Source organism: Pseudomonas migulae (assembly GCF_024169315.1).
Taxonomy (GTDB): Bacteria; Pseudomonadota; Gammaproteobacteria; order Pseudomonadales; family Pseudomonadaceae; genus Aquipseudomonas; species Aquipseudomonas migulae_B.
This window is the reverse complement of the sequence record NZ_JALJWR010000001.1, coordinates 5,475,283-5,590,625: the sequence shown is the minus strand read 5'-3', so window position 1 is coordinate 5,590,625 and position 115,343 is coordinate 5,475,283. Positions and strand designations below refer to the sequence as shown.

Here is a 115,343-nt window from a genome sequence, read left to right as displayed (position 1 = left end):
ACAAATGACGGTAGTCTGCCGACAGACATAACTGCTCTCACGCGGTTCAATGTACTCCGTTTGATTTGCTGTTAAGGATCGCAATGACTCCCCGTACCGCCCTTGGCGCTCTGCATATCGGTGCACTGATGTTTGGCCTGACCGGTGTGTTCGGCAAACTCGCCGCCGCCTCCCCTGCCGTCATCGTCTTCGGTCGCGCGGCCTTTGCCGTGCTCGCCCTGGCTGTTTTCGCACGGTTCGCCAGCCAGACGCGCTGGCAGAAATTGCAGGCCGTGGATTGGCGGCGCCTGCTGCTCAGTGGATTGCTGCTGGCCGGGCACTGGGTGAGTTTTTTTATCGCGGTGAAAGTCGCAGGCGTGGCGATCGCGACCCTGGGGTTCGCCAGTTTCCCGGCATTTACCGTGATCCTGGAAGGGCTGATTTTCCGCGAGCGTATTCGCGCCAATGAAATCCTGCTGGTGGTGCTGGTCAGTGTAGGACTGGTGCTGGTCACGCCTGATTTCGATCTTGCCAGTGGCGCCACCACTGGCCTGTTATGGGCGGTGGGCTCCGGGCTGCTGTTCGCGCTACTGTCCCTGACCAACCGCGCCAGCTCCGCGAGAATTCCGCCGGTACAGGCTGCGCTGTGCCAGAACGTGGTGGTCGCGTTGTGTTTGCTGCCCATGGCGGCGCCACAGTTGAGCGAAGTCCGCGCCATCGACTGGCTGTGGATCGGCCTGCTAGCAGTGTTCTGCACCGGTGTCGCTCACAGCCTGTTCGTCGCCAGCCTCGCGGTGATCAAGGCGCGCACCGCCGCCGTGGTGTTTGCGCTGGAGCCGGTATACGGCATCACCATGGCGTGGCTGCTGTTCAATGAAAACCCGACGCTGCGCATGCTGCTCGGCGGCGCCTTGATCATCGTGGCGATCGTGGTGTCCAGCAGGCTTTCGGGCGCTTCAAGCAAGAAAGCGGTCGCTGCCGAAGCCGCGTCTCACTGAGTGCGGTCGTTGTGCCCGAGGTCGCGGTCCGGATCGATCTGATCGCGGACCCGCTGCTTGAGCACCTTGGCCTCCGGGAAACCGCCGTCCGCCTTGCGCTCCCAGATCTGCACGTCGTTACAGAAAATGTGAAACACGCCACCGGAGCCAGGCACCAGCGAGACCTTGCCCAGATCATCGCCAAAAGTACTGAGCAGTTCTTGCGCCAGCCACGCGGCACGCAACAGCCATTGGCATTGCGTGCAGTAGGTGATGACGATTTCGGGTTTGTGCGCGGTCATGACGAGGGAATTCCTGAACCAGGGGGCGTCGCCATGATAGATGCTCAGCGAATACCGGCCAACAATGTCCGCGCGGTTTGTTTGAGTGGCTCATCGCCGTCCTTGAGCAACTCGTTCAGCAGCTCGATGGCGCTGTCCAGATCGCCGTCATCGATGCAGTTCTGGGCCTGTTCCAGTTTGCCTGCGTTGTCCGGCTCAGCGGGTTCCAGGCTCAGCGCTTCGAGCTCGAATGACGGGTCGGCATCCTTGAATTCGTTGAGAAAGTCATCGTCCAGAGACTGTGAGTCCGGCTCGGCGACCCACTCAAGCTCGGGCTCGTCCAGTGTCGGTTCTTCAGGCATCTCGAACACATCGGGCAACACGTGCAGGTTCGAGGTGAAAGCGGGTTCCGCGACCTCGGGTGGTGTGTCCGTGGGTTTAGCGCGTTCGAAGGGACTGACCAGGTCCCAACTCGAATCCATCGACAAGTCATCCAGATTCAACTGGAACTCGTCGCCGGGGGGTGCTTCGGATTTAACGGGGGTTGCGATGGCTGCCACAGCCGCCACGGGCAACGCATTGTCCAGTTTCGGGTAGCGCGCACGAATATCCTGAAGTTGCCGAGCATCGAACCCGGCCTCTCGCAGGCTGTTTTCCTGAGCGTCATAGGCTGGCCCGTCACCTTGCTTGCCGAGGATTTCCAGCAATTGCACGGCCAGGTCCGTGCGTTGTGGCTCCTTCGCCAAGGCATCGCGCAACAAACCCGCTGCTTCGGAATAACGGCCATAGGCCAGGTAGATGCCCACGCCTTCCAACACATCGCCTGACGGCGTCTCGTCTTGAAGATCGGGCACAGGTTTCGCTGGGGTGGACTTCGCTGACGGCTCCACGGTTTGATCGAGCACCGGCTCGTGGCGCGACGGCAACACGGGAGGATCTGCCGCCAGGACCTGAACCTGTTGTCGTTGACGGCGAACAAACAGCCCAAGCAACAGCAAGGCCACCAACGTCAGCAGCCCGATGATCATCGGCCAGTTGGTCGTCTCGGGCTCTTGTACCGCGACCAGGGCTGGCGCCACAGCCTCCGGCGTAACCGGGGGCGCCTGGACCTCCGCCAATCGGGTTTGCAGTTCGGTAATCTGTTTTTTCTGGCCGGCGATCTGTTCGTCCTGGCCCTGAATTTTTGCATTCAGCTCGTCGACGGTTTTTTGCAGTTGCTGGTTTTGCAGCACGCTCGCGGCCAATTGCTCGGCGACGGGATCAACGACGGGGGCGGCGGGCTGTTCAACTTTAGGGGCGGTTTTTTTGGCCGCCGGTGGCGGTGCAGTGGCCGGTTTGACGCTCGGGAATGGAGCGTCCGGCGAGCGGGCGGCCGGTTCGTCAGTCACCGGCACAATCCCCGGTGTGCCCGGCGGATCGATCAGCACCGTGTACTCACGCAACACACGCCCATTGGGCTGATTGAGTTGCACGAGGAAATTCAGGAAAGGTTCGTCGACGACTTTATGGGAGCTCACCCGGATCAGGCTGCGGTTGCCCCGCAGGATGGGCGTGAACTTCAGGTCATTGAGGAAAAATACGCGCTCGACGCCGGCGCGACTGAATTCGTCGGCGGTCGCCAGGCTGACTGACAGATCGCCCTCCTCCAGACCGGCAGCATCCACCAGCGCAATGTCGGCACGCAGCGGTTGATTGAGTGCCGAATGCACGGTGATTTCACCCAGGCCCAATGCGGGGGCGAGTGCCGAATACGTCACGGCCCCACCGGCCAGAACCAGCCTGGCGCACCACCGCAATACAACGTGCCAACTCTCGAGCATGAGCATCCCTTAGATAACCAGAACCAACCGGTGCGTGTTCGCACATCCGGTACGAACACGATATTGCCTAGTAGTTCTTTATAGTCTGCCCAACGGGGTATCTCAAAAAGCTTACACCCGGTTCTGCCTCAAGATTTTTCCAGGTTGGCCAGGATGTGCCCGTGAACGCGCATGCAGACCTTCAAATCCGCCTCGTCAACGCCGTCAAACAGCTCGTGGCGCAGTTGAGTGGCAATGGTTTCAATTTGTTCGATCAACGGACGGGCCGGTGCGCAGAGAACGATTTTTTTCGCCCGGCGGTCTTCCACCACGGCCTGACGCTGGACGAGGCCCTGGGTTTCCAGACTGTCGAGCAGTCGCGCCAGGGTCGGCCCTTCGACGCCGACGCTTTGCGCCAGTTCGCGCTGGGTCGGCGCCTCCTCGAAACGCGCCAGGTGCAGCAGTACCAGCCAGCGCGCCTGGGACAAACCCAAACCGGCCAGACGGCGGTCCAGTTCGGCACGCCAGCCGCGCGACATCTGGGCCAGTTGCATGCCAAATCGGTGTTGATCGGTTAACGGCATAAAGCACTCATGGTTAGACTGAAATAGAGAAAAACTAATTATTAGTCAGCTAAGCATGTCCCTTGGCTGGAGGCAAGGCTTGCTCTGTACTGAATCGTTACATCAATACAACCCTGTCCGAAATTTGAAACTCAGATCTCGAATTCCGATTGCAGCGCGGCTCGAACACAGTACAAAACACCTTCCGGCACGCGACCGGCGAACAGCGCGGCAATCTCCGCCACCGGCGGCAATTCACCCTCGCCATCGAGGAACGCGTCCTGGACTTCGCCCATCAAGTCTTCTGGCAGGTCCAGCGCCTGTTCCAGCGACAGCTGCTGCTTGCCGATGGCCTCGGCGAGCATGGTGTAGACGTTCTTTTCCGAGCATTGCAGTTGACCGGCGATTTGCAGCGGCGTCATGCCGGCCCGAGCGAGAGTGATCAGTTCGTGGCGCACATCGGCCACCACTTTCGGCGCCTCGACCTGGCCACCGAGCACTTCAAGGAAGGCCTCGCCATACCGTTCGAGTTTGCGTGCACCGACGCCGCTGACCGTGGCCATTTCCGACAGCGAAGTCGGTTGGCTGCGAAGCATTTCCAGCAACGTCGAGTCGGGGAAGATGACGTAAGGCGGCACACCGTGCTCTTCGGCGAGTTTGCGACGCAAGGCGCGCAAGGCTTCCCACTGTTCGCGCTCTTCGCCGCGAACCAGTTGGCTCGCCTGACTCTTGCTGCTTTTCGCCGTGGTTTGCGACTTGAGGTCGCGACGCAGCTCCAGGGTCACTTCGCCCTTGAGCAGCGGCCGGCAGGTGTCACTGAGGCGCAGGCCGCCGTAGCCTTCGAGATCGATGTCGGCCAGGCCACGGGCCACCAGTTGCCGGAACAGGGAGCGCCATTCGCTTTCACCCATCGCCTTGCCGACACCGTATACCGACAGATGCTGATGACCGAAGCTGCGGACCTTTTCGTTGTCCTTGCCCAGCAACACGTCCACCAGATGGCCGACGCCATAGCGCTGGCCGGTGCGGTAAATCGCCGAGAGCGCCTGACGGGCCGGCTCGGTGGCGTCCCAGGTCTGGACGCCATCGACGCAGTTGTCGCAGTGACCGCACGGCTCCGGCATGTCTTCGTCGAAGTACGCCAGCAGGGTTTGACGCCGGCAGCGGGTTTCTTCGCAGAGTGAGAGCATGGCGTCGAGCTTGTGCTGCTCCAGACGCTTGTGGCGCTCGTCGCCTTCGGAGTTCTGCAGCATCTGCTTGAGCATCACCACGTCTTGCAGGCCGTAGGCCATCCACGCATCCGCCGGCAGACCGTCACGGCCGCCGCGGCCGGTTTCCTGGTAGTACGCCTCAAGGGATTTTGGCAGATCGAGGTGCGCGACAAACCGCACGTTGGGTTTGTCGATGCCCATGCCGAACGCCACGGTGGCGACCATGATCAGGCCTTCCTCGTTGAGGAAGCGTTTCTGGTGGTGGGCTCGGGTTTCGTTGGCCAGGCCGGCGTGATACGGCAGCGCCGGGAAGCCTTGCTCGCTGAGGAACACGGCGACTTCGTCGACTTTCTTGCGCGACAGGCAATAGACGATGCCGGCATCGCTGCGTCGCTCGGCGAGGAACGCCAGCAACTGCTTGCGCGGCTGCTCCTTGGGCACGATGCGGTAGAAAATGTTCGGGCGGTCGAAGCTCGAAAGAAAGCGCTCGGCATCCTGAAGATGCAGGCGATCGACGATTTCTTCCCGGGTGCGCTTGTCGGCCGTCGCAGTGAGGGCGATGCGCGGGACGTTGGGGAACAGCTCCGCCAACTGGCCCAGTTGCAGGTATTCGCGGCGGAAGTCGTGGCCCCATTGGGACACACAATGCGCTTCGTCGATGGCGAACAGGGCGATTTCGAGGCTTTGCAGGAAGGCCAGCATGCGCGGCTGGACCAGGCGTTCGGGCGCCAGGTAAAGCATCTTCACTTCACCGCGTTTGATCCGCGCGGCGAGATCGCGTTGTTGCTCGGCGCTCAGCGTGGAGTTCAACGCAGCGGCCGCGACACCCAGTTCTTCAAGGGTCGCCACTTGGTCGTCCATCAACGCGATCAACGGCGACACCACGACTGCCAGGCCTTCGCGCAACAGCGCCGGCACCTGGAAGCACAAGGATTTGCCGCCACCGGTAGGCATCAGCACCAGGGCGTCGCCGCCACTGGCCACGCGCTCAATGATTGCACCCTGACGGCCACGAAAACTGTCGTAGCCGAAGATGTCCTTGAGGACGCGTTGAGCCTGTTCGAGCATAAAAACTCCAAAAATCACCGAAACATCCCTGCAAGGCTGGTTCAGGATCCGCAAGACTGCACTGACAAATCGTAAGTGCGCGTTGCATGACGCTTCACATTTCAGCCGCGACGCCAGCAGGGCATCACAAAACGCGGGAGTATACCCGAGGCCTCCCCGTCAGAGGGCGCCGCTGATAAGACACACGAACTCATACGCACTGCAGGACCCTGTGGGAGCGGGCTTGCCCGCGATGGGGCCGGTACATCCAGTATTTTTATCGCCTGACACGCCGCCATCGCGGGCAAGCCCGCTCCCACAGGGACTGCGGTGTTGGTGAGGTCACAGGCGCAAATATCCCGCGCGGCTGGCCTGAGTGCTCAAGAAGGCCTAGAATTCCCGCATCTGTTTAATTCCCAAGGTAGCCCTTTAATGTCCTTCGCTGAGCAACTAACCCGCCTGCAAGTCTTCCTCGACGCTGATGAACTGCATGACGAGGCGCTGGACTACGTGGCCGCCCACGGCTACCTCACCGCGCTGTCGATCTGTTCCGAAAGCGTTCCCGACCGTGAATGGATCGATGCCCTCTTCGCCGAAGAGCCGCATTACGCCGACGACACCGAGCGTGAAGCGATCGAATCCACCCTGCTCGCCCTCAAGGCTCACATCGCTCGCCAACTGGCGTCCGACGAAGAGTTCGAGCTGCCATGCGACCTCGACCTGGGCGACGAGCCGGATGACTCCGACCTGCGCGGCTGGTGCATCGGCTTCATGGAAGGCGTGTTCCTGCGCGAAGCGGCCTGGTTCGAAACCGCCGAAGACGAAGTCAGCGAAATGCTGCTGCCGATCATGGTCGGTTCGGGTCTGTTCGACGAACAGCCTGAGTTCGAAGACATCGCCAAAGACGCCAACCTGATGGACGACATGATCGTGCAGATCCCGGAAGCCCTGACCGCGCTGTACCTGCTGTGCAATGCGCCAGACGAAAAACCGGCGATCCTCAAGCCACGTCACCACTAAGGTTTCGCCTATGGACAACCCCATAGGCCACCGCTCCCTGATGTTGCGTTACGCGCTGCTGGCCATCGGCTGGCTGAGCGTAGCGCTGGGGGTGATCGGGATTTTCCTGCCGGTGTTGCCCACCACGCCTTTCCTGCTTCTGGCAGCCGCGTGCTTCGCTCGCAGTTCACCGCGCTTTTATAACTGGCTGGTGGAGCATCCACGGCTGGGTCCATGGATTCGCGACTACCTCGACGGCAACGGCATTCCGCTCAAGGGCAAGGTCTACGCTATCGGCTTGATGTGGGTGAGCATTCTGTTGTCGTGCTACCTGGTGCCCCTGCCGTGGGCGCGGGGTTTTATGCTGACCAGTGCGGTGCTGGTGTCGGTGTACATTCTTCGGCAGAAGACTTTGCGTAAACCCTGAAACATTCTGCGTTTTTAATAGCGGATAAGCCTGCTTTCAACGTGCATCCCCGCGCCCTCCATTCATCGGAAATACATTCAAACCTGTTATTTCTGACAGTAGCCAACCCCCCTGTTCGAGGCCTTAAATCACTCCGTTCCCTTGACCAACCGGAGTCATGTCATGACCGATTTTCCCTCGAACAATTCATCTCCCCCACCTGAAGTACTTGCTGACATGCAGCCACAGTTTCGTCGACTGGATGACAGTAAAGGCACTCCCATCACCAATAAAACTACACGCGACAGGCAGATCAGGGTTACCGGCTACAACGTTATAGCAGGCAGCACTGTCACTATAATGAACGGCAATGAAGTATTGGGTACAGCGCAGAGTGATGATAATGGCGAGTTCACAACTGAGCTGCTGCCACTAACGAAGTACGATTGCCATCAAGTGCGTATGGTGGACGAAAAAATCCCCCCCATTTCATCGGTGCCCAGAAGATTTACTGCAGCAAGGGAAAAACCGGCCATTACTCTGGTATCCAGCAATGGCGATCCAGTTTCTCCTGGGGAGACCATTCCTGGCCCAGACGTCACCGTGGCCTGCGACTCTTCACCGGGCGGGGACTCGAGGTTATTTAATGGTGAGACATTACTTAAAACGGAACTGGTCAATGGCTGCGGCAAAGTCATCTTTGAGCTGACTGCATTGGCGCCAGGTGACTACATTATCAAGGTCAAGGATCAGAGTAACAATGAGTCGGAGACTTTCAAATTTACTCTGGGAGAGGAAGTTGTCACGCCGGTAACTCTCGACAAGGTCACTACCGCTGCCGGAGATGAAGTTCGTGACGGCGACACAACACCCGAAACCTCCCTGTTTGTGGAAGGCGAAGGTGAACCGGGCGAGATGGTTGGAGTCTTCAAAAATGGTGACCCGCTGGGTGAAGCGACCGTGGATCCTGTAACCGGTCGCTACAAACATCCTACAGGCCCGCTGACCGATAACACTTACGCCTTCACCACCGAAGGAAAATACCCAGGTGGCGGCGAAGCCGGGCCCCACACGGTGACAGTGGAAGCTATCAAAAAGCCCGTAACCCTCGACAAGGTCACTACCGCTGCCGGAGATGAAGTTCGTGACGGCGACACAACACCCGAAACCTCCCTGTTTGTGGAAGGCGAAGGTGAACCGGGCGAGATGGTTGGAGTCTTCAAAAATGATGACCCGCTGGGTGAAGCGACCGTGGATCCTGTAACCGGTCGCTACAAACATCCTACAGGCCCGCTGACCGATAACACTTACGCCTTCACCACCGAAGGAAAATACCCAGGTGGCGGCGAAGCCGGGCCCCACACGGTGACAGTGGAAGCTATCAAAAAGCCCGTAACCCTCGACAAGGTCACTACCGCTGCCGGAGATGAAGTTCGTGACGGCGACACAACACCCGAAACCTCCCTGTTTGTGGAGGGCGAAGGTGAACCGGGTGAGAAGGTTGGAGTCTTCAAAAATGGTGACCCGCTGGGTGAAGCGACCGTGGATCCTGTAACCGGTCGCTACAAACATCCTACAGGCCCGCTGACGGATAACACTTACGCCTTCACCACCGAAGGAAAATACCCAGGTGGCGGCGAAGCCGGGCCCCACACGGTGACAGTGGAAGCTATCAAAAAGCCCGTAACCCTCGACAAGGTCACTACCGCTGCCGGAGATGAAGTTCGTGACGGCGACACAACACCCGAAACCTCCCTGTTTGTGGAAGGCGAAGGTGAACCGGGCGAGAAGGTTGGAGTCTTCAAAAATGGTGACCCGCTGGGTGAAGCGACCGTGGATCCTGTAACCGGTCGCTACAAACATCCTACAGGCCCGCTGACCGATAACACTTACGCCTTCACCACCGAAGGAAAATACCCAGGTGGCGGCGAAGCCGGGCCCCACACGGTGACAGTGGAAGCTATCAAAAAGCCCGTAACCCTCGACAAGGTCACTACCGCTGCCGGAGTTGAGGTTCCTGACGGCGAGACAACGCACGAAACCTCCCTGTTTGTGGAAGGCGAAGGTGAACCGGGTGAGAAGGTTGAAGTATCCATAGATGGTGGGACGCCGAGTGAAGCAAGCGTGGACGTAACAACCCGTCGCTACAGGTATCCAACCGGCGTGCTGGCTGAAGGCCGCCGCGTCTTCACCGTCAAAGCAAAATATCCGGGGGGCGGCGACGCTGGGCCTCGCACGGTTATAGTGGAAGCGGCCGCCACCGCACCAACGCTCACCCGTATTTATGATGCCGACGGGAACGTAATTCCTGATGGCGGGGACTTACGCGCGAACTGGTTTGTTGCCAGGGGCCTCCATACACCGGACAGTGCGGTCAAGATCAGGTTCGATGGTGTTATCCAACAAAAACTAGAGCCCACCAACGCAGAGGGCAAATGGGCCTTTCTCCAAAGTAATCTGACAGTCGGGAGCACCCATGAAGTCAGTGCCCTGAGGGAAGATGAAAAGGCTGAGTCCAACGCATGGAAAGTCCATGTAGCAGGCACGTCCAAAAGTTAAAAACTCACCAGAACGAAAAAAACCGCATATAGCGGTTTTTTTTCATCCCTCACCTTTAAAACTGATAGTTCACACCAAAGGTCACAGCCACGGGCTGTTCGATATTTTTACCCTTGGCATAATCGACACCGACATCAAAACGCAAATTCTCGGACCACGAAGCCGCCACCCCGACACCCGCTTCAAAACCAGTGCCCGCAAGGTTGGTATTGATCGGGTTTCCGTTGACCCGCACGTTGTTGTCGTTCGATGCAAACTCATGGACCACCGCTACCCGCCCGTATGGACGCACCTGAGTATTCCCCAGGTCGATGCTGCGACCAGCCATGACACCCAGCTTGGTGCGCAACGAATGCGTGCGGTCCCCTTCGGCGTCCATGTCGTTGTCCAGGTGATAGTTCTTGCCCTGGATGACGGCCGCGGATAACTGGGCAGAAGGTTTGGCGAACCAGCCATCCCCGAGGTCGATGCTGCGCCCGCCTTCTACGATCGCACTCACCGCCGAGTTGCTGTAATCGCCTTCGGCACGCTTGCCATCGCTCATCCTGACTTTGGATTCATTGCGGAAATGGTTGAACTTCAGGGCGCCATCGACGTAGTAGCCCGTGTCGCGATTCAACCAGCCAAAATAGGGACCGAAGTAGTAACTGTTGACCTCGGCCGAGGTGCCGCCATTGAGATTCAGATCGGATTTGCTGTAACCCGCCAGCATACCGACCGTCCAGGGACTGTCACCCAACCGGGTGTCGGCGCCCAGGGTGAAACCCTGCTGCTGTTGACGGTAACCCACACCCGACGAACCGTCGTCAACGTTCCACTTGTTGCCATACGACCGTACCCACAAGCCATGGCGCTTGTCGTCCGCCTGCAACTCGCCCATGCGGTTTTCCAGCGACTTCAACTCGCCATACGACACGGTCAGGGCGGTTTGAAACAGGGCCGCCACCGATTGCGCGCCGGACGTGAGCCGGTTGGTGGGGTTCAGGTAATACTCGGTGCCGCCGGTGGCATTGGTTCTTTCTTCCAGATCGTATTCAAATGTCCCCACATCGACCCGGCCGCCCAGCAACGAGAACGCTGCGGTGTTATTGGCAATTTGCACCAGCGTCAATTGTTGAGGAGACGTCGCGTCCTTGCCCGAAGCGTTGACGGCCAATTCGTAGCTACCGGTCGCCGTATCGGCTTTCAGCAAGTCGCTTTCACCGGTCTGGAAATTGCCCTGCATGGCGATGATACCGGTGCCGGCAAGCGTACCGACTTCGAGCTGACGATTCGCACGTTGCGCGCCCGGTGCACCGAAATTGACGAGGCCATCGTTCATTGACAAATTATCGATGCTGTCATTGTCGACCATGGTCAGGCTCGACTGATTGAGCGTCAGGTTGCTGTTGTTCAAGCGCCCGGTGAACGATGAGCCGTTGTTCAGGGCGACATTGGCGGTGGAGCCGTTTTCACGCAGTATGTCCCCCACCATCGAGGCGCCGTTGAACGAGAGGTCGACGGTGCTGTTCTGCAGCACTTGCACGTTGCCTTCCAACGCACTGCCGACGACATTCATCGCCGCAGAAGACGCGCCTTGTACCTTCAACAGAGTCCCATCAGCCGCCCGCAGAACACTGTTGTTCTGCACCTGGATGGTCGCACCTTGAACGCCGTTTTCCACCAGGATCGCCGGTCCGTTGCGGCCTTCTACGGTGGAGTTGTCCAGCAACAAGGTATTGGTGCCCTGGCCGTTGGCGTCATTGGTCATCCGCACGCCGGCAAGGGCGCCGCTGATCAGTGTGCCGGCCAGTGCGCGTACATCGCCGCCGCGACTGTCCAGGCCGACGCTGTCGGCATTCGTGCCTCGGAGCTCGCTGTTGACCAGCGTCAATGTGCTCAGCCCCGTAACCATCGCCCCGGCTTCACCACCGTGGAATGTGCTGTCGGTTGCGGTGACCGTCGAGCCTTGCGTGGCTGAAGGCGCTCGACTGAGCCACAGTGCTGCAGTGTCCGCAGTGACAGTGGCCCGTTGAATGGTGGCCTGGCTTTCACTCACCAGAATTCCGTGGTTGCCAGGATTGCCGTTGACGACCGTGCCGTCGATGTTCAAGGTCGACCCGGACTGGATGGTCAAGCTTTGGGTCGTTACTGCCCCTGCATTGAGTACGCCGCCATCTTGCACCAGGTAGTCGCTGACAGGGTCAGTGGGATCGATGGTCCTGTTCTCGCCAGCGCCAACAATGATTGCCGCCATCGCCGACGTATTGATCAAAAAAAAAGCCGGTAACAGTGCCAGCACTTTGAACGTAACTGCGCTTGCAGGTTTAAGTGAAACCGGGTTATCGAGGCTCATTGATCTGTCCTTTCGTCTTCTTGTCTCCTGCAAAGAAGCGGAGAACGTTGAGGGCTGCGGACGATACAGAGACTTCCTACAAAAAAATGTAGGATTAATCTCTGAAAGCGTGAGAAAAAACCAACGCAGATTGGCCATAACAAACGTATATCCGGCACCTCGACGCCGGATATACGCAATCAACTTGACCGAAAAAACTACTACATATTGATGCTTATGGAAAAGGAGGAGGCCCCGATATGTCGCATGTATCTCCGCCGTAACTCATATTGACCCGATAGACTTTACTTTTGGTAGAGACACGTTCACCCGCGATAACAACTTCGAAGGAACATACCCCCCAAGCATTTCGCGTTGCCAACAGATATTGGTAGGGAATAAAAACAAAAGCCCCGGGCCCTACGTCTGTCGGATCGAATTTAAATTCATGTTCATATATTGAATCATCAATAATATCGGGATCAGTTGCTGATTGTGCGGAGTAGCCGACATATTTACATTTAACCATGAGATTTGCCAATTGCGAATCTCCGGGAATATTAATGACAGCCCCTACATCGCCGCCGACCTTTCTCAACGAATCGCAAATAATGCCAAAATTGGAATCTTCATGAACGAATGTGGCCGCCTGCAAAACGACCGGGGTTAAATTAACATTCGCCAACTGCAGCATTGACACTGACTGGTTATTATTTTTTGTATGCTCCACAACGTATTGAAGCTGCGTATCCAGATTAGTACCAATAGAATTAACAAACGCCCAACTCATTGGGAGAGGTATTGGGTTTGGTGGATTTCCAGTTGCGGGATAGGGGTAAACTCCGCCAGGTGCCGGAATTGGATGACCACCAAAATAACCGTAGAGTGTGTCTCCTGGATTAAATTCAGTGTGAAGCGGAACATTGAGTACAACGTCGCCACCATTCTGTTTATCAGCCACCGTAAGCATGTTGGGCGGAGAGACCGGCCCTTTAAGCGTGGGTGCAAGCGCAGTAACATCCGGCGGGGAGTAATTTGGAGGCACTATGGGAGCCAATGGCATCCTTACGTCAACTTCAACTTTCCTGGCAACAGGTACCGGCGGAAAAAAAAAGCCCAAGCGTTCAATCTGATATTCCAGTTCTACCTCTCTGTCGTCACCCAGCGCAAGGAGTGCCGCGGAATTGAGTAGATTCTGGAACGGGAAAGCGTTGATAGGTAGTGAGGGTTGCCTCACGCCATCGATGGATATTGCAAGTTTGTCCAGTGTACGACTGTGGTTTGTGTAAGGTTTTTCAAGACCCGCTGTGATCCCGTCAATAAATTCTTGGATTTCTAATTTATCACCCGGATCTATTATCTGAGGAAGATGCAGCTGATCAAAATTAGCTGGACGATTTTGCTTAAACACATGAACTTTTTTAACGGGCGATCGTGTGGCCTTCACTCCGGGATAAGTGTTACCCTCAACAATAACAACGCACTCTCCCTCAAGAGGGGCGGCATGATCCTTTGTCAACGTGAAAACGATCGGATCATTTTTATTGGCTTCAGTAATTGTCCACGTCCCAATCACCTGAGTAATATCAGCGGTACGCCCAAACCTGCATTCAAGAAAGTCCCCCAGCCTTGGATTTAAGTATTCAAAACCGAAGAGAATAGTCTTATTATTATCAAAATCTTCCGGAGCAATACCTGTTTGATCCACCGTTGGATCTACAGTGATCGACTGGTTAAAAATTTGAGGATCGGGTTGCACAATGTACTTGAATAGCTCGAAACGACCAGTGTTACCGCCAAAGTTGATGCGATTGCCAATTTCCTTTACTCCGGCTGTATCTTTAGCTGGCAACGTGAGATTCAGCACCATAGGAATTGCCGGGTCGGCGGGCGATTGGCCTCTATATTGATCCGCCGCTGTGTTAGGAGATCCACTAAGAATTAAGTCAATAAGATAAACTGTTGGAACCGGATTAGTCATATCCGGAAATGGCTCAGCCAGCCATTTTGTCACTTTGCCAAACGAGCTAGCCGGTTGATAGTGCTCCCCGCCCGCTACCAAAGGGGGCAAAAATAAATTATCGGGATGAGGTGTGGGCGCCTTGTGATCAGCGACATTTATGCTGGCTCGATACGCCAGGTATTTCGCTCTTTTCTTATTGCCGCTTACAGAAAAGTTTTGCTTACTAGACATTTTAATGTCTCCTTAGATGTTGAGCTCTATTGCCCTGACGTTCGGTTGTCGCAATGCCAGGCGAGGAGCGCCAACACTGCTCACCCGCTTTACATTGATGATTACTTCACTCATCTCGATGTCTCGATTTAAAGGCAGCCACGCAAGACTGGCTACTGTCATAAATCACAGGTTTTGCTACCACTGGTCGGACACTTCCCTAACCTGCGCCCAACAAAAAACCCGCCATCCCTTACACAGGGATGGCGGGTTTTGTTGTTTAAGGTTTCAGGTCACACGGTATCCACCTTCAACGAATGGTCATTCAACATGCCGTTGATGATGGTCGCCGTATCCGCCCCCCCGGCAATCACCCCGCCCGCCCCCGGCGACACGCCGTAATGGCTGGCCAGGTCCACACCTGCGAGGTCGATGGTCTGGTTCGGCGCAGCGCCGGCCATGCCGCTGACGTCGATGCTGGTGACCAGTGAATCGCCGCTGCCGGTGACTTTGAAGTGCAGGTAGTCATCCAGTGACGCGGCAGTGCCGCTCTCGCCTTGCAGCAATTGGGACAGGTCGAGTTTGTCGGTGCCCGGGGTGAAGTCGGTGACCACGTCATGGCCGCTGTTGTCTTTGAGCCACTGGAAGGTGTCCGCGCCGGCGCCACCGGTGAGGGTGTTGTTGCCAAGGCCGCCGATGAGCAAGTCATCGCCGTCGCCCCCATTGAGCACATCGTTGCCGAGGCCGCCGGTGATGATGTTGTTGTGGTTGTCACCGGTGAGCGTGTCGTCGAAGTCAGAGCCGACGAGGTTTTCAATCGCAGTCAGGGTGTCGGTGCCGGCGCCCAGGGTGTTTTGCGCGCCGAGCAGGCTCAGGTCAACTTTAACCCCGGCGGAGGCATGCGTGTAACTCGCGGTGTCGTTGCCAGTGCCACCGTCGAGCAGGTCGTTGCCCGCGCCGCTGTAGAGCAGGTCGTTGCCGGCGTCGCCGTGCAGTTCGTTGTTGCCGGTACCGGCAGTTAGCACATCATTGCCGTCGCCGGCGTTGATCACGTTGTCGCCGGTGCCTGCCACCAGCACGTCATCGCCCGTCGTGCCGGTTAGGGCGTGGCCGTCCTGATAGGTGATGGTCACGCCGGCACTGTCGCTGCCGCCGTGGTGGTCATTGACGGTGTAGGTGCCGTGGTAGTCCGGGGTGGTGTTGTGGGCGCCGGAGTAGTCGACGGTCAGGGTCAGTTGGTAGTTTTCCGCGCCCTTTCCGCTGTGGCCCGGCCCGTTGTTGTCGATGTTGGTGATGTGGATCTGGTAGGTGCCGTCCGACGTGGCGGTGATGGTCTGGCCATCGCCGATGGCAATGAACGCACCGCCGTTGACCGAGTACTCCATGGCGACGTGACCGGCCGCCAGGTTGTGGTCGAGGTTGAGGGTCTCACCCTGTTTGAGGGTGACGGTGATGCGGTCCTCGTCGTTGGTGCTGTTGTGTTTGACTTCGCCCAACGCTCCGCTGACCACCAGCACTGCAGTCATGGCGGCGGTGTTGGCGACGAAGGCGCTGCGGGCGATGGTCAAGGATTGCGCGTTGCCGCGCGAGCAACTGTAGTTCTGGTTGCTGCCGGTGAAGTCCGCACCCTTGGCGATCCAGCCCGTATTGAAGGTGGTCGGCGATGCGGTGAGTGGATCGCCGTTGGCATCGGTGGCGTTGGCCAGCAACGCTTCGCCCGGCACTGCGACGCTGCCCGACAGGACGTTGGTGATGACGGTGACGTCATTGGCGTTGACCGCTTGGATGCAGCTGTTGTTGACGTCGATGGTGATGGTCGTCGTGCTTTCATCACCGTCGTTGTCACGCAGGGTGTAGGTGAACGTGTCGGTCGCGCCGGGGCCGTTCACGGTGTTCGGGTTGCTGTGGTATTCGGCGTTGCCTTGGGCATCCAGGGTCAGGTAACCGTAGGTGCCGTTGACCTGGGTGTTGAGCCCGCCATTCACCGGCGTCGAGGTATCCGAGCCGGCGCGCACGCCGACCACACCACCGCCGAGCAACGGGCCATCAGCGCCGGCGACGTCGTTCCACAGCACGTTGCCGCTGACCACGCCGCCCTCGGTCACCGAGGTCGCGTCAGGGTTAGCGTCGGGCGTGTCATCGACGATGTTGACGTCGAGTTGCCCGGTCGCGGTGCTGCCGTTCGTACCGGTGGCGACGACATCGAAGTGCTCGGCGATGCTGTTGGCACCGCCGGCATTCGGGTGGTCGGCGTCGTAGTTCAGGGTGTAGCTGTAGCTCACCACACCGGTAGCCGGGTCGTAACCGGTGATGGTCAGCGTGCTGCCATGCCAGGTGTCGGTGGTTTGCGGGAAACCTGCAGCCACACCTGCGGTGACCACGGCGATGCCGCCGACGGTCAGGGTTTGCAAGCCATCCGGCGCGTTGACGGTGAAGCTGCCGGTCTGGGTCAGGGCCGGGTTATCGGGGTCGGTGCCGTAGGTGAGGTTTTTTTCGTAGACGGTCAGTTCGCCGCCGCACGCGTCGAGGCCATCGAGGGTGACCGGGGTGATGCAACCGTTATTGACGTCGATGGTGATGGTCGTGGTGCTTTCATCACCGTCGTTGTCACGCAGGGTGTAGGTGAAGACGTCGGTCGCGCCGGGGCCGCTCACCCCGTTCGGGTAGCTGTGGTATTCGGCGTTGCCCTGGGCGTCCAGGGTCAGGTAACCGTAGGTGCCGTTGATCTGGCTGTTGAGCCCGCCGTTCACCGGGGTTGACGTATCCGAACCGGCGCGCACGCCGACCACGCCACCGCCGAGCAAAGGACCATCGGCACCGGCGACGTCGTTCCACAGCACGTTGCCGCTGACCACGCCGCCCTCGGTCACCGACGTTGCGTCAGGGTTAGCGTCGGGCGTGTCATCGACGATGTTGACGTCGAGTTGCCCGGTCGCGGTGCTGCCGTCCGTGTCGGTGGCGACGACCTCGAAGTGCTCGGAGATGCTGTTGGCACCGCCGGCATTCGGGTGGTCGGCGTCGTAGTTCAGGGTGTAGCTGTACGTCACCACACCAGTGGCCGGGTCGTAACCGGTGATGGTCAGCGTGCTGCCGTGCCAGGTGTCGGCTGATGCCGGGAAGCCCGCGGCGACGCCAGCGGTAACCACGGCGATACCGCCCACGGTCAGGGTTTGCAGGCCATCCGGGGCGCTGACGGTGAAGGTGCCGGTCTGGGTCAGCGCCGGGTTATCGGGGTCGGTGCCGTAGGTGAGGTTTTTTTCGTAAACCGTCAGTTCGCCACCGGGGACATCGAGGCCGTTGAGGGTGACCGGGTTGTTGATACAACTGTTGTTGACGTCGATGGTGATGGTCGTAGTGCTTTCATCACCGTCGTTGTCACGCAGGGTGTAGGTGAACACATCGGTCGCGCCCGGGCCGTTCACGCTGTTCGGGTAGCTGTGGTATTCGGCGTTGCCTTGGGCGTCCAGGGTCAGGTAACCGTAGGTGCCATTGATCTGGGTGTTGAGCCCGCCGTTCACCGGAGTCGAGGTATCCGAGCCGGCGCGCACACCGACCACGCCACCGCCGAGCAAGGGGCCATCGGCGCCAGCGACGTCGTTCCACAAGACGTTGCCGCTGACGACACCTCCCTCTGTCACTGAAGTGGCGTCAGGGTTGGCGTCGGGCGTGTCATCGACGATGTTGACGTCGAGTTGCCCGGTCGCGGTGCTGCCGTCCGTGTCGGTGGCGACGACCTCGAAGTGCTCGGAGATGCTGTTGGCGCCGCCGGCATTCGGGTGGTCGGCGTCGTAATTCAGGGTGTAGCTGTACGTCACCACGCCAGTGGCCGGATCGTAACCGGTGATAGTGAGCGTGCTGCCATGCCAGGTGTCGGCGGATTGCGGGAAGCCGGCGGCGACGCCTGCGGTGACCACGGCAATACCGCCAACGGTCAGGGTTTGCAGGCCATCCGGGGCGTTGACGGTGAAGGTGCCGGTCTGGGTCAACGACGGGTTATCGGGGTCGGTGCCATAGGTGAGGTTTTTTTCGTAAACCGTCAGTTCGCCACCGGGGACATCGAGGCCGTTGAGGGTGACCGGGTTGTTGATACAACTGTTGTTGACGTCGATGGTGATGGTCGTGGTGCTTTCATCACCGTCGTTGTCACGCAGGGTGTAGGTGAAGACGTCGGTCGCGCCCGGGCCGTTCACGCTGTTCGGGTAGCTGTGGTATTCGGCGTTGCCTTGGGCGTCCAGGGTCAGGTAACCGTAGGTGCCATTGATCTGGGTGTTGAGCCCGCCATTCACCGGCGTCGAGGTGTCCGAGCCGGCGCGCACGCCGACCACACCACCGCCGAGCAAGGGGCCATCGGCGCCAGCGACGTCGTTCCACAAGACGTTGCCGCTGACGACACCTCCCTCTGTCACCGAGGTGGCGTCAGGGTTAGCGTCGGGCGTGTCATCGACGATGTTGACGTCGAGTTGCCCGGTCGCGGTGCTGCCGTCCGTGTCGGTGGCGACGACCTCGAAGTGCTCGGAGATGCTGTTGGCACCGCCGGCATTCGGGTGATCGGCGTCGTAATTCAGGGTGTAGCTGTACGTCACCACGCCAGTGGCCGGGTCGTAACCGGTGATAGTGAGCGTGCTGCCATGCCAGGTGTCGGCTGATGCCGGGAAGCCGGCGGCGACGCCTGCGGTGACCACGGCAATACCGCCCACGGTCAGGGTTTGCAGGCCATCCGGCGCGCTGACGGTGAAGGTGCCGGTCTGGGTGAGGGCCGGGTTATCGGGGTCGGTGCCATAGGTGAGGTTTTTTTCGTAGACCGTCAGTTCGCCACCCGCCACGTCGAGGCCATTGAGGGTGACAGGATGGTCCGGAGTTTCCGGATCATTCGGAACATCCGGGGTATCAGCACCAATCGGCGCCGCAGCCCCGTTATCGCCGTTATCCGGATCACCGGCCAGACGCTCCAGGGGAAATTCCGGAACACCGTTGAAGCCGGCAGTTGGGAAACCGACGGTTGGATCGACACGCCCGGCCACTTCTTCCAGCAGCACAAAACTGTGACCACCGCCCGCTGCACCACCAGGTGCGCCCGGTGTACCCGGACCCGCCGCCGTGGCTTCCGCCGTTTGAGTCGGGTCATCACCCGCGGCGATGGCTTTTTGCACGCGTTCGACATCGGACAGTTGAGCCTGAGTCGGCGTCGCCGCTTCAGTCGTTTCCACATGGGGCACCTGATGCCCGAGCAGCTGCGAATTCATTTGCAGGCTGCTGCCACGCCCGAGGGTCAGTTCCTGGCCATTTTGCAGATGCACCGCCACCGCGCCTTCGGCACCGGTGACCAGTTGATCGCCGGCGAACAGCCTGTCCCCCTCGATCAAGGCGCGTCGGGTGCCGTCGCTCGCTTGCGCGAACACCTGACCAATGACCTTACTGACGATACCGATGAGCGTTGCCATGTGCATTTCCTCCGCTGCCAACCGCTGTCGGCATCCTGTTGATTGCGAAGAACGTGCTCATGGCGTGAGCGGGTGAGCGGCGGATCGTCTACCGGGCAGCGGCTTGCCTGATCAAGCCGTTGCCCTGGCGACTGTCTCGCCAAGCGTGTCGCTCGTGGTCGAAGTGTTCGATTCGGCCTAAAACCCAATGCAATCAATCACATCGGGACTCCGTTGCGAAACACCCTTACCTGCGAGCAATGCGTAACGGTTCTGAAGCAGCAAGTGACAAAAAACCGTCACCCAAAAAACCGTTCGCGTCCCTCCCCTCCAGCACTTCTTCGCCCTGCATCGATAAGTGGATTGAACTTTTCTCGCCCCTTAAGAAGCTCCCTAAGGCTCATAAATCAAGGGCTTTCGGATTGAACAATGTGCTGGATTTTTCAGAGCGCATAAGTTTTTTTTTACATAACACTTATGAGAAAAACTTCTAAGGTTCTTTTGAGAATGTTCTTAGCTCTGATGTTACAAGTATGAAACGGTTTCACCCATAAATGCCGTCAAATATTTGGCGACTTATAAGCACCATTGGGATTTCAGGGAGAGGTATCCATGCGCCGATTGACCCCCGTTTGCAGTGCGATTCTATTGGCCATGGCCTGCACTTCTCAGGCTCAAGCCATGTCGCTGACCGAGGCGATCCAGAGCACCATCGCCACCCACCCGGAACTCGCTTCGCGAGTAGACAGCCGCCTGTCGGCGGATGAAGACGTGAAAGTTGCCAAGGGCGGTTTTTATCCCTCTGTTGATCTGAATGCCGCGTACGGGCGCGGGTACAGCGACAACACCAACACCCGCGCCTTCGGCAATCACCACACCGAAGTCCTGAACTACACCCAGTCGGAACTGCGCTTGCGGCAGATGCTCTTCGATGGGTTCAACACGTCCAACGAAGTCGAGCGCACCAAAGGCGTGGTCAACTCTCGGGCCTATTACGCCCAGGGCACCGCGCAGGACCTGGCCCTGCGCACCATCGAGGTCTATCTCGAAGTGCTCAAGCGCCGCGAACTGGTGACCCTGGCCAAGAACAACCTGCAGGCGCACTTGCGGGTCAACGACCAGATCGGTCTGCGTACTCAGCGCGGCATCGGCAGCAATGCTGACGCCGATCAATCCGTGGCGCGTCGGGCGTTGGCGGAGAACAACCTCGACACCGCCGAAGTCGATCTGGCCGATGCCGAAGCGAATTTCTACGCCGTCACCGGGCGCATGCCCGATGAACTGGAAACCCTGCCATCGATCAAGGGCGAATTGCCCGCCAACATTCAAGACGCACAGCAGAGCATGGTCGAGAACAACCCGTACCTGAAATCTGCCCAGGCCGATGTGCAATCGGCCGAGAGCCAGTACGAAGTCGCCAAGTCGCCGTTCTACCCGCGTTTCGACGCCGAGGCGGCGGTGGGTGCGAACAACAACGTGGCCGGGGAAGAAGGCCACGACAACGAATGGCGCGTCGGCATCGTGATGAACTACAACCTGTTCCGCGGTGGCAGCGACAAGGCGCGGCTGGCGTCCGATGCGCACAAGATCAACCAGGCGATGGACATCCGCAACAACGCCCTGCGCCAGCTCAACGAGAACATCCACCTGGCGTGGAACGCCATGCTCAACGCGCGGAAACAGACGCCAACCGCCCGCGAATATGCGGAAACCACCACCCGCGTGCGGGCGGCCTACCAGGACCAGTTCGGCCTCGGCCAACGCACCCTGCTCGACGTGCTCGACAGCGAAAACGAACTCTACAACGCCAACCGCCGCTACACCGAAGTGCGCTACACCGAGGAGTACTCGATGTACCGCGTGCTGGCGAACATGGGCCAGTTGCTGAGCAAACAACGAGTGGTGCTGCCTGCCGATGCGATTGCCCGGACCGAAGTGAAGAACGAAGCCCGTCTGCCTGAATTGAGGTAGTGCAATGGAGCGATCAATGTGACCAGCATGGAACCCGGCAATACCGGTGTCGATCCGCGGCTGAGCTTCGATGACCCGCTTCTGGACGGTCTGCTGATCCTCTGCAAACTTCATGGCGCGACGGTCAGTCGCGCCAGCCTGAGTGCCGGGCTGCCAATGGCACACCAACGCCTGAGCCTGGACCTGCTGCCACGCGCAGCGGCCCGGGCCAGTTTGCAGGCGCGGCTTTTACGCCGGGACCTGGACGACATTTCCGCGCTCAACCTGCCCGTGCTGCTGATCCTCAACAGCGGCCGCACCGCCGTCCTGCGCCGCTTCGGCGAAGACGGCCGCTTGCTGATTCTGCCGAGCGAAGCCGACGGCGGCGAGCAATGGGTCAGCCGCGAAGAACTGGCCGAAAACTACAGCGGCCAGGCCTTGTTCGCCCGGCCACGGCATGAGCTCGAAGACTTGCGCTCGCCGCTGGTGCCACGGGTGGAGGCATGGTTTCGCGACACCTTGAAGCTGTCGAAATGGCTGTACAGCGATGCGATCCTGGCGAGTTTCCTGATCAACCTGCTGGGGCTGATGGTGCCGCTGTTCGTGATGCAGACCTACGACCGGGTGGTGCCGAACCAGGCCACTTCGACCTTGTGGGTGCTGTCCATCGGTTTGCTGATCGGCACTGGTTTCGAGCTGGCGCTGCGAGTGGTTCGCGCGCATTTGCTGGACACCGCCGGCAAGAAAACCGACGTGATCCTGTCCGCAACGCTGTTCGAACGCATCACCGGCATGTCGATGAAAGCGCGCCCGGCGACCATCGGCGGTTTTGCCCAGAGCATTCATGACTTCCAGGGCCTGCGCGAATTCCTCACCGCCGTGACTTTGACCAGCCTGATCGACCTGCCGTTCGCCGTGCTGATGCTGGTGGTGATCGGCCTGCTGGGTGGCTGGCTGGTGGTGATTCCGTTGCTGGCGTTCCCGCTCACCATCCTGTTTGCGATGGTGATTCAGGTGCGCCTGCGCGACACCGTGCAAAAAAGCCTGGCCCTCGGTGCCGAACGCCAGGCCCTGCTGATCGAAACCCTCGGCGGCCTGGAAACCCTCAAGGCCTGCAGCGCCGAAAGCGAGCGCCAGCACAAATGGGAAAGCACCCACGGCGCCCTCACCCGCCTCGACAGTCATGCGCGCAATCTCTCGGCACTGGCCACCAACGGCACGCTGTTCATCCAGCAGTTCTCCGGCATGGCGACCATCGTCGCCGGGGTCTACAGCATCATCGCCGGCAACCTCAGCGTCGGCGCGCTGGTAGCGACCTACATGCTCGGCAGTCGCGTACTCGCGCCGCTGGGGCAGATCGCCGGGTTGATCACCCGCTATCAACAAGCGCAACTGACGATGAAAAGCACCGATGCGCTGATGGCGCTGCCGCAAGAGCGCGACGCCAGACAGCGGCCGCTGGAACGCACGCAACTGCAAGGCGCCCTCGACGTCAGCGGCGTGACCTTTCACTACAACGGCCAGAACGCGCCGGCGCTGGCCAACATCAGTTTCAGCCTGAAACCCGGTGAACGGGTCGGCATCATCGGGCGCAGCGGCTCGGGCAAAAGCACCCTGGGGCGACTGATCATGGGCTTCTACGAACCGGAGGAAGGCCAGTTGCTGCTCGATGGCCTGGACCTGCGGCAACTGGACGTCGCCGACCTGCGCCAACAGATCGGTTACGTCGCCCACGACTTGCCGCTGCTGGCCGGCAGCCTGCGCGACAATCTGACCCTAGGTGCGCGTTACATCAGCGATGCGCGGATGCTGGAAGTGGCCGAACTGACCGGCGTGACCGAGCTGGCTCGTCAACACCCGCAAGGGTTTGACCGGCCTGTCGGCGAACGCGGGCAATTGCTGTCCGGCGGTCAACGCCAGGCGGTGTTGCTGGCACGGGCGTTGTTGCTCGACCCGCCGATCATGCTGCTCGACGAACCCACCAGCGCCATGGACAACAGCAGTGAAGATGTCCTGCGGCAAAAACTTCACGGCTGGGTCCAGGGCAAAACCCTGCTGCTGGTAACCCACCGCACCTCGATGCTCAGCCTGGTGGATCGGCTGGTGGTGCTGGACACCGGGCGGATCGTTGCCGACGGTCCGAAAGAAGCGGTCATCGATGCACTGCGCAAGGGCCGTGTCGGCTCTGCGGCTGTCTAGGAGTCCGCTTATGGCATCTTCACAAGGTTCGCGCGGCTACTTCGACAGCTTCAGCAAAAGCGCCGAAAGCGAGTTCATGCCGGAAACCGCCGGCGCTTCGTTGCAGGATTCACCGCGCTGGTCGCGGATCACCGTGTGGCTCGCCGCCGCGCTGATCATCAGCGCCGTGGTCTGGGCCAAATTCGCCGTGTTGCAGGAAGTCACGATGGGCGAAGGCAAGGCGATTCCGTCGAGCAAAGTTCAGGTGATTCAGAACCTGGAAGGCGGCATCGTCACCGAGATTTTCGTGCGCGAAGGGCAAATGGTGAACAAGGGCGACACGCTGCTGCGCCTGGATGACACGCGGTTCCTGTCGAACAAGGGTGAAAGCGAGGCCGATCGTTATGCCTTGACTGCGCAGGTCGAACGCCTGTCCGCCGAGGCCGAGGGGCGGCCGTTCAAGCTGTCGCCGGAGGTGATCGCCAAAGCGCCGCAAGTCGCCGAGGATGAACGTTCGCTGTACGAACAACGGCAACGTCGCCTGGCCAGCGAACAGCGCACCCTGACCGAACAACTGCGGCAGAAAACCCAGGAACTGGCGGAGTTCCGCTCGAAACAGGGTCAATTCAGTTCCAGCCTGGCGCTGCTGCAACAGGAAATGAACATGTCCGCGCCGCTGGTGGGCACCGGGGCGGTTTCGCCGGTGGAAATCCTGCGGCTCAAACGCAGCGCGGTGGAGATTCGCGGATCGCTGAACGCCACGACGCTGGCGATTCCCCGTGCCGAATCGGCGATCAACGAGATCAAAAGCAAGATCGACGAATCGGAACAGTCCTTCCGCTCGGACGCGGCGAAAGAGCTCAATGAGAAACGCACCGACCTGTCGAAAATCACCGCGTCGAGCATCGCGATCGATGACCGCGTCAGCCGCACCACGGTGGTGTCGCCGGTGCATGGGATTATCAAAGTGCTGAAGGTCAACACCATCGGCGGCGTGGTTCAGCCGGGCAGCGACATGGTGGAAATCGTGCCCATCGAGGAAAACCTGCTGATCGAGGCCAAGGTGCGCCCGCAGGACGTGGCGTTCCTGCATCCGGGGCAGAAAGCGATGGTCAAGTTCAGTGCGTACGACTACACGATTTATGGCGGGCTGAGTGCGAAGCTGGAGTTGATTGGTGCGGACACGATTACGGATGACAAGGGCAACAGTTTTTATCTGATTCAGGTGCGGACCGATAAAAATCACTTGGGTGGGGATGTGAAACCGCTGCTGATTATTCCGGGGATGGTTGCCACTGTGGACATCATCACGGGGGAGAAAAGTGTGCTGGATTATCTGCTGAAACCGGTGCTTAAAGCGCGGACCGAGGCGATGCGGGAGCGATAGTCTGGGGCGGGATCTTTGGTGATTGTTCCGCCGTCTTCGCGGGCAAGCCCGCTCCCACAGTGACCGCGGCGAACACAAAATCGGTGAACGCCTCTGAACCTGTGGGAGCGGGCTTGCCCGCGAAGAGGCCTTGAAACCAACAATCATTTCGGGCCGTGATTCTTCTGGTAGGTCGCCTCCCCCATCGCCGCAATCTGCCCCTCGATCAACGCCTCGAACGGCCTCAACAATGGCTCGAAACTCGCGGGTGCTTCCAGCACCTGCAACGCCTGCACAATCGCCTCCACCGTCGACAACGCCCCCGGTCCCGGCGCCTTGCGCAAGCGATACCGCGACACGCCGCCATCCACCAGGGTCACTCGGGGCAACGCCGCCAACAGCGGATTGAGGTGCAGCATTTTACGCGCCTTGCGCCAGGTGCCGTCCGGGACGACCAGCAGCAGCGGCTGATCATTCGCCGCGTACGCCTGCAACGGCTGAGCATCCTCGCCAGGAAACAACAGCCGCGCCTGGTAGCCCGGTTGATTCAACAGTGCCGGCAAATCATCGAACACCTCCCCCACCACCAGTTCGGCATTGTTCAACCCCAACGCCGCCAACCGCGCGGTGTTCAGCGCATGGTTCACTTCGCTCGGATGCTGCAGCAGCAACACCCGAGTGCGACTGTCGAGGTTCGGGATCAGCGGGCACAGGCAATGGGTTTGCGGGCGCAGGCAGCGGGCACACTGGATTCTGGACATGGTTTCAAACCTGATTGAGCTGTGCTTTGAGCAAATCGCGGAAAGTCTGGATCAACGGTTCGCGGCTGCGCCCCCGGCGCATGATCATCGAGAACGGCGCCTGGTAGCCGAAGGTCGCCGGCAGCAACACGCGCAAATCCCCCTTGTCTGCCCAGGCCTGGGCGTAGTGCTCCGGCAGGTAACCGATGTAGGCACCGGACAGCACCAGGATCAACTGCGCCTCCATACTTTCCACGGTCGCGGCGCTGTGTTTGAAGCCGTGGCGCGCCAGTTCGGCCTGGCTCCAGTAACCGCGACCGACCATGCGTTGCTGGGTGATGACTTGCTCGGGGATGCGCCGCTCGGTGAACAGCGGATGGCGGCTGCTGCAATACAACCAGTGTTGTTCACGGTACAGCGGCATGTAGACCAGCCCGCTCATGCGCGTGGAAAACGCACCGATGGCCAGGTCGAGGCGGTTGTCCTGCACGCCGAGTTGCAGTTCGTACGGACTCATCACCGAGAGGTGCAAATGCACGGCCGGGTGTTCCTGACTGTAGGCGCCGATGGCTTCGGCGAAGGGCAAGGCCTTGTCGCTGACGGTGGAATCGATGACGCCGAGGTTCAACGTGCCACGCAACTCACCCTTCAGCGCCGCCGCGTACTGCTCGAAACCTTCGAGCTCGCCGAGCAGGCGCAGGGTTTCCTGATGGAACAATTCGCCTTTGCTAGTCAGGCTGAAACCGCCGCGACCGCGATGGCAGAGCACCAGGCCAAGGGCCGCCTCGAGCTGGCTCATGTAGGTGCTGATCGCCGAGGTCGAGAGGTTGAGCTCTTGCTGGGCGTTGGCGAACCCCTGATGGCGAACCACGCTGACGAAGATGCGCAACAGTTTCAGGTCGGGTAAAGCGTTGGCCATGGGCACTCCGGTAACAACACTGAACCTGTGGGAGCGGGCTTGCCCGCGAAGAGAGAGTGCCTATCGACAATGATCGCGACTGACACACCGCTATCGCGGGCAAGCCCTCCCACAGGGATTGTGGTGATCAGGAGTCTATCGCCACAGCCCTCATTAGTTTAGAAAAATCTGAACTAAGTATTTGCCCGTAGCGATTCTTCCCGGCCACTACATTTCGCAGAATCGGCCCCTAACGGTGCCCGATCCTCCCCGGACCTGCGCAACCGACATAAATAAAACAACGACGATGAGGCCTTACCCGTGGACAAGATTCTTCACCAACCACTGGGCGGCAACGAAATGCCGCGCTTCGGCGGCATCGCCACCATGCTCCGACTCCCCCATGTACCGACCGCTGCCGGTCTGGACGCTGCCTTCGTAGGCGTGCCGCTGGACATCGGTACTTCGCTGCGTCCCGGCACCCGTTTCGGGCCGCGTGACATCCGCGCCGAATCCGTGATGATCCGCCCGTACAACATGGCCACCGGCGCAGCGCCGTTCGACTCGCTGTCGGTTGCCGACATCGGCGATGTGGCAATCAACACCTTCAACCTGCTGGATGCCGTACGGATCATCGAAGAGTCCTACCACAAAATCCTCGAACACGATGTGATCCCCCTGACCCTCGGCGGCGACCACACCATCACCCTGCCGATCCTGCGTGCCATCCACAAGAAGCACGGCAAGGTCGGCCTGGTGCACATCGACGCCCACGCTGATGTGAACGATCACATGTTTGGCGAGAAGATCGCCCATGGCACCACCTTCCGTCGCGCCGTCGAAGAAGGCCTTCTGGACCCGGACCGTGTCGTGCAAATCGGTCTGCGTGCGCAGGGCTACACCGCTGACGACTTCAACTGGAGCCGAAACCAGGGCTTCCGTGTGGTTCAGGCCGAAGAGTGCTGGCACAAATCCTTGGCCCCGCTGATGGCCGAAGTTCGCGAGAAAGTCGGCGGCGGTCCGGTGTACCTGAGTTTCGACATCGACGGCATCGACCCGGCCTGGGCACCTGGCACCGGCACCCCGGAAATCGGTGGTCTGACGACCATTCAGGCGATCGAAATTGTTCGCGGCTGCCAAGGCCTCGACCTGGTCGGTTGCGATCTGGTAGAAGTCTCGCCCGCTTATGACACCACCGGCAACACCTCACTGCTGGCCGCCAACCTGCTGTACGAAATGCTCTGCGTACTGCCTGGCGTGGTTCACCGCTGAGGATCGGTCATGAACGAACGTGATCAGGTTTTGAAGGCCGCCGCCGATCTGGTGTCCGCCTTTGCCCGTAACGATCGCGAAGCCTACTTCGGCGCGTTCAGCGCCGACGCCAGCTTCGTCTTCTACACCCTCGAGCAGCCTCTGCTGTCGCGCGATGCCTATCAGGCGTTGTGGGACACCTGGCGCTCAGAGGATGGTTTCGAGGTGCTGTCGTGCACCTCGAGCAACGCCTTCGTCAGCCTGCAGGGTGACGTGGCGATTTTCATCCATGACGTGGCCACCGAACTGCGCATGCAAGGGGAGCAACACTTCAGCCAGGAACGCGAGACGATTGTTTTCAAGAAACAAGCGTCTGGCCAAGAACAACAAGGCCTATGGCTGGCCTGCCACGAACATTTGTCCGCAATGCCGGAAGGGCTGCCAACCCCTTAGCCAAACAGGTGACGCTCACACACGATGAGCGCGCCTTTATGATCGGAGCAGATCATGAATAACAACAACAACGACCAAAGCCTTACGCACATTGAAACCTACGGGGTCGAACAGATCCCGGACAACGAACGCACCGCAGGCCCGACGGACCTGTTCCGGATGATCTTCGGCGGTTCGAATACCTTTGCCACCGCCGTGCTCGGCAGCTTCCCGGTTCTGTTCGGCCTGTCTTTCCAGGCCGGCGTCTGCGCGATTGTGCTGGGCGTGTTGCTGGGTTCGCTGATCCTCGCGCCGATGGGCCTGTTCGGTCCGATCAACGGCACCAACAATGCCGTGTCTTCCGGCGCACACTTCGGCGTACACGGGCGGATCGTCGGTTCGTTTCTGTCGCTGTTGACCGCCATCGCCTTCTTCTCGCTCTCGGTGTGGAGTTCGGGTGATGCGTTGATCGGTGGTGCGAAACGCCTGATCGGCCTGCCGGAAACCGACCTGACCCTGGGCCTGGCCTACGGTCTGTTCGCGATTCTGGTGCTGACAGTGTGCATCTACGGTTTCCGCTTCCTGCTGTGGGTCAACAAGATCGCGGTGTGGAGCGCCAGCCTGTTGTTCCTGTTGGGCATCTTCGCGTTTGCCGGGCCTTTCGATGTGAACTACGCCGGCACCGTGAGCATGGGTCAACCGGGCTTCTGGGCAGCCTTTATCGGCGCCGCGCTGGTAGCGATGAGCAACCCGATTTCCTTCGGCGCGTTCCTCGGTGACTGGTCGCGCTACATCCCGCGTGACACCTCCAAGCGCCGGATCATGGCGGCCGTGGTGATCTCGCAGATCGCAACGTTCATCCCGTTTCTGTTCGGCCTCGCCACCGCGACCATCGTCGCGATCAAGGCGCCGGACTACATCGCGGCGAACAACTACGTCGGTGGCCTGCTGGCGGTTTCGCCGAGCTGGTTCTTCCTGCCGGTGTGCCTGATCGCGGTGATCGGCGGCATGTCCACCGGCACCACCTCGCTGTATGGCACCGGGCTGGACATGTCCAGCGTGTTCCCGCGAGTGCTGTCGCGAGTCAAGGCCACCCTGCTGATCGGTGTGATGTCGATTGCCTTCATTTTCATCGGACGCTTTGCGGCGAACCTTGTGCAGAGCGTGTCGACCTTCGCCGTGCTGATCATCACCTGCACCACCCCGTGGATGGTGATCATGATCATCGGTCTGCTGGTACGTCGCGGCTTTTACTGCCCCGATGACCTGCAAGTGTTCACCCGCGGCGAGAAAGGCGGCCGTTACTGGTTCACCCATGGCTGGAACTGGCGTGGACTGGGTGCCTGGATCCCGAGTGCATTGGTCGGTTTGTGCTTTGTGAACCTGCCGGGGCAGTTCGTGGGTGTACTCGGAAACCTGGCGGATGGCATCGACATCAGTCTGCCGGTAACCCTTGGCCTGGCCTCGCTGGTGTACCTGGCATTGCTGAGCCTGTTCCCGGAATCGGCAGCGGTGTTCGGGCCGAATGATCCACGCAGCAAGGGCACGGATTCGCTCAGTAAGCCGGCGGTGCGACAAGTCGCCTGAATAAACGCATCACCTGTGGTCAACGCATTACCTGTGGGAGCGAGGCTTGCCCGCGATGAACGATAACGCGCTCTGCCTGACAGACCGCGGCGCCCCCATCGCGGGCAAGCCACGCTCCCACAGGGATGGGTGGCGCCACAGGTATTGATTTTCGCCTCACCATAAAAAAGACAATCGGAGACACGCCATCATGGCATTGGATTTATTCGTCGTACTCATCTACGCCGCCGCGATGCTGATACTCGGCTACTACGGCATGCGCAAGGCCAAGACCAACGAAGACTTTTTGGTCGCCGGTCGTAACCTCGGCCCGAGCCTGTACATGGGCACCATGGCCGCTACCGTTCTGGGCGGCGCCTCTACCGTCGGCACCGTGCGCCTGGGCTACGTCCATGGCATTTCCGGTTTCTGGCTCTGCGCGGCCCTCGGTTGCGGGATCGTGGCGCTGAACCTGTTCCTCGCCAAACCGCTGCTGAAGCTGAAAATCTACACCGTTACCCAGGTGCTGGAAAAACGCTACAACCCGATGGCCCGCTCCGCGAGCGCGGTGATCATGCTGGCGTATGCACTGATGATCGGCGTGGTGTCGATCCTGGCCATCGGCACCGTGCTGCAAGTGCTGTTCGACCTGCCGTTCTGGCTGTCGATACTGGTCGGCGGTGGCGTGGTGGTGATTTATTCGGCGATCGGCGGCATGTGGTCCCTGACCCTGACCGACATCGTCCAGTTCGTCATCAAGACCGTGGGCCTGATGTTCATCCTGTTGCCAATCTGCCTGTACCGCGTCGGCGGTTGGGATGAGCTGGTGCTGAAACTGCCGGCAACCGCCTTCAGCTTCACCACGATTGGCTGGGACACCATCATCACCTACTTCATGATCTACTTCTTCGGGATCCTGATCGGCCAGGACATCTGGCAGCGTGTGTTCACCGTCAAGAGCGCCAAAGTGGCTCAGGTCGCCGGTACATTCGCAGGCTTCTACTGCATCCTTTACGGACTGGCCTGTGCCTTGATCGGCATGGCTGCCCATGTGCTGATCCCGGACCTGGACAACGTCAACAACGCCTTCGCCGCCATCGTCAAACTGTCCCTGCCGGACGGTATCCGTGGCCTGGTGATCGCCGCTGCCCTGGCAGCCATGATGTCCACCGCCAGCGCCGGCCTGCTCGCCGCGGCCACCACCCTGACCGAAGACCTGCTGCCGAAACTGCGCGGCGGTAAACAGTCGAGCCTGGGCGTCAACCGTCTGTTCACCCTGCTGACCGGCCTCGTGGTCCTGGGTATCGCACTGGTCGTCAACGACGTGATCAGCGCACTGACCCTGGCGTACAACCTGTTGGTAGGCGGCATGCTGATCCCGCTGATCGGTGCGATCTTCTGGAAACGCGCCACCACCGCCGGCGCTATCGCAAGCATGGGCATGGGCTTCGCCACCGCGCTGTTGTTCATGTTCAAGGACGGCATGGACGCCAACACCCCGATCTACTACAGCCTGGCCGTGGGCCTGGTGAGTTTTGTCGTGGTGAGCTTGCTGTCCCCTCGCCCAGCGCCGGTGGCGAGTGCCATCTAAGCTTTTCATAACGACTTGATGCTTTCTTCGACGGGTGTGGCGTCGGTTGCCACACCCGTTTTTTTTCGTCTGGAGAAAACCTTTGATGAAGATTGTTGCTCGCGATCAGTGGTTCGAGGTCAAACAGCTCAGCGATGGCATCCGCCTGATCCACGAGCCTTACATCCGCCCCTTCTACCGCTGCAACCTCTGGCACATTCAGGGCCGCGACAAGGACCTGCTGCTGGACAGCGGCTCCGGACTGGTGAGCTTGCGCGAGCAACTGCCGTGGATCACCGAACGGCCGCTGGTGGCCGTGGCCAGTCATTGCCATTTCGATCACATCGCCGGTCATCACGAATTTGCTGAACGCCTGGTGCATCCTGCCGAGGCCGACATCCTTGCGGCACCTGACGGCGAAAACGATTTGAGCCGGGCATTCGTCGGCGACGACATGTTCGAGGCTCACCCCGACTGCCCGCTGTGCTACGCCGAATACCGGGTCAAAGCCGCACCGGCCACGGGGATGATCGAGGAAGGTGACGTGCTGGATCTGGGCAATCGCGTGCTGCAAGTGCTGCACACGCCCGGGCATTCACCGGGTGGCATCAGCCTGTATGAAGCGGCCACCGAAACCCTGTTCAGTGGCGACATCATCTACGACGGGCCGCTGATCGAAGACGCCTACCACTCCGACCTCGATGACTACGCGCGCAGCCTGCAACGCTTGCGTGAGTTGCCGATCCGCACCGTGCATGGCGGCCATTTCGGAAGTTTTTCCGGCGAACATTTGCGCAGCATGATTGACGAGTGGCAGCGCTCGCACGCCTGAAGCCTGCTGTACTCAAGCGCAGGGAAATCACGATCAACACCCTCGAAGTGCCTTCATGAAAAGAGCCGCCGTACGTTCCGCTGTGCATCGTTTCATCAGCCGACTGCTGGAGCGTCAGGATGACTTCGACGATGACGCCAGCCTGATGGAATTAGGGTTGGAAAAAGCGGACATCGAAGACCTGATTTTCCATCTGGAAGATGAGCTGGGGTTGACGGCGTTTACGGCAGAGGAAGACCGGATGCTCAAGAGCGCCAGGACGGTGAATGATTTGAGTGGGTTTTTGATGGAGATCGGGCGGGATTGAGGCGTGTGCCAACTACGGACTATTTGGCATCCGAAAACCTGTGGCGAGGGGGCTTGCCCCCGTTGGGCTGCGAAGCAGCCCCAAAACCATTCACCCCGGTTGTGTCAGGCGGACCGCGTCTGCCGATGTTATGACTGCTGCGCAGCCGAGCGGGGCGGTGCGGCGTTCCGACAAGCCCCCTCGTCACAAAAAGCACGTTTGCCACAGACCTCGTGTCGGCCGTTACCGGCGGCGCGGCTGGCGGCGCGGCTGGCGGCGACGTTGCTCGTCGTCAGTGCGGATTGGCACAGGTTGCAGAGGCGGTTCGATCAAACCGAGTGCGACACCCAGGTCATGCAGCCAGTTTTGGATTTTCTCTTTCATGGTGCCCCCTTCAGGGTAGTGCCGAGCGGCTGAAATTCTGTAGCCCCTTCGCACTGATAATAGTCCGAAGTCCTACGTAATGCTCGGTAAAATCCGCAATGATCTGTTACTGAATTGATCCAAATACCTGACCATTAGTTCAGGCTATTGCCCGGGCCGGTGTCGTTTCCGACGGATAGACCGCTTCTTGCTGCTCGATCCACGCATTCAGATTGGCCCCGACCATGCCCTTGCGCCACATCAGCCAGGTCGTCGCCGTGGCGAACGGCTCGGCCAGCGGGTGCACCGCCACACTTTCGCGACCCGGCAGGCTGGCCAGCATCGACTCTGACATCAACGCCACGCCCGAGCCGGCAATCACGCAGGCGAGCATTCCCGGATAGGATTCAATCTCCATCGCCCGCCCCATGGCCGCGTGATCATGGGAGAACCAGGCTTCCAGACGCGTCCGGTAAGAACAGCCCTGGCGAAAGGTAAACACCGAGCGCCCCTCCACATCCAGCGCGCTGCGCACCGGCGGATGATCGGCTTCGCTGATCAGCACCAAACGTTCCTCGCGAAAGGGCACGCCATCGAGCCCGGCCAGCTCCAGCGGGCCATCCACCAGCGCCGCATCCAGACGACCGGTGAGCAAGCCTTCCAGCAACTCTCCGCTGGGCCCGGACTGCACCTGCAGGTTCACCGCCGGGTAAGTACGGTGATAGCGGGCCAACAATTGCGGAAGGTAAATGGCCGCGGTGCTGTACATCGTACCCAGCACGAAATCACCCGCCGGTTGCCCGCCCTGCACCGCCGCTTGCGCCTCATTACGCAGGTTGAACAGCTTCGCGGTGTAGTCCAGCAAGACTTTTCCCGCAGGAGACAACTGCAAACGCTGACGCTCGCGCAAGAAGAGTTCTACGCCGAGCTGCTCCTCAAGTTGTTTGAGTCGTGTCGACAGGTTCGATGGCACCCGATGCAAACGCTCGGCAGCACGGGTAATCGAGCCCTCTTCCGCCACCGCCTGGAAGATCCGCAATTGGCTGAATTCCACACCATTCTCCAAATCAGAACAAGTTACTCACTATTATTCATTTTTAAAGAAAGTCAATCAGTCTTAGCCTGACGGTCATTGACCCTCTGCCGGAACTCAGACTATGTCCCCGCTGATTCGCTTACTCGCCAGTTTTATCGCGCTCATGATGGCCATGGGCATCGGGCGGTTCGCCCTCACCCCGCAATTGCCGCACCTGCTCAGCGAAGGTCAGATCGACCTCACAGCTGCCGGTCTGATTGCCGCCGCCAACTACCTTGGATATTTCGTTGGCGCCGTGGACGCGATGTTCTGTCGGCGTCCCGAGCAAGTCCGGCAACGGCTGCTGGGCGGGTTGTGGCTGTGTGTATTACTCACGCTCGCCTCGTTCTGGGCGAACGGCTTCTGGTCGCATCTGTTGCTGCGTTTCGGCACGGGTGTGGCCAGCGCCTGGGTGCTGGTGATGATCACCGCGTTGAGCCAGCCACTGGCCGCGGCAGCCGGTCGACCTCGGCTTGGCGCAGTGGTATTTGCCGGACCGGGCCTGGGTATTTTTCTGACAGGATTGTTGGCGTTGGGCTCGAACCTGTTGGGACAGACCTCTGCCACCTTGTGGTTGGTATACGCCGGCGTCGCACTGGTGATGCTGTTGGGGATTCTGCCATTCCTGCCCCAACCGTCCGCCACCGTGGCCGTCGCCTCCAGCGCTGCCGGTTCAGGCAACCAGGGGATCGGCCGTTTGGGGGTGATCTACTTGTTGTACGGTCTGGGCTACATCATCCCGGCCACTTTCCTCTCGCAGATGGCCAACGCGCAGTTCCATGGCCAATGGCAAGCGGACCTGTTCTGGCCATTCTTTGGCCTGGCCTCGGCCATCGGCGTGGTGCTGGTGAGTCTTCGTCGTCACAACCCGAACGCCACCCGTCATTGGCTGATGGCAACGCTGTGGCTGCAAGCAGCCGGTGTGTTCGCCTGCCTGCTGGGCAGCGGGTCAGGCCTGGCGCTGGGGGTGATCCTGTGTGGCACGCCGTTCCTGGCTTGCATGCAGCTGGTGATGCAACGCTCGCGGGAACTGGCGCCCCACGCCACTCAGCGCAACGCCGGGCTGCTGACCGCATTCTTCGCCTTGGGTCAGCTCGCCGGACCGTTGCTGGCCGCATTGAGCAGCCATTTCAGCGGTGGTTTGCAGCCGGCGCTGATCGTTGCGGGCAGCGGTTTGTTTATCGCGGGTGGTCTGTTGTTGGGTCCGGTCAGTGCTGGCCGAGGGCTTTGCGCAAACGGCGGCGCACCCACTGTTCAGCGCTGACAAACGTGATGCCGAGCAGTACCAGCACGGCACCGATGACGAAGTTGAGGCTCAGCGCTTCGTCCAGCAAGACCACACCGAACGTGACGCCGAACAACGGCGTCATGAACGAAAACACCGCCAGGTTCGCCGCCAGATAGCGACGCAGCAACCAGAACCAGGTCAGGTAGCTGAAGAACGACACCACCAGACCCTGGAACAGCACACTGGCCACCGCCACGGTGGTCAGGCTGACGTGGGTGACCTGGCCACTGAGCATCGCGATCAGCAGCAAACCGACGAAACCGACAATCAGCTGGTAGAACAACGTGAGCGTCACCGGCGCTTCCGACAGGCGCGACGCACGCACCACGACGGTGGTCGCGCCCCAGGCGGCACCGGCCAATACGCCAAGCGCATCCCCCATCAACATGCGGCGATCGAGGTTGTCCCACGACACGCCACCGGCAAACGCGATGGCAATCCCGATGAAGGCGAGGAAAATGCCCAGCCACTGGACGGGCCTCAAACGTTCACTCGGCAACAGCCAGTGCACGCCCAATGCGGTGAAGATCGGCGCGGTGTAAAGAAACACCGACATGTGAGCGGCCGTGGTCAACTGCAGGCCTTCGGAAATGAAGAAGAACTCCAGTCCGAACAGCGCACCGGCCAACAATCCACCGCGCCACGTTTTGCCGACCTGATCCCAGCCGCCCTTCCAGCAGATCAGCAATCCTACAAGCAACGCAGAAATGCCCGACCGCCCCGCAGCCTGCATGACCGGCGCGATGTCAGGCGCCGCCCACTTGATCATCACCTGCTGCACGCCCCAGATCAGGCACAACCCCATCATCACTTGCAGGGCAAAAGCATCGGCGCTACGGCGATTGGCGCTCACCGGAACACCTCGTCAACACAATCCATGGCAATGACTCGACAGTTAAAGCAAAGGCCGGCGTGCAATCAGCTCAGTTCAATGCGATCGGCGTGAATAACGATCTGGCCATTCTTGTACAGCGCACCAATGGCCTTTTTGAAGTTGCCCTTGCTGACGCCAAACATGCTGGTGATCACCGTCGGGTCACTCTTGTCGCTCACCGGCAGCGTGCCGTTGTTTTCACGCAACTTGGCGAGGATCTTCGAGTTGAGGCTGGTGGCTGCTTCTTCGCCCACCGGTTGCAGGCTCAGGCTGATCTTGCCGTCGGCCCGAACTTCCTTGATGAAGCCTTTCTCTTCCTTGCCGGCGCGCATGAACTTGAAGATTTCGTTCTTGTGGATCAGGCCCCAGTGCTTGTTGTTGATGATCGCCTTGAAGCCCATGTCGGTGGCTTCGGCAACCAGCAGATCAACTTCCTGGCCAGGGGTGTAGCTGGCCGGGGTCTTGTCCAGATAACGGTCCAGACGCGCGGTCGCAGTGATGCGGCGGGTGTGCTTGTCGAGGTAGACGTGCACCACGACGTACTCGCCTGCGGTCATCTGGCGCTTTTCTTCGGAGTACGGCAGCAACAGGTCCTTCGGCAGACCCCAATCCAGGAAAACACCGATGCTGTTGACTTCAACGACTTTCAAACTGGCGAATTCACCGACTTGCACTTTCGGCTTTTCGGTAGTTGCGATAAGTTTGTCATCGCTGTCCAGATAAATAAAAACGTTGAGCCAGTCTTCATCTTCGCTGGGAATATCTTTGGGGATATAACGATTAGGCAGAAGGATTTCGCCATCCGCGCCACCGTCCAGATATAAACCGAAGTTAGTGTGTTTAACCACTTGCAAACTGTTGTAACGCCCGACTAAAGCCATTTCCAATACCCTCATTGCGTGGGCGGCATTCTACCCGTTTTTGCACGCGCCGTTCGACGCCCGGCCAGGTGGCGCGAGAAAAATCCTGTGAAGGTCTTAATTTTCCTGGGTTTTCTCGGACACCTCTGGCCACTCGTCAGACCAGCCTGCTGATTTTCGCCCCTCCGAGCCGGAAAAATTCCATTTATATCCACCGATGTTCTTATTTAAAACAGCAGCTTACGTGGATATTTCGAATAACAACTTGCGACTGACCGTGTTTTTGTGATGTGTATTTCAGGGGGATATTTACCAAGCAATTGTCAAGTATTTCCTGTACGATGCGTGGCCAAGTTAATTTTCTACAGGTTAATGGCCGCCATGCGTGTAAAAGCATCCAACAGCAAAGCAAAGCCAGCTCCAGCCGTTGAAACCAGCGAATCGATCAACAACCAGATTGCTGCGTTCCTCAAGTCCGGTGGCGAGATCCAGCAAATTGCCAAAGGCGTCAGCGGCCAGACGTTCGGCCCGTCCAAGCAGATCACGCTCGGCAAAAAGTAACACCGTTACAGATCCTCGCGTCACCTGGTCCGTAAGCGCTTTGAGCTTCGAAGCGCTTGGACTGGAACCCTCCCGCAACACCCCGTCAAACCATCAATATTTCAAAAATCGACGAACGGCCCTCGATGCCGAGCATTCGCCGGTATGCTTGCACACGTCTAGATTAAGCGTTTCAGCAGTTTTTCGTTTCTGCTCCCCGCTGTCATGGAGTGACGCATGCTCAAACCCTTTCTGTTTTTGCTCGGCGGGCTGCTTTCAAGCCCGGTCGCCGACGCGCAAATCTTCCAGCGTGAACTGGGGGACTTCGATCTCAAGCTCGGCACCACCCCCAGTCGCAGCATGGCCCAGGGGCTGGTCAAACCCTCGACCACCGGTTCCTTTCACGGCGGCCTCGACCTGAGCCACGACAGCGGCTTCTACTTCGGCCAATGGTCACCGAGCATGGGATTGAGCCAGGGGAACAATCTGGAAGTCGATTCCTACATGGGTTTTAAACAACCCTTCGACCAAACCCTCGGTTACGAAGTCGGCATGATCCGCTACAGCTACCCGAAGGTGGATACCCTCGACACCCAGGAACTCTTCGGCGGCCTGACCCTGCTGGGCAGCCGTTTCGGCGCAGCCTTCAGCAACGACCCCGACAAACAGAACAGCACAGTGTTCGCCGACCTGGGCGGCAATCAGCCGTTCGGCGTCGGGATCAGCATGAAATACACCACCCACCAGCTCAACACACCGGTGTCGGTGGACGGTGGGTATGTAGGCAGTTTCACCGACTGGTCATTGACCCTGTCCCGGCCGTTCATGGGCATCGACCTGGACCTGATCTACAGCGACTCCAGCCTCAGCGGCAGCGACTGCTCCGCCTACTCCGGGCACAACAGTCAGTGCGACGGCCTGGTCACCCTCAAGGCCGAACACGCGTTCTATTGATCGGCTGAACTGGCAGGCTCATCCTGCGTTCACATGAGAACCTACGCTATCGCAAGGACTCGCCCATGTCGCGCTGGTTGAAGTGTCTCGCCATCGTCATCACCCTCAGTCTCGCCCTTGGCGCGTGCAGTCGCGTGGGCCTGGCCTATCGCAACCTCGACGTAATCATTCCGTGGACGCTCAGCGATTACCTGGACATGAACGGCGAGCAGAAAGGCTGGTTCAACGAGCGCCTGAAAGAACACCTGAGCTGGCACTGCACCACGCAACTGCCGGGTTACCTCGACTGGCTCGACCGCTTGCAATCGATGGTGGAAACCAATCAGGTGACCGACGCCGCGCTGCAAGCCCGCACCCGGGAAGCCAAACAAGCCATCGCCCAGACGGCACGGGAAATCACGCCGTCGGCCATCGAGCTGTTGCAGGGGCTGGATGACAAGCAAGTGGCAGAGATGAACGACGCGTTTGCCAAGGACCAGCGTAAACGCCAGCAGGATTACCTGAAACCGCCCCTCGATCAGCAGATCAAGGAGCGCGGCGAACGTATGGAAAAACGCTTGAATGACTGGCTCGGCCCGCTCAGTCCAACCCAGCAACAACGAGTCGTCGCCTGGTCGAATGCCTTGGGTGAACAGAACACGCAATGGATTGCCAACCGGGCTCATTGGCAGAAGCAATTCAGCGCGGCGGTTGCGCAACGTCAGAGTCCGGAATTCCCACAGAGAATCGAGACACTTCTGGTGAATCGCGAGAGTCTATGGACGGCCGATTACCGTAAGGCTTACGCCAACACAGAAGCGCAGGCGCGGAGCCTGTTTGTGGATGTGATGGCCGAGAGCACACCGGCCCAGCGTGAGCGGTTGTTGAAGAAAATCGAAGGAGTGCGCAAGGACTTCAATGATTTGAAGTGCCTTAAGGCCGCGAAACAGAGCTAAGGGACAACAGAAATCCAATGTGGGAGCGGGCTTGCTCGCGAATGCGGTGTAATAGTCCACAGATATGTTGAATGTTAAATCGCATTCGCGAGCAAGCCCGCTCCCACAGTTGGTTATAGGTGCAATCAGGCGATCTGCGCCTTTGACGCCACTTCATCAAACGTCACTTCATCCAGCGCATCTTCCTGCTCATCCAGCACTTGCCGCGGATGATCATTGCCCGGAATGCTGCTGTCGATCAGGCTCAACAAACTCGAACCCCGTGGCGTCAGCATGTAATTAGAACCGGTCCCACCCTGTTCTTCAGGCCGAGGTTCGATGTAACCGCGCTCCAGCAGTAACTTTTCGTACTCGCCGGCCACCGCTTTCAGGTGATCCAGGTTTTCAGTCTGTTCGCCCTCCGTGGCTTTTTCCGCGGCGTACTGCTCGGCATAGGGCCGTGGCGTGAAGTTGGGTGCTGCGTTTTGCACTTCGTGCAGCAAGCGCTCAATCAAATCCCAGTTATAAGTCGTCATCCTGTTCAACCTCCAAAGCCCGTGAGTGTGTTGGCCTTCATAGGTTGTGACCGGCGATGCGCGCAGCCGTTCAGCCAAGGTTTTGAACGGCGCTGACCGGCGGTATGTCGAATTCGGCACCGGCCAAACGACAAGGTTGTGTCAGTCACCTCCCAGCATTGCGCAGGAGAAAACCCGATGAACATTCAGAACCATCCAGTCGTATCACGAGAAGAATGGCTCGCCGCTCGCAAACAACACCTGGCTCACGAAAAAGCCTTCACCCGGGAACGGGACAAACTCAGCGCCGAACGCCGGGCCCTGCCCTGGGTGAAAATCGACAAGGACTACCGCTTCCAGGGCCCCAACGGCGAACTGAAGCTGGCCGATCTGTTCGGCGGTCGCAGCCAGTTGGTCATCTACCACTTCATGTTCGCCGACGGCTGGGACGAAGGCTGCCCCGGTTGCTCCTTCCTGTCCGACCACATCGACGGCGCCAACCAGCACCTCGCGCATCACGACGTGGCCGTGGTGGCCGTTTCCCACGCGCCATTCGCCGAATTCCAGGCGTTCAAACGGCGCATGGGCTGGAAGTTCGATTGGGTGTCCTCAGCAGGCTGCGACTTCAACTATGACTTTGGTGTCTCGGCCCGAGCAGAAGATGTCGCGGCCGGCAAGGCCACCTACAACTATGAAAAATCCGACGGCGCCGAGGAAGAACTCCCAGGCCTCAGCGTGTTTTATCGCAACGAAGCGGGCGATATTTTTCACACTTACTCCACCTATGCCCGCGGCCTGGACATGCTGGTCGGCGCCTACAACTACCTCGACCTCATGCCCAAGGGCCGCAACGAAGAGGAAATCATGGAATGGGTAAGGCATCACGATCGCTATGAAGACAAGGCCTCTTCGAGCTGCTGCCATGGGGGATAGATCCCATCGCTTGCAAGCGAATGCCGTGACGCAAATAAAAAGGGCGGCCTGTTGGTCGCCCTTTTGCTTATGTGCATGGATCACCCATCTACAGCGCGCAACTACTTCACCGGGATATACGAATACCCCTTCACCATGGCTTTCCCTTCCTTGGCATCCCGCACCCGGACCATCTCGGCCGCGTACTCCTGCGTGTATTCAATGAAGTATTCCTTGCCCGGCTCGACCTGCAGGTTCAAGAACACGTTTCGAGGGTGCGGGCGCGGGCCGGCTGAGACTTTATGCAGGCCCGGGCTCACCAGAACCCAGGAATAGTTTTTGTCATCGAGACCGACCACCGCGCTGTCATTGATGCTGAACACGCTGTCATAAAAGCTGCCTTGAATGACCTGGGTCCGCATCATGTAAACCAGCGCCTTGCCTTGAGGCGGCGCCGGCGGCTCGAAATAGGGCTGGCTGGAGCTGGTGTGACCGCATCCGGTCAACAACAGCATGAGCAACAGAACCGGGATACTTTTCATTGCTGTGCTCATTTGTTTTGTCCCAGTAACTGATTGATCACCGGTGCCATTTTTTCCTCGACCGGTGCCACTTTCGACGGATCGAAGCCACCCTCACCGGTCAGATGGTATTGACCAAAGCCGATCTGTTGACCGCCCTTGAAGAGCCGGACACTGGCATCGGACAAGTACGGGGAAAAGTCCCAGGAACGGATGGCGGTGTAGGTCAGACGGTATTCGCAACTGCTCGGAATGGGTGCGGCGTACAACCGGCTTTCGATGTTGTGCTTGCGCAAAAGCGTTTGCAGGCCATCGACGAAATCCCCCACCACTACTTTCGGGTTTTCTTCGATGCACAGCTGCGAGATTTTGTATTGAGGAGCGACGGGTTCGACGTTGATGTTGGTGCAACCGGCCAATGCCAGTAGAAGGCTTGCCGTGACGGCTCTGAACAGCATGTTCAATCCCTGATTGGCGAGTGATGGCAAAATGATGCCGGCATACTAGATTGGCGTCCTTTTTCGGTCAATTGACGGATTCGTTATCAGCCCGTGGTGTGAACAAAAGATGCCTGCGCGCTGAACTTTCCCCTCAGCTCAACCCTCAACCGGATAACCCGCCTTAACCGGAACCGAGGCCCACTCCATGAAAATCCTGCTGAAACTCACCCTCGCCGCCACCCTCGCTTGCGCCCTCCCCGCCTGGGCTTGCACGCCGGAGGAAGCCACCACCAAACGTGAACAACTGGCCAAGGAAGTCACCAAGCTCACGGAGCAGAATCCGAAGAAAGCCAAGGAGATCAACGATGAGTTGCAGAAGATGGATCTGGGCACGGCCAGCGCCGATCTACCGGACAAGTGCCAGTTGATCGATCAGCGGTTGAAGGAGTTGGGTACGGCGGAGAAAAAAGCCGAGGGTTGAAGACAAGATCAAAGATCGCAGCCTCGCTGCGATCTTTGATTTGAGGAAGGTCAGCCTCCTACGGCAACGCGCTCACCTGCCTTGAGCAATTCCCGATTGTCCCCGCCTAACGCCACGGTCGCCCTGGCCGCGGCATCGAGCAACAACCCGCACGCCGTAGCCACCTTCTCCTGATTGAATCGCTCTGCCGGCCCAGACAAGGTTAACGCTCCCGTCAAATCATACGCGGCGTTAAATACCGGAACGGACACCGAAGCCGTCTCCGGGTCCCGCTCACCGAAGGACGTCGCCCAGAATTGCTCGCGAATCGTTCCCAGCGCCGAGTCAGACAACGCGCCGAACGCTCGCAGGATTTTTCCGGATGCCCCGGCACTCAGCGGGAATCGTGCCCCTTCATGGAGGGAAACCCGAACGGCGCGCTTTGGCTCCACGCGAAACAAGACCACGCGGCTGTCGTTTTCCCGCACGTAAAAAGAGGACGTTTCGCCGCTCGCTTCGGACAGGGATTCCAGCAGCGGGTAGATCACATCCCGCAGGCGGAACGAGGTCTGATAAACCTGCGCCAACCGCAGCGGCTCGGGGCCGACGGCGTATTGGCCGTCGCCGAGGCGGCGGATGAAACCGGCGCGTTCCAGCGAACTCATCAATCGCAGGATGGTGCTTTTATAGAGTCCGGTGCGCCGGGCGATTTCCGCCAGCGGCAGGCTGTTGCTGCCGACATCGAACGCCGCAAGGATCGCAAAGGCGCGATCCACGGCCGCCACGCCACCGTCGGCAGCAGGCGTGGAAGGTTCGTCTTCCGATGGTGATTGTTTGCTCATGTTCGCTCGTGACAAAACTTCAGGACGGCGCCAGCACCGGGCAGCGCAGCGGCTACCTTAACCGTTGAACGAACGGGCGACCACCCTTCACGCTTCGGACTTGATGATGCCCGCGTCATGCAGCGCGCCAATATCGGCTGCGGTGTAACCCAGCTCGGCCAGCAATTCATCGGAATGGCTACCCAGCACAGGCACATTCAAACGTGTTCCAAAGCGTTGCCCGTCCATTTCGAACGGCAACATAGGCACCTTGACCGACTGGCCGTCAGGCAACGTCACCTGCGCCATGCCGCCAGACTCGTTCAGGTGTTTGTCGTCAAACATGTCCTGCGGACGCTGGATCGGCGAAAACGGCAGGCCGGCCTTTTCGCACAGCGCCATCACCTGCACTTTGCTCATGCGCGCCAGGCACTCGCGGACTTGCGGCAGGATCACCTTGCGCGCGGCGACTCGCTGGTTGTTGCCCGCCAACTGCGGATCACTGCCGAAGGCATCGAAACCGAACACCTCGCAAAAGCTTTTCCACTGACTGTCGCTGACCACGCCGAGGAAAATCTGCTCTTCACCGGCGCAGTGGAACACGTCATAGATCGCCCATGCCGAGACCCGACTCGGCATCGGCGCCGCAGGCTCGCCGGTGACCACGTTTTGCATCATGTGCTGGGCCACCAGGAATGCCGAATTCTCGAACAGGCCGGTCTGCACGAACTGGCCCTGAGCGCTTTGGGTTCGCTGCAACAGCGCCGCAAGAATCGAAATCGCGCTGAACATCCCGCCCATGACATCGTTGACCGATGCCCCGGCGCGCAGGGGCTGGCCGACCGGGCCGGTCATGTAGGCCAGGCCCGTCATCATCTGCACCACTTCGTCCAGCGCCGTACGATGTTCGTAAGGGCCGGGCAGGAAACCTTTCATGGAGCTGTAAATAATGTCCGGCTTGATCGCTTTGACATCGGCGTGACCCAGGCCGAGTTTGTCCATGGTGCCGGGACGGAAGTTCTCGGTGACCACGTCGGCGGTGGCGATCAGTTTCTTGACCGCGGCAATGCCTTCGGCGGTTTTCAGGTCGACGGCAAAACTTTTCTTGTTGCGGTTGTAGGTGGTCCAGTAACCCGCACCAGACCCCATCAAGCGCCGGGTGTTGTCGCCCGCAGGCGTCGGTTCGACCTTGATCACCTCGGCCCCGAGGTCAGCCAGCACCAGACCGCAGGTTGGCCCCATGACCATGTGGACGAACTCGATGACCCGGATACCGGCCAGCGGCAGAGGCTTGTGTTGTTGGCTGAGGCTCATGTTCATACCGCCTTCTTTGCATAGTGAAAATTCTTGCCCACGCCGGCGTCGGGGATGAAGCCGTACAGCGGTTCACCCGGCAGTCCCTGGCGCAACCACTCGCGGGCCTTCACCAGCCGATCGAGGTCGATGCCGGTGCGCAGGCCCATGGATTCGAGCAGGTAAACCAGGTCTTCGGTGACGATGTTGCCGGATGCACCGGGCGCATAAGGGCAACCGCCGATTCCACCCTGGGAGGCATCGATAGTGGTCACGCCGACGTCCAGCGCTGCGAGCACATTGGCCAGGCCCTGGCCGCGGGTGTTGTGGAAGTGCGCACTGCCGGCAACACCCGCCAGTTCCTGGCGTAGCCGGGTGAACAGGCGGCGGACTTGCGTCGGATTGGCGTAACCGACGGTGTCGGCCAGCCCCACTTCGTTGACGCCCAGTTCGGCCATGATCGTGGCCATGCGCAGGGTGTCGTCATCCGGCACTTCGCCCTGGATCGTGCAACCGAACACCGTGGACAACCCGGCCTCGATTTCGACGTGCGGATACTGCTCGTTGCGCAAGGCCACGACGTTGCGCACCTCCCGATAGACCTCGGCGTGAGTCTTGCGGATGTTGGCCAGGGAATGGGGTTCGCTCACCGAAATCGGCATCGTGATTTTCTGCACGCCGGCCTTGAACGCCGCTTCGGCGCCCTTGAGGTTGGGCACCAGCGCGGTCACGAACAGGTTGGGCAAGGTCCGCGCATAAGCCACCACTTCTGCGGCATCCGCCATCTGCGGCAACAGTTTCGGCGAAACGAAAGACCCCACTTCGATCTCGCGAAGCCCGGCATTCGCCAACGCGGCGATCCATTTCAGTTTCAGCCCGGTCGGCATGGTGGCCGAAACGCTTTGCAGCCCGTCACGCGGTCCGACTTCGCTGACCAGAATATCGATTTCGTTCGAATGACCCATCACAAGCCCTCCTGATACGCCACGAGAGCCCGTGTTTTCGGGCACTTCGACATGCGTTCTATCTGACAGAATATTGTTCTATTTTTAGTATCTGTCGGGTCTCGGTGGCTTGTCAACGAACGGACAAAAACTTGACAGCGTAAAAAATTGATCGGAAAGTTGTTCCATCAAAAAGAATGATGTTCTGTCTGACAGAACACAGCAAATGACAAAGCGTCGCTTCGCCCGCCGTCATACCCGGACAAAACCTATAAAAAACGAGGGAAATCATGCTGACTCTACTCAGCTATTCGATGATCACGTGCTTCATGTATCTGGTGATGAGCAAACGCCTGTCCCCGCTGGTGGCGTTGCTGCTGGTCCCGGTCGCCTTTGCCTGCCTGGCCGGCTACACCACTGCACTGGGGCCGATGATGTTCGACGGCCTGAAAATGCTCGCCCCGACCGGGGTGATGCTGACCTTTGCGATCCTGTATTTCTGCATGATGACCGACGCCGGGTTGTTCAATCCGCTGGTCAAGCTGATCCTCAAAGCGGTGAAAGGCGATCCGCAGAAGATCGTGCTGGGCACGGCGATTCTGGGGATCTGCGTCGGCCTGGACGGTGATGGCGCCACCACTTACATCATCACCTGCGCGGCGCTGTTGCCGCTGTATCGCCGCACCGGTGTGCGTCTGCAAGTCATGGCCACTGTGTTGCTGCTGGCCATTGGCGTGATGAACATTCTGCCGTGGGCCGGGCCATTTTCCCGGGCGGCCAGCGCCATGAAGGTGGACATCACCGAGCTGTTCGTGGCGATGCTGCCGTTGATGGCCATCGGGCTGGTGTGGGTGATTTTCGTTGCGCTGTACCTGGGTCGGCTGGAACGGCGACGCCTGGGCGTGGTGCAACTCGACGGCAATGAAGGGCTGGAACACTTCACCGAGTTTCGCCTGAACGACTGGCGTTTTCTGTTCAACGCCGCGCTGACCGTCGCCCTGATCGCGATGATGATGCTCGCCGTGATGCCGCCCGCGGTGCTGTTCATGTTGGCGTTCGGCATCGGGCTGGTGGTGAACTTCCCGAACCTGAAAGACCAGAAAGCGGTCATCGCGCGCCACGCCGACAACGTCATGGCGGTGACCCTGCTGATTTTCGCCGCAGGGATTTTCGTCGGCATCATGGGCGGCACGGGCATGACCAAGGCCATTTCCGAAAGCCTGATCCACGTCATCCCGGAATGGGCCGGCAGTTCGATGTCGATCATCACCGCGTTCATCAGCATGCCGTTCACCTACGTGCTGACCAACGACGCGTTCTACTTTGGCGTGTTGCCGATCCTCGCCGAAACCGCCAGCCACTACGGCATCAGCGGCAAGGAAATGGCGATCGCCGGGTTGATTGGTCAACCGGTGCATTTGCTCAGTCCGCTGGTGGCGTCCACGTACCTGCTGTGCGGGTTGCTGGATCTGGATTACGGCGACAACCAGCGCATGACCTTGAAATGGACGATTGGCACGGTGGGGGTGATGTTGTTGGCGGCGTTGGCGTTGGGGTCTATTTCGATTGTTCGGTAAACGTTGGGGTCCGCGTTTTGATTGATGGGCATAAAAAAACCGGACATGGGTCCGGTTTTTTTATGGGATCGCTACCGCGCCTTATTCAGCAGCCGGTGCTTCCGGCTTGCGGCGTTTCAACGGGGCCATGCCGTCCTTGCTGACCAGCGACAGGGCGTCGGTCTTCGGGCGGTTGGCGATCTTGCGCTTGGTCGGTGCCTTGGCGCCGGTTTTCTTCTTCTCGCCCTTGGCGTCGACTTTTTTCTTCTTCACGCCAACGGCTTTGCCCGAGGCCTTGACCTTTTTCGGTCCGCCGTAGGTGCCTTTGACTTCCTTGATGGTGCGGCGCTCGAAGCTCTGCTTGAGGTAGCGCTCGATGCTCGACATCAGGTTCCAGTCGCCGTGGCAGATCAGCGAGATGGCCAGGCCATCGTTGCCGGCACGGCCGGTGCGACCGATGCGGTGAACATATTCGTCGCCGCTGCGCGGCATGTCGAAGTTGATCACCAGGTCCAGGCCGTCCACGTCGAGGCCGCGAGCCGCAACGTCGGTGGCAACCAGGATCTTCACACCGCCCTGCTTCAGGCGGTCGATGGCCAGCTTGCGGTCTTTCTGATCCTTGTCACCGTGCAGGACGAATGCCTTGTATTCCTGCGCGACCAGGCGGCCGTAGATGCGGTCGGCCATGGCACGGGTGTTGGTGAACACGATGGCCTTTTGATAGGTCTCGTTGGCCAACAGCCAGTTCACGATCTGTTCTTTGTGCTGGTTGTGGTCAGCGGTGATGATCTGCTGACGGGTGGTCGCGTTCAGATCGCTGACGTTGTTCAGCTGCAGGTGTTCCGGGTTGTTCAGGACCTTGGCGACCATTTCGCGCAGACCCGAACCACCGGTGGTGGCGGAGAACAGCATGGTCTGCTGGCGATTGGTGCACTCTTCCACCAGACGCTGCACGTCTTCGGCAAAACCCATGTCGAGCATGCGGTCGGCTTCGTCGAGGACCAGCACTTCGACTTCTTTCAAGTCGAGGTTGCCGGCGTTCAGTTGTTCGATCATCCGCCCTGGCGTACCGATCAGGATGTCCGGCACCTTGCGCAGCATGGCGGCCTGGACCTTGAAGTCTTCACCGCCGGTGATCAAACCGGACTTGATGAACGTGAACTGAGCGAAACGCTCGACTTCCTTGATGGTCTGCTGGGCCAGCTCGCGGGTTGGCAGCAGGATCAGGGTCTTGATGCTGACGCGGATTTTCGCCGGGCCGATCAGACGGTTGAGGATCGGCAAGACGAAGGCGGCGGTTTTGCCGCTGCCGGTTTGCGCTGTCACCCGCAGGTCACGCCCTTGGAGCGCCAGCGGAATAGCCGCTGCTTGCACAGGCGTTGGCTCGACAAATTTAAGCTCGGCCACGGCTTTGAGCAGGCGTTCGTGCAGGGCGAATTGGGAAAACACGGGTGCTACCTCGAAGAAATACAAAAAAACAGCTGCATAGGGTAACGGTTTCGAGCGCCGAGGCCGAGTTTCTTTATGCAAACGACCGTAAACAGTGGCTTTTTTGTTGCTTGTTTTGTCCTCAAACGTCATCCAAAGCGTCTTAAATGCTCTAATCGCCCCGACGCGTCCTATAGAAGAACGGTTTTACCCATGGATATCAAACAGCTCTGGCTCAACATCCAAGACCTCTGGGGTGCGCTCGATCAGCATCCGCTCCTGCATTCCAGCCTCGGGCTGCTTTTGCTGCTGCTGGTGGCACTGGCCCTCGGACGAGTGGCGCGTTACCTCATTCTTCATGCGACAAAAATGCTGGGCCGTCAACCGGCGTTGCATTGGGTTAATGACTTTCGGCAGAACAAGGTGTTTCATCGCCTGGCGCAAATGACGCCGTCGCTGCTGATCCAGTTCGGCCTGCACCTGGTACCGGAACTCAGCAAAACCAGCCTGATTTTCCTCGGCAACGCGGCGCTGGCCTTCACCATTCTGTTCCTGGTGTTGGCCATCAGCGCCCTGCTCAACGCGTTGCTGGATATCTATGCGCGCACCGAGCATGCCCGTACCCGCTCCATCAAAGGCTACGTGCAACTAACGAAAATGGTCTTGTACGTGTTTGGCGCGATCATCATCGTCGCCACGTTGATCGACCGCTCGCCGCTGTTGCTGCTGTCGGGGCTGGGCGCCATGTCGGCGGTGATTCTGTTGGTCTACAAGGACACCCTGCTGTCGTTCGTCGCCAGTGTGCAGCTGACCAGCAACGACATGCTACGGGTCGGCGACTGGATCGAGATGCCGCAAGTCGGCGCCGATGGCGATGTGGTGGACATCACGCTGCACACGGTCAAGGTGCAGAATTTCGACAAGACCATCGTTTCGATTCCGACCTGGCGCCTGATGTCCGAGTCGTTCAAGAACTGGCGCGGCATGCAGCAGTCGGGTGGGCGGCGGATCAAACGCAGCCTGTTCATCAATGCCAGCGGTGTGCGCTTCATCCATGATGACGAGGAGCAAAAGCTGTCCCAGGTGCACCTGCTGACCGACTACATCACCCGCAAACAGGCAGAACTCAAGGCCTGGAACGAGGCTCAGGGCAACGTCGCGGCCATGTCGGCCAACCGGCGGCGGATGACCAACATCGGGACCTTCCGCGCCTATGCGCTGGCGTATTTGAAGAGCCATCCGGAGATCCAGCCGAACATGACCTGCATGGTGCGGCAGATGCAGACGACGGCGCAGGGGATTCCGCTGGAAATCTACTGTTTTACGCGCACCACGGTGTGGGCGGATTACGAGCGGATTCAGGGGGACATTTTCGATTACTTGCTGGCGGTGCTGCCCGAGTTCGGACTAAGCCTTTATCAGCAGCCGAGTGGCGGGGATCTAAGGGCCGGGTTGCTCCCGGCCATGCTGGGCGCCAGCCACATTCCCGAACCTGAAAAACACGTTATGTAACACCGCAATCCCCTGTGGGAGCGGGCTTGCTCGCGAATGCGGTGTGTCATTCAACATTAATGTCGACTGACATGACCTCTTCGCGAGCAAGCCCGCTCCCACAAGGGTTTAGTGCGCGACTGCCGGTTGGCGTACACCCAACCGGCTGATCCACACCGCCATCAAAATCACCGAACCACCCAGGAACAATCGCCCGAGCTCTTCATGCTGATTCCAGATCAGCAAATTGATCAGCAACCCCACCGGCACATGCAGATTGTTCATCACCGCCAGCGTCCCGCCATTCACCAGGCACGCGCCCTTGTTCCACCAGTACAACCCCAACGCGGTCGACACCAGGCCGAGGAACACCAGCACGGCCCATTGCAGCGGTGCTTCGGGCAGGAAATTCTGTTTGCCGAACAGCAGGAAGGCCGGCAACGCCACCGCCAATGCGCCGAGATAGAAAAAACCGAAGCGCCGATAATGCGGCAGATCGCTCGGATGGCGCGCCACCAGATGCTTGTAAAGCACCTGCCCGGCGGCGTAGGTGAAGTTGGCCAGTTGCAGCAACAGGAACCCCATGAAGAAGTCCGGGTTGATCCGGTCAAAGCGAATCACCGCCGCGCCAAGCACGGCCACCAGTGCGGCGACCAGCGCCCACGGATTGAAGCGCCGGTTCAGCGCATCTTCGATCAGGGTCACGTGCAAGGGTGTGAGGATGGTGAACAGCAACACTTCCGGCACCGTCAGCACCCGGAAGCTCAGGTACAGGCAGACGTAGGTCACGCCAAACTGCAACGCGCCGATCAGCAGCATGCCGCGCATGAACGCCGGTTCCACCGAACGCCAGCGGGTCAACGGAATGAAGACCAGTCCTGCCAGCACCACTCGCACCAGCACCGCAAAGTAACTGTCGACATGACCGGCCAGGTATTCGCCGATCAGACTGAAGGAAAACGCCTGGATCAGCGTGACAAAAAGTAGATAGCCCATGCTCGCCTCGTTTTGAATGGCGGCGACGATAGCGGGTTTTGCCGACGATCGCGAGAGCCCACAGATCCCTGTGGGAGCGGGCTTGCCCGCGATGACGGCGTATCAGTCAATTCAATTTTGCCTGTCACACCGCCATCGCGGGCAAGCCCGCTCCCACAGGGTTCTCTGTGTACTCATCAAACCGCAGGCAAAAAAAAGCCCGATCTCGCTAAAGCGTTCAATCGGGCTACAGCACTCAGGAGCAACAAGTGCAAAGGGAGGTCGATGCGCGTACAGGCTTGAAGGGTTGCGCCAGGTCACTAGACCATCCAGTGATTATCTGGCGATTAACGTATCAGGCGACAAGGGAAAGCTTGGCGTTGGCCTGGTTCAGTCCCTTCTCCTGGAAGTCGCCGCCCAGGTTCATGCCTTCGGCATGGATGAAGGTCACGTCGTGAATCCCGATGAAGCCCATGACCTGACGCAGGTAGGGTTCCTGATGATCCGCGGTGCTACCGGCGTAGATCCCGCCGCGAGCGGTCAGTACGTAAGCGCGCTTGCCGCTGAGCAGGCCTTGCGGGCCGGTCTCGGTGTACTTGAAGGTCACGCCGGCACGCAGCACGTGGTCGAGCCAGGCTTTAAGGGTGCTCGGAATGGCGAAGTTGTACATGGGCGCGGCCATGACCAGCACGTCCGCCGCCAGCAATTCGTCGGTCAACTGGTTGGAGCGCTCCAGGGAAACCTGTTCGATGTCGCTGCGCTGCTCAGCGGGTTTCATCCAGCCGCCCAGCAGGTTGATGTCCAGGTGCGGCACCGGGTTGACGGCGAGGTCACGCACGGTGATCTGGTCGTTGGGGTGTGCGGCTTTCCACTGGCTGATGAAGGTCTGGGTCAGTTGACGGGAAACCGAGTCTTGCTGACGGGCGCTGCTTTCGATGATCAGAACGCGGGACATGGGATGTAGCCTCCATCTGAGAATGTTGTAAGTCGATGGAGTGAAGGTTAAACAGTGTCATATCGATGAAAAAGCGCAAATAACTGCTACAACCCATCAATAAATTCGTTTATAAGCTGAATGCACCCTTCTGTAGGAGCGAGGCTTGCCCGCGAAGGGGCCGTGTCATTCAACATTGATGTCGACTGGTGCATCGCCTTCGCGGGCAAGCCTCGCTCCTACAGAGTCATTTCGGAGTGCAGGTCAGATTGATGCGCATCTTGATGATGGTCCGGTTGAATTTGGCAGTGGCATTTTTGTGCTTGCCGGCAGCCACTTCGATATTGCGGGTGCGTGGCGCTTCCGGACCGTTATTGAAAACCACCTTACAGACTGCATCGGTGCTGCCGTAGTTGTTCACCTGAATGGAGGCGATGTCGGTATCCGTGTCATACGTGTTGTAGTCGATGCTCATACCGTTCAACTGTTTTTGTACGTCGATCGGGTAAGCAAAGGCCGTCAGCGGCAGCATCGCCAACACCACATAACAGAATTTTTTCATTCGGCAGTCTCCAATAAGGACTGCCAGCTTAGGACAAGAGGAGCTCAACATGAAAGCGCCCCGCGTGACCCTTGATCAATGGCGAACGCTGCAGGCCGTGGTCGACCACGGCGGCTTCGCCCAGGCCGCCGAAGCGCTGCACCGCTCGCAATCGTCAGTCAGCTACACCGTGGCGCGCATGCAGGACCAGCTCGGCGTGCCCCTGCTGCGCATCGACGGCCGCAAGGCTGTGCTGACCGAAGCCGGCGGCGTGTTGCTGCGCCGCTCGCGGCAACTGGTGAAACAGGCCAGTCAACTGGAAGACCTGGCGCATCACATGGAACAAGGCTGGGAAGCGGAAGTGCGGCTGGTGGTCGACGCCGCCTACCCGAGCGCCCGCCTCGTCCGCGCCTTGACCGCGTTCATGCCGCAAAGCCGCGGCTGCCGGGTGCGACTGCGCGAAGAAGTGTTGTCGGGCGTGGAGGAAGTCCTGCTCGAAGGCGTGGCCGATCTGGCAATCACCGGTTTCAGCATTCCCGGTTACCTGGGCGCGGAATTGAGTGACGTCGAATTCGTCGCCGTCGCCCACCCCGAGCACGCCCTGCACCGCCTGAACCGCGAACTGAATTTCCAGGACCTGGAAAGCCAGATGCAAGTGGTGATCCGCGACTCCGGCCGCCAGCAACCGCGGGATGTCGGCTGGCTCGGCGCCGAGCAGCGCTGGACCGTCGGCAGCCTGGCCACCGCCGCCACGTTTGTCGGCAGCGGGCTGGGTTTTGCGTGGTTGCCGCGGCACATGATCGAACGTGAACTGAAGGAAGGGACGCTCAAGCTGCTACCGTTGGATCAGGGCGGCAGCCGTAACCCGAGCTTCTACCTGTATTCGAACAAGGACAAACCGCTGGGCCCGGCGACGCAGATCCTCATCGAACTGCTGCGCACGTTCGATACCGCGCCGCTGGATGCGCCCTTCGCCGCCCCTGAACAAGCCTGACACGGAGTGAACCCATGGCCTATTTCGAACACGAAGGTTGTAACCTGCACTATGAGGAATATGGTCACGGCGCGCCGTTGCTGCTGGTCCACGGGCTGGGTTCCAGCACGCTGGACTGGGAAAAACAGATCCCGGCACTGTCTGCCCACTACCGGGTGATCGTGCCGGATGTGCGCGGTCACGGTCGCTCGGACAAACCCCGCGAGCGCTACAGCATCGCCGGGTTCAGCGCCGACCTGATCGCCCTGATCGAACATCTGAACCTCGGCCCGACACATTATGTGGGACTTTCGATGGGCGGCATGATCGGCTTTCAGCTGGCGGTGGATCAGCCGCAATTGCTCAAAAGCCTGTGCATCGTCAACAGCGCACCCGAGGTCAAATTGCGCAGTCGTGACGATTATTGGCAGTGGTTCAAACGCTGGAGCCTGATGCGTGCGCTCAGTCTGGGCGCCATCGGCAAAGCCTTGGGCGCCAAACTGTTCCCGAAACCGGAACAGGCCGAATTGCGTCAAAAGATGGCCGAGCGCTGGGCAAAAAATGACAAACGTGCTTATCTCGCCAGCTTCGACGCGATCGTTGGCTGGGGTGTTCAGGAACGACTTTCCAGAGTGTCCTGTCCAACCCTCATCGTCAGCGCCGACCGTGACTACACACCGGTGTCGCTGAAGGAGACGTACGTAAAACTGCTGCCCGATGCGCGGCTGGTGGTGATCGCCGATTCGCGCCACGCCACCCCGCTGGATCAACCCGAACGCTTCAACCAAACCCTGCTCGAGTTTCTCACCGCAGTCGACACCACTACCCTCAGGATCACTGACCCATGCTGAAAAAAATCGCCCTCGTCGCTGGCTCCGTTCTGTTTGCCGCCAACCTGATGGCCGCCACGCCCGCCAAGGCGCCGCACGTACTGCTGGAAACCACCAACGGTCAGATCGAAATCGAACTGGACCCGGTCAAGGCACCGATCAGTACCAAGAACTTTCTTGAGTACGTCGACAGCGGCTTCTACAACAACACGATTTTTCACCGCGTGATTCCTGGCTTCATGGTCCAGGGCGGTGGTTTCACCCAACAAATGCAACAAAAAGAAACCAAGTCACCGATCAAGAACGAGTCCAAGAACGGCCTGCATAACGTGCGTGGCACGCTGTCGATGGCCCGTACTTCCGTGCCGGATTCGGCCACCAGCCAGTTCTTCATCAACGTCAAGGACAACGATTTCCTGGACCAGGGCGATGGCTATGCAGTCTTCGGTAAAGTCGTGAAAGGCATGGATATCGTGGACGTCATCGTCAACTCGCAAACCACCACCCGTGGCGGCATGAAAGATGTGCCTGCCGATCCTGTGTTCATCAAGTCGGCCAAGCGCATCGACTAAGACCCAAATGCACAGGGAGTGTTGAGCGGCCGCCGGTATCCGGCGCCGCTCATATCGTTTAAAGGAGAGCCCGTACGCGGGCGGAGAACAAATGCTTTATCGCCGTTTTGAACAACTGATTGACGTATTCCGTGACGCCCCGACGGCGGCTCCGCCCGACCGTGTTTTCCCCTTCTATACCTATTACCTGAAGCAGGTCTGGCCGAGTTTCGCGGCCCTGCTGACCGTCGGCCTGTTCGGCGCATTGATCGAAGTGGCGCTGTTCAGTTACCTGAGCCGCATCATCGACCTGGCCCAAGGCACGCCGAACGTCAACTTCTTCAAGGAACACGGCATCGAACTGGCCTGGATGGCCGTCGTGGCGCTAATCCTGCGCCCGGTGTTCGTGGGCCTGCATGACCTGCTGGTGCACCAGACCCTGAGCCCCAGCATGACCAGCATGATCCGCTGGCAGAACCACAGCTACGTGCTCAAGCAGAGCCTGAATTTCTTCCAGAACGACTTCGCCGGGCGCATCGCCCAACGCATCATGCAGACCGGCAACTCGCTGCGCGATTCGGCCGTGCAAGCGGTGGACGCGCTGTGGCATGTGCTGATCTACGCGATCAGTTCGCTGGTGCTGTTCGCCGAAGCCGACTGGCGCCTGATGATTCCGTTGTTGACCTGGATCGCCGCCTACATCGGCGCCCTCTGGTATTTCGTGCCACGGGTGAAAGAACGCTCCGTGGTGTCCTCGGATGCGCGCTCCAAGCTCATGGGCCGGATCGTCGACGGCTACACCAACATCACCACGCTGAAGCTGTTCGCCCACACCAACTTCGAACAGCAATACGCCAAGGAAGCCATCGAAGAACAGACCGTAAAAGCCCAACTGGCCGGCCGCGTGGTCACCAGCATGGACGTGGTCATCACCAGCATGAACGGCTTGCTGATCGTCACCACCACCGGCCTGGCGTTGTGGTTGTGGACGCAGTCGCTGATCACCGTCGGCGCCATCGCCCTGGCCACCGGCCTGGTGATCCGGATCGTCAACATGTCTGGCTGGATCATGTGGGTGGTCACTGGCATCTTCGAAAACATCGGCATGGTTCAGGACGGTTTGCAGACCATCTCGCAACCGGTCAGCGTCACCGACCGTGAAGAAGCGAAACCGCTGGCCGTTGCCCGTGGCGAAGTACGCTTCGAACACGTGGATTTTCACTACGGCAAGAAGAGCGGGATCATCGGCGACCTCAACCTGACGATCAAACCCGGTGAGAAAATCGGCTTGATCGGTCCGTCCGGTGCCGGCAAATCGACCTTGGTCAACCTGCTGTTGCGCCTCTATGACGTGCAGGGCGGGCAAATCCTGATCGACGGCCAGAACATCGCTGACGTCGGTCAGGAAAGCCTGCGCGAGCGCATCGGCATGATCACCCAGGACACGTCGCTGCTGCATCGCTCGATCCGCGACAACCTGCTTTACGGCAAACCCGATGCCACCGACGCCGAGCTCTGGGAAGCGGTGCACAAGGCCCGTGCCGACGAGTTCATTCCCTTGCTGTCGGACGCCGAAGGGCGTACCGGGTTTGATGCGCATGTGGGTGAACGCGGGGTGAAACTCTCCGGCGGCCAGCGTCAGCGGATCGCCATCGCACGGGTGCTGCTCAAGGACGCGCCGATCCTGATCATGGACGAAGCCACCTCCGCGCTGGACTCGGAGGTTGAAGCGGCGATCCAGGAAAGTCTCGAGACCCTGATGCAGGGTAAAACCGTGATTGCCATCGCCCACCGGCTCTCGACCATAGCGCGGATGGACCGGCTGGTGGTGCTTGAGAAAGGCAAGATTGCCGAGACGGGGACCCATGCTGAGCTGTTGGCGCATGGTGGGTTGTATGCGCGGTTGTGGCAGCACCAGACTGGGGGGTTTGTCGGGATCGATTGAGGCTTTGGGTGTATATCCGTTTTTTCGGTAACGGCTGATATTGGTTCCGCCCTTATGGCGGGTTACTTGGAGAAGCGCCAAGTAACCAAGCGCTTTTACCCCTTTCGTACGGTGGCTCGCCATGCCCTCCTTCCGGTCCTGCTCCGTGGGCCCGCCGCCAATGCAACCGAGGCGGCCTACCGGCCGACCTGGCTCTTCAAGCGTACGCATTCCCCTGTGGGAGCTGGCTTGCCAGCGATGGTCGTTAACGATGACGTGTGCTGTCTGAATGAACGCGGTGTCTGGACGTCTATCGCTGGCAAGCCAGCTCCCACAGGGTTCCGGGGACATCCGCAAGAACAGATCGTCTCCCACAGGGTTCCGGGGACATCCGCAAAAACAGATCGTCTCCCACAGGGTTCCGGGGACATCCGCAAGAACAGATCGTCTCCCACAGGGTTCTGGGTACATCCGCAAAAACAGATCGTCTCCCACAGGGTTCCGGGGACATCCGCAAGAGCAGGTCGTCTGCGAGGCCGCCTTCGCGAGCAAGCCCGCTCCCACAGTGGATTGTTGGCGGGCATGACATGGGTGTTCTCCCCGATGATCCTGACGAACTTCAGGCCGGCTATCAGGCCGCCTCGCTTTGGCTTTTGATCTTGATCTGCCCCGTCGGAAGGCCGAGCGCAGGTTCTGCGTAGTGGGCACCGCGGCAAGGATGCCGCGGTAGCCGCCCCCGGCCATGGATGGCCGATGGCGGCGGGCCCACGGAGCAGGACCGGAGCGAGGGAATGCCGAGCCTAGGCGAGGCACCGTACGTCAGGGGCGCTTGGCGCTTGGTTACTTGGCGCTTTTCCAAGTAACCCGCTGTAAAAGCGGAACCAATAGCCGCCTTCACCGAAGAAACGGATATGCCCCCAATCCCAATCCCAATCCCAATCCCAACCCCAATCCAATAAACCGCCATAACCCGTTACTCATGCCCACTGGAATTCCAGAAAAACCCTGCTGTACTCAGCCAAGGTTCTAAAGATGAGCCTGCCGTAAACCCGCAGGATGCATAACTCGATTAAGTCTCGATAGCCTGCCTATCAAGGAAGATCTCATGTCTCTGTTCAAACGTTCAGTCACTGAGTTGTTAGGTACGTTCTGGCTGGTACTGGGAGGTTGCGGCAGCGCAGTGCTCGCCGCGTCATCTCCCCTGGGAATCGGCGTGCTCGGTGTAGCCATCGCGTTTGGCCTGACCGTGCTGACCATGGCCTTCGCCATCGGCCATATCTCCGGTTGCCATCTCAACCCCGCCGTATCGGTCGGTTTGTTCGTCGGTGGTCGATTCCCGGCCAAAGAGCTACCCGCATACATCATTGCCCAGGTCATCGGCGGGATCATCGCCGCCGCGCTGATCTACTACATCGCCAGTGGCAAGGAAGGCTTCGACCTCTCCGCCGGCCTCGCTTCCAACGGCTACGGCGAACACTCCCCCGGTAAATACTCGATGGCCGCAGGCTTTGTCTGTGAGTTGGTGATGACGGCGATGTTTGTGCTGATCATCCTCGGCGCCACCGACAAACGTGCGCCCGCCGGGCTGGCTCCGATTGCCATCGGCCTGGCCCTGACACTCATCCACCTGATCTCGATCCCCATCACCAACACCTCGGCCAACCCGGCCCGCAGCACCGGCCCGGCACTGATTGTCGGCGGCTGGGCCATCGCGCAATTGTGGATGTTCTGGGTCGCACCGCTGCTCGGCGCGGTGATCGGTGGCGTGACCTATCGATGGCTGGACAAGGAAGGCACCTGAGCCCAACGGATGAGGATCAGTCCTGCCGATAAGGCAAGGCGGTCCTCGCTTCCTCGGCATACGCCAGCACGCCGAGACGCTCCTGTTGCAGGAAATCCTTGACCGCCGCTTTCAGGCCGGGATGGCGCAAGTAGTGCCAGGAATGGGTGATCACCGGTTCAAACCCGCGAATCAATTTGTGTTCACCCTGCGCACCGGCATCGAAACGCTGAAAGCCGTTGGCAATCGCGTAGTCCATGCCTTGATAGAAACACGTCTCGAAGTGCAGCCGATCGAACTCCGCCAGACAGCCCCAGTAACGGCCATAAAAACTGTCGCCACCGACAAGACTGAAGGCCATGGCCACCGGTCGTGAGCCTTGTCTGGCCAACACCACCCGGATGGATTCCGGCATGCGTTCGGCCAACAGGCTGAAAAATTCCCGCGTCAGATAAGGCCGTTGCCGACGCACTGCGTAGGTGTTGGCGTAACAGGCGTAAACGAAGTCCCACTGCGCCTGATCCAGTTGCCGACCTTCCAGCCATTCGAACTCGAAGCCCTGCCCCGCCACCTGCTCGCGTTCTTTGCGCATCTGCTTGCGTTTGCGTGAACTGAGGACGTCGAGGAAGTCCTGAAAATCCCGATACCCGCGATTCTGCCAGTGGTACTGACAGCCGATGCGCTGCAGCCAGCCAGGTTGTTCGGCCAGTGCCGCGTCGGTGAACGCATCTGTGAAATTGATGTGAGCGCTGGAGAGTTCTTCGATCTCAAGGTAGCCGGGCAAACTCTTCAGCAGTTCGAAACCGTCCTCGACCGTGGCCGCCAGCAAACGCGGTCCGCTGACCGGGCTGAAGGGCACGGCGGTCAGCAGTTTGGGGTAATAGTCGATGCCGGCACGCTCGCATGCATCGGCCCAGGCGTGATCGAACACGTACTCGCCATAGGAGTGCCATTTGCGGTAGCTGGGCAGCGCGGCGATCAACCGATCACCTTCCATATGCAACAAATGTTCGGGCTGCCACCCGGAATGCGGACCGACGCTGCCGCTGTCCTCCAGTGCGCTGAGAAAGGCATGGCGCAGAAACGGCTGATTATCCGGCACCAGGGCATCCCAGGTGTGCGGAGCTATATCAGACAATTTTTCCAGACGTTGCAGCGGCATCACTTCCCTCTCCACTTCTTGGCGTAAAAGCCTCGCGAGTATCGCCTATAGAGGCGCAACCCACACCCGCAATCCGCCGACAGGGCCCGGAATAGAAAGTTCATCGATCTTTGTATCGTCATCGAGACGCCATCACATTGCCACTGCTTTGTAATAAACCATCGCGATACTGGCGCCTGTTTTTAGAGCGCCGGGTTATAGCACCCGGCCACTGTTTTCCGTCCCTTTGCGGTCGGTTGTGCCCCGGATGGCTCAGTCATCCCCTCTCATCTTCGGAGATTGATATGCGTCTTGCTTCCACGAAAACTGCGGCGGCCCTGTGTGGCGGGCTGCTGCTGGCCATGAGTGTTCCGGCCAGCGCCGCAGTCGACGCCAAACTGCTCGACATGCTGAAGGCTAACGGTTCGATTACCAACGCGCAGTACAGCGAACTGCAAGCCGAACTGGCCCGGGATCAGAAAGAACAGCAAATCGCCCGTCAGGCTCAACAAGAGACCAACGAGCAGATCGCAGCCACCGCGAAGAAAACCGAAGCACTGAGCACCTTCGACCAGAAACTGGCGTGGGCTGCCAAGACCCAGTTCAAGGGTGACGTGCGTTTCCGCCAGGAAACGGTCAAGAACGATGGCGTATCAAACTCCGGCGACCAGGATCGTCAGCGTATTCGTGTCCGCCTGGGTGCCTACACGGCAATCAACCCGCAAGTGGACACTGGCATCCGTATTGCCACTGGCAGCGACAACGATCCTCGCTCCACCAACCAGAGTCTGGACAACAACTTCACCAAGAAGGATATCTGGCTGGACCAGGGTTACGTCGACTACCACCCTGACGCCATCAAGAACCTGCACCTCGTTGGCGGCAAGATGCCACAGCAATGGGTGAGCATGGGCGACATCATCTGGGATAGCGACATCAGCCCGGAAGGTCTGGCACTGACTTACAAATACCCGCTGGGCGGCAGCACCGAGCTGTTTGGTAGCGCCGGCCACTACACCCTGAAGGACAACGTCGACGGCGACGGCAAGCAGTTCCGTCACGACCTGCGTCTGTACGCAGGTCAGTTGGGCGCGCGCTTCGCGATCACCGACAACTTGAAAATGACGTTGGGCGGCAGTCTCTACGCTTACGACAACGACAACGACATCAACAATACGTGTGCTGCGAACACCTGCCGACTGGCCATTAACGGCAACACGGCAAACGAGCAGTTCAAACTGTACGAAGGCTTTGGTCAGCTCGACATCGGTGGCCTGCCAATGCCGCTGTCGCTGTACGGTCAAGTCGTCAACAACGACGATGCCAGCAACGATCAGGACATGGGCTGGCTGGTCGGCGCCAAGACCAACGTCTTCGGCTTCGGCGTGGACTACAACTATCGCGACGTACAGCGTAACGCGGTGGTCGGTGCCTTCACCGACTCCGACTTCGCCAACGGTTTCACCGGTTCGCGCGGCAGCAAGTTGAAAGTGAGCTACGAGATCGACAAGAACTTCGCCCTCGGCGCGACGTACTTCATGGCTGATTCCGACTACACCAACGCCACTCTGCGGGACTCGAAAATCAACACCCTGCAACTGGATGCTGAAGCCAAGTTCTGATCCCTGCTACACGGCCCGGGCAAGGAAGCCCGGACTGCTTTTACAAATTCGCGTTGTGGTATCGGTCCCCATCATCCGTCCGATACTGCAACGCGAGTTTTTTTATTTCTGAACCTGCCAACACCTGTGGCGAGGAGGATTTATCTGTGTGAAGGGATTTATCTGTGGCGAGGGGATTTATCTGTGGCGAGGGGATTTATCCCCGTTGGGTGGCGAAGCCGCCCAACGGGGATAAATCCCCTCGCCACAAAAGCTCTTCAGCCTTGCGATCAACGCTTGCGCAGAATCACGCTACCAATCGAGTAACCGGCGCCAAACGAGCTGAGCACGGCCAGCGAACCGGCGGCCAGATCGTCCTGGTTCTTGTGAAACGCAATCACCGAACCGGCGGAGCTGGTGTTGGCATAGGTGTCGAGAATCACCGGCGCTTCTTCTTCGGTGGCTTCGCGGCCCAACAGTTTCTTCACGATCAGGTGGTTCATGCTGAGGTTGGCCTGGTGCAGCCAGAAGCGCTTCACGTCGCCGACGTTGAGCTGGTTCTCTTCCAAATGCGCGCCGATCAGCTCGGCCACCATCGGGCAGACTTCCTTGAACACCTTGCGGCCTTCCTGCACGAACAGCTTGTCCTTGGCACCGATACCCTCTTCCGCCGCGCGGTTGAGGAAGCCGAAGTTGTTGCGGATGTTGTTGGAGAACTTGGTCAACAGCTTGGTGCTGACCACGTCGAATTGATACTTGGACGTCGCCAGGTCGGCGCGCTCGATGATCACGGCGGTGGCCGCGTCGCCGAAGATGAAGTGACTGTCGCGGTCACGGAAGTTCAGGTGACCGGTGCAGACTTCCGGGTTGACCATCAGGACAGCCCGGGCCTGGCCCAGTTGCACGCTGTTGGCGGCCGCCTGAATACCGAATGTCGCCGAGGAGCAGGCAACGTTCATGTCGAAACCGAAACCCTGGATGCCCAGCGCTTCCTGAACTTCGATGGCGATGGCCGGGTAGGCACGTTGCAGGTTGGAGCAGGCGACGATCACGCCGTCGATGTCGGCGGCGGTTTTGCCGGCACGCTGCAAGGCTTGTTCAGCTGCGCCAATGGCCATCTGGCAGAGGACCGACCACTCGTCGTTCGAACGCTCCGGCAGGCGTGGCGCCATGCGTTGCGGATCGAGAATGCCGTCCTTGTCCATGACAAAACGGCTTTTGATGCCGGAAGCCTTTTCGATAAACGCTGCGCTGGATTCGGTCAACGCTTCGACTTCGCCACGGGCGATGGCGTCGGCGTTGTCGGCGTTGAACAGCGCGACGTAAGCGTTGAAAGACTGCACCAGCTCTTCGTTGGAAATGCTGTTGGCCGGGGTGTACAGGCCGGTGCCGCTGATGACGACGTTATGCATGGTCGTTTCTCTAATCTGTTCAGGCAGAAAGCATTGGCACCGACGTACCAACACATAAAGGGTCTGTTCCCGTCAGAGGAATCAAACCTGGCATCGCTTTATTCCGTTCCGCCCGAACCTTGAGAGGCTCAAAACCGCGGGACCGGCGTTTATAGGCGCGAAGTTTGCCATAAACGTTGGGTTTTGGCGCCTTTTTGCTGGATGAAGCAGCTTCCACAGGCACTACATAAACCTGTGGGAGCGGGCTTGCCCGCGATGGCGGCCTGACAGGCAACATAGATGTTGAATGTGATGGCCCCATCGCGGGCAAGCCCGCTCCCACAGGTATCGTGCAAGCCCGTAGTCTACGGTTCGACCTGGCTCCACTGTTTGTTCAGGCGCTTGTCGGAAATCGGCACTTTGGTCCCCAACTGTTGGGCAAACAGCGAAACCCGGTATTCCTCCAGCCACCAGCGATACAGCTCAAGTTGCGGATCGCGCTTGCCTTCCTGGGCGTGTTTGCTGGCGCGGGTCTGGTATTGGTTCCAGAGGCCGGACAACTCACCGCTCCAGACCCGATCCTTCTGCACCTGCGCACCGAGTTTCTCGAAGCGCTGCTCGATGGCTTTGAGGTAACGCGGCAGTTCCTTGAGCCACTGCATCGGCGTTTCGCGGACAAAACCCGGATACACCAGATGACTGAGCTGCTGCTTGATGTCATTCAGGGCCACGGCCTGCGCCAGATCGATCTTGCCCTTGAAGCGTTTTTGCAGGCCGTGCCAGAGCTTGAGAATTTCCAGGGTCAGCTTCGCCAGCCGCTCGGCGTGCTCGGTCCAGGCGCCGCGTTTGCGCTCGGCCAGTGCCGCCAGCCCGGCGCCGTCACGCGGCAGCGGGTCTTCGCCATCGAGGATGCAGCTGTCGAGGCTGGCCAGCAGAATGTCTTCCACCAGAGCGTCGATGCGCCCCATCTCGCGGTACATCAGGCCCAGTTCGGTCAGCCCCGGCAACTTGCCGCGCAGGAATTTCGCCGGCTCGGCCAGCTGTTGCATCAGCAGGCGCTGCAAGGCGCGGCGATGCTGGAACTCGGCTTCGGCCGGCGTCGAGAACCGCCCTTCCTTGACCGTGCCGGCCTCTTCCACCAGCGCCGGATACACCGTCATCGACAGCCCGGCGATCTTCTGTTGAGTCTTCTCTGCCACGGCCGCGAAGACTTTCGCTTCCACCGGCTGTTGGCTTTTTGCGGTCTGCGGCACCGCCAAAGCCGCCTGGCTCGCTTCAGCAAATCGAGCGGTCAACTCCGCCAGATCCCGTCCTTCGCCAAGGAACTTGCCCTGGCCGTCGACGATTTCCAGGTTCATGCGCAGATGGCTTTCTACTTGCTGCGCTGCTTCCGCCCAGGCTTCATCACTGACCCGGGCGCCGGTCATGCGCAGCAATTCGCGACCCAACGCTTGAGGCAGCGAACCCTCGGCGAAGGTCATGCGCTGCAACGCGGCTTTGACGAAATCCGGCACCGGCACGAAATTCTTGCGCAGCGCCTTGGGCAGGTTGCGCACCAGCGCGATGCACTTGGCCTCGATGACACCCGGCACCAGCCATTCCAGACGTTCCGGCGGCAGCATCGGCAACAACGGCGCCGGCACGCGCAGGGTCACGCCGTCGCGCGGATGATTCGGTTCGAAGTGGTAACTGAGCGACAGTTCCAGATCGCCGATGTGCAAGGTGTCCGGGTAATGCGCGGCGGTGACTTCACTGGCCTCGCGGGCCAGCACGTCTTCTTCGCGCATGATCAGCAACTGCGGGTCTTTCTGGCTGTTGACCCGGTACCAGCTGTCGAAGGTCGCAGTCTGATGAATCTCCGCCGGCAGCCGTGCGTCGTAGAAGGCGAACAGGGTTTCTTCGTCCGCCAGAATGTCGCGGCGACGGGCCTTGGCTTCCAGTTCGTCGAGTTGTTCCAGCAGTTGTTTGTTGGCGGTCAGGCATTTGGCCTTTGACTGAATCTCGCCACGCACCAGCGCTTCACGAATGAACAACTCGCGGGAGACCACCGGATCGACCGGCCCGTAATGCACCGGCCGGCGACCGACCACGATCAGCCCGAACAAGGTGATCTGCTCGAATGCCACGACCTGTCCGCGCTTCTTCTCCCAATGGGGTTCGAAGTGGTTTTTCTTGATCAGGTGCCCGGCCAGCGGCTCGATCCAGTCGGCGTCGATCTTGGCGACCATACGCGCATAGAGCTTGGTGGTTTCCACCAGCTCGGCGGTCATCAGCCATTGCGGACGCTTCTTGCCCAGGCCCGATGACGGGTGAATCCAGAACCGCCGCTGACGGGCGCCGAGGTAATCGCCGTCCTCGGTTTTCTGGCCGATCTGGCTGAGCAATCCGGACAACACGGCTTTGTGCAGTTTCGGGTAATCCGCCGGCTCTTTGTTGAGGCTCAACTGCATGTCGCGGCAGATCAGGCTCAGCTGACGGTGCGAGTCGCGCCACTCGCGCAGTCGCAGGTAATTCAGGAAATTCTTGCGGCACCAGTTACGCAGCGGACTCGCCGTCAACGCCTGGCGCTGCTCTTCAAAACCACGCCACAGATTGACCAGCCCGGCGAAGTCCGAGTCCACGTCTTTCCATTGGGCGTGGGCCTGATCCGCTGCTTGTTGACGCTCCGGCGGACGTTCGCGCGGGTCTTGAATCGACATCGCACTGGCGACGATCAGCACTTCCTGCAAGCTGCCGAGTTTTGCCGCCTCCAGCAGCATGCGACCCATGCGCGGGTCCACCGGCAGCCGCGCCAACTGGCGACCGAGCGGGGTCAGCTGGCTGTTGCGGTCCACCGCCGAGAGTTCTTGCAGCAGGTTGAAACCGTCGCTGATCGCCTTGCCATCCGGCGGCTCGATAAACGGGAAATCGGTGATCTCGCCGAGGCGCAGGTGCAGCATCTGCAAGATCACGGCCGCGAGGTTGGTCCGCAGGATTTCCGGGTCGGTAAATTCGGGACGGCCGATGAAATCTTCTTCGCTGTAGAGGCGGATGCAAATGCCCGGCTCGACCCGCCCGCAACGACCTTTACGCTGATTGGCGCTGGCCTGGGAAATCGCTTCGATGGGCAGGCGCTGGACCTTGGCGCGGTAGCTGTAACGGCTGATGCGCGCGGTGCCGCTGTCGATCACGTAACGAATGCCCGGCACGGTCAGCGAGGTTTCCGCGACGTTGGTCGCCAGGACCACGCGACGCCCCGGGTGCGACTGGAAAATCCGCTGCTGTTCGGCCGGTGAAAGCCGCGCGTACAGCGGCAGGATTTCGGTGTGCTTGAGCTGGGCCTTGCGCAGCATGTCGGCGGCGTCGCGAATCTCGCGCTCGCCGGGCAGGAACACCAGCACATCGCCAGGGCTCTTGCGCTCGCTGCGCTCGAACGCGGCGATTTCGTCGAGGGTGGCGAGGATCGCCTGGTCCACGGTCAGGTCGTCTTCGACACGGTTGCCCTCTTCGTCCTGCTCCAGGGTCAGCGGGCGATACCAGGTTTCCACCGGGAAGGTCCGACCGGAGACCTCGACGATCGGCGCATCGTCGAAGTGCTTGGAGAAGCGCTCCAGGTCGATGGTCGCCGAGGTGATGATGACTTTCAGGTCCGGGCGACGGGGCAGCAGGGTTTTCAGGTAACCGAGCAGGAAGTCGATGTTGAGGCTGCGTTCGTGGGCTTCGTCGACGATGATCGTGTCGTAGCGTTCGAGGTAGCGATCGTTCTGGGTTTCCGCCAGCAGGATGCCGTCGGTCATCAGTTTGATCAGGGTGTTGGAATCGCTCTGATCCTCGAACCGCACCTGATAGCCGACCAGCGCGCCCAGCGGCGTCGCCAGTTCTTCGGCAACCCGGCTCGCCACGCTGCGTGCCGCAATTCGACGCGGTTGGGTGTGGCCGATCAGGCCGTGCTGGCCACGACCGATTTCCAGGCAGATTTTCGGCAACTGGGTGGTTTTACCCGAGCCGGTTTCGCCGGCGATGATCAGCACCTGATGCTTGAGCAGCGCCTCCTTGATTTCGTCGCGCTTGGCGGCGATCGGCAGGCTGTCGTCGTAACGAATCACCGGCAGGCTGGCACGCCGCGCCAGCACCTGATCACAGGATGCCTGCATGCGCGTCACCCACAGGGCCAGCTTGGCTTCGTCGGGTTTCTTGCGCAGCTCAAGCAACTGCCGCCGCAGCCGGTGGCGGTCGGCAAGCATGGCGTGATCGAGGTTTTTCAGCAGTTTGTCGATGGAAGGCGATTCGTCAGTCATCAGGTACGCAATAAGTCGTCTAGTGGCGCAGGGGGCGGATTGTCGCAGATTTGCGCACGCGGCGACGAATGCAACCTGCTTTTGTGGCCAAGGGATTCACTCAGAGTGCGTTATTCGTTATCCAGGCCTTTGCGCCGATACGGGAACACATCGATCACTTTGCCGCCGCGAATGGCTTCCTGCAGGCTTTTCCAGTAATCGGCGTTGTACAACTCGCCATGCAACTGATCGAACAAGCGCCGCTGACCGGAATCGGCGAACAGGAACGGCGGAAACTCCTCGGGGAAGACATCCAGCGGTCCGATCGAATACCACGGTTCGGACGCCATCTCATCTTCCGGCGTGCGCGGTTGCGGGATGTGGCGGAAGTTGGCTTCGGTCAGGAAGCAGATCTCGTCGTAGTCATAAAACACCACGCGACCGTGACGGGTGACGCCGAAGTTTTTCAGCAGCATGTCGCCGGGAAAGATGTTCGCCGCAGCCAGTTGCTTGATCGCCAGACCGTAATCTTCCAGCGCCTCGCGCACCTGCGCCTCGTTGGCGTTTTCCAGATACAGGTTCAACGGCGTCATCCGCCGTTCGGTCCAGCAGTGGCGGATCAACACGGTGTCGTCCTCCACCGAGACCGTGGAGGCGGCCACCTCGAGCAATTCTTCCAGACACGCCGGGTCGAACTTGCTCAACGGGAAACGGAAGTCGGCGAACTCCTGGGTATCGGCCATGCGCCCGACCCGGTCGACACTTTTCACCAGACGGTACTTCTCGATCACCGTCGCGCGGTCGACGTTTTTCGACGGCGAGAAACGGTCCTTGATGATTTTGAATACGGTGTTGAACCCCGGCAAGGTGAACACGCTCATCACCATGCCGCGCACACCGGGGGCCATGATGAACTGGTCGTCGGTGTTGGCCAGGTGGTTGATCAGCGCCCGGTAGAACTCGGATTTACCGTGTTTGTAGAAACCGATCGAGGTGTACAACTCGGCGATGTGCTTGCCCGGCAGAATGCGCCGCAGGAAACCGATGAACTCCGCCGGCACCGGCACGTCGACCATGAAGTACGAACGGGTGAACGAGAAGATGATCGACACGTCGGCTTCATCGGTGATCAACGCATCGATCTGAATCCCCCGCCCTTCGCGGTGCAGCAGCGGAATCACCAGCGGCCACTGCTCGTCCCGGGTGAAAATTCGGCCCACCAGGTACGCGCCCTTGTTGCGGTAAAGCACCGAAGAAAACAACTCGACGTTGAGTTCCGGGTCCTTGCACACCCAGTCCGGCAGGTTCTCGCGCAATTGTGCTTCGAGACGATGCAAGTCGCCCGACAGATCGGCGTAATCCTCGCTGAAGCGATAGTCGGCAAAAATGCTCGCCAGCATGTCGGACAGCTTGCCCTGGGGCTTGTAGGTGCGGGTCTGCGCGGCGCGCGCCCGACGCAGGCTCGGCCGGGTGGTGTGGATGAACATGCAGCCGTCGCTGATCAGGTCATGGCTGAACAGCCCGCAGAAGATAGAGTTGTACCAGGTCTCGGACAGTTCATCGTCGAAGCGCAGGTCGATCAGGCTGATGTAGGCGCTTTTGACCAGGGGCCAGCAGCTGACATCCAGCGTATCGGCGTCGAAAGCGACGTGCAGCCGGTCGACCGTTTCGCTGACTTTCTCTTCGTAGAGGTTGATCCGCGCCGCCGAGGCGACCTGCGCCTCCTGCCACTTGGCCTGCTCGAAGCGAGCCCGGGCGCCGTCGGTGATCTGGCGGAAATGCTCGCGGTAATCGTCAAAGCCATCGAGGATCATTCGAGCGATGTCGGCGGCTGGCCATTGCTGCGGCATGGTGAGACCTCTGCGGGAATTCGGAAGGCCTGAGCTTAGCCAGTGAACCGGGTGCAGGAGAAGCGTAATTTCGGTCAGAAAATAAATGAATCACTCAGGAGTGGTGTTTTTTTCGAGTTTTTTTAATCGACCGTTCGGTCAGCAAACATCCTCTGCAGTCATCGCTCCACTACTTAATCGATTCATCTACAGCCCTCTGATTATCAGGCTTTCGGATCCAACCCGCGCTTACGCGATCGACAGCCGCTGCGCTTTCTGCTTTTCCCTGAAGTGAAAAGCGCTCGAGAATCGGCCTTACCAAGATGATGGCTCTTTGATATACACCCGCCTTCACCCGCCTAAAAACAAGATCCTCGGTACACGAGGACTACCTCCCAAAATGCCCAAGGAGCACTTTAGATGCCTATAAGGAATATGCGCATAGGTTTGCGCGCGAGCTTGAGTTTTGCCGTGTTGGCCAGCCTTCTGGTGCTGGTCGGACTGTTCGGCCTGGGTCAGATGGCGACCCTGCGCGAGAGTGCGACGGTCATCGAGGAATCGTGGATGCCGAGCATCGAGAGCATCCATGACAGCGCGGCCAACATCGCCACCATCCGCCTGGAATCGTTGCGCTTGATCGCCAACCACCAGAGCGCCGTGCGGGAAAAGAGCAAAGGCGTTCTCAGCGCCCAACGCCAGGAACTGCAAAAGCGCCTCAACGACCACAAGACGCTGCTGTCCAGCGACCAGGAACGGGCCATGCTCGACAGCCTGAACGCCGCCGTCGCCAAGTACCTGGCGATCCTCGACCAGATCATCGTGCAGATCGATGCGGGCCAGGATGACCAGGCCTACACCCGCCTTAACAATGAACTGGCTCCGCAGGGCGGCGTGCTGGATAAATCCCTGGAGTCGATGATCAGTTTCAATCAGCAAGGCGCCGATGCTGCCGCGGACGCGGCAGCGTTGATGTACCAGCGTGCGCAATGGATCGTCGGCACAATCATCGTCGTCGCGCTGATCGCCACGCTGCTTCTGGCCTGGCTGCTGACGCGCAGCATCACGGCGCCCATCAATCAGGCGCTGCAGGTGGCGCGTCGGATTGCCTCGGGCGACCTCAGTGGACAGATTGACAGCACCGGCAAGGACGAAGCTGCACAATTGCTCGACGCCCTCGCCGAGATGCAAGGCAACCTGCGCACCACCATTCGCGGCATCAGCGATTCGGCGCGGCAACTGGCGTCGGCGGCCGAGGAAATGAGCTCGGTGATGGAGGAAAGTACCCGAGGCCTGCAGCAGCAGAATGACCAAATCGAGATGGCCGCCACGGCTGTCACCGAGATGAGCACTGCAGTGGACGAAGTCGCCGCGAATGCCGTGTCCAGCGCCGAAGCTTCCCGGGCGTCGAACGAAGACAGCAAGCACGGGCACGTGCAGGTCAGTGAAACCATCACCTCGATTCAGGGGCTGGTCAGCGAAGTGCTCGGCGCCTCGGAACAGGCCGAGGGGTTGGCGGTTCAGGCGCAGGACATCAGCAAAGTCCTGGAAGTGATCCGCGCAATCGCCGGGCAGACCAACCTGCTGGCGCTCAACGCGGCCATCGAAGCCGCTCGCGCCGGTGAAGCCGGACGCGGCTTTGCGGTGGTGGCCGATGAAGTGCGTTCGCTGGCACAACGCACCCAGAACTCCACCGAAGAAATCGAACTGATGATCAACAACATCCAGCAAGGCACTGGGGCCACGGTCACCGCGTTGCAAAGCAGCGCCGAGCACGCCAGCCAGACCTTGCGCCGGGCCAACGGTGCCGGCCAGGCCCTGGAGAAAATCACCGCGTCGATCTCGCAGATCAACGAGCGCAACCTGGTCATCGCCAGCGCCGCCGAGCAGCAAGCACTGGTGGCCCGGGAAGTGGATCAGAACCTGGTGAACATTCGCGACCTCTCGACCCAGACCGCCGCCGGTGCCACCCAGACGTCCGCCGCCAGTCAGGAACTGTCGCGGCTGGCGGTCGACCTCAACGGGCTAGTCACCCGATTTCAGGTTTAACGGTGGCGAGGGAGCTTGCTCCCGCTTGAGTGCGCAGAGCGTGAGCAAGCTCCCTCGCCACAAAAATTGAGTGCCGGTTTTTCGGTTGCCATAGGCAAGGCTCTCGGCAACACTCTCGTCCCCATCAAGGAAGGAGTGCGTCGTGAGCCCTGTCGATATCGTTCGTTTACTGTCGCTGGCCGCCATCTGGGGCGCGAGTTTCCTGTTCATGCGCATCATTGCCCCGGTGATCGGCAGCGTGCCCACGGCGTTTTTCCGCGTCTCGATCGCGGCGGCGGGGTTGCTGGTGATCCTCGGGTTGATGCGCATCAGCTGGGATTTCAAGGGCAAACTGAAAACCGTGATGCTGCTCGGGGTGATCAACTCCGGGATCCCGGCGACCCTCTATTCCGTGGCGGCCCAGGTGCTGCCGGCCGGTTACTCGGCCATCTTCAACGCCACCACGCCATTGATGGGCGTATTGATTGGCGGTCTGTTCTTCAGTGAACGACTCACCGCCGCCAAGCTGGGCGGGGTGTTTCTCGGTTTGCTGGGCGTGGGCATTCTGACCCGTGCCGGGCCGGTGGCGTTTGACCTGCAACTGCTGATGGGCGCCCTCGCCTGCCTGCTCGCCACCACCTGTTATGGCTTCGCCGGGTTCCTTGCCCGCCGCTGGCTCGATCAGGCGGGTGGTCTCGACAGTCGTCTTTCCGCAGTGGGCAGTATGCTCGGCGCGACGTTGTTCCTGCTGCCGCTGTTCGGTTACAGCGTGATCAGCCAGCCGCCGGCGAGCTGGGGCGGCTGGAGTGTGTGGCTGTCGTTGCTGGGATTGGGGCTGGTATGTACCGCGTTGGCGTACATTATTTACTTCCGCCTGCTCAGCTCGGTCGGGCCGGTGAAATCGATGACCACGACCTTCCTGATCCCGCCATTCGGGGTGTTGTGGGGGGCGTTGTTGCTGGATGAGCCGCTGTCGATGGCGCACATTTATGGCGGGGTGTTGATTGCGGCGGCGTTGTGGTTGGTGTTGAAGACTACGGTGGTGAAGGCTGCAGCGGTGGCTGCCAAGTAATTTGTGGTGATGCTGATGACGCCTTCGCGGGCAAGCCTCGCTCCTACAGTTTTATGTCGTTCGCGATCAGCGGGAACGACTCAAAACCGTAGGAGCGAGGCTTGCCCGCGATGGCGTCCGCTCAATCACTATAGGGCTGACTGACTCACCTCCCCATCCACCAACCGCCGAATCCCCAACGGATTAGCGTTCTGCAATGCCTCTGGCAACAACGCATCCGGGTAATTCTGGAAGCACACCGGCCGCAGGAATCGATCGATCGCCAGCGTTCCCACCGACGTCCCCCGCGAATCCGACGTCGCCGGATACGGCCCGCCATGCACCATCGCCTCACACACCTCGACCCCGGTCGGATAGCCATTGAGCAAAATCCGCCCGACTTTTTCCTGCAGCAATTCAGCCAGCCAGCGGTACTCCAGGAGCTCTTCGGCCTCGCCGATCAGCGTCGCCGTCAGTTGCCCGCGCAAACCGTGCAGCGCTGCCGCGAGTTGCGCCGGGTCTTCGACTTCAATGACGATGGTGGTCGGCCCGAACACCTCTTCCTGAAGCAGTTCATCACCCTTGAGCAACAGGCTGACATCGGCCTTGAACACCTGCGGTTGAGCCTGATTGCCCTGCTGCGGTTTACCCGCCAGGTGCGTCAGCCCAGGATGTTCGTGCAACTCGCCCAGGCCTTTGCCGTAGCTGACGAGTGCGCCGGCGTTGAGCATGGTTTGCGCCGGTTGCTGGTTCATGTTGGCGCACAACGTTTCGAGGAAGGCGCTGAACTGCGGTGAGCGCAGACCGATGACCAGACCCGGATTGGTGCAGAACTGTCCGCAGCCCAACGTCACCGAACCGGCCAGCTGCACAGCGATCTGCTCGCCCCGCACCTTGAGGGCTTCGGGCAACAGGAACACCGGGTTGATGCTCGACATCTCGGCGAACACCGGGATCGGTTGCGGCCGGGTCGCGGCCATGTGGCTCAGGGCATTACCGCCCTTGAGTGAACCGGTGAAACCCACCGCCTGAATCGCCGGGTGCTTGACCAGCCACTCGCCGACGCCGCCGCCATAAATCATGTTGAACACGCCGGCCGGCATTTCAGTGCGTTCGGCGGCGCGGATGATCGCATCCGCCACCCACTCGGCGGTCGCCATGTGCCCGCTGTGCGCCTTGAACACCACCGGGCAACCGGCGGCCAACGCCGAGGCGGTATCGCCACCCGCCGTCGAGAAAGCGAGCGGAAAGTTGCTGGCGCCGAACACCGCAACCGGGCCGATGGCGATGCGGTACTGGCGCAGATCCGGACGCGGCAACGGCTGGCGATCCGGTAATGCCCGGTCAATCCGCGCACCGTAGAAATCACCCCGCCGCAGAACCTTGGCGAACAGGCGCATCTGGCCGCTGGTGCGTCCGCGCTCACCCTGAATGCGCCCGGCCGGCAACGCCGTTTCACGGCACACCGTGGCGACGAAATCGTCCCCCAGCGCATCGATTTCATCGGCGATGGCGTCGAGGAAGGTCGCGCGTTTTTCCGCGCTCAGGTTGCGGTAGACCGGGTACGCCGCGGCGGCAGCTTTGGCGGCGGCATCCACTTCGGCCTCAGTGGCCTGGAAGAAGCTGCCGGGCAGCGGTTCACCGGTGGTCGCGTCGAGACTCTGCAGCTGCAACGTACCGTTGGCGCTGCGACGACCGCCGATATAGTTGTGTCCAATTAGCGTGGTCATGAGTGATTCCTTGACCGGCTGGCAGCGCCGGTGGTTGAAAGCTTAAAGCGCACGAACCTGACCGATGGCCAATGGCTGGGCGCTTTCGCCGATGCCGTTTTCCAGCGGTGCGCCGAACGCATCGAGGCTGATCTGGAAGCGATCGCCCGGCTGGGTTTTCACCCCGTCGGCAAATGACAGCGTGGCGGTGCCGAAGTAATGCACGTGGACATCGCCGGGGCGCAGAAACTGCGCGTACTTGAAGTGATGGAATTCGAGGTTGGCGAGGCTGTGGCACATGTTGTCTTCGCCGCTCAGAAACTCTTTTTCCCAAAGGGTTTCGCCGTCGCGAATGATGCGGCTGGTGCCGGCCAGATGCCGGGGCAACTCGCCGACGCGCAGCTCCGGACCGTAGGCGCAAAAGCGCAGCTTCGAATGGGCGAGGTAAAGGTAATTGCGCCGCTCCATGACATGGTCGGAGAACTCGTTGCCCAGCGCATAACCGACACGATACGGCTGGCCGTCGTCGCCGATCACATAGAGCCCGGTCAGCTCGGGTTCCTCGCCAGCATCCTCGGCAAACGGTGGCACCGGGAAGTCCGCACCGGGGCGCACGACGATGCTGCCGTCGCCCTTGTAGAACCATTCCGGTTGCGCGCCGACCTGGCCGACGGCGGGTTTTCCACCCTCCAGGCCCCACTTGAAAATGCGCATGGTGTCGGTCATGCCGGCTTCGACGGCGCCGTCCTGCTGGTGCATCTTGTCCCGTGCCGAGGCGCTGCCCAGATGGGTCAGGCCGGTGCCGCTGATCAGGCAATGGGCCGGGTCCTCGTGGTCCAGCGGCGGCAGGACCTGGCCCTGCTGCAACAGCTGCGCGTAATCCGGCCCAGCCTCGGTGCCGCGTGAAGAGACTTCTTCCTGCAAGCTGCGTTGGGCGCGGATCGCAGCGAGTGCCAGTTCTCGGGTGCTGCGGGTGCCTTTCAACACCTGGACCTGTGAGCCCTGTACGACGCCGACCTGGCGCTCACCGGCAGAGTTTTCAAATTGAATCAGGCGCATGACGGCCCTCCATAAAGTCAGGGATGTGGGTCACTCGATGATGTTGAAGTCGCTTAAATATTCATCGGAGATTTCCAGGCCCAGACCTGGCGTGTTGTCGTCGAGCTGGATGTAGCCGTTGACCGGTTGCGGCTCGCCCTTGAACACGTAGTAGAAGAGTTCGTTGCCGACCTCGACGTCGAACACCGGGAAGAACTCGGCCATCGGCGAGGCGGTGGTGGACATGGTCAGGTGATAGTTGTGCATCTGCCCGGCGTGCGGGATCACCGGCACCGACCAGGCTTCGGCCATGGCGTTGATCTTGCGCGCGGCGGTGATGCCGCCGACGCGGTTGGTGTCGTACTGGATCACGTCCACGGCGCGGCGTTCCAGCAGGTCTTTGAAGCCGTACGAGGTGAACTCATGCTCGCCGCCGGAGATCGGCATGATCCCCATTTTTTTCAGCTCGATATAGCCTTCGATGTCGTCGGCAATCACCGGTTCTTCCAGCCAGCGCGGTTCGAACTCGGCCAGTTTCGGCAACATGCGACGCGCATACTCCAGGGTCCAGCCCATGTAGCATTCGAGCATGATGTCGATGTCCGGGCCGGCCAGGTTACGCAGGGCGCGCACTTGTTCGATGTTCTTGCGCATGCCCGCCGGGCCGTCTTTCGGGCCGTAGCCGAAGCGCATTTTCAGCGCGGTGAAACCCTGATTCAGATAGCCCTGGGCTTCTTCGAGGAACAGGTCGAGGTTGTCGTTGGCGTAGAGCTTGGAGGCGTAGGTCCAGATCTTTTCCTTGGTGCGGCCGCCGAGCAGTTTGAACACCGGTTTGTTCACCGCTTTGCCCATGATGTCCCAGATGGCGATGTCGATCGCCGAGATCGCCGCCATGCCGATGCCTTTGCGGCCCCAGGCGTGGCTCTGGCGGTACATCTTCTGCCAGATGTATTCGTTGTCGAACGGGTCTTCACCGATAGCGATCGGCGCCAGGTAAGTGTCGATGATTTCCTTGGCCACACGCGGTGCCAGGGCGCAGTTACCGATGCCGACAAGACCGGTGTCGGTCTCTACTTCCACCACCAGCCAACCGTGGAAACGGAACGAGCCCATGGCGTCGCCGCGCTCGAACAGGATGTCGCTGGCGTTGGTGCAGAAGTGCGCTTGAGGCGGGACGACTTTGCCTTTCCACTCGAAAACGCGGGTACGGATTGCTGTGATTTTCATGGGTACGGATTCCTTGCGCTGCCGGCTTTTTGTAGTTGTTTGAGTCTTGTGCGCAGAGCCGCTCGGGTGGCGGGATCCGGCATTCGATGGAGCGACTTTAGCCAGCGCTTGGGGGTGCGGATAATCACTTATGCACATCCGTCGATAACCTGGGGTGATCGCATAAACGGGTTATCCGGTAGATCGGGTTATCAGCCATCACACAAAAAAAATGTGGGAGCGGGCTTGCTCGCGAATGCGGTGTGTCAGTCGACATTAATGCTGCCTGACACACCGCATTCGCGAGCAAGCCCGCTCCCACATTGGAGTTGTGTTGCTTTATAGAACGCGCTTAGTAGCTGTTACCGCCCATCCGGCACGCGATCTCGAACGCTTGGCGGATCGCCCCGACATTGGCCTTGCCCTGCCCCGCGATATCGAACGCGGTGCCGTGGGCCGGCGTGGTAATCGGAATCGGCAAGCCACCCTGCACCGTCACCCCGCGGGAGAAGCCCATCAACTTGATCGCGATCTGTCCCTGGTCGTGGTACATCGTCACCACCGCGTCGAAGGCGCTGGCATCGCCCTGGACCTTGAGGAAAATCGTGTCGCCCGGATAGGGACCTTCAGCCGCAATCCCCAACGCCTGCGCCGAGCGAACCGCCGGGCCGATGATGTCCAGTTCTTCGCGCCCGAACGAGCCGTTGTCGCCATTGTGCGGGTTCAAGCCACAGACGCCGATGCGCGGTTTTTCCAGGCCGTTGCGCTTCAGCGCGGTGTCGATCAGCTGGATCGCTTCCACCACCCGCGCTTGAGTCAACATGCCCGGCACCTCGGCCAGCGCCACATGGGACGTCACTCGCGACGTCCACAGATTGTCGAGCACGTTGAACTCGCAAAACGGCCCGTGGAAATCCAGCAGCTCGGCGAACCAGTGCAGCTCATCGTTGTGGGCCATGCCGGCCATGTGCAACGAGGTCTTGTTCAATGGCCCGAACAGGATGGCATCGGTGGTGCCGGCCTCGGTCAGGCGCAGGGCTTTTTCCAGGGTGTCGAGGCTGTAGCGGCCGCCGATGACACTGGCTTCGCTGCGCGGGAACTCACCGATCGTGTCGCCGCAAAAGTCGTAGAACAGCGGCGTGTCATCGACAAATGACAGCTGATCCAGCGACTCCACACGACGGTAAGGAAACTCCGCCCCCGCGATGCGCATGCCGCGACGCATTTCCGCCTCGTCGGCAATCAGGATCACGTTGGCCTGGCTGCGAACCTGAGGTTCGGCGAGCAGGCGTGCGATCAGTTCCGGGCCGATGCCCGCCGGGTCGCCCAGGACCATCGCGATGGTTGTCTTGTTCATGCTTCACTCCTCAAGGGTTCGGGCCATGTACGGTCAATGGCGCAAGGCTCGCAGCGATAAACCCGCTGCGCGTTGCTGTAGAAAAGTCGCTGCTGATCAGCGTGTGGCAGATCGGCAACGATGGATCTGAAACCGCTGTAGATGTCATCGAACGAGCCGCACAGGCTATCGACCGGGAAGTTGCTGGCGAACATCACCCGATCGGTGCCAAACATGGCGATCACTTCGCGCACGATCCACGCGTTGTCTTTGGCGCGCCACGCCTGCCCTTTCAGGCCCAGGCCGGAAATCTTCACCTGCACGTTCGGCCACTCGGCCAGCCGCGCCATTGCCAGGCGCCAGCCGGCCAGGCCTTCGGCGCTGCGGTCATTGGGCAAACCGGCGTGGTTGAGGATCAGCGTGGTGCCGGGAAAGTCCCTGGCCAGCCGTTCGGCTTCGAACAGGTTCCACCAGGGTGTCTGCAAATCGAAATGCAGCCCCAACCCTTGCAATGCAGCGTAACTGCGCCGCCAGTGCTCATCGCTCATCAGGCTGCGCACATGGCCGACCTGCGCGGTCGAGGTCGGCCCGCCGGGTTTGTGGCGCACGCTGCGTACACCCTTGAAACTCGCCTGTTCGGTGAGCACCGCGATGGCGTCCGGATGATCGAGCCAGGCCTGCGCGACGATGGCATTCGGAACGCCGTAGCGCGCGGCAAGACCTTCGATGAAACGGGTTTCGCCAATCGGGTCTTGCGGGTCCCATTCGGTCTCGATGTACACCGTTTGCACGACGTTATGCGAGCCGGCATCGGCGAAATAATCGTCGGGAAAATAACGCCGCTTGATCGCGCTGTAGTCCCCGTAGCGAAACGGGATGTCGGCTTCGGGGGCGAGCCACGGATGGTGATTGATCGTCGGATCCCAGAAGTGGTGATGGGCGTCGATGATCGGACCGTCATACAGCTTAGTCATGCCGCACCTCGTCGAGGCTGATGAACAATGTGGCCAGCACGAAGACTGCCGAACAGGCCGCGAAGAACCCCAGCACCGGCGCAAAGCCACCGGCCATTTGCAGGATCACGCCGACCAGGATCGGTACTGCAATTCCGCCGGTGCTGCCGGCCATGTTCATCACGCCGCCGATCAACCCGACCCGCGCCGGTGCCGCCAGCAATGCCGGGAAACTCCAGTAGAGGCTGCCCCACATCAGGAAAAACGCAGTCATGGCCAACAGCGCCACCGCGGCGAATGGGTCAGTCAGGGTCGGCAGCAACAGGAACGCACCGAGGGCGACCACGCCGGAAAATGCCAGCAGGCTCTTGACCGCGACACCGCGACTGACGCCTTTGCGGATCAGCCCGTCGCAGAGGAAACCACCGGTCAACGAACCCAGCGCGCCGCACACGAAAATCACGAACGTCGCCGCGCCAATGCCTTTGATGTCGAAGCCTCGGGCCTGCGCCAGATAACTCGGGCCCCAGGTCAGCAAGCCGAAATACACCATCGCCCAACTGGCACGTCCGATGAGCAAACCGCTCAGGGAACGGGCGGCGATTCCGAGGCCTTTGACCGGCACACGCGCCGCTTCGGCAGCAGGCGTCGCGCGCCCGGCGTTGATCTTCTCGAGTTCTTCGGCATTCACTTGCGGGTGACTGGCCGGGTCATCGCGCAGATAACGCCGCGCCAGCCAGGCCAGCACCAGTGTCGCGATACCGGCGATCACGAATGCCAGACGCCACGAGTCCAGCGAAGCAATCAGGTAGGCAATGATCAACCCGCCGAGCGCCACGCCCAGCGGGCTGCCACTGTCCATCAGCACCGCGCCGCGACTGCGCTCGCTCGGCGCCAGCCACAGGGAAATCAGCTTGCCGCCCGAAGGAAACAACGGCGCCTCGGCAGCACCCAGCGCCACCCGGGCGAACAGCAACGACAACCCGCCCGTGGCAAACGCCGCCAACACTTGAAAGGTGCCCCACAACCCCGTGGACCAACTGATGACCCGATGCGGCCCGAAGCGATCGATCATCCACCCGCCAGGAATCTGCAACAGCGCATACGCCCAGAAGAAACTGCTGAGGATCAACCCTTGCATGCTCGGCGACAGGGAAAACTCATGGGCGATGGTCGGCATCGCAATCGACAGCGACACCCGATCGATCAGGTTGACCATGGTCAGCGCGAAGATGATCGCGAAGATCCGCCAGCGCACACTGCTGGCCTTGGTCGTGCCGGTCAGCGGTGTGCCCGCTGCGGCGGGCTGGGCAACTGCGCCGGGCAGATGCAGGGAAGCACTGGGACGGGCCATGGTGCGTACCTCGACTTATTATTTTTTTGAGATGCAGCATTGCCGCTTCAGGCGGCGTTGGTGAGCACTATCGAAGGCTCAGTGATAACCGTCTAATCAAAACTTGAAATACGGCGATAGCCTCGGGTTATGTCACGCCCTGCTTTCAGGGGGCTTTCAATGGGCAGCGCCTACCCTGACTTTCCTCTCAAACCGCTCTGGCGCAAAGGCCTTGGCGATCATGGCGAAATTGGCCATTCGGACCTATAACCGCAGGCTATCGGTGTATGTATTGTTTTGACTAGACGCCGCGGCGGAGGCTTCCCACACTCAGTCCAGGCTTGCAGCTTTTGAACACCGACAAGTCACTCATAACAACTACAAAAACGAGGCCTTCCATCATGCGAAATGCATTCGTCCGTCGCACATCCCGTCTGTTTCTTGGCTGCACGCTGGTCGCCGCCGGAACCCTTCCCGCTCTTGCCAACGCTGCCTGGCAGCCGGACAAGAACGTTGAAATCGTCGTCGCCGGTGGTCCCGGTGGTGGCACCGATCAACTCGGTCGGCTGATCCAGTCGATCATCACCACTCACAAGTTTCTCGACGTCAACACCATCGTCCTCAACAAGGGTGGCGGCAATGGCGCCGAAGCCTTCCTCGACCTGAAAATGAACAAGGGCGATCCGGAAAAACTGGTGATCGGCACCAACAACATCTACCTGCTGCCACTGGTGTCCAAGCTCGGCTATCAATGGCAGGAACTGACCCCCATTGCCGCCGTGGCCGAGGACGACTTCATTCTCTGGAGCTACAAGGGCGCGCCGTGGAAGGATGCCAAAGGCTTCTACGAAGCGGTGAAGGCTGACCCGTCGAACCTGCGCATGGGCGGCAGCCAGTCCAAGGATGTCGACCAGACCCTGACCCTGCTGCTGAACCAGACCAACAACAGCAAACTGGTGTACATCCCGTTCAAGAGCGGCAGTGAAGCCGCGACCCAACTGGCCGGCAAACACATCGCCGCCAACGTCAACAACCCCAGCGAAAGCATCAGCCAATGGCGCGGTGATCAAGTCGAACCGCTCTGCGTGTTCAGTCAGGAACGCATGAGCTATACCGAAAAGGTCGCCGGCGACAAATCCTGGGCCGATGTGCCGACCTGCCACGAACAGGGCCTTGGCATCGATCAGTATCGCTTCCCGCGCACGGTGTTCATGCCTGGCGAAGTCACCGCCGAGCAGCGAGCGTTCTATGTCGAGCTGATGCGCAAAGTCACCGAGACTCCGGAGTTCAAGGCCTACGTCAAACAGAACGCGCTGGTGCCGACCTTCCTCGAAGGCGAGCCGCTGACCGCCTACATTGAGAAAGACACCGCCCGCGTCACCCCGGTGTTCAAAGAAGCCGGCTGGCTGAAAAACTGAGTTGCCCACGGCCGTCCGCCTGCGCACGGCCGTCACCTCTGGAGGTGTCTTCATGTCCCATTCTTCGGATTCACCGGCGCTGGTCGGTACCCACTGGGTCGAACTCGGCCTGGCCGTCTTCACTGCGCTGATCGGCGTGGTGGTGATGTTCGGCAGTGTCGAACAAGGTATCGGCTGGGGCGATTCCGGCCCCGAGCCGGGTTACTTTCCCTTCTACATCGGCCTGATGCTGAGCGCCGCGAGCGTGGCCAACGGCGTATGGACGCTGGTGCGCTGGAAAGCCCTGGGCCTTGCATTCGTCAGCCGCAATGCGTTCAAACAAGTGCTGTCGGTGTTCATCCCGATTGCGCTGTTCGTGGGTGCCATGCCGTTCACCGGCATCTACGTGGCGTCGGCCTGTTTCATTGCCTGGTTCATGTGGCGTGACAAGGTCCGCACCAAGCCTTACGGCAAGTTGATGATCGGCAGCGTATCCCTCGGCGCGGTACTGGCCAGCTACCTGATTTTCGCGCTGTGGTTCAAGGTCCCGCTGGATGCCGGCCCGATGGGCGACTGGATTACTCTGGCCGGGAGAAGCTTCAAATGAGCGAATTCGATTCCCTGCTGCAAGGCATGAACCTGATCCTGACCCCGGGCCACATCGGCCTGATGGTGATCGGCGTGCTGCTGGGCATTCTGGTCGGCGTTTTGCCTGGCCTCGGTGCCCCCAATGGCGTGGCATTGTTGCTGCCACTGACATTCACCATGTCGCCGGTGTCGGCGATCATCCTGCTGTCGTGCATGTATTGGGGCGCGCTGTTTGGCGGCTCGATCACCTCGATCCTGTTCAACATACCCGGCGAGCCCTCATCGGTGGCGACGACGTTTGACGGCTACCCGATGGCCCGCGAAGGTCGCGCTGCCGAGGCCCTGACCGCTGCGTTCAGTTCGGCGTTGCTGGGTGCACTGGCCGGGGTGTTGCTGCTGACCTTCCTCTCGACCAAGATTGCCGCGTTCGCCATGTCATTCAGCTCGCCGGAATTCTTCGCGGTGTACCTGTTGGCGTTCTGCACCTTCATCGGCATGAGCAAGAACCCGCCGCTGAAAACCGTGGTGGCGATGATGATCGGTTTCGCCATGGCGGCGGTCGGCATGGACACCGTGTCCGGCAACCTGCGCCTGACCTTCGACCAGCCGATCCTGATGACCGGGATCAGTTTTGAAGTGGCGGTCATCGGGTTGTTCGGTATCGGCGAAATCCTCTGCACCGTCGAGGAAGGCCTGGTGTTCCGCGGCGAACATGCGCGCATTACGCCGATGGTGATCCTGCGCACGTGGGCGAAGTTGCCGCGCTACTGGTGGACGATTGTGCGCAGCACTTTGGTCGGTTGCTGGATGGGCATCACCCCCGGCGGCCCGACGGCGGCCTCGTTCATGAGCTACAGCCTGGCGCGGCGTTTTTCAAAAAACCGCGAGAACTTCGGCAAGGGTGAACTCGAAGGCGTGATCGCTCCGGAAACCGCTGACCACGCCGCTGGCACCAGCGCCCTGTTGCCGATGCTGACCCTGGGCATTCCAGGATCTGCCACGGCGGCGGTAATGCTCGGCGGGTTGATGATCTGGGGCTTGCACCCTGGCCCGACATTGTTCGTCGAGCAGCACGATTTTGTCTGGGGCCTGATTGCGAGCATGTACCTGGGCAACGTGGTGAGCCTGATCGTGGTGTTGGCCACCGTGCCGCTGTTCGCCTCGATCCTGCGCATTCCGTTCTCGATCATTGCGCCAATCATCATCATGGTCTGCGCCATCGGCGCGTACTCGGTGCACAACTCGTTCTTCGACGTGGTGTTGATGCTGGGCTTCGGCGCGCTGGGTTATCTGTTCAAGAAACTCGGTTACCCGATTGCACCACTGGTATTGGCCGCTGTTCTGGGGGACAAGGCTGAGGATGCGTTCCGTCAATCGATGCTGTTCTCCGACGGACACTTGGGGATTTTCTGGTCCAACCCGTTGGTGGGTTGCCTGACCACGGCAGCGCTGCTGATGCTGTTCTGGCCGCTGATTTCCAAGGCACTCGGCGCCTTGACGGGCCTGCGTAAACCGCCCGTCGCCAAGACCAAATCGGTGCTGTGACACAGCAATGCTGGCAACGCCTGACATTTGTTGTCAGGCTTGCCGCAGTCTTTCATGCGAGCGCGGACCATGACCCGAATTCCTGATGCCAATGTGATCCACAGTCGACTGCGTCTGCGCCAACTGCGGCTGATGCTGGCATTGCAGGAATTCGGCTCGCTGCGCCGCGCCGCCGATCACATCGGCATGACCCAACCGGCAGCGACCAAGATGCTCCACGAGGCCGAGGACTTGCTTGGCGTCGAACTGTTCGAACGCCTGCCTCGCGGCATGCGCTCGACCCCGTTCGGGGAAACCGTCATCTACTACGCGCGCATGGTGTTTGCCGAACTCAGCGGCATGCGTGAAGAACTGGTCGCCCTGGAATCCGGCAACCTTGGGCGGGTCGCCGTCGGCGCGATTCCGGCGTTGGCCTCAGGGTTGTTGACCCGCACCATCGCCACCTTGAAGCAAAGCCATCCACGGTTGTCGATGAGCATTCAGGTCGACACCAGCGACGTGTTGGTCCAGGCGCTGTTGCAGGATCAACTCGACATCGTGCTGGGGCGGATTCCGGCCGGTGCGAGGGCCGAAGAGTTGCTGTTCGACAGCCTCGGCGAAGAGGCGTTGTGCGTCATTGCCGGCGCGCAGAACCCGTTGGCGCAGGAGAAGCACCTGAGCTGGGCGGAATTACAGAACATGACCTGGGTGCTGCAACAGCAACCCAGCCCGATGCGCGCGATCATCAATCAGGTGTTCCACAATGCGCGGGTCGACATTCCCAGCAGCATTGTTGAAACCACCTCGATCATGACCCTGCTCTCGTTGATCCAGCAGACTGACATGCTCGGTGTGACGCCGGTGTCGGTGGTCGAGGATTATCCGGGGCGGGATTTGCTGGCGGTGTTGCCGATCAAGTTTGAAGCGCGGTTGCCGCCGTATGGGTTGATTACACGGCGTCATCGGATTCAGTCGTCGGCGATGCAGGCGTTTATGAATTCGGTGCGGGCGGAGCATGCTTTGACCAAGTAACAAGGCCGGATGGTGGTCTGGTTTTTTTGGTACATATCCGTTTTTTGGGTAACGGCGGCTATTGGTTCCGCTCTTACAGCGGGTCACTTGGAAGAGCGCCAAGTAACCAAGCGCCAAGCGCCCCTGACGTACGGTGGCTCGCTAAGGCTCGCCATTCCCTTACTCCGGTCCTGCTCCGTGGGCCCGCCGCCATCGGCCATCCATGGCCGGGGGCGGCTACCGCGGCATCCCTGCCGCGGTGCCCACTGCGCAGAACCTGCGCTCGGCCTTCCGACGGGGCAGATCAAGATCAAAAACAAAGCGAGGCGGCCTGATAGCCGACCTGAAGTTCGTCAGGATCATCGGGGGTGAACACCAATGTCATGCCCCCCAACAATCCCTGTGGGAGCTGGCTTGCCAGCTCCCACAGGGGAAGGCGTACGCTTCAAATGACAGGTCGGCCGGTAGGCCGCCTCGGTTGCATTGGCGTTAGTCGCACCCTCGAGAGGCCGAGTGGAGGTTCTGCGCAGTGGGCAACCCGGCATGGATGCCGGGTTAGCCGCCCCCGGCCATGGATGGCCGATGGCGGCGGGCCCACGGAGCAGGACCGGAAGGAGGGCATGCCGAGCCTTAGCGAGGCACCGAACGAAAGGGGCAAAAGCGCTTGGTTACTTGGCGCTTTTCCAAGTAACCCGCCGTAAGGGCGGAACCAATATCAGCCATCACCAAAAAACGGATATGCCCCCAACCGCTTCACCCGGCCTTACGAAACACAAACCCCAAACCAACAATAATCAGCACCATCCCAAGCATGCTCAACCCCGCCAGTCTGTTGCCGAAAAACAGGTAATCCATCACCGCCGTCACCGCCGGCACCAGGTAAAACAAACTGGTGACGTTCACCAAATTACCCCGTGCAATCAGCCGATACAGCAACAACGTCGCCAGCACCGACACCACCAGCCCCATCCACAACACCGGCACGATAAAACCGCTGCTGTGTTCGAAATGAAACGGCTGGAACGGCACAAAGATCCCGCAAAGCAACAACCCCGCGAGGTACTGCACCGGCAACGTGCCGAGGGGATTATCGGTAATGCGCTTCTGCATGATCGAACCGAACGTCATGCTCGCCAACGCCAGCAAACCGAAGAGCATCCCCGCCAGCGACATGCCCGCCAGACCAATACCCTGGTACACCACCATGATCAATCCGGCCAGGCCCAGGGTCAGACCGAACATCCGGCTGGCGGAGCGTTGCCGCTCCATGATCACCACCGTGAGAATCGGCTGCACGCCCATGATCGTGGCCATCACACCCGGGGTGACTTTCAGGTCCAGGGCCAGCAGATAGAAAATCTGATAAGCCCCCAACAACACCACACCTGTAGCCATCGCATACAACATCGGCTTGCCGCCCTTGGGCCGTTTCAGCTTGAGCAACGGCACCAGGAGCAACAACCCACACAGAGCGATGGCAAAGCGAATCAGCAGAAAAGCGAAGGGGGACGCGTGCGCCAGCCCCCATTTGGAGAAGATCGCCCCGCTGCTCCACAGCAGGACAAACAGGCTCGTGGACGCCGCCGCGAGCGCGGATTTTTTCGAAAGGACAAACATGAAGACCACCTGTAGTCAGGCAAAAAGCCAACTCAGCCGAGGCTGAAATCCAGTAGTTTTTTTCAGGCGGGCACGGGTCACAGCAAAAAGAAGCTGATCAGCCCGAAACGCCAACGCCCGGCGGTGATACGACTGCGTACACCGGCGCGCTACGGACAGGTGGGGGGTAATGACTGATCTGCGCAGGCTGCCGATTCCCGCACGGCACGACGCCAGCATTGACCGCTGAATCGACTACCGCGTTGATGAGGGATGCAGGCATGGGCTGATCTTTTTTATGAGGTGGACGGTGGGTTGGAAATCACCGAGCGCCGACTATAACCAGCGGGTGACATGGATTGCAATGACTTGGACAAAGGGCCAGTAACGACAGCTAACGAAAGGCTGCTTACTCTGGGAGAAATGGAATCGACCACTGCGGGAGACATGGAATGCAAGAGATCGAATGCCAAGGGAACGGACACATCTTCGGTATCAGCTGTATAGGTCGCGAGCCAGAAATCTTGCTGGCGTCAGCACTGCCAAGCTGCAAGAGGAAATGGAACGGGTCGGTCCTACCGTTCTCGATTTATCCAGGGTGCGATTTGAACCGATAGACACACAAGCATTGAATGCTTGTGAGCACTGGGATGAACCGCATTTTTCATGGCATGAAGTTGTTGGATGGAAAGCGAAGGAGCCTTTAGCGCTGGATCTATCCATCTGGTTCGATGAACACCTGTGCGGACTTTGCTTCGCCAATCCAAACAAAAGTCGGCAACGAATTCGCATCGTGCGAATGGAAGGACGGCCAAGACATGTCCATCCTCTTAAAAAACGTATAGCAACATTGTCCATAATGGTCATTCAGCACTACGCCACAATTATCGGAAGTAGATTCATCGAAGTTCAGGAGCCCCTGAAAGGGGCGATCCCTACCTATCAACAACATGGTTTCTATTTCGATACTGAACGGCGGCTTGTCAAAGCGGTGGATAGCCAAGTATCGTAAAAACTGCTTAATAAATGATCAACAGCGGAGGACAAAATGGGTAGATCCAGTAAGAAATCCCCTACAAAGAATCGCTTACCCGCACTGGAAAGGAAAAAGATTGCTCTGGTGCTCACAGACAGTCAGCGACGCCTTCTGGAAATACTTGCGACGGGCATCGAAGGCGAAGAACCTAATGTGCTCGCCGGCCGCCGATGAAATTCGGGGCAGAAAAAAACCGCTCAAAAGGAGCGGTTTTTTCATCTGCAAATCGAATCACCCAAACAACCAATACCCCAACAACGTCAACACCACCACCGCCAGCACCGGCCGCAACACGCGGTAAGCCTTGGGGTTACGACGTTTCCACTGCTTGACCACACCACTGACCTTATCGCTGGAGTTCTTGCTCCAGGCATAAGCCTTGTTGATCCCGCCAACCCGCTCATCGTCGAGGTTCTGCGGCGCAGTCGCGCGACCGAGCAAGCCGCTGACCCAGCGGTTAAGGCGGGTCATGACGCGATTACTCAGTGGGCGCTCGATGTCGCAGAACAGGATCACCCGGGGCTTCTCGGTTTCGTTCTTCACCCAGTGCACATACGTCTCGTCAAACATCACATCTTCACCGTCACGCCAGGCGTAAACCTGACCGTCGACGAAAATGCGGCAATCGTCGGAGTTCGGGGTCGACAGACCCAAGTGATAACGCAGGGAACCGGCAAACGGATCGCGGTGCGGGTTGAGGTGGCTGCCGCCCGGCAGTAACGCAAACATGGCGCCTTTGACGTTGGGAATGCTGCTGACGAGCGCCACGGTTTTCGGGCACAGCGCTTCGGCCGATGGCAGCGGTTTGTCGTACCACTTGAGGTAGAAACGCTTCCAGCCTTTCTTGAAGAACGATCCAAAACCGGCGTCGTTGTTTTTTTCGGCGGCGCGAATGTAGCCCTCGTCGAACAGGTGCATCGCTTCGTCGCGGATGACTTCCCAGTTGTCCTTGAGCACATCCAGTTCCGGGAACTTGCTGCGGTCCAGATATGGTTTGGACGGCACGCTGGAGAACGCATACATCAAGGCGTTATAAGGCGCGAACAGCGCGGAGTGGTTGACGAATTGACGCAGGACCGGCAAACGAGCCTTGCCGCGCAAATGCACATAAAGCGTACTGCCCAGGAACAGCAGCAACAGCGACGCCTTCGCGGCAAAGGAAAAGGTCATCTACAGCTCCTTGAGAATGAACAACTTCGCACAACGCCATTTACCCGACGTGGCTGCCGGCCATGATAAACACTACCGGCCACGGGAAAAACCCGTCTAACTCAACATTCAGTGTTAAGAATTGTGCAATAAAGCACTTCTTACCATAGGTCTCCTGAACGGGGGCTGACCTGAATCAACCCCTTCCCCGCGATCAAATGATCGCTGCTTCGCCAGCGCCTATTGCTGATTCTCCTGTTCGGTAAACAGGTCACTGAACAGCATGCTCGACAGGTAGCGTTCGCCAGAATCGGGCAGGATCACCACGATGGTCTTGCCCTGCATTTCCGGGGTTTCCGCCAGGCGTACAGCCACGGCCATGGCAGCCCCACAAGAGATGCCGCACAAAATGCCTTCTTCCTGCATCAAGCGCAGGGCCATGGCCTTGGATTCATCGTCGGTCACCAGCTCGACACGATCCACCATCGACAGGTCCAGGTTCTTCGGTACAAAACCGGCGCCGATCCCCTGAATCTTGTGGGGGCTCGGTTTGATCTCTTCACCGGCCAGCTTCTGTGTAATCACCGGCGAAACCACCGGTTCAACCGCCACGGAAAGAATCGGTTTGCCCTGGGTATTCTTTATATACCGCGAGACGCCGGTAATGGTTCCACCCGTTCCAACGCCTGCCACCAGCACATCGACCGCGCCGTCGGTGTCGTTCCAGATTTCCGGACCGGTGGTTTTCTCGTGGATGGCCGGGTTGGCCGGGTTCTCGAATTGCGCGGGCATGAAGTAGGTGGACGGATCGCTGGCAACAATTTCAGCAGCCTTTTCGATCGCGCCTTTCATGCCCTTGGCCGGCTCGGTCAGCACCAGTTCGGCGCCCAGCGCCTTGAGCACTTTGCGACGCTCAATACTCATGGACGCCGGCATGGTCAACATCAGCTTGTAGCCCCGTGCAGCGGCAACAAACGCCAGGCCAATGCCGGTATTGCCGGAAGTGGGCTCGACGATGGTCATGCCAGGCTTGAGTCTGCCGGTGCTTTCGGCGTCCCAGATCATGTTCGCGCCGATCCGGCACTTGACCGAATAACCGGGATTGCGCCCTTCGATCTTGGCGAGGATGGTCACGCCACGCGGAGCGATACGGTTGATCTGCACCAGCGGCGTATTGCCGATGGAATGGGCGTTGTCAGCAAAAATACGGCTCATGGCTGGGTCCTTATGCAGCGTTGAATTAGCCCTTCACGGTATGCCTGTTGCCCGTGGTCGTCCAGTCGGGTCGAACGTCCGGTAACCACCGCAGTCAATGGTTTTACATCGCCGGAGATTTGCCACCATGAAACGTCGATATAGCTGGCCCCTGTGGACCCTCCTCGGCCTGGTCGTGCTGCTGATCACCTTGCATTCTGCCCTGCCCTACATGGTGCGTAACTACCTGAACGACAAGCTCGCCGACATGGGCGACTACCGTGGACAGATCACCGACGTTGACCTGGCGCTGTGGCGCGGCGCTTATAAAATCAACGGGCTGAAAATCGTCAAGGTCGATGGCAAGGTCCCGGTGCCCTTCGTCAATGCGCCGTTGATCGACCTTTCGGTCAGCTGGCACTCGCTCTTGTACGACCACGCGGTGGTGGCCAAGGTGCAGTTCTTCAACCCCGAGGTGAACTTCGTCGATGGCGGCGCCAACAAGCAAAACTCGCAGACCGGTCAAGGCACCGACTGGCGTGCGCAATTAAGCAAACTGGCACCGATCACCCTGGATGAAGTGCGGATCCTCGATGGCAAGATCAGTTTCAGGAATTTCAATTCCAAGCCCCCCGTCAACATGAACGCGACCCAGGTCAACGCCAGCATTTACAACCTGACCAACGTCGCCGACAAGGAAGGCAAGCGCGACGCACGCTTCGATGGCAAAGCGCTGTTGCTGGGGCACGCCCCGCTGGAAACCACCGCGACCTTCGATCCGCTGAGCAATTTCGAAGATTTCCAGTTCCGCCTACGCGCCAGGGACATTGAACTCAAACGCATGAACGACTTCGCCTCGGCCTATGGCAAGTTCGATTTCAATGCCGGGCACGGTGATGTGGTGATCGAAGCGCAAGCGAAAAAAGCCCAATTGACCGGCTACATCAAACCGTTGCTGAAAGACGTCGATGTGTTCAATTGGCAGCAGGACGTGGAAAACAAGGACAAAGGGCTGTTCAGGTCCATTTGGGAGGCCATTGTCGGTGGCTCTGAAACCGTGCTGAAAAACCAGGGCAAGAACCAGTTTGCGACTCGCGTGGAACTGAGCGGCAACGTACACCGGCAAGATGTCAGCGCGTTCCAGGCGTTTTTGCAGATTTTGCGAAATGGTTTTGTCCAGGCATTCAATGCCCGGTATGAGCGGCCGAAGCCGGAAGCGGGCTAGTCAAGATGTGACGCTCCATTCAGAGACTGAATAAGCCGTCTGCGTTCACAGTCGACCGGGCAGCGCGTTATAGTCGGGTACTACAACTATTGCGCCCCGCCCTGCCCCGTCGGGTCGGCGTTTACCGTTCGAGGATTAGCAGATGAAGTTCGAAGGCACCCAGGCCTACGTCGCCACCGATGACCTGAAGCTGGCGGTCAACGCCGCCATCACCCTGGAGCGTCCGCTGCTGGTCAAGGGCGAACCGGGCACCGGCAAGACCATGCTCGCCGAGCAACTGGCCGAATCCTTTGGCGCCCGGCTGATCACCTGGCACATCAAATCCACCACCAAGGCTCACCAGGGCCTGTACGAGTACGATGCGGTCAGCCGTCTGCGCGATTCGCAGCTGGGCACGGAAAAGGTCCACGACGTTCGCAATTACCTGAAAAAGGGCAAGCTCTGGGAGGCTTTCGAGTCTGAAGAGCGGGTGATCCTGCTGATCGACGAAATCGACAAGGCCGACATCGAGTTCCCGAACGACCTGCTGCAAGAACTCGACAAGATGGAGTTCTACGTTTACGAAATCGACGAGACCATCAAGGCCAAAAAGCGCCCGATCATCATCATTACCTCCAACAACGAAAAAGAACTGCCGGACGCCTTCCTGCGCCGCTGCTTCTTCCACTACATCGCCTTCCCGGATCGCGTGACGATGCAGCGGATCGTCGACGTGCACTACCCGGACATCAAGAAGGATCTGGTCAGCGAAGCACTGGACGTGTTCTTCGACGTGCGCAAGGTGCCGGGCCTGAAGAAAAAACCATCGACCTCCGAACTGGTGGACTGGCTGAAGCTGTTGATGGCCGACAACATCGGCGAAGCGGTGCTGCGCGAACGTGATCCGACCAAGGCGATTCCGCCGCTGGCCGGTGCTTTGGTCAAGAACGAACAGGACGTTCAATTGCTTGAGCGTCTGGCGTTCATGAGCCGTCGCGGCACTCGCTAAGAAAGGGCAATCGCCATGCTGCTCAACCTGTTCAATGAAATGCGCGCAGCCAAGGTGCCCGTCTCGGTGCGCGAGCTGCTGGACCTGATCAACGCACTGAAACAGCGCGTGACCTTCGCCGACATGGACGAGTTTTATTATCTGTCCCGGACGATTCTGGTGAAGGACGAAAAGCATTTCGACAAGTTCGACCGGGCCTTCGGTGCTTACTTCAATGGCCTGGAAAAACTCGATGACCACCTTCAAGCCTTGATTCCCGAAGACTGGTTGCGCAAGGAGTTCGAGCGCTCGCTGACCGATGAAGAGCGGGCAGCGATCCAGTCCCTTGGCGGCCTGGACAAGCTGATCGAAGAGTTCAAGAAACGCCTTGAAGAACAGAAAGAACGCCACGCCGGCGGCAACAAGTGGATCGGCACCGGCGGCACCAGCCCGTTCGGCTCCGGCGGCTTCAACCCGGAAGGCATTCGGGTCGGCGATGCCGGCAAGCGCCAGGGCAAGGCGGCCAAGGTCTGGGATCAGCGCGAGTACAAGAACCTCGACGACTCGGTGGAACTGGGCACGCGCAACATCAAGGTTGCGTTGCGTCGCCTGCGCAAGTTCGCCCGTCAGGGTGCGGCGGAAGAGCTCGACATCGATGGCACCATCGATCACACCGCCAAGGATGCCGGGTTGCTGAACATCCAGATGCGGCCGGAGCGGCGCAATACCGTCAAGCTGTTGCTGCTGTTCGACATCGGCGGCTCGATGGACGCGCACGTGAAGATCTGCGAGGAACTGTTCTCGGCCTGCAAGACCGAGTTCAAACACCTGGAGTACTTCTACTTCCACAACTTCATCTACGAGTCGGTGTGGAAGAACAACATGCGCCGCACCTCCGAGCGCACCTCGACCCAGGACTTGCTGCACAAGTACGGCGCCGACTACAAAGTGATCTTCATCGGCGACGCCGCCATGGCGCCTTATGAAATCACCCAGGCCGGCGGCAGCGTCGAGCACTGGAACGAAGAAGCCGGTTACGTGTGGATGCAGCGGTTCAAGGAGAAGTACAAGAAACTCATCTGGATCAACCCGTATCCGAAAGATACCTGGAGTTATACGTCTTCGACCAATATCGTGCGGGATTTGATTGATGATCAGATGTACCCGCTGACGTTGCGGGGGTTGGAGGAAGGGATGAGGTTTCTTTCCAAGTAATCTCTGTTGTCTGTCCTGACGCCATCGCGGGCAAGCCCGCTCCCACAAGGATCAGCGTTGTTCACACCTTTCGTGAACACCTATGCCCCCTGTGGGAGCGGGCTTGCCCGCGATGCTTTTAGCGGTTCAAAAAGCGCCGCAGATACTCGACCTGCTCCCGATGCGCAACATCCTGCACCACCGGCCGCAACCGCACCTTCGCCCCCGGCAGACACTGCGCCAGCCGTGCCAGCGCCAACGGCGTCAATGCCCCCAATCGCGGATACCCGCCAATGGTCTGTCGATCATTGAGCAGCACAATCGGCTGCCCGTCGGGTGGCACCTGAACCGCGCCCAGCGGAATACCCTCGGAAATCATCGGTTTGCCCTGGTACTGCAACGCCGTGCCCAACAGGCGGATGCCCATGCGATCGGCGCGGCTGTCGAGGGTCCAGGCGCTGTTGAACGCGTCGAACAGACTCTGGCCGCTGAACTCGCCAATCTGCGCCCCCAGCACCAGATCCAGCGGTGAGTCGAGATTAAAATCGGGAACCTGTTCACGGGGCAATTCCCGCATCAATAACGGCGCCTCAGCCGAGTAGTCTAGCGATGCACCTTTGGCCAACGCCCGGCCCATTCCATCCAGCCCACCCAGTTCCTCACGCACCACCGTCGCACTGCTGCCCAACACCTTCGGCGCATCAAACCCACCCGGGGCCGCGAGATAAGCCCGCGCCCCCAGCAGCGGCTGAGTGAACTGCAAACGCTGGCCTTTGCGCAGCTTGAAACTGCGCCATGGCGCCAGCGCCTGCCCGTCCAGCTGCGCGCCAAGGTCCGCGCCGGCCAGTGCCAACAGGCAATCATCCTCAGCCACCACACTGAACCCACCCAAGGTGATTTCAATCGCTGACGCATCGAGCCTGTTGCCCAGCAGCCAGTTGGCCCACGACATCGAGCGCCAATCCAGTGCGCCACCCTGAGTGACACCCAGATGCCGCACACCAAAACGGCCAGCATCCTGCAACAGGCACAGCGGTGTGCTCGCTTCAATCAACAGACGGCTCATGCCTGTGCCTCCAATGGCGTGTCGTCACCGCCCAGGTTGATGAACTCGGCATGGCTGACCGCTTCAAAACGAACAGTGTCGCCCGGCTGCATAAGGCTGTAGCCGTCGCGCTCGCGGTCGAACAGTTTGGCCGGGGTGCGGCCGATCAGGTTCCAGCCGCCGGGGGACACCACCGGATAAGCAGCGGTTTGCCGTTCGGCGATCCCCACACTGCCGGCCGCGACTTTTTTGCGCGGCGTATTCAGGCGCGGTGCAGCAAGGACCTCTTCCACCAACCCCATAAAGGCAAAACCCGGCGCGAAGCCCAGGGCGAATACCTGATACTCACGCTCACTGTGACGGCGGATCACCTCCTCCACTGCCAACCCGCTGCGTTGAGACAACAGGCTCAACTCCGGACCGACGCTCACGTCATACCAGACCGGCAGCACATGACATTTGCCTGCGGTGCGGGCGTTGGGCGACAGATCGATCAGTGCTTCAGCGATCAATTCCCGAGCCTGCGCCGGACTTAATGCGGTCAGATCGTAATGCACCATCAACGTCGTATAGGACGGCACCAGGTCGATAAGATGCCCCGCGAATGCAACACGCAAATTTTCGCTGGCAGCGAGCATCCACGGCATGTTGGCTTCGGCAATTTCATCGAACAGACGCACCATCAGGCAGTCCAGCGCCACCACTTCCACCCGCGGTTTCATGGTGCGCTCTGCTGATCGAGGGCTTCGCGAATCCGCCGTACCGCGGCCACCGAACTGGCGTTATCGCCATGCACGCAAAGGGTGTTGGCCTGCAGGTGCAAGGCGCTGCCGTCGCTGGCGGTGAGGGTATCGCCACGGGCAATGGTCAGCGCCTGCTCGATGATTTTTTCCGGATCGTGATGCACCGCGCCCGGCAGTTGTCGCGAGACCAGCATGCCGGCGCTGTCATAGGCGCGATCGGCGAAGGCTTCGAACCACAGAGTTACGCCGTATTCATCACCCAATCGCTGCGCGGCGCTGTTGTCGCGGGTCGCCATCAGCATCAGCGGCAGGGTTTTGTCATAAGCGGCCACGGCTTGCAGGACCGCGCGCAATTGCGCCGGGTTCGCCATCATGTCGTTGTACATCGCGCCATGGGGTTTGACGTAGCTGACACGCCCGCCCTGCGCCCGGCAGAGGCCGTCGAGGGCGCCGATCTGGTAATGCAGAATGTCCTGAAGTTCCTGGGCGGCATACGCCATGGAACGACGGCCGAACCCCACCAGATCCTGATAGGCCGGATGCGCGCCGATCTGCACGCCATTGCTCAGCGCCAGGCTGACCGTCTTGCGCATGATGCTCGGATCGCCGGCGTGGAAGCCGCAGGCGATGTTGGCGCAGTCGATGAAGGGCATGACCTCGGCGTCCAGACCCATGGTCCAGTTGCCGAAACTCTCGCCGATGTCGCAGTTCAATAGCAGGCGGCTCACGGTGAACACTCCTGTAGGTTTTATTCTTTTTTATCTGTAAGGCATTTGCCCGCAGATTATCAGTTACTCGGCTTCGAGTTGTTTGCCACGGGTTTCCGGCAGGCTCAGGGCCGCGAGGATCACCACCCCGTAGGACACCGCCGCAAACGCCCCGATGCCTACGCTCAGCGGCACCTTCTGACTCATCAAGCCGATCAACAGCGGGAACAACGCCGCCAGCGCCCGGCCGATGTTGTAGCAAAAACCCTGGCCCGAACCGCGAATCCGCGTGGGAAACAGCTCAGTCAAAAACGCGCCCATGCCACTGAAAATCCCTGAGGCGAAGAAGCCCAGAGGAAAGCCCAGCCACAACATCACGCCATTACTGACCGGCAGTTGGGTGTAGAGCAGCACGATGGTGAACGAGCCAACCGCGAACAGGATGAAGTTCTTTTTGCGCCCGAGGATGTCAGTCAAATACGCGCTGATGACATAACCGACGTAGGAACCGACGATCACCATCGCCAGATAACCGCCCGTGCCGAGTACGCTCAAACCGCGCTCGTTCTTCAGAAAAGTCGGCAGCCAGGACGTGATTGCGTAGTAGCCGCCCAATGCGCCGGTGGTTAGCACCGAAGCGCGAAGTGTGGTGAAGAGAATGCCAGGCGCGAAGATCTCGTAAAACTTCGCCGGGTTGCTCGGTTCCTGCTTGGCCTTGGCTTCGCGGTAGATTTCCGGGTCCTTGACCAGGCGGCGGACGAAGATCACAAAAATCGCCGGGACGATGCCGAGGATGAACAGCGCCCGCCAGGCGTCCTCCGGCGGCAGCACCGAGAACAGCAGCGCATACAGAATAGCCGTCAGCCCCCAACCCAGCGCCCATCCCGATTGCACCATGCCCACCGCCTTGCCGCGGTCCTTGGCGCGAATCACTTCACCCATCAGCACCGCGCCGGCTGTCCACTCACCGCCGAAACCGAAGCCCATCAAGGTGCGGCTGATCAGCAGTTGCTCGTAGTTCTGCGCGAAGCCGCAAAGGAAGGTGAAAAAAGCGAACCACAGCACCGTCAGTTGCAAGGTGCGCACACGGCCGATGCGGTCGGACAGAATCCCCGCCACCCAACCGCCGATGGCCGAGGCAATCAGGGTACTGGTGTGAATCAGCCCGGCCTCGCCAGTGGTGATGCCCCACATCGCAATCAGGGTCGGCACCACGAAGCTGAGCATCTGGGTGTCCATGCCATCCAGCCCGTAGCCGATCTTGCAACTCCAGAACGTGCGGCGTTCCTGCTGATTGATGTTGCGATACCAGTCGAAAGGTCCCGGGCGAGCCGTGGCTTTCGGGATGGCGGTGGTGTCGGGCGCACTCATGGCAAATCTCCGTGCAAATTTTATTGGTATTGTTCTGAGCCCCGACGACGCCTATCGTGGGAACCGGATGGCCTGATTTTTGGGTGCCCGGCCCTGCTGCGTCCAACTAATAAAAACCCGCCTTAGACATAAGAAAACTTTATCGACGAGCTGAGCCCATGAACCTGAAGTTTCTCGAGACCTTCGTCTGGGTCGCCCGACTCAAGAGTTTTCGCCTGACCGCAGACAAGCTGTTCACCACCCAGGCATCGATTTCCAGCCGCATCGCCGTGCTCGAGGGCGAGCTCGGGGTGAAGCTGTTCCTGCGTGATTCACGCGGTGTGAGCCTGACGCCCGAAGGCTTGAAAGTGCTCGAGCATGCCGAGCAGATGATGGAGACCATGCAGGCGCTGAAACAGTCAATCGAGACGCGCTCGAGCAAGGTCGGGCGCGTTCGGATCGGCGTGATGGACACGGTGATTCATACCTGGCTGAGCCCGTTGGTGGCGCAGATGACGGATCACTATCCGCTGGTGGAAATCGAGCTGGTGGCCGATACCTCGCTCAACCTCTGCGATCAGCTGCAAAAAGGCTTCCTCGACCTGATCCTGCAAACCGACCTGCTGCGTCAGGAAAGCGTGCGCAGCCTGGAACTGGCCAGTCACCCGATGGGCTGGATTGCGGCCAGTAACTCGATCTACAACCGCGAGTATTCCGGCGTGGCCGATCTGGCGCGGGAGCGGATCATCACGTATTCGAAAAACTCACATCCGCATCAGGAAGTGCTCGCGCTGATGCAGGCCAATGGCGTCATGACGCCGCGGCTGAACTGCGTGAATTCGGTGTCGGCGATTACCCGGTTGCTGCGGGACGGTTTCGGCATTGGCGCGTTGCCACCGGTGCTGGTCGCCGAGGAACTGGCGCGAGGGGAACTGACCTTGCTGGCCATCGATCAGCGCCCACCGGATTTGCAGGTGGTGGTGTCGTGGCGGACCGGGGTGGAATGGGTCGAGGAGATTGTGGCGTTGTGTCAGCAGGTGCTGGCGGAATATGCGCGCAAGGTGGGTGAGCGCTACATCGTTCTGGCTGACTGATCGCCCCCCGTGGCGAGGGGATTTATCCCCGTTGGGCTGCGAAGCGGCCCCAAAAAAATGGGACTGCTACGCAGTCCAACGGGATAAATCCCCTCGCCACAAGAACCGGGTCAATCGTTACAGCCCGCGCAAATCACGCTCTTCAATGGGCCGGCTCTGGCGCAATCGCTTGCCACCCAGCACCACCCAATCGATCAGCCTGAACAGGCACTCAATCCCGAACGACAACAGCAACGCGCCGCTCATGCCCCAGATCATCGCTTCCGGTGTCAGCAGAATCTGGTAGCTGTAGCCGTTCCAGGTTTCCTTGCGGATATCCGGGTCGGCGGCCAGTACAACCTGCAGGAAACGGATGTACCACGGGCCTTGCATGGCCTGGTACTGCTTATCGAGGGCCAGTTGGCGGGTGAGCAGGTTGCTCAGGCTGTCGGCATCGCTGCGAAAGATCGGGTCTTCGCTGGCGCGGTAATGAGCGACCAGCGCCTGCATGTCGCCCTTGAAGAATTGATTGGCGGTGCCCTGAAAACCACTCAGGCCGGTCTGCGCCTCGATCAGGTGGGCTTCGATCCGCTTGGCGTAGTCGTTGATGAACCCCGGTACCTGGACACCGATCAGCAGGCCCGCCGCGAACAACACCAGCCGTAGATAACTGAGCAACATGGGAACGTCCTTTATTCGGTCTTGCCCTGGCTGACGCATTCACCGCGTCGCCACAGGCTCCATTGGCCCGGTTCGTAGCGGGTCCAGGTTTCGTTTTCGGTCAGGGGTTCGGTGGCGATTACCGTGACCACATCGTTGGGCGTGGTTTCGGCCTGGAAGTCGACGATCACATCGACATCTTTCAAGCGCGCCGGGCCGAACGGTGCACGACGGGTGATCTGCGCCAGCTTGGTCGAGCAGTAACAGAACAGCCAATCGCCATCGCTGAGCAGGCAATTGAACACGCCTTTGCTGCGGTATTCGGCGCAAGCGGCTACCAGATCCGGGAGCAGCTCTTCGATCTCTACCGGCTCCGGAAACGCTGCGCGCACACGATTGAGCAAATCGCAAAAGGCTGCTTCGCTGTCCGTATCGCCGACCGGGCGGTAAAAGCTTGTGATCGGTTGAAAATCCGCGAGCTGGCCGTTGTGGGCGAAACACCAGTTGCGGCCCCACAGTTCGCGCACGAACGGATGGGTGTTGGACAGGCAAACCTTGCCGACATTGGCTTGGCGAATGTGCCCGATCACCACTTCGCTTTTGATCGGATAGCGCTGCACCAGATTCGCGACTTCCGACTCACTGCTGGCCGCCGGATCCTGGAACAGCCGCAGGCCACGGCCTTCATAGAACGCGATGCCCCAACCGTCACGGTGCGGACCGGTACGGCCGCCGCGCTGCATCAGCCCGGTGAAGCTGAACACGATATCGGTCGGGACGTTGGCGCTCATGCCCAATAACTCACACATGCTCGGACTCTCTGTAAGGCAGGGGCAAGGTCACAGACGCGGTTCGACGCGCATACGCTGAGGGTTGCTCGGGACCGGCGGGCGACCATAACGGTCGTCACCGGCACCGCCGAAAGGATGATCCTCTTCTGGATCGTCGGCCCGGGCCGCCGCCTTGGCAGCCGCCGTCCGTTCCTTGCGAGCGTTGGCGGCGCGTTCGATCGGGAAACGGATCGCGACGAACACCAGATAAATGCCGAAGGCGATCATGCCGTACATGAACAGGTCGGAGATGGCCCGCCAGGCGTTATTGCCCACCTTGAACGCGAGGTCCAGCGCGGTGATGGCGATGGCCGGCGCCACCTTTTCCTTCACCGGATCGATGATCGTCGGACTGAACAGCAACACGGCGACCAGCAGCCGCAGCGGCTCCCGCAGCCAGCGCCACATCCAGCGGGTCATGCGCATCCACACCAACAGGCAGCCTAAAGCGGCGAAGGCGTAAAGGCCCCAGGCGATCAGATAGTCGTTCTCGGTCATGGTGTCCATGGCAAGGCAGGCAAAGAGGCGCTTATAGTAACGACTTTTCGCACGTCAGGCTTGTCCCAATGCCAGTCGGTCAAGACTCCGAACCTGTGGGAGCGGGCTTGCTCGCGAACGCGGTGGATCAGACAACAGAGATGTTGAATGGTCCGGCCCCTTCGCGAGCAAGCCCGCTCCCACAGGGATCTGTGTAAGGCATCAGGATTTTTCCTGCCCCTGCGAAGACCCAATTCCGTACATCGTCCGAGAGCCCTTCATGCCCGTATCCGCCAACATGACCAGCGCCCCGATTGCCCACAAGGCTGAAGGTCCTGACCCGTATGCCTGGCTGCAGGAACGCGACACCGACGCGGTGCTCGATTACCTCAAGGCTGAAAACCGCTATCAAGAGGCGCAAACCGCCGATCAGGCCGGGCTGCGTGAAACCCTGTTCGAAGAAATCAAGGGGCGGATTCTCGAAACCGACCTGTCGCTGCCCTCCCCGTGGGGCCCGTACCTGTATTACACGCGCACCACGGCCGGTGACGAATACGCCCGTCACTACCGCTGCCCGCGCCCGGCGGATGACAGCCTGGCGCTCGATGAAGCCCGGGAACAACTGCTGCTGGACCCGAACGAACTGGCCAACGGCGGCTTCTTTTCCCTGGGTGCATTCAGTATCAGCCCGGACCACCAGCGCCTGGCCTACAGCATCGATTCCACCGGCGACGAGATTTACACACTGTTCGTGAAGGAATTATCCAGCGGTCGTGTCAGCGAACTGGAATTCGCCGACTGCGATGGCAGCATGACCTGGGCCAACGACAGCCTGACGCTGTTCTTCGGCGAACTGGATGACACCCACCGTCCGCACAAACTGTTCCGCTATCGACTGGACGGCACGGCGGCCGAAGAAGTGTTCCATGAGCCGGACGGCCGCTTCTTCATGCATTGCTATCGCTCGAGTTCCGAGCAGCAATTGCTGCTGGCGCTGGGCAGCAAGACCACCAGCGAAGTCTGGGTGCTCGACGCGTTCCAGCCGCAGCAGGCCTTTACCTGCATCGCGCCGAGGGTTGAAGACCATGAGTACGACGTTGATCACGGCGCACTCGATGGCCAGTGGACCTGGTTCATTCGCACCAACCGCGACGGCATCAACTTTGCCCTGTACACCGCTGTCGATACCGGCGCTGCGCCGACCGAAGCCGACTGGCAGAACCTGATTCCCCACCGCGACACCACGATGATCGACGGCATGAGCCTCAATGCCGGAGCCATGAGCCTCAGCCTGCGTGAAGGCGGCTTGCCGATCATCGAGGTGCACCCGCAAGGCCTGCCGAGCTACCGCGTGCAGTTGCCGGATGCGGCCTACAGCCTGCACGTGCAAAACAGCCTGGAATTCGTCAGCGACCGCATCCGTTTGCGTTACGAAGCGCTGAACCGTCCGGCGCAGATCCGCCAACTGGAACTGGTCAGCGGCGAACAGAAAGTACTGAAGGAAACCCCGGTGCTCGGCCCGTTCGACGCTGACGCCTATGTCAGCCAGCGCCTGTGGGCGACCGCGCCGGACGGTACGCAAGTGCCGATCAGCCTCGTCGTCAAACGCGAAGCCCTCGGTCAGCCGACGCCACTTTATCTGTACGGCTACGGCGCCTACGGCGAAAGCCTCGACCCGTGGTTCTCCCATGCGCGCCTGAGCCTGCTGGATCGCGGCGTGGCGTTTGCCATTGCCCACGTGCGCGGCGGCGGCGAACTGGGTGAAGCCTGGTATCGCGCCGGTAAACAGGAACACAAGCACAACACCTTCAGCGACTTCATCGCCTGCGCCGAGCACTTGATCGCCAATGGTTTCACCACCTCACCGCAACTGGCGATCAGCGGTGGCAGTGCCGGCGGCTTGCTGATCGGCGCCGTTCTCAATCAGCGGCCAGAACTGTTCGGCGCGGCGATTGCCGAAGTGCCGTTCGTCGACGTGCTGAACACCATGCTCGATCCGGATCTGCCGCTGACCGTTACCGAATACGACGAGTGGGGCAATCCTGAAGAGCCGGACGTATATGATCGGATCAAGGCCTACGCCCCGTACGAAAACGTCACTGCACAGGCTTATCCTGCGACGCTGGTGATCGCCGGCTACAACGACAGTCGCGTGCAGTATTGGGAAGCGGCCAAGTGGGTGGCAAAATTGCGCGCCAGCAAAACCGACGACAATCCGCTGCTGCTCAAGACCGAACTGGGTGCCGGGCATGGCGGGATGAGTGGCCGTTATCAGGGATTGCGTGACGTAGCACTCGAATACGCATTTGTTTTCAAGGTTTTGGGGATTGCCTGAGGAACTTGGCCCGGTGATTCGGTCTCAGGATCTGTACACAATTCAATGTGGGAGCGGGCTTGCTCGCGAAGGCGTTCACCCAGCCAGCATTTGAGCTGACTGACACACCGCAATCGCGAGCAAGCCCGCTCCCACAAGGGATTGGGTACATTCAGAAAAAACCGGACCAGACACAAGAAAAAGAACGCACGACATGTCAGAACCGACCCTGTTGAACAACGAAATCCGCGACTGGCTGATGGACTGTGGCCTGTTCGACCAACTGCTGCCCGCCGACTTCGCGGCGGCTTCGGGCTACTTCAGCATCAGTACGGTGGCCGAGGGCGAAGAGATTTTCCACGAAGGCGATGCCGGCAGCTTCATGTGCATCATCCACACCGGCCAGGTGGCCGTGCAGAAAACCGGCAGCGATGGGCAACTCGTGACCATGGCCACGTTACGCAGCGGTCGGGCGTTCGGCGAAATGGCCGTGCTCGATGGCGAGCGACGCTCCGCCAGTTGCGTGGCGGCGAGCAATTGCCAGCTGCTGAACCTGGGCAAGGACTCGCTGGAAAAGATGCTCAACGACGCGCCGAAAATCGCCGCCAAGATCATCCGCGCCCTCGCCGTCTCCCTGTCCAGACGCCTGCGCATGGCCGACGGGCAATTGTTGTCGCAGCAGGTCTAACCGCCCGGCGACTTGATCTTCGTATTGTTCTGCTCCAGGCCCGGCAACGTCTGGTCCTTGGGCGGGCTGGGCACTTCGATCGGTGGCAACAGCGGTGGCCCGCCACCGCCGGGCCCGGCTTTGTGCGGGATGGTCGGGGTGATCTGCGGGTACGGCGTCGGCGTCGCGGTGCCGGGCGAACCGGGCAGTGGCGCCGGGCTGGTCGGAATGGTTTGCAGCTCTTGGGCCTGCACTGCAGTTATCGAGAGCGCGGCCAAGGCAATGACCGTTAGAATGGTGCGCTTCATCAATGGCTCCGTTGGCCTTGTTGTCTGATTGCAGGCTACTCCCAACTGCGCTCGTTTGCCTCCCCTGTGCCCCTCCTTCTCAAGAGAGCCCCATGAAACGTTTCGTTCTGCTCGACACCGCCCCCATTCCTGAAAACGGCGGTGCCCTGTGCCTGTTCGAATACGGTGAGGATTTCGTCATCAAGATCCAGGGCGGCGACGGCGGACAGCTGATGAACACCCGCATGCACGGCTCCGAAGACGCGCTGGCGGAAATCCCCTGCCGCAAGGTCGCCGGACGGCCGAATTCGCGGGTGTTGATCGGTGGCCTGGGCATGGGGTTCACCCTCGCCTCGGCGCTCAAGCATTTGGGCAAGACCGCTGAAGTCGTGGTCGCGGAACTGGTGCCCGGCGTGGTCGAGTGGAATCGCGGGCCATTGGGCGAAAAATCCGGCAACCCATTGCTTGATCAGCGCACGGTGATCCGCATGGAAGACGTGGCCAAAGTGCTGCAGGCGGAGCCACAAGGTTTCGACGCGATCATGCTCGACGTCGACAACGGCCCCGAAGGCCTGACGCAGCGGGCCAACAGCTGGCTCTATTCCGCCGGCGGCCTGAGCGCCTGCGCCAAAGCCTTGCGCCCCAAAGGGGTGCTGGCGGTGTGGTCGGCCAGCGCCGACAAACAGTTTTCCGAAAAACTGAAGAAGGCCGGCTTCAAGGCCGAGGAAGTCCAGGTCTTCGCCCACGGCAACAAGGGCACCCGTCACACCATCTGGATTGCCGAGAAGCTCAAGGGCTGAGCTAAACTTCGTTCATAACCGTCATTAGTCTTTTACAAAGGTGAACCCATGAGTTCGTCAACGCCGACCAACACTTCGAAGCTGGACCGCATCCTTGCCGACAACCAGCGCGACAAGGAAATGGGTTACCGCGACAAGGCCCTGAAGATGTACCCGCACGTATGCGGCCGCTGCGCCCGCGAGTTTTCCGGCAAGCGCCTGAGCGAACTGACCGTGCACCACCGCGACCACAACCACGACAACAACCCGCAGGATGGCTCGAACTGGGAACTGTTGTGCCTGTATTGCCATGACAATGAGCACTCGCGGTACACCGACCAGCAGTATTTCGATGAGGGCTCGCTGAGCACGCCGAAGATCGCCAAAGCGACGCATAACCCGTTTGCGGCGTTGGCCGGTTTGATGAAGAAAGACGACTGAAGATCTTCATTGCCTGACCCGGCCCCATCGCGGGCAAGTCCGCTCCCACAGGGTTCTGTGGCGAACACAACATTGTGATCGACACCAATCACTGTGGGAGCGGGCTTGCCCGCGATAGCAATTGCCCGGACACCACCAATCTACAATCTGACCACCCTCCCCCAATCCCCGTATAATCGCCGTTTTTTCCCCGAAGGCACCCCGCTCGTGGCAGACAAACGGTACAGCTGCATTGGTTTGTTCAACCCCAAATCACCGGAAAACGTCGGCTCGGTCATGCGCGCCGCCGGCTGCTACAACGTGGCGTCCGTGTTCTACACCGGCAAGCGTTATGAACGCGCCGCCGACTTCGTCACCGACACCAAGCGCGTCCACTACGACATCCCGCTGATCGGTATCGACGACCTGAAAAAAATCCTGCCCCTGGGCTGCGTACCGGTTGCCGTGGAGCTGGTCGAAGGCGCGCGCTCACTGCCGGAATACACCCACCCGGATCGCGCGCTGTACATCTTCGGCCCGGAAGACGGCTCGCTGGATCAAGAGATTCGCGACTGGTGCGAAGACGTGGTCTACATCCCGACCACCGGTTGCATGAACCTCGCCGCCACGGTCAATGTCGTGCTGTATGACCGCATGGCCAAGGGCCTCAACACCCGCTCCGGTCCGAAATTCCGCTGAATCGACGCACATCCGACGGAACAAGCCGCCCGCCTCGGCAGTCAGCTTAATTATCTATTCTTGAAGCAGTCATTCCCGCCAGGAGACAGATCATGAGCGAACTCAAACGCGTAGAGCGCATCGAATCCACCCCGTTCCAGAGCCATACCGATCAGAACGTTCACGGCTGGGAGCGCATCGGCTCCCTGGCCGGTGGCGTGGTGATGGTCGGCAAAGGCCTGCGCCGCGGCGGGATATTCGGTTTGATCCAGGTGGCCATCGGCGGCGTAGCGCTGGCCCGCGGCATTACCGGCCACAGTTCGGCCAAGAGCCTGCTGGAGAAAAGCCGTCACGACATGAACAACGTGCGGGCGAAGATCGAGCGTGCCGGGGAAGAGTTGGGGCGGCTGAAGGCGAATGCCGAGGCGGCGACCAAAACCGCGACCGTGACCGGGAATGATTCGTTGCAGTCGCCTAAAGCCGGGGTTTGATCCGGGTTGTTCGTTGAGGCTGACAGCCTCATCGCGGGCAAGCCCGCTCCCACAGTTTTTTGTGGGGGCCACGAAATTGTGGACACCCCTGATCCCTGTAGGAGCGAGGCTTGCCCGCGATGGCAATTTTACTGGAGTAACCCGGTATCCAAGACTTTGGAAGACTCGCCAATCACACTCTCGGCCAGTTGAACAAACTCCTTGGTATCGACACCCTCCAAGTGCATCGCCCCGCGCATCACATCGTCCAGCGAACGTTTGTTGCGCGTCTTCAGGCGAATCTCGCGATCCAGCTCCTGTAGCAACAACACCGCTTTGGCTACCTGCGACGGGCTGGCCTGCGCGTCACGCAGCGTGGTGACCTTCTGGCTGTCCTTGACCAGCTTGCCATGCAGACTTTCATATCGCTCGTCACTCATCCCGCCGGCGCGGCGCACCAACTCAATGGCGTAATACTCGGCGAGTCCTTCGCTGATCCAGTCGCTGCGCTGCTTGTCGTTGACCCGCCCGAACACCTGGGCCAATTCCCGCACCAGCGCGCTGCTGCCGCTTTCGCTGACCAGCGGCAGACGCGTGTTCAGGTAGATCGACTCACGCGCCGCCAGGCTGCCCCGCCACATCGGATCGTTGGCGCCGACAATCAGCAACTTGGCGGGATGACGCGGGAACACGTCCTGCACTTGCGGCCAGACAAACGTCAGCAACGTCAGCACGTCCATGCGGCGCATGCCCTGGCCTTGGGGCGAAGCGACGGTGACTTCGGTTTCCCCCAATCGGGTGCGACGTGTGCCTAGGTGGCCGGCAAGCATCCAGCCGGTAGGCCGGTCGAACAGGCGGGAGACGTTATCGATGCGGAATTTGTTCTTGCCGATCCGCGGCCAGGCGGTTTCGACGCTTTTCCAGCCGGTAGGCAATTCGAACTCCAGGCGTGAAACCAGCTCGATACCATCCTGCTGGTCGAGTTTCGCGGCGGGCACCAGATCGTCGCCCCGCATCAGCGCCCAGGTCGGGGTCATGCGTGTGTCGAAGCTGCCGCTCTTGCGGCCATGGCTGACCCGCACCCGGTAAGTCAGGCTGGCCTTGTCGGCGGCCGGGCGCCAGATTCCACGGGCCGGTTTGCCCGGTGTGAGCTGCCATTGGCCGTCGGCCTTGAAGTCGCTGTAGTGGCTGCCGTCGCCGAGGTCGAAATCCAGACTGCGCACCGCCGAACCCTGGGCCAGGGTCAGCCGCACTTCAGCCTGATCGCTTTGCGGCAACAGGCGCACGTGGTAATCCAGATCGACCTTCTTCGCCGCCGACACCGACGAACTCAGGGCCAGCAGCCCAACGGCCAACGCCCGCCGCAATCCCACAGCCATACACACTCCTTTGTAAAACTAGCCTGCCCGGAAAATCAGATGGTCTTCCCAATCCTCTTCGGCCACGCTGCCTTCGGCGAGCATGCGCCCGGATTGGGAAATGCGTTCGTGATGCACGGCATCGCGATCACCGCACACCAGGTGGTGCCAAAGCGGCAGGTCCTTGCCCTCGCTGACCAGGCGATAACCGCAGGTCGGCGGCAGCCATTTGAACTCGTCGGCCTTGCCCGGCGTGAGCTGGATGCAGTCCGGCACGAATTTGCGGCGGTTAGGGTAATCGCTGCACTGGCAGGTTTTCAGGTCCAGCAACTTGCACGCGATGCGCGTGTAGTAAACGCTGTTGTCCTCTTCATCCTCGAGCTTTTGCAGGCAGCACAGACCACAACCGTCGCACAGCGATTCCCATTCCTCCTGATCGAGTTGATCGAGGGTTTTGCGTTTCCAGAACGGTTCGACTTTGGCGACCATGGCTCAAGCATCAACATCAGGTGGTGAAAAGGCCGCCAGTCTAGTGTGCAGCGGCCCGGGGGCCAAGCATTGGCGACTGCCGGTAGAACGGGACTTGTCAGTTATTGCGCCGCCAAGTAGCTTTGCCAGTCGCAAGGAGCCAGACCTGCGTGCCATTAACGCCCCACCGCGTTGCATTCGGATGAAGTGCCAGGCTCACGAAAAACCTCATCGCCCAGCCCAACTGCGCCCGCCGGTTTTTTACTCGACTCTCTGACTCACCTGTCGCAAGGAATCTCTGCATGAGTGCCAATCCCCGCGTTGCCGATTATGCCATCCACCCGCAATTCACCGATCGCTGGTCACCCCGCGCCTTCACCGGTGAAGCCATTCCCGAAGAAACCCTGCTGAGCTTTTTCGAAGCCGCACGCTGGGCGCCATCGGCCTACAACTCGCAGCCTTGGCGGTTTCTCTACGCGCGCCGCGATACGCCGAACTGGGAGCGTTACCTGGGTTTGCTGAATGAATTTAACCGCAGCTGGGCGCAACACGCCTCGGCGCTGGTGATCGTGATCTCGAAAACCACCTTCGCGGTGCCAGGCGCCACCGAAGAAACCCCGGCCTTGTGGCACACCTTCGACACCGGTTCGGCCTGGGGCCATCTGGCGTTGCAAGCGAGCCTCAGCGGCTGGCACACCCACGGCATGGCCGGTTTCGACCAGGAGCTGACCCGCAAGGAGCTGAACATTCCTGAAGGTTACGCCCTGCACGCGGCGGTGGCGGTGGGCAAACTGGGGGATAAAGCGACGCTGGCGGATTACCTGCAAGCACGTGAAGAGCCGAGCCCGCGTCGCCCGTTGAGCGAACTCGCGGCTGAAGGCGACTTCACCCTCTAAGCCACAGCGCAAAACAACTGTGGGAGCGGGCTTGCTCGCGAAGACGGGGTGTCAGTCAATACAAATGGTGACTGACACTCCGTCTTCGCGAGCAAGCCCGCTCCCACATTTCGATCCAAGTGGTTTCAATAGCCGCGATTGAAATCCACTTCCCCGCGCAACGCCTCACCCGCCTGATACGCCCGCACATTCTCGACAAACAGCTTCACCATCATCGCAGGCGACGTCGGTGCGGAGCTGTGTCCGGTCAGCAGCAAGCCCCAGGCCGTCCAGAACGGGTGACGTTGCGGCAGCGGTTCCTGACGGCAGACGTCGATCACCGCGCCTGCCAGATGCCCTTCCTTCAAGGCTTCCACCAGATCCGCATCGACCACCGCCACGCCGCGCCCGACGTTGATGAACAACCCGGTCGGCTTGAACTGCTTGAACAGCGCCGCGTCGTACAGGTCGTGGGTCGTCGGCGTATTCGGCAGCAGATTGATCACGTAATCGACTTCACCGACCAGGCGCGGCAAATCCGCCAGCGCGCCCACTTCGACAAACGGCGCCTGCTCGCGGGCTTCGCTGGCGATGCCATACAACTCGACGCCAAACGGCAACAGAAACCGCGCCACGGTCTGACCGATGTCACCGGTGCCGACGATCAGCACCTTGCGCCCCGCCAGGCTTTGGCCCTGGCGACTGTCCCATTTACGCTCGACCTGACTGACCAGGCGCGGCAAGACTTCGCGCTCGTGGCCGAGCATGTAGGTCAGCACGTATTCGGCCATGACCTGACCGAAAATCCCCACCGCGCGGGTCAGGCGATAGTGGCGTGGCAGGCCGTCGGCCAGCAGCGGCGTGATGCCGGCCCAGGTCGATTGCAGCCATTGCGGCTGGTGACCCTGACGCAACAACGTGGCCAAAAGGTCCGGCTGCCCCAGCCAGATCGAGCAATCGGCGGCCTGGCGGGCCAGTTCAGCGGAGTCGCCACTGGTCAGTACTTCCAGGTCAGGCGCTGCCTGGCGCAACAGTTGGGCATATACAGGGTGGTCGTGTTCAGCAATCAGAACGCGCATGGTTCAAACCTTTCAAAAGCAGTGCAGACGGCCGCCGAGGGAGTATCGCTCCTTCATCGCGGCCATCGCCAAAATCATTCCAGTGTTTCACGCAGACTCTGAACAGAGCCTGTCTGCCGATCACATCGGGTCGTTGCGTCGCAACAGTTCTTCCGGCAAATGCTCGATGTATTCGTCTTCGGCCGGTGGCATTTGCAGGTGGTAACCCTGCTTCTCGAGGTTTTCCAGCACCACGGTGATGTCCTCGCGCGACAGCTTGCGCTCGGGGGTCAGCACCAGGTCGAACGCGTGGTGCGGTTTGCCGAAAGCGGCCATCAGACTTTCCGGGACGCGCTCCAGTGCATCGCTTTTCAGCACATAGAGGTACATCTCGTTTTTCTTCAGGCTTCGATAGATGGAGCAAATACGTTTCAAGGCTGTTCTCCGGCGGTGGCCAGGCTGTCGAGCAGCGCCTGGCCCATCAATTCGCGGCGCCAGCCACGCAGCGAATCAGGCAATTGGTAAGGACCGTTGGGGAAGCCGCTCTTGAGCAACGCTTCCAGGGTTTTCTTGCGCAGCATCAGTTCCGGCGCGATATTCAGGCGCTCGGCTTCGGCCTGGCCGAGTGCACGCAACTGTTTGATCAGCACGGCAGCATCCACCGGCAACGGCTCCGGCACGGCAGCCGGCCATTGATCTGGGGACACACTGCCAGAGCGCTTGATCAGATCAAGCAGAAATTCGCCGTCCTGACGCACGGTACGCGGGTGCATGTCTTCGATTTTCGCCAGCGCGCCGAGGTTGTCCGGTTGCGTCCGCGCCAGCGGCCACAGGGAGTGTTCACGGATGATGCGATTGCGCGGCAAGTCACGGGCGCGGGCTTCGCGTTCGCGCCAGGCGCAGAGTTCACGCAGCACGGCGAGTTGGGCACGGGAGAGTTTCCAGGCCAGTTTGGCGTCGCGATAGACCTCGTACGGATCCACTTCACGACGCAGGTTGGCCACCAGCTCGGCACCGTCTTCCAGGACCCAGGCGTATTTGTCGTCAGACAGCTTCGGACGAAGCTGTACGAAAACTTCCGCAAGGTGCAAGGCATCTTCGGCGGCGTAGCTGATCTGTGTGTCAGACAGCGGACGTTGCAGCCAGTCGGAACGGGTCTCGCCTTTCGGCAGGTCGATGCCGAGCACTTCCTGCACCAGCCGCGAATAGCCCATTGAGAAACCGAGGTTCAGGTAGGCGGCGGCCAGTTGGGTGTCGAACAGCGGCGCCGGCAGGCTGCCGGTCAGACGCAGCAAAACCTCGAGGTCTTCGCTGCACGCATGCACGACTTTGACCACGGCCGGGTTTTCCAGCAATGCGGCCAATGGCTGCCAGTTGTCGATGGTCAACGGATCAATCAGGTAAGCGCGTACGCCATCGCCGATCTGCAGCAGGCCTGCAATCGGATAGAAGGTGTCGACCCGCATGAATTCGGTGTCGAGGGCAACGTAGGGCAGCTGCTGCCACTCGGCGCAAAACCGGCCGAGGCTATCGTTGTCGCGAATCCAGTGAATATCGATGGCCACACGGCTCTCCCTTGAAGAATGGCGCGCAGTATATATCGCCCCCGGCGATTTCCGCGCCTCCACTGAACAAGAGCTTTAGCGAAAACACCTGCCTGATGGCAAGAAATGTCTGACAGAGGGGGGTTATCTGGCCTTACGCAACACGTAGACGCGCAGAGGTGCGCAACCGGGCAGGAAGTCTTGATGGCTGAGCAAGCGGAAACCCGCCTGTTTGAACTCGGCTTCCACTTCGGCCTTACTGGCCAGCGGCCGGGCCTGAATGCCTGGTGTATCGGGTCGCCGGCGCTTGAATCGGGTATCGACCCGCACCGCCACAATCACCGTATCGCGGCTGACCCGGTAGAACTCGCCCAGCATGGCCAAGCGATGTTCGGGGCTGGCGATGTGCTGAAACAGTTGCATGCAAAAAATGCAGTCCACTGCATTCGCCGACAAGCCGATGGCAAATGCTGAGCTCTGAAAGGTCTTGACCCGTTTCAGTAGCTGTTGCGGGTGGTGGGTCGGCGCGTGATCGAGCATGTCCTGAGACGGGTCGGACGCCAGAATCACCCGGTTTGCGTGTTCGCCCAGCACCGGCCAGAAGCGCCCGGCCCCGCAGGCGACGTCGAGAATCAGCCCCGGTTCGCCGGCCACCTTGAGCGCGCTGCGCACCAGTTGCTCGTCACGCCAGAACGCCAGGCGCCCGGCGAGGCCACGTGGGCTCGACTGCAAGCAGACGCGGGCGTGTTCCTGATCGTGACGCCGGGCGAACTCAAGTTCGATGGCGGAAGGGGGTTGAGCGGACATGTCAGGGGCTCTTGTAGGAAAAATCTGCCGGGGCGCAGGTTAACGGCCGAGACGTGAAAAAAAGGTCGTGGCCTTCACTCTTTGGCCAGAACACCGTCAATCACCGCACCACGGCAGCCGGCAAACATGTCCAGGTCCTGGTTGTAGACCTTGCTGCTGACCTCCAGCAAGCCGAGCATCGAATGGAACAGGTTGTCCTGGCTCAACGGTTTTTCCCGACTCAATTGCAGGCAATGGGTGTCCACCGAGAACGACTTCTGGTAGCTGTCGGAGAACCAGGCAAGCATGGCGACATGCTTCTGTTGATCCGGCGCCATCATGTAAGGCGTACCGTGAAGAAACAGGTTGTATTCGCCCAGGGACTCGCCGTGGTCCGACAGATACAGCATCGCGGTATCGACTTTGTCCTGGTTGCTGCGCAGCAGATCGATCAGGGTCGACAGCACATGGTCGGTGTACACCAGCGTGTTGTCGTAGCCATTGACGATACTTTCGCGACTGCAATTGTTCAGCGCATTGCTTTCACACACCGGGGTAAAGCGTTCGTACTCTTTCGGGTAGCGCTTGAAGTATTCCGGACCGTGACTGCCCATCTGGTGCAACACCAGCACGGTGTCTTTATCGAGGTTATCGATGAAGTGCTGCAAACCCTGCAGGAGAATTTCATCGCGGCACTCGCTGTTGGCGCAGAGCGACGGGTCTTTCAGGTGGCTGACATCATCGACGGTGACGCGGTCGCAAGTGCCTTTGCAGCCTGACTGGTTATCGCGCCAGATGACGTCCAGCCCTGCCCGCTTGAGCACATCCAGCAGGCCTTCTTCATTCTTCGCCGTGCTCGCGTTGTAGCCCTTGCGGCCCATGTTGGAAAACATGCACGGCACCGAGACGGCGGTTTCCGTGCCGCAGGAATGCACATCAGTGAAGGCAATCAGGCCCGCTTCCTTGTCCAGTTTTGGCGTGGTGTCGCGGTCGTAGCCCAGCACACCAAAGTTCTCGGCCCGGGCACTCTCACCCACCACCAACACGGTCAGGGATTTGCGGCCGTGAGTTTGCCAGGCCGGGTTTCTCTGTGCGTCTTCACCAATCTTGACGAAGGGTTGCCGGGCCGAAGCGACCTGCTCACGCAGGTAGCCGAACGACGCACCCATGTAGTTGCTCGGAACCACCATCAGGCGCAACTCATGGTGATTGCGAAACAGCGAGGACAGGCCTTGATAGTTAACCAGTGCGACGCCACCGAGCACCGCCACCGACACGACACTCACCAATACTTTACTTAACAACTCGCGATGCCAGCGACGGTAACTAACCGGAGTCCTCCACAACAACCACGACGGCAAAATCCCGAGCAACACAATATAAACAATCAACTTTATCGAAAGTAAGTCACGCACTTCCGTGACATTGGTTTCGGCAAAGTTACGCAACATGCCCGCATCAATCAAAACACCGTATTGACTCATGAAGTACGCCACACCCGCGCTGATCATAAAGACAAGCGTGAGCACAGGTTTCATGAAGGGCCGGAACGCCAGCAGCGTCAGCACCAGGTTGAAGACAGCCAGAATCATCAAGCCGAAAGCCACACACAGGGCGATGCCCTTGCCGTCGGACGCGGTGATTTCAAACAGGTGTTGCCAGAGCACTGAATTGAAGCCGGCCAACAAAAAGGCACTGGCAAACAACGTCACCCACTCTGGGCGCACGGCTTTAATCTTCAACATGATAATCGGCTGTTCCTGAAAAGAAGTGCCGTCGGTAAATGTGAAAATTTCATTTACCGCGACAGCAGTAACTTTAGGCAGCCAACCATCAATTTTTTGTGAAAAAGAAGCCAACGATTAGTTGGCTTCAAGTGGTTAGTCGAAACTTAACTTGTATTTGAGAATGGTTCAGGCCTGGTTCAGGTACCAACGCCAATCCTGCTCACCGACTTCGCCCATGAACTGCCGATACTCGGCACGTTTAACGGCGAGGTAAACGCCGAGAAACTCTCCACCGAAGGCCTCCCGCGCCCACGTCGAACCTTCCAGCGCGCGCAAGGTGGTCAGCCAGTCGGTCGGCAACAGTTCCGTGGCCTGGGCGTAGCCATTGCCTTCGACAGGCGCTCCCGGGTCCAGTTGTTCGCGAATACCGCGATGGATGCCGGCCAGAATCGCCGCAGCCGCCAGATACGGATTGGCGTCGGCGCCGCAAATGCGATGTTCGATGTGCCGCGAGAACGCCGGCCCGCCGGGCACGCGCAAACTCACGGTGCGATTGTCCACGCCCCAGGTGGCGGCCAGCGGCGCATAGCTGTTGGTCTGGAAGCGACGGTAGGAGTTGGCGTTCGGACAGAACAGCAGCAACGAATCGAGCAAGGTACTGAGCATGCCGCCAACCGCCTGTTTAAGCAGCGGCGTACCGTCGGTGGCTTCGCTGGCGAACAGGTTGTTGCCGTCCTTGTCCGCGAGGCTGACATGCATGTGCATGCCGGTGCCGGCCAGGTCGTCGAAGGGTTTGGCCATGAAGCACGCCGTCATCCCGTGTTTGTGCGCCACGCCCTTGACCAGCCGTTTGTATCGCACGGCCTCATCCATCGCCTGCAAAGCGTCGGTGCGATGTTCGAGGGTAATTTCCACTTGCCCCGGCGCGTATTCGGAAATCGCCGTGCGCGCCGGAATGCCCTGGAGTTTGCAGGCGCTGTACAGGTCGGCCAGGAACGGCTCGATCTGCTCCAGTTCGCGCAAACCGTAGACCTGAGTGCTGCGCGGGCGTCCGCCGTCGACGTCTCGCGCAGGTTGCGGCCGACCGTTGCTGTCGCGTTGCTGATCCAGCAAGTAGAACTCCAGCTCCGCGGCCATGACCGGGTAATAACCGTCCGCCTGCAAGCCTTCGATCACCTTCGCCAACAGGTGGCGCGGGTCGGCGATGGTCGCCGGCATGCCTTCCTTCGGGTGCATGCTGACCTGCACCGCCGCCGTCGGCATCAATCGCCACGGCATGCGCGTCAAACTGCCGCTGATCGGGTAGGCCCGGCAATCGATATCGCCCACGTCCCACACCAGGCCCGAGTTTTCCACGTCATCGCCGTTGATGGTCAGGCCCAGAATGGTACTCGGCAGGGGCCGACCGCTTTCGTACACCGCCAGCAATTCATCGCGATGCAACAACTTGCCCCGTGGCACACCGTTGTTGTCGAGGATGAACAACTCGAACATCTCGATATCCGGATTCTGTTCAAGAAAAGTCAGGGCTTCTTGCTTCGAGGCGAAGGATGTCGTGGCACAACTCATGGGAATTCTCTTGTTTCCGCGTCAGGCAAACGCGCAGGCGCTGCCGGTTTGATCCCGGCGCACAGCGCGGGACCTGTAAGAACAATCAACGGGAAAGGTGGGAATCCGGCGGGCGCGCGTGACGGCAATGCCACAACGCCCAGAAGGCGAGTTCGGAAGGAAGTGCGACCGGACAACCGTCCATAGAGAAAACCGCAGTAAACAGATGAACAGCAGCGTCACATGGCTGGATAAGTCTTTAAATCGGGATTTGAAGAACTTTGGTTGAGGGTTGGCTAAACAATCATCTCCAAAACACCATCTATCCAATGTGGGAGCTGGCTTACTCGCGAAGGCGGCGTGACAGTCGACATTTTTGGTGACTGAGACAACGCCTTCGCGAGCAAGCCCGCTCCCACATTAGGTCTGCGTTGCGCCCGAGGTATTTAATTTCTAAATACCACCCCGGACTTTCTGATTTGCGGCCTCCCGGCCTCGCCGCGCCTAATTGGTCCCTTGTCATTCAAGGTCCCATCGATGGAAAACGTCCGCGCAACTTCCCGCCCTGCCCTGTGGTTGATGGTCAGCATCATTCTCGTCGCCCTGAACCTGCGCCCTTCCATGGCCGCCGTCGGCCCGTTGTTATCGGCGATTCGCGGCGATATCCCGCTGAGTTTCAGCCTCGCGTCGCTGTTGACCATGCTGCCGGTGATGGCCATGGGGCTGGCGATGTTCTTCGGCCTCAGCGTCAGCCGATGGCTCGGCGAACAGCGCACGGTGGTGGTGTCGTTGCTGATCATCGGCCTGGCGACGGTGTCGCGCCTGTTCCTCGACTCCGCGGCCGAACTGATCCTAAGTGCGGTGCTGGCAGGCGTCGGTATTGCGCTGATCCAGGCGTTGATGCCCGCGCTGATCAAGTCCCGCTTCAGTGACAACGTGTCCGTGTGCATGGGCCTGTACGTCACGTCGATCATGGGCGGCGCAGCGATTGCCGCGTCTTTCGCGCCGCTGGTAATGACGCGCACGGGGAGCTGGCGAATGGGCCTGGCAATCTGGGCAGTGCTGGCGCTGGTCGCGTTGCTGGTGTGGCTCGGCCAACGCTCGGAGATGCCGACACTGTCTGCTCACGCGCAGCGAAACGGATCGTTCTTCGCCAATTCCCGCGCCTGGTTACT

Annotated in this window: 98 protein-coding genes and 1 pseudogene (2 of these 99 only partly in view); 47 read left to right on the top strand and 52 right to left on the bottom strand. The window is 59.9% G+C overall.

Annotation, left to right across the window (positions count from 1 at the left end; translation table 11 throughout):
* A protein-coding gene (locus tag J2Y86_RS25610; RefSeq protein WP_253438080.1) for a helix-turn-helix transcriptional regulator crosses the window boundary here: on the top strand, positions 1-8 show its 3' portion. 751 nt of this gene lie to the left of the window's left edge; the window shows 8 of its 759 coding nt (coding positions 752-759); its start codon lies off the left edge, out of view; the stop codon is at positions 6-8.
* Positions 9-83: 75 nt separating this feature from the next.
* Entirely contained in the window at positions 84-977 is an 894-nt protein-coding gene (locus J2Y86_RS25605) for a DMT family transporter (protein ID WP_253438076.1), read from the top strand.
* Here the strand turns inward: J2Y86_RS25605 and J2Y86_RS25600 are convergent.
* The 4 genes from J2Y86_RS25600 to recQ all read right to left on the bottom strand — a co-directional run bounded on the left by J2Y86_RS25600 (position 971) and on the right by recQ (position 5,878).
* The gene (locus J2Y86_RS25600; RefSeq protein ID WP_253438073.1) at positions 971-1,258 is read right to left on the bottom strand and encodes a SelT/SelW/SelH family protein; all 288 of its coding nucleotides are present in this window, start codon (positions 1,256-1,258) and stop codon (positions 971-973) included. The two genes, J2Y86_RS25605 and J2Y86_RS25600, sit on opposite strands and share 7 nt — an antisense overlap.
* Before the next feature lie 44 nt (positions 1,259-1,302).
* Entirely contained in the window at positions 1,303-3,057 is a 1,755-nt protein-coding gene (locus J2Y86_RS25595) for a FimV/HubP family polar landmark protein (protein WP_253438070.1), read from the bottom strand.
* A gap of 128 nt (positions 3,058-3,185) precedes the next feature.
* Positions 3,186-3,620: a MarR family transcriptional regulator gene (locus J2Y86_RS25590; RefSeq protein ID WP_253438066.1), complete on the bottom strand. Its 435-nt coding sequence runs from the start codon at positions 3,618-3,620 to the stop codon at positions 3,186-3,188.
* A 131-nt stretch (positions 3,621-3,751) separates the two neighbouring features.
* On the bottom strand, positions 3,752-5,878 hold the full coding sequence (gene recQ / locus J2Y86_RS25585) for a DNA helicase RecQ (protein ID WP_253438061.1): 2,127 nt from the start codon (positions 5,876-5,878) through the stop codon (positions 3,752-3,754).
* Between the two features lie 411 nt (positions 5,879-6,289).
* Here recQ and J2Y86_RS25580 point away from each other — a divergent pair, with 411 nt between their 5' ends.
* The 3 genes from J2Y86_RS25580 to J2Y86_RS25570 all read left to right on the top strand — a co-directional run bounded on the left by J2Y86_RS25580 (position 6,290) and on the right by J2Y86_RS25570 (position 9,821).
* Entirely contained in the window at positions 6,290-6,877 is a 588-nt protein-coding gene (locus J2Y86_RS25580) for a YecA family protein (RefSeq protein ID WP_017337120.1), read from the top strand.
* 10 nt (positions 6,878-6,887) lie between these two features.
* Positions 6,888-7,283, top strand: coding sequence for a YbaN family protein (locus tag J2Y86_RS25575; protein ID WP_253438057.1), 396 nt, complete (start codon positions 6,888-6,890; stop codon positions 7,281-7,283).
* Positions 7,284-7,445: 162 nt separating this feature from the next.
* Entirely contained in the window at positions 7,446-9,821 is a 2,376-nt protein-coding gene (locus J2Y86_RS25570) for a hypothetical protein (protein WP_253438054.1), read from the top strand.
* A gap of 55 nt (positions 9,822-9,876) precedes the next feature.
* On the opposite strand, the gene J2Y86_RS25565 is transcribed toward J2Y86_RS25570, so the two are convergent.
* The 3 genes from J2Y86_RS25565 to J2Y86_RS25555 all read right to left on the bottom strand — a co-directional run bounded on the left by J2Y86_RS25565 (position 9,877) and on the right by J2Y86_RS25555 (position 19,749).
* Positions 9,877-12,156 carry an autotransporter outer membrane beta-barrel domain-containing protein gene (locus J2Y86_RS25565; protein ID WP_253438049.1) on the bottom strand — a complete coding sequence of 760 codons (2,280 nt, stop codon included), beginning with the start codon at positions 12,154-12,156 and terminating at the stop codon, positions 9,877-9,879.
* A gap of 214 nt (positions 12,157-12,370) precedes the next feature.
* Complete coding sequence (locus J2Y86_RS25560) at positions 12,371-14,329, bottom strand: hypothetical protein (RefSeq protein WP_253438046.1); 1,959 nt, start codon at positions 14,327-14,329, stop codon at positions 12,371-12,373.
* 272 nt (positions 14,330-14,601) lie between these two features.
* The gene (locus tag J2Y86_RS25555; RefSeq protein ID WP_253438042.1) at positions 14,602-19,749 is read right to left on the bottom strand and encodes a retention module-containing protein; all 5,148 of its coding nucleotides are present in this window, start codon (positions 19,747-19,749) and stop codon (positions 14,602-14,604) included.
* A 591-nt stretch (positions 19,750-20,340) separates the two neighbouring features.
* On the opposite strand from J2Y86_RS25555, the gene J2Y86_RS25550 reads away from it, so the two are divergent.
* Genes J2Y86_RS25550 through J2Y86_RS25540 form a run of 3 tightly spaced genes read left to right on the top strand, consistent with a single transcriptional unit; the run spans position 20,341 to position 25,243 of the window.
* Complete coding sequence (locus J2Y86_RS25550) at positions 20,341-21,699, top strand: TolC family outer membrane protein (protein WP_253438039.1); 1,359 nt, start codon at positions 20,341-20,343, stop codon at positions 21,697-21,699.
* A gap of 18 nt (positions 21,700-21,717) precedes the next feature.
* On the top strand, positions 21,718-23,877 hold the full coding sequence (locus J2Y86_RS25545) for a type I secretion system permease/ATPase (protein WP_253438036.1): 2,160 nt from the start codon (positions 21,718-21,720) through the stop codon (positions 23,875-23,877).
* Positions 23,878-23,887: 10 nt separating this feature from the next.
* A complete protein-coding gene (locus J2Y86_RS25540; RefSeq protein ID WP_253438032.1) occupies positions 23,888-25,243 on the top strand; it encodes an HlyD family type I secretion periplasmic adaptor subunit in 1,356 nt (451 codons plus the stop codon).
* A gap of 143 nt (positions 25,244-25,386) precedes the next feature.
* Here J2Y86_RS25540 and J2Y86_RS25535 read toward each other — a convergent pair whose 3' ends face one another.
* Positions 25,387-25,983 (bottom strand): tRNA-uridine aminocarboxypropyltransferase, encoded by a 597-nt coding sequence (locus J2Y86_RS25535; protein ID WP_253438029.1) that lies wholly within the window; start codon positions 25,981-25,983, stop codon positions 25,387-25,389.
* A 4-nt stretch (positions 25,984-25,987) separates the two neighbouring features.
* Entirely contained in the window at positions 25,988-26,881 is an 894-nt protein-coding gene (locus tag J2Y86_RS25530) for a LysR family transcriptional regulator (RefSeq protein ID WP_253438025.1), read from the bottom strand.
* A gap of 300 nt (positions 26,882-27,181) precedes the next feature.
* On the opposite strand from J2Y86_RS25530, the gene speB reads away from it, so the two are divergent.
* The 6 genes from speB (at position 27,182) to J2Y86_RS25500 (ending at position 32,818) form a co-directional block, all read left to right on the top strand.
* Complete coding sequence (gene speB / locus J2Y86_RS25525) at positions 27,182-28,132, top strand: agmatinase (RefSeq protein ID WP_017337107.1); 951 nt, start codon at positions 27,182-27,184, stop codon at positions 28,130-28,132.
* Positions 28,133-28,141: 9 nt separating this feature from the next.
* Positions 28,142-28,564, top strand: coding sequence for a YybH family protein (locus J2Y86_RS25520; RefSeq protein ID WP_090181403.1), 423 nt, complete (start codon positions 28,142-28,144; stop codon positions 28,562-28,564).
* 54 nt (positions 28,565-28,618) lie between these two features.
* A complete protein-coding gene (locus J2Y86_RS25515; RefSeq protein ID WP_253438020.1) occupies positions 28,619-30,130 on the top strand; it encodes a purine-cytosine permease family protein in 1,512 nt (503 codons plus the stop codon).
* 190 nt (positions 30,131-30,320) lie between these two features.
* Complete coding sequence (locus J2Y86_RS25510; protein ID WP_253438017.1) at positions 30,321-31,700, top strand: sodium:solute symporter; 1,380 nt, start codon at positions 30,321-30,323, stop codon at positions 31,698-31,700.
* An 85-nt stretch (positions 31,701-31,785) separates the two neighbouring features.
* A complete protein-coding gene (locus tag J2Y86_RS25505; protein ID WP_253438013.1) occupies positions 31,786-32,511 on the top strand; it encodes an MBL fold metallo-hydrolase in 726 nt (241 codons plus the stop codon).
* A 55-nt stretch (positions 32,512-32,566) separates the two neighbouring features.
* Complete coding sequence (locus J2Y86_RS25500) at positions 32,567-32,818, top strand: acyl carrier protein (protein ID WP_253438010.1); 252 nt, start codon at positions 32,567-32,569, stop codon at positions 32,816-32,818.
* A 222-nt stretch (positions 32,819-33,040) separates the two neighbouring features.
* On the opposite strand, the gene J2Y86_RS25495 is transcribed toward J2Y86_RS25500, so the two are convergent.
* A complete protein-coding gene (locus tag J2Y86_RS25495) occupies positions 33,041-33,181 on the bottom strand; it encodes a PA1414 family protein (protein WP_253438007.1) in 141 nt (46 codons plus the stop codon).
* 139 nt (positions 33,182-33,320) lie between these two features.
* Positions 33,321-34,214, bottom strand: coding sequence for a putrescine utilization regulator PtrR (gene ptrR, locus J2Y86_RS25490; RefSeq protein WP_253438003.1), 894 nt, complete (start codon positions 34,212-34,214; stop codon positions 33,321-33,323).
* Between the two features lie 103 nt (positions 34,215-34,317).
* On the opposite strand from ptrR, the gene J2Y86_RS25485 reads away from it, so the two are divergent.
* The gene (locus J2Y86_RS25485; protein ID WP_253437999.1) at positions 34,318-35,499 is read left to right on the top strand and encodes an MFS transporter; all 1,182 of its coding nucleotides are present in this window, start codon (positions 34,318-34,320) and stop codon (positions 35,497-35,499) included.
* On the opposite strand, the gene J2Y86_RS25480 is transcribed toward J2Y86_RS25485, so the two are convergent.
* Positions 35,444-36,376, bottom strand: coding sequence for a DMT family transporter (locus J2Y86_RS25480; RefSeq protein WP_253437996.1), 933 nt, complete (start codon positions 36,374-36,376; stop codon positions 35,444-35,446). The two genes, J2Y86_RS25485 and J2Y86_RS25480, sit on opposite strands and share 56 nt — an antisense overlap.
* A 65-nt stretch (positions 36,377-36,441) precedes the next feature.
* Positions 36,442-37,278, bottom strand: coding sequence for a CvfB family protein (locus tag J2Y86_RS25475; RefSeq protein WP_253437992.1), 837 nt, complete (start codon positions 37,276-37,278; stop codon positions 36,442-36,444).
* 351 nt (positions 37,279-37,629) lie between these two features.
* Between J2Y86_RS25475 and J2Y86_RS25470 the strand changes: the two genes are divergently transcribed.
* The 3 genes from J2Y86_RS25470 (at position 37,630) to J2Y86_RS25460 (ending at position 39,686) form a co-directional block, all read left to right on the top strand.
* Positions 37,630-37,818, top strand: coding sequence for a hypothetical protein (locus tag J2Y86_RS25470; protein ID WP_017337097.1), 189 nt, complete (start codon positions 37,630-37,632; stop codon positions 37,816-37,818).
* A gap of 216 nt (positions 37,819-38,034) precedes the next feature.
* Positions 38,035-38,751, top strand: coding sequence for a TorF family putative porin (locus tag J2Y86_RS25465; protein ID WP_253437988.1), 717 nt, complete (start codon positions 38,035-38,037; stop codon positions 38,749-38,751).
* A gap of 65 nt (positions 38,752-38,816) precedes the next feature.
* A complete protein-coding gene (locus J2Y86_RS25460; protein WP_253437985.1) occupies positions 38,817-39,686 on the top strand; it encodes a DUF6279 family lipoprotein in 870 nt (289 codons plus the stop codon).
* Positions 39,687-39,811: 125 nt separating this feature from the next.
* Here the strand turns inward: J2Y86_RS25460 and J2Y86_RS25455 are convergent, their stop codons facing one another.
* Positions 39,812-40,201 carry a transcriptional regulator gene (locus J2Y86_RS25455; RefSeq protein ID WP_253437982.1) on the bottom strand — a complete coding sequence of 130 codons (390 nt, stop codon included), beginning with the start codon at positions 40,199-40,201 and terminating at the stop codon, positions 39,812-39,814.
* A gap of 177 nt (positions 40,202-40,378) precedes the next feature.
* Between J2Y86_RS25455 and J2Y86_RS25450 the strand changes: the two genes are divergently transcribed.
* Positions 40,379-41,113 (top strand): DUF899 domain-containing protein, encoded by a 735-nt coding sequence (locus J2Y86_RS25450; RefSeq protein WP_253437978.1) that lies wholly within the window; start codon positions 40,379-40,381, stop codon positions 41,111-41,113.
* A gap of 101 nt (positions 41,114-41,214) precedes the next feature.
* Here the strand turns inward: J2Y86_RS25450 and J2Y86_RS25445 are convergent, their stop codons facing one another.
* On the bottom strand, positions 41,215-41,634 hold the full coding sequence (locus J2Y86_RS25445; protein WP_253437975.1) for a DUF2846 domain-containing protein: 420 nt from the start codon (positions 41,632-41,634) through the stop codon (positions 41,215-41,217).
* An 8-nt stretch (positions 41,635-41,642) separates the two neighbouring features.
* Positions 41,643-42,071 carry an Sbal_3080 family lipoprotein gene (locus J2Y86_RS25440; protein WP_253437973.1) on the bottom strand — a complete coding sequence of 143 codons (429 nt, stop codon included), beginning with the start codon at positions 42,069-42,071 and terminating at the stop codon, positions 41,643-41,645.
* Positions 42,072-42,258: 187 nt separating this feature from the next.
* On the opposite strand from J2Y86_RS25440, the gene J2Y86_RS25435 reads away from it, so the two are divergent.
* Positions 42,259-42,534, top strand: a complete 276-nt coding sequence (locus J2Y86_RS25435) for a hypothetical protein (protein ID WP_253437970.1) — start codon at positions 42,259-42,261, stop codon at positions 42,532-42,534.
* Between the two features lie 50 nt (positions 42,535-42,584).
* On the opposite strand, the gene J2Y86_RS25430 is transcribed toward J2Y86_RS25435, so the two are convergent.
* The 3 genes from J2Y86_RS25430 to J2Y86_RS25420 form a co-directional block, all read right to left on the bottom strand.
* Positions 42,585-43,355, bottom strand: coding sequence for an IclR family transcriptional regulator (locus J2Y86_RS25430; RefSeq protein ID WP_253437967.1), 771 nt, complete (start codon positions 43,353-43,355; stop codon positions 42,585-42,587).
* An 87-nt stretch (positions 43,356-43,442) separates the two neighbouring features.
* On the bottom strand, positions 43,443-44,654 hold the full coding sequence (locus tag J2Y86_RS25425) for a CaiB/BaiF CoA transferase family protein (RefSeq protein ID WP_253437964.1): 1,212 nt from the start codon (positions 44,652-44,654) through the stop codon (positions 43,443-43,445).
* Positions 44,651-45,592: a hydroxymethylglutaryl-CoA lyase gene (locus J2Y86_RS25420; protein WP_253437960.1), complete on the bottom strand. Its 942-nt coding sequence runs from the start codon at positions 45,590-45,592 to the stop codon at positions 44,651-44,653. The genes J2Y86_RS25425 and J2Y86_RS25420 overlap by 4 nt, the downstream gene beginning before the upstream one ends.
* Before the next feature lie 269 nt (positions 45,593-45,861).
* Between J2Y86_RS25420 and J2Y86_RS25415 the strand changes: the two genes are divergently transcribed.
* Positions 45,862-47,148 carry a CitMHS family transporter gene (locus tag J2Y86_RS25415; RefSeq protein WP_253437957.1) on the top strand — a complete coding sequence of 429 codons (1,287 nt, stop codon included), beginning with the start codon at positions 45,862-45,864 and terminating at the stop codon, positions 47,146-47,148.
* Between the two features lie 81 nt (positions 47,149-47,229).
* On the opposite strand, the gene J2Y86_RS25410 is transcribed toward J2Y86_RS25415, so the two are convergent.
* Positions 47,230-48,576, bottom strand: a complete 1,347-nt coding sequence (locus J2Y86_RS25410; protein ID WP_084323398.1) for a DEAD/DEAH box helicase — start codon at positions 48,574-48,576, stop codon at positions 47,230-47,232.
* Between the two features lie 192 nt (positions 48,577-48,768).
* Between J2Y86_RS25410 and J2Y86_RS25405 the strand changes: the two genes are divergently transcribed.
* Positions 48,769-50,067, top strand: a complete 1,299-nt coding sequence (locus J2Y86_RS25405; protein WP_253437954.1) for a mechanosensitive ion channel family protein — start codon at positions 48,769-48,771, stop codon at positions 50,065-50,067.
* Between the two features lie 108 nt (positions 50,068-50,175).
* Here the strand turns inward: J2Y86_RS25405 and J2Y86_RS25400 are convergent, their stop codons facing one another.
* From J2Y86_RS25400 to J2Y86_RS25390, 3 genes are all read right to left on the bottom strand, one after another.
* On the bottom strand, positions 50,176-51,042 hold the full coding sequence (locus tag J2Y86_RS25400) for a carboxylate/amino acid/amine transporter (RefSeq protein ID WP_253437951.1): 867 nt from the start codon (positions 51,040-51,042) through the stop codon (positions 50,176-50,178).
* Between the two features lie 334 nt (positions 51,043-51,376).
* A complete protein-coding gene (locus J2Y86_RS25395; RefSeq protein WP_253437947.1) occupies positions 51,377-51,976 on the bottom strand; it encodes an FMN-dependent NADH-azoreductase in 600 nt (199 codons plus the stop codon).
* A gap of 226 nt (positions 51,977-52,202) precedes the next feature.
* Entirely contained in the window at positions 52,203-52,517 is a 315-nt protein-coding gene (locus J2Y86_RS25390; protein WP_253437944.1) for a 3-phosphoglycerate kinase, read from the bottom strand.
* A gap of 49 nt (positions 52,518-52,566) precedes the next feature.
* Here J2Y86_RS25390 and J2Y86_RS25385 point away from each other — a divergent pair, with 49 nt between their 5' ends.
* From J2Y86_RS25385 to aqpZ, 5 genes and pseudogenes are all read left to right on the top strand, one after another.
* Entirely contained in the window at positions 52,567-53,490 is a 924-nt protein-coding gene (locus tag J2Y86_RS25385) for a LysR family transcriptional regulator (protein WP_017337034.1), read from the top strand.
* 14 nt (positions 53,491-53,504) lie between these two features.
* Positions 53,505-54,310: pseudogene (locus tag J2Y86_RS25380) on the top strand (alpha/beta fold hydrolase).
* Between the two features lie 3 nt (positions 54,311-54,313).
* A complete protein-coding gene (locus J2Y86_RS25375) occupies positions 54,314-54,871 on the top strand; it encodes a peptidylprolyl isomerase (protein ID WP_253437937.1) in 558 nt (185 codons plus the stop codon).
* A 91-nt stretch (positions 54,872-54,962) separates the two neighbouring features.
* Positions 54,963-56,795 carry an ABC transporter ATP-binding protein gene (locus J2Y86_RS25370; protein WP_253437935.1) on the top strand — a complete coding sequence of 611 codons (1,833 nt, stop codon included), beginning with the start codon at positions 54,963-54,965 and terminating at the stop codon, positions 56,793-56,795.
* A 1,084-nt stretch (positions 56,796-57,879) separates the two neighbouring features.
* Positions 57,880-58,575: an aquaporin Z gene (aqpZ, locus tag J2Y86_RS25365; protein ID WP_253437930.1), complete on the top strand. Its 696-nt coding sequence runs from the start codon at positions 57,880-57,882 to the stop codon at positions 58,573-58,575.
* Positions 58,576-58,591: 16 nt separating this feature from the next.
* Here the strand turns inward: aqpZ and J2Y86_RS25360 are convergent, their stop codons facing one another.
* Complete coding sequence (locus tag J2Y86_RS25360; RefSeq protein WP_253437926.1) at positions 58,592-59,716, bottom strand: GNAT family N-acetyltransferase; 1,125 nt, start codon at positions 59,714-59,716, stop codon at positions 58,592-58,594.
* A 284-nt stretch (positions 59,717-60,000) separates the two neighbouring features.
* On the opposite strand from J2Y86_RS25360, the gene J2Y86_RS25355 reads away from it, so the two are divergent.
* Positions 60,001-61,317, top strand: a complete 1,317-nt coding sequence (locus tag J2Y86_RS25355) for a putative porin (protein ID WP_253437923.1) — start codon at positions 60,001-60,003, stop codon at positions 61,315-61,317.
* 269 nt (positions 61,318-61,586) lie between these two features.
* Here J2Y86_RS25355 and J2Y86_RS25350 read toward each other — a convergent pair whose 3' ends face one another.
* The 3 genes from J2Y86_RS25350 to aceK all read right to left on the bottom strand — a co-directional run bounded on the left by J2Y86_RS25350 (position 61,587) and on the right by aceK (position 68,793).
* Positions 61,587-62,708 carry a beta-ketoacyl-ACP synthase III gene (locus tag J2Y86_RS25350; protein ID WP_253437920.1) on the bottom strand — a complete coding sequence of 374 codons (1,122 nt, stop codon included), beginning with the start codon at positions 62,706-62,708 and terminating at the stop codon, positions 61,587-61,589.
* A 344-nt stretch (positions 62,709-63,052) separates the two neighbouring features.
* A complete protein-coding gene (gene hrpA, locus J2Y86_RS25345) occupies positions 63,053-66,964 on the bottom strand; it encodes an ATP-dependent RNA helicase HrpA (RefSeq protein WP_253437917.1) in 3,912 nt (1,303 codons plus the stop codon).
* A 110-nt stretch (positions 66,965-67,074) separates the two neighbouring features.
* Positions 67,075-68,793, bottom strand: coding sequence for a bifunctional isocitrate dehydrogenase kinase/phosphatase (gene aceK / locus J2Y86_RS25340; RefSeq protein ID WP_253437914.1), 1,719 nt, complete (start codon positions 68,791-68,793; stop codon positions 67,075-67,077).
* Positions 68,794-69,192: 399 nt separating this feature from the next.
* Between aceK and J2Y86_RS25335 the strand changes: the two genes are divergently transcribed.
* Positions 69,193-70,818 (top strand): methyl-accepting chemotaxis protein, encoded by a 1,626-nt coding sequence (locus J2Y86_RS25335; RefSeq protein WP_253437911.1) that lies wholly within the window; start codon positions 69,193-69,195, stop codon positions 70,816-70,818.
* Positions 70,819-70,960: 142 nt separating this feature from the next.
* Complete coding sequence (locus J2Y86_RS25330) at positions 70,961-71,869, top strand: DMT family transporter (RefSeq protein ID WP_253437908.1); 909 nt, start codon at positions 70,961-70,963, stop codon at positions 71,867-71,869.
* 128 nt (positions 71,870-71,997) lie between these two features.
* Here J2Y86_RS25330 and J2Y86_RS25325 read toward each other — a convergent pair whose 3' ends face one another.
* The 6 genes from J2Y86_RS25325 to J2Y86_RS25300 form a co-directional block, all read right to left on the bottom strand.
* Complete coding sequence (locus J2Y86_RS25325) at positions 71,998-73,578, bottom strand: aldehyde dehydrogenase (NADP(+)) (protein ID WP_253437905.1); 1,581 nt, start codon at positions 73,576-73,578, stop codon at positions 71,998-72,000.
* 42 nt (positions 73,579-73,620) lie between these two features.
* Complete coding sequence (gene araD1 / locus J2Y86_RS25320; protein WP_253437902.1) at positions 73,621-74,616, bottom strand: AraD1 family protein; 996 nt, start codon at positions 74,614-74,616, stop codon at positions 73,621-73,623.
* Positions 74,617-74,646: 30 nt separating this feature from the next.
* Entirely contained in the window at positions 74,647-75,822 is a 1,176-nt protein-coding gene (locus tag J2Y86_RS25315; RefSeq protein ID WP_253437899.1) for an L-rhamnonate dehydratase, read from the bottom strand.
* Between the two features lie 331 nt (positions 75,823-76,153).
* Positions 76,154-77,158, bottom strand: coding sequence for a 4-hydroxythreonine-4-phosphate dehydrogenase PdxA (locus J2Y86_RS25310; RefSeq protein ID WP_253437896.1), 1,005 nt, complete (start codon positions 77,156-77,158; stop codon positions 76,154-76,156).
* A complete protein-coding gene (locus tag J2Y86_RS25305; protein WP_253437893.1) occupies positions 77,155-78,111 on the bottom strand; it encodes an amidohydrolase family protein in 957 nt (318 codons plus the stop codon). The genes J2Y86_RS25310 and J2Y86_RS25305 overlap by 4 nt, the downstream gene beginning before the upstream one ends.
* Positions 78,104-79,444, bottom strand: a complete 1,341-nt coding sequence (locus J2Y86_RS25300; RefSeq protein ID WP_253437890.1) for an MFS transporter — start codon at positions 79,442-79,444, stop codon at positions 78,104-78,106. The genes J2Y86_RS25305 and J2Y86_RS25300 overlap by 8 nt, the downstream gene beginning before the upstream one ends.
* Positions 79,445-79,824: 380 nt before the next feature.
* On the opposite strand from J2Y86_RS25300, the gene J2Y86_RS25295 reads away from it, so the two are divergent.
* The 4 genes from J2Y86_RS25295 (at position 79,825) to J2Y86_RS25280 (ending at position 83,964) form a co-directional block, all read left to right on the top strand.
* Entirely contained in the window at positions 79,825-80,841 is a 1,017-nt protein-coding gene (locus J2Y86_RS25295) for a Bug family tripartite tricarboxylate transporter substrate binding protein (protein ID WP_253437887.1), read from the top strand.
* A gap of 52 nt (positions 80,842-80,893) precedes the next feature.
* On the top strand, positions 80,894-81,427 hold the full coding sequence (locus J2Y86_RS25290) for a tripartite tricarboxylate transporter TctB family protein (protein ID WP_253437884.1): 534 nt from the start codon (positions 80,894-80,896) through the stop codon (positions 81,425-81,427).
* Positions 81,424-82,953 (top strand): tripartite tricarboxylate transporter permease, encoded by a 1,530-nt coding sequence (locus tag J2Y86_RS25285; protein WP_253437881.1) that lies wholly within the window; start codon positions 81,424-81,426, stop codon positions 82,951-82,953. The genes J2Y86_RS25290 and J2Y86_RS25285 overlap by 4 nt, the downstream gene beginning before the upstream one ends.
* Positions 82,954-83,022: 69 nt before the next feature.
* Positions 83,023-83,964, top strand: a complete 942-nt coding sequence (locus J2Y86_RS25280) for a LysR family transcriptional regulator (RefSeq protein ID WP_017337013.1) — start codon at positions 83,023-83,025, stop codon at positions 83,962-83,964.
* Positions 83,965-84,696: 732 nt separating this feature from the next.
* Here J2Y86_RS25280 and J2Y86_RS25275 read toward each other — a convergent pair.
* A complete protein-coding gene (locus J2Y86_RS25275; RefSeq protein WP_253437878.1) occupies positions 84,697-85,560 on the bottom strand; it encodes a DMT family transporter in 864 nt (287 codons plus the stop codon).
* A gap of 445 nt (positions 85,561-86,005) precedes the next feature.
* On the opposite strand from J2Y86_RS25275, the gene J2Y86_RS25270 reads away from it, so the two are divergent.
* Positions 86,006-86,551 carry a hypothetical protein gene (locus J2Y86_RS25270; RefSeq protein ID WP_253437874.1) on the top strand — a complete coding sequence of 182 codons (546 nt, stop codon included), beginning with the start codon at positions 86,006-86,008 and terminating at the stop codon, positions 86,549-86,551.
* A gap of 255 nt (positions 86,552-86,806) precedes the next feature.
* On the opposite strand, the gene J2Y86_RS25265 is transcribed toward J2Y86_RS25270, so the two are convergent.
* Positions 86,807-87,745, bottom strand: coding sequence for an aspartyl/asparaginyl beta-hydroxylase domain-containing protein (locus J2Y86_RS25265; protein ID WP_253437871.1), 939 nt, complete (start codon positions 87,743-87,745; stop codon positions 86,807-86,809).
* Positions 87,746-87,964: 219 nt separating this feature from the next.
* The gene (gene cysK / locus J2Y86_RS25260; RefSeq protein ID WP_253437868.1) at positions 87,965-88,939 is read right to left on the bottom strand and encodes a cysteine synthase A; all 975 of its coding nucleotides are present in this window, start codon (positions 88,937-88,939) and stop codon (positions 87,965-87,967) included.
* Positions 88,940-89,036: 97 nt separating this feature from the next.
* Here cysK and J2Y86_RS25255 point away from each other — a divergent pair, with 97 nt between their 5' ends.
* The 3 genes from J2Y86_RS25255 (at position 89,037) to J2Y86_RS25245 (ending at position 92,325) form a co-directional block, all read left to right on the top strand.
* The gene (locus J2Y86_RS25255; RefSeq protein WP_437180670.1) at positions 89,037-90,143 is read left to right on the top strand and encodes a DUF748 domain-containing protein; all 1,107 of its coding nucleotides are present in this window, start codon (positions 89,037-89,039) and stop codon (positions 90,141-90,143) included.
* A gap of 142 nt (positions 90,144-90,285) precedes the next feature.
* Entirely contained in the window at positions 90,286-91,131 is an 846-nt protein-coding gene (locus J2Y86_RS25250; RefSeq protein ID WP_017337008.1) for an AAA family ATPase, read from the top strand.
* A gap of 15 nt (positions 91,132-91,146) precedes the next feature.
* The gene (locus J2Y86_RS25245; RefSeq protein WP_253437860.1) at positions 91,147-92,325 is read left to right on the top strand and encodes a vWA domain-containing protein; all 1,179 of its coding nucleotides are present in this window, start codon (positions 91,147-91,149) and stop codon (positions 92,323-92,325) included.
* A 118-nt stretch (positions 92,326-92,443) separates the two neighbouring features.
* Here the strand turns inward: J2Y86_RS25245 and J2Y86_RS25240 are convergent, their stop codons facing one another.
* The 4 genes from J2Y86_RS25240 to J2Y86_RS25225 all read right to left on the bottom strand — a co-directional run bounded on the left by J2Y86_RS25240 (position 92,444) and on the right by J2Y86_RS25225 (position 96,170).
* Entirely contained in the window at positions 92,444-93,370 is a 927-nt protein-coding gene (locus tag J2Y86_RS25240; protein WP_253437857.1) for a biotin-dependent carboxyltransferase family protein, read from the bottom strand.
* On the bottom strand, positions 93,367-94,071 hold the full coding sequence (gene pxpB / locus J2Y86_RS25235; RefSeq protein ID WP_253437854.1) for a 5-oxoprolinase subunit PxpB: 705 nt from the start codon (positions 94,069-94,071) through the stop codon (positions 93,367-93,369). The genes J2Y86_RS25240 and pxpB overlap by 4 nt, the downstream gene beginning before the upstream one ends.
* On the bottom strand, positions 94,068-94,820 hold the full coding sequence (locus J2Y86_RS25230; RefSeq protein ID WP_253437851.1) for a 5-oxoprolinase subunit PxpA: 753 nt from the start codon (positions 94,818-94,820) through the stop codon (positions 94,068-94,070). The genes pxpB and J2Y86_RS25230 overlap by 4 nt, the downstream gene beginning before the upstream one ends.
* A gap of 63 nt (positions 94,821-94,883) precedes the next feature.
* Positions 94,884-96,170: an MFS transporter gene (locus J2Y86_RS25225; RefSeq protein WP_253437847.1), complete on the bottom strand. Its 1,287-nt coding sequence runs from the start codon at positions 96,168-96,170 to the stop codon at positions 94,884-94,886.
* A gap of 158 nt (positions 96,171-96,328) precedes the next feature.
* On the opposite strand from J2Y86_RS25225, the gene J2Y86_RS25220 reads away from it, so the two are divergent.
* Positions 96,329-97,243 carry a LysR family transcriptional regulator gene (locus J2Y86_RS25220; protein ID WP_253437844.1) on the top strand — a complete coding sequence of 305 codons (915 nt, stop codon included), beginning with the start codon at positions 96,329-96,331 and terminating at the stop codon, positions 97,241-97,243.
* Between the two features lie 117 nt (positions 97,244-97,360).
* On the opposite strand, the gene J2Y86_RS25215 is transcribed toward J2Y86_RS25220, so the two are convergent.
* From J2Y86_RS25215 to J2Y86_RS25205, 3 genes are read right to left on the bottom strand one after another with little or no spacing between them, the layout of a single operon-like run.
* Positions 97,361-97,903 carry a DUF2937 family protein gene (locus J2Y86_RS25215; protein WP_253437841.1) on the bottom strand — a complete coding sequence of 181 codons (543 nt, stop codon included), beginning with the start codon at positions 97,901-97,903 and terminating at the stop codon, positions 97,361-97,363.
* Between the two features lie 11 nt (positions 97,904-97,914).
* Complete coding sequence (locus tag J2Y86_RS25210) at positions 97,915-98,691, bottom strand: class II glutamine amidotransferase (protein ID WP_253437838.1); 777 nt, start codon at positions 98,689-98,691, stop codon at positions 97,915-97,917.
* Positions 98,692-98,721: 30 nt separating this feature from the next.
* Positions 98,722-99,219 carry an MFS transporter gene (locus tag J2Y86_RS25205; protein ID WP_253437835.1) on the bottom strand — a complete coding sequence of 166 codons (498 nt, stop codon included), beginning with the start codon at positions 99,217-99,219 and terminating at the stop codon, positions 98,722-98,724.
* 250 nt (positions 99,220-99,469) lie between these two features.
* Here J2Y86_RS25205 and J2Y86_RS25195 point away from each other — a divergent pair, with 250 nt between their 5' ends.
* Both J2Y86_RS25195 and J2Y86_RS25190 read left to right on the top strand, forming a co-directional pair.
* Positions 99,470-101,524, top strand: coding sequence for a S9 family peptidase (locus tag J2Y86_RS25195; RefSeq protein ID WP_253437832.1), 2,055 nt, complete (start codon positions 99,470-99,472; stop codon positions 101,522-101,524).
* A 193-nt stretch (positions 101,525-101,717) separates the two neighbouring features.
* Positions 101,718-102,191 carry a cyclic nucleotide-binding domain-containing protein gene (locus J2Y86_RS25190; protein ID WP_253437829.1) on the top strand — a complete coding sequence of 158 codons (474 nt, stop codon included), beginning with the start codon at positions 101,718-101,720 and terminating at the stop codon, positions 102,189-102,191.
* Here the strand turns inward: J2Y86_RS25190 and J2Y86_RS25185 are convergent.
* Complete coding sequence (locus tag J2Y86_RS25185) at positions 102,188-102,478, bottom strand: hypothetical protein (RefSeq protein ID WP_031318505.1); 291 nt, start codon at positions 102,476-102,478, stop codon at positions 102,188-102,190. The two genes, J2Y86_RS25190 and J2Y86_RS25185, sit on opposite strands and share 4 nt — an antisense overlap.
* Positions 102,479-102,570: 92 nt before the next feature.
* Between J2Y86_RS25185 and J2Y86_RS25180 the strand changes: the two genes are divergently transcribed.
* The 4 genes from J2Y86_RS25180 to J2Y86_RS25165 all read left to right on the top strand — a co-directional run bounded on the left by J2Y86_RS25180 (position 102,571) and on the right by J2Y86_RS25165 (position 104,825).
* On the top strand, positions 102,571-103,257 hold the full coding sequence (locus J2Y86_RS25180; protein WP_253437826.1) for a spermidine synthase: 687 nt from the start codon (positions 102,571-102,573) through the stop codon (positions 103,255-103,257).
* A 48-nt stretch (positions 103,258-103,305) separates the two neighbouring features.
* On the top strand, positions 103,306-103,677 hold the full coding sequence (locus J2Y86_RS25175) for a YajD family HNH nuclease (protein ID WP_017336997.1): 372 nt from the start codon (positions 103,306-103,308) through the stop codon (positions 103,675-103,677).
* Between the two features lie 207 nt (positions 103,678-103,884).
* Entirely contained in the window at positions 103,885-104,355 is a 471-nt protein-coding gene (locus tag J2Y86_RS25170) for an RNA methyltransferase (RefSeq protein ID WP_253437824.1), read from the top strand.
* 92 nt (positions 104,356-104,447) lie between these two features.
* Entirely contained in the window at positions 104,448-104,825 is a 378-nt protein-coding gene (locus J2Y86_RS25165) for a YgaP family membrane protein (protein ID WP_253437821.1), read from the top strand.
* Between the two features lie 128 nt (positions 104,826-104,953).
* Here the strand turns inward: J2Y86_RS25165 and J2Y86_RS25160 are convergent, their stop codons facing one another.
* Positions 104,954-106,183: a hypothetical protein gene (locus J2Y86_RS25160; RefSeq protein ID WP_253437818.1), complete on the bottom strand. Its 1,230-nt coding sequence runs from the start codon at positions 106,181-106,183 to the stop codon at positions 104,954-104,956.
* Between the two features lie 18 nt (positions 106,184-106,201).
* Positions 106,202-106,651 carry a YcgN family cysteine cluster protein gene (locus J2Y86_RS25155; RefSeq protein ID WP_253437815.1) on the bottom strand — a complete coding sequence of 150 codons (450 nt, stop codon included), beginning with the start codon at positions 106,649-106,651 and terminating at the stop codon, positions 106,202-106,204.
* A 281-nt stretch (positions 106,652-106,932) separates the two neighbouring features.
* Here J2Y86_RS25155 and J2Y86_RS25150 point away from each other — a divergent pair, with 281 nt between their 5' ends.
* The gene (locus J2Y86_RS25150; RefSeq protein WP_017336992.1) at positions 106,933-107,526 is read left to right on the top strand and encodes a nitroreductase family protein; all 594 of its coding nucleotides are present in this window, start codon (positions 106,933-106,935) and stop codon (positions 107,524-107,526) included.
* 125 nt (positions 107,527-107,651) lie between these two features.
* On the opposite strand, the gene J2Y86_RS25145 is transcribed toward J2Y86_RS25150, so the two are convergent.
* From J2Y86_RS25145 to J2Y86_RS25120, 6 genes are all read right to left on the bottom strand, one after another.
* On the bottom strand, positions 107,652-108,584 hold the full coding sequence (locus J2Y86_RS25145; RefSeq protein ID WP_253437812.1) for a D-2-hydroxyacid dehydrogenase: 933 nt from the start codon (positions 108,582-108,584) through the stop codon (positions 107,652-107,654).
* Positions 108,585-108,704: 120 nt separating this feature from the next.
* The gene (locus J2Y86_RS25140) at positions 108,705-108,998 is read right to left on the bottom strand and encodes a YcgL domain-containing protein (RefSeq protein WP_007898694.1); all 294 of its coding nucleotides are present in this window, start codon (positions 108,996-108,998) and stop codon (positions 108,705-108,707) included.
* Positions 108,995-110,128, bottom strand: a complete 1,134-nt coding sequence (gene rnd, locus J2Y86_RS25135; protein WP_253437810.1) for a ribonuclease D — start codon at positions 110,126-110,128, stop codon at positions 108,995-108,997. Before rnd ends, J2Y86_RS25140 begins: the two co-directional genes overlap by 4 nt.
* Before the next feature lie 123 nt (positions 110,129-110,251).
* Positions 110,252-110,914, bottom strand: coding sequence for a class I SAM-dependent methyltransferase (locus tag J2Y86_RS25130; protein WP_253437807.1), 663 nt, complete (start codon positions 110,912-110,914; stop codon positions 110,252-110,254).
* A 74-nt stretch (positions 110,915-110,988) separates the two neighbouring features.
* Complete coding sequence (locus tag J2Y86_RS25125; protein WP_253437804.1) at positions 110,989-112,638, bottom strand: phosphoethanolamine transferase; 1,650 nt, start codon at positions 112,636-112,638, stop codon at positions 110,989-110,991.
* Between the two features lie 168 nt (positions 112,639-112,806).
* Positions 112,807-114,189, bottom strand: coding sequence for a glutamine synthetase family protein (locus J2Y86_RS25120; protein ID WP_253437802.1), 1,383 nt, complete (start codon positions 114,187-114,189; stop codon positions 112,807-112,809).
* Positions 114,190-114,705: 516 nt separating this feature from the next.
* Here J2Y86_RS25120 and J2Y86_RS25115 point away from each other — a divergent pair.
* Positions 114,706-115,343, top strand: the 5' portion of a protein-coding gene (locus J2Y86_RS25115) for a cyanate transporter (RefSeq protein ID WP_253437799.1). Its footprint extends 547 nt past the window's final position; only the first 638 of its 1,185 coding nucleotides appear in the window; its start codon is at positions 114,706-114,708; the stop codon falls past the right edge of the window.

Excerpts from the sequence above, each read along its gene's own strand:
- J2Y86_RS25495 (WP_253438007.1), bottom strand. The coding sequence starts at position 33,181 with ATGAAAGAGAAAATCCAAAACTGGCTGCATGACCTGGGTGTCGCACTC.
- J2Y86_RS25195 (WP_253437832.1), top strand. The coding sequence starts at position 99,470 with ATGCCCGTATCCGCCAACATGACCAGCGCCCCGATTGCCCACAAGGCT.
- J2Y86_RS25325 (WP_253437905.1), bottom strand. The coding sequence starts at position 73,578 with ATGACCACGCTAATTGGACACAACTATATCGGCGGTCGTCGCAGCGCC.
- J2Y86_RS25475 (WP_253437992.1), bottom strand. The coding sequence starts at position 37,278 with ATGGCTTTAGTCGGGCGTTACAACAGTTTGCAAGTGGTTAAACACACT.
- J2Y86_RS25395 (WP_253437947.1), bottom strand. The coding sequence starts at position 51,976 with ATGTCCCGCGTTCTGATCATCGAAAGCAGCGCCCGTCAGCAAGACTCG.
- J2Y86_RS25255 (WP_437180670.1), top strand. The coding sequence starts at position 89,037 with ATGGTTTTACATCGCCGGAGATTTGCCACCATGAAACGTCGATATAGC.
- J2Y86_RS25455 (WP_253437982.1), bottom strand. The coding sequence starts at position 40,201 with ATGACGACTTATAACTGGGATTTGATTGAGCGCTTGCTGCACGAAGTG.
- J2Y86_RS25425 (WP_253437964.1), bottom strand. The coding sequence starts at position 44,654 with ATGAACATGAGCCTCAGCCAACAACACAAGCCTCTGCCGCTGGCCGGT.
- J2Y86_RS25605 (WP_253438076.1), top strand. The coding sequence starts at position 84 with ATGACTCCCCGTACCGCCCTTGGCGCTCTGCATATCGGTGCACTGATG.
- J2Y86_RS25120 (WP_253437802.1), bottom strand. The coding sequence starts at position 114,189 with ATGAGTTGTGCCACGACATCCTTCGCCTCGAAGCAAGAAGCCCTGACT.
- J2Y86_RS25505 (WP_253438013.1), top strand. The coding sequence starts at position 31,786 with ATGAAGATTGTTGCTCGCGATCAGTGGTTCGAGGTCAAACAGCTCAGC.
- J2Y86_RS25205 (WP_253437835.1), bottom strand. The coding sequence starts at position 99,219 with ATGGACACCATGACCGAGAACGACTATCTGATCGCCTGGGGCCTTTAC.
- aqpZ (WP_253437930.1), top strand. The coding sequence starts at position 57,880 with ATGTCTCTGTTCAAACGTTCAGTCACTGAGTTGTTAGGTACGTTCTGG.
- J2Y86_RS25150 (WP_017336992.1), top strand. The coding sequence starts at position 106,933 with ATGAGTGCCAATCCCCGCGTTGCCGATTATGCCATCCACCCGCAATTC.
- J2Y86_RS25430 (WP_253437967.1), bottom strand. The coding sequence starts at position 43,355 with ATGAGCAAACAATCACCATCGGAAGACGAACCTTCCACGCCTGCTGCC.
- J2Y86_RS25305 (WP_253437893.1), bottom strand. The coding sequence starts at position 78,111 with ATGACTAAGCTGTATGACGGTCCGATCATCGACGCCCATCACCACTTC.
- J2Y86_RS25180 (WP_253437826.1), top strand. The coding sequence starts at position 102,571 with ATGAAACGTTTCGTTCTGCTCGACACCGCCCCCATTCCTGAAAACGGC.
- J2Y86_RS25350 (WP_253437920.1), bottom strand. The coding sequence starts at position 62,708 with ATGCATAACGTCGTCATCAGCGGCACCGGCCTGTACACCCCGGCCAAC.
- J2Y86_RS25440 (WP_253437973.1), bottom strand. The coding sequence starts at position 42,071 with ATGCTGTTCAGAGCCGTCACGGCAAGCCTTCTACTGGCATTGGCCGGT.
- J2Y86_RS25250 (WP_017337008.1), top strand. The coding sequence starts at position 90,286 with ATGAAGTTCGAAGGCACCCAGGCCTACGTCGCCACCGATGACCTGAAG.
- J2Y86_RS25600 (WP_253438073.1), bottom strand. The coding sequence starts at position 1,258 with ATGACCGCGCACAAACCCGAAATCGTCATCACCTACTGCACGCAATGC.
- J2Y86_RS25575 (WP_253438057.1), top strand. The coding sequence starts at position 6,888 with ATGGACAACCCCATAGGCCACCGCTCCCTGATGTTGCGTTACGCGCTG.
- J2Y86_RS25595 (WP_253438070.1), bottom strand. The coding sequence starts at position 3,057 with ATGCTCGAGAGTTGGCACGTTGTATTGCGGTGGTGCGCCAGGCTGGTT.
- J2Y86_RS25460 (WP_253437985.1), top strand. The coding sequence starts at position 38,817 with ATGTCGCGCTGGTTGAAGTGTCTCGCCATCGTCATCACCCTCAGTCTC.
- J2Y86_RS25385 (WP_017337034.1), top strand. The coding sequence starts at position 52,567 with ATGAAAGCGCCCCGCGTGACCCTTGATCAATGGCGAACGCTGCAGGCC.
- J2Y86_RS25240 (WP_253437857.1), bottom strand. The coding sequence starts at position 93,370 with ATGAGCCGTCTGTTGATTGAAGCGAGCACACCGCTGTGCCTGTTGCAG.
- J2Y86_RS25285 (WP_253437881.1), top strand. The coding sequence starts at position 81,424 with ATGAGCGAATTCGATTCCCTGCTGCAAGGCATGAACCTGATCCTGACC.
- aceK (WP_253437914.1), bottom strand. The coding sequence starts at position 68,793 with ATGCCGCAGCAATGGCCAGCCGCCGACATCGCTCGAATGATCCTCGAT.
- J2Y86_RS25220 (WP_253437844.1), top strand. The coding sequence starts at position 96,329 with ATGAACCTGAAGTTTCTCGAGACCTTCGTCTGGGTCGCCCGACTCAAG.
- J2Y86_RS25390 (WP_253437944.1), bottom strand. The coding sequence starts at position 52,517 with ATGAAAAAATTCTGTTATGTGGTGTTGGCGATGCTGCCGCTGACGGCC.
- J2Y86_RS25280 (WP_017337013.1), top strand. The coding sequence starts at position 83,023 with ATGACCCGAATTCCTGATGCCAATGTGATCCACAGTCGACTGCGTCTG.
- J2Y86_RS25520 (WP_090181403.1), top strand. The coding sequence starts at position 28,142 with ATGAACGAACGTGATCAGGTTTTGAAGGCCGCCGCCGATCTGGTGTCC.
- J2Y86_RS25370 (WP_253437935.1), top strand. The coding sequence starts at position 54,963 with ATGCTTTATCGCCGTTTTGAACAACTGATTGACGTATTCCGTGACGCC.
- J2Y86_RS25175 (WP_017336997.1), top strand. The coding sequence starts at position 103,306 with ATGAGTTCGTCAACGCCGACCAACACTTCGAAGCTGGACCGCATCCTT.
- J2Y86_RS25485 (WP_253437999.1), top strand. The coding sequence starts at position 34,318 with ATGTCCCCGCTGATTCGCTTACTCGCCAGTTTTATCGCGCTCATGATG.
- J2Y86_RS25335 (WP_253437911.1), top strand. The coding sequence starts at position 69,193 with ATGCCTATAAGGAATATGCGCATAGGTTTGCGCGCGAGCTTGAGTTTT.
- J2Y86_RS25210 (WP_253437838.1), bottom strand. The coding sequence starts at position 98,691 with ATGTGTGAGTTATTGGGCATGAGCGCCAACGTCCCGACCGATATCGTG.
- J2Y86_RS25565 (WP_253438049.1), bottom strand. The coding sequence starts at position 12,156 with ATGAGCCTCGATAACCCGGTTTCACTTAAACCTGCAAGCGCAGTTACG.
- J2Y86_RS25310 (WP_253437896.1), bottom strand. The coding sequence starts at position 77,158 with ATGAACAAGACAACCATCGCGATGGTCCTGGGCGACCCGGCGGGCATC.
- J2Y86_RS25270 (WP_253437874.1), top strand. The coding sequence starts at position 86,006 with ATGCCAAGGGAACGGACACATCTTCGGTATCAGCTGTATAGGTCGCGA.
- J2Y86_RS25535 (WP_253438029.1), bottom strand. The coding sequence starts at position 25,983 with ATGTCCAGAATCCAGTGTGCCCGCTGCCTGCGCCCGCAAACCCATTGC.
- J2Y86_RS25470 (WP_017337097.1), top strand. The coding sequence starts at position 37,630 with ATGGCCGCCATGCGTGTAAAAGCATCCAACAGCAAAGCAAAGCCAGCT.
- J2Y86_RS25560 (WP_253438046.1), bottom strand. The coding sequence starts at position 14,329 with ATGTCTAGTAAGCAAAACTTTTCTGTAAGCGGCAATAAGAAAAGAGCG.
- recQ (WP_253438061.1), bottom strand. The coding sequence starts at position 5,878 with ATGCTCGAACAGGCTCAACGCGTCCTCAAGGACATCTTCGGCTACGAC.
- J2Y86_RS25555 (WP_253438042.1), bottom strand. The coding sequence starts at position 19,749 with ATGGCAACGCTCATCGGTATCGTCAGTAAGGTCATTGGTCAGGTGTTC.
- araD1 (WP_253437902.1), bottom strand. The coding sequence starts at position 74,616 with ATGCGCCTGATTCAATTTGAAAACTCTGCCGGTGAGCGCCAGGTCGGC.
- J2Y86_RS25515 (WP_253438020.1), top strand. The coding sequence starts at position 28,619 with ATGAATAACAACAACAACGACCAAAGCCTTACGCACATTGAAACCTAC.
- J2Y86_RS25185 (WP_031318505.1), bottom strand. The coding sequence starts at position 102,478 with ATGAAGCGCACCATTCTAACGGTCATTGCCTTGGCCGCGCTCTCGATA.
- J2Y86_RS25580 (WP_017337120.1), top strand. The coding sequence starts at position 6,290 with ATGTCCTTCGCTGAGCAACTAACCCGCCTGCAAGTCTTCCTCGACGCT.
- J2Y86_RS25360 (WP_253437926.1), bottom strand. The coding sequence starts at position 59,716 with ATGCCGCTGCAACGTCTGGAAAAATTGTCTGATATAGCTCCGCACACC.
- J2Y86_RS25500 (WP_253438010.1), top strand. The coding sequence starts at position 32,567 with ATGAAAAGAGCCGCCGTACGTTCCGCTGTGCATCGTTTCATCAGCCGA.
- J2Y86_RS25165 (WP_253437821.1), top strand. The coding sequence starts at position 104,448 with ATGAGCGAACTCAAACGCGTAGAGCGCATCGAATCCACCCCGTTCCAG.
- J2Y86_RS25375 (WP_253437937.1), top strand. The coding sequence starts at position 54,314 with ATGCTGAAAAAAATCGCCCTCGTCGCTGGCTCCGTTCTGTTTGCCGCC.
- J2Y86_RS25445 (WP_253437975.1), bottom strand. The coding sequence starts at position 41,634 with ATGAAAAGTATCCCGGTTCTGTTGCTCATGCTGTTGTTGACCGGATGC.
- J2Y86_RS25530 (WP_253438025.1), bottom strand. The coding sequence starts at position 26,881 with ATGGCCAACGCTTTACCCGACCTGAAACTGTTGCGCATCTTCGTCAGC.
- J2Y86_RS25400 (WP_253437951.1), bottom strand. The coding sequence starts at position 51,042 with ATGGGCTATCTACTTTTTGTCACGCTGATCCAGGCGTTTTCCTTCAGT.
- J2Y86_RS25405 (WP_253437954.1), top strand. The coding sequence starts at position 48,769 with ATGGATATCAAACAGCTCTGGCTCAACATCCAAGACCTCTGGGGTGCG.
- J2Y86_RS25290 (WP_253437884.1), top strand. The coding sequence starts at position 80,894 with ATGTCCCATTCTTCGGATTCACCGGCGCTGGTCGGTACCCACTGGGTC.
- J2Y86_RS25450 (WP_253437978.1), top strand. The coding sequence starts at position 40,379 with ATGAACATTCAGAACCATCCAGTCGTATCACGAGAAGAATGGCTCGCC.
- J2Y86_RS25295 (WP_253437887.1), top strand. The coding sequence starts at position 79,825 with ATGCGAAATGCATTCGTCCGTCGCACATCCCGTCTGTTTCTTGGCTGC.
- J2Y86_RS25355 (WP_253437923.1), top strand. The coding sequence starts at position 60,001 with ATGCGTCTTGCTTCCACGAAAACTGCGGCGGCCCTGTGTGGCGGGCTG.
- J2Y86_RS25550 (WP_253438039.1), top strand. The coding sequence starts at position 20,341 with ATGCGCCGATTGACCCCCGTTTGCAGTGCGATTCTATTGGCCATGGCC.
- J2Y86_RS25265 (WP_253437871.1), bottom strand. The coding sequence starts at position 87,745 with ATGACCTTTTCCTTTGCCGCGAAGGCGTCGCTGTTGCTGCTGTTCCTG.
- J2Y86_RS25465 (WP_253437988.1), top strand. The coding sequence starts at position 38,035 with ATGCTCAAACCCTTTCTGTTTTTGCTCGGCGGGCTGCTTTCAAGCCCG.
- cysK (WP_253437868.1), bottom strand. The coding sequence starts at position 88,939 with ATGAGCCGTATTTTTGCTGACAACGCCCATTCCATCGGCAATACGCCG.
- J2Y86_RS25130 (WP_253437807.1), bottom strand. The coding sequence starts at position 110,914 with ATGTCCGCTCAACCCCCTTCCGCCATCGAACTTGAGTTCGCCCGGCGT.
- J2Y86_RS25125 (WP_253437804.1), bottom strand. The coding sequence starts at position 112,638 with ATGTTGAAGATTAAAGCCGTGCGCCCAGAGTGGGTGACGTTGTTTGCC.
- J2Y86_RS25275 (WP_253437878.1), bottom strand. The coding sequence starts at position 85,560 with ATGTTTGTCCTTTCGAAAAAATCCGCGCTCGCGGCGGCGTCCACGAGC.
- pxpB (WP_253437854.1), bottom strand. The coding sequence starts at position 94,071 with ATGAAACCGCGGGTGGAAGTGGTGGCGCTGGACTGCCTGATGGTGCGT.
- J2Y86_RS25300 (WP_253437890.1), bottom strand. The coding sequence starts at position 79,444 with ATGGCCCGTCCCAGTGCTTCCCTGCATCTGCCCGGCGCAGTTGCCCAG.
- J2Y86_RS25540 (WP_253438032.1), top strand. The coding sequence starts at position 23,888 with ATGGCATCTTCACAAGGTTCGCGCGGCTACTTCGACAGCTTCAGCAAA.
- J2Y86_RS25155 (WP_253437815.1), bottom strand. The coding sequence starts at position 106,651 with ATGGTCGCCAAAGTCGAACCGTTCTGGAAACGCAAAACCCTCGATCAA.
- J2Y86_RS25435 (WP_253437970.1), top strand. The coding sequence starts at position 42,259 with ATGAAAATCCTGCTGAAACTCACCCTCGCCGCCACCCTCGCTTGCGCC.
- J2Y86_RS25225 (WP_253437847.1), bottom strand. The coding sequence starts at position 96,170 with ATGAGTGCGCCCGACACCACCGCCATCCCGAAAGCCACGGCTCGCCCG.
- J2Y86_RS25160 (WP_253437818.1), bottom strand. The coding sequence starts at position 106,183 with ATGGCTGTGGGATTGCGGCGGGCGTTGGCCGTTGGGCTGCTGGCCCTG.
- J2Y86_RS25145 (WP_253437812.1), bottom strand. The coding sequence starts at position 108,584 with ATGCGCGTTCTGATTGCTGAACACGACCACCCTGTATATGCCCAACTG.
- J2Y86_RS25590 (WP_253438066.1), bottom strand. The coding sequence starts at position 3,620 with ATGCCGTTAACCGATCAACACCGATTTGGCATGCAACTGGCCCAGATG.
- J2Y86_RS25315 (WP_253437899.1), bottom strand. The coding sequence starts at position 75,822 with ATGAAAATCACAGCAATCCGTACCCGCGTTTTCGAGTGGAAAGGCAAA.
- J2Y86_RS25215 (WP_253437841.1), bottom strand. The coding sequence starts at position 97,903 with ATGTTGCTCAGTTATCTACGGCTGGTGTTGTTCGCGGCGGGCCTGCTG.
- J2Y86_RS25420 (WP_253437960.1), bottom strand. The coding sequence starts at position 45,592 with ATGGGTCATTCGAACGAAATCGATATTCTGGTCAGCGAAGTCGGACCG.
- J2Y86_RS25245 (WP_253437860.1), top strand. The coding sequence starts at position 91,147 with ATGCTGCTCAACCTGTTCAATGAAATGCGCGCAGCCAAGGTGCCCGTC.
- hrpA (WP_253437917.1), bottom strand. The coding sequence starts at position 66,964 with ATGACTGACGAATCGCCTTCCATCGACAAACTGCTGAAAAACCTCGAT.
- J2Y86_RS25570 (WP_253438054.1), top strand. The coding sequence starts at position 7,446 with ATGACCGATTTTCCCTCGAACAATTCATCTCCCCCACCTGAAGTACTT.
- J2Y86_RS25190 (WP_253437829.1), top strand. The coding sequence starts at position 101,718 with ATGTCAGAACCGACCCTGTTGAACAACGAAATCCGCGACTGGCTGATG.
- J2Y86_RS25415 (WP_253437957.1), top strand. The coding sequence starts at position 45,862 with ATGCTGACTCTACTCAGCTATTCGATGATCACGTGCTTCATGTATCTG.
- J2Y86_RS25510 (WP_253438017.1), top strand. The coding sequence starts at position 30,321 with ATGGCATTGGATTTATTCGTCGTACTCATCTACGCCGCCGCGATGCTG.